Raw genomic sequence first — 95,248 nt, 5'->3', positions numbered from 1 at the left:
TTTTTTTTTTGAATAATTAATAAAATATTAGAAAATAAATATTTTGTTCTGGAAATTTTATATATATAAAAATATAATTATTAATTAATAATAAATATCTTTTATGAAATGTATATATAATTATTTTTTTAACTAAAATTTTTGAATATATTAATTTTGTATAAAATATTTTTTTTATTAAAATTAAAAAATTTTATTTATATATATTTATTTTATTTTTTATATGTAATATGAGATATGTTTAATATTATAATTTGATTTATATATAATCATAATGCATTGATTATAAAAATAAATAATTTTTTAAAAATATTAAATTTATTATTAATAATAATTTTATTAAATGAATTAAACATGATAATTTTTTACATAAATTGTACATTGATAATAAAAATATATATATTTTTTTTGAATATGATAAAATTATTTATACCAATAAATTATTTATATTTAAAATATTTTTTGAGTACAGTTATATTTTTAATAAAAATATTTTATTTTTAAAAATTCATTTTTTGATAATAACTTCTTAAAATTTTAAATAAATTTTTAAAAGAATAATATAAAACAACTAAAATAATAGGAAAAGATATGTGTATAGTATCTGTACTAGACGTATATAAAAATAAAATCAATGTCAATACAGAAATTATTATTCGTGGATGGATGCGAAATAAAAGAGATTCAAAATTAGGATTTTCTTTTTTAGATATTGTAGATGGATCTAGTGTTTATCCAATTCAATTTATAGTTTATAATCATTTGTTAAATTATCAAGAAGTATTAAAATTAACTACAGGTTGTTCTATTATAGCTAAAGGAATTTTAGTATATTCTCAGGGTAAAAATCAAGTTTATGAGGTGATAGCGAAAAAAATTAAAATTTATGGATGGATTGATAAACCAAATCAATATCCAATATCTAGTAAAAAACATAGTATGGAATTTTTAAGAACTGTTCCACATTTACGGTCTAGAACAAATTTAATTAGTGTTATTTCTAGAGTTAGACATATTGTTATGAAATCTTTACATGATTTTTTAAATGAAAATTTTTATTATTGGATACCAACTCCAATTATTACTAGTTTAGATACTGAAGGAATGGGTTCTATGTTTCGAGTATCTACTTTAAATTTTTGTTCTATTCCTAAAAATTCAGATGGTTCAACAAATTTTAATAGTGATTTTTTTGGAAAAGAATCTTTTTTAACTGTTTCTGGACAATTAACTTTAGAATCTTATGCTTGTTCTTTATCAAAAGTATATACTTTTGGACCTACATTTAGAGCTGAAAATTCTAATACTAGTAGACATTTAGCAGAATTTTGGATGTTAGAAGTAGAACAAGCGTTTATAAATTTAAATAATGTGATAAATTTAGCTGAAAGTTTATTAAAATATGTAGTTCACACTGTTTTAGAATATTGTACTGATGAAATAAAATTTTTAATGAATAAAGTAGATCATAAAATAAAAGAAAAACTCGAAACATTCTTAATTACTGATTTTATTCAAATAAATTATTCTGAAGCAATCAATATTTTATTAAATTCTAAAAAACGTTTTCAAGAACAAGTACGTTTTGGTTTAAATTTATCTTCTGAACATGAAAAATATTTAATTCATTATTATAATTATCGAACAGTAGTAATTAAAAATTATCCAAAATCTCTTAAAGCTTTTTATATGCGATTAAATGATGATCAAATTACTGTAGCTGCTGTTGATATTTTGCTTCCAGGAATTGGAGAAGTTATTGGAGGCTCAGAAAGAGAAGAACGTATTGATGTTTTAATAAGTAGATTAAAAGAATATAAATATAAAAATCAAGATTATGAATGGTACATCGATTTACGTCGTTATGGAACGGTTCCACATGCTGGTTTTGGAATGGGTTTTGAGCGATTTGTTTCTTATATTACAGGAGTATCTAATGTAAGAGATTTAATTCCTTTTCCAAGAACGGTAAAAAATTCTTATTGTTGAATGAAAATTCATTATTTTATTATATATTTTTTATATATATTTGTTAAAAATTATATATAACTAATTTTAAATAATTATTAAATGATATAATTATAATAAATTAATTCATGATCTTATTTTTTTATATATATGTATAAAATCACATATATATAATATACATATGAAATTATCTTTTTATCAATTATATAAATATTTTTTGATTATATTTTTATTAGGTATAATGATTATATTTTAATAAAATTATTTATAATTGATATATTTTATTTATATTTATTTCATATAAAATAAATATTTTTTATTTGAAAAATTTATTTTAATATGAATAAATATTTATTTAAAATTTTTAATTTTTTGTATTAATTTTTTATTGAGTATATTAAATATAAAATATATTTTAATCAATATAAAAATTTAATAAAAAAAATATAATTTTTAAAATAAAAATTTGATTTATAATTAAAAATATAAATTTTAAATTTATTGAAATGATAGTTATATTTAATTAATCTAATTACTTTAATATTATCATTAATTAAAAAAAATGATTTTATATGTAATTAAAAATTCTAAAAAATAATATTTAAGATTAATTTATTTAATATTAAAATAATAAATTTATTATTTTTAGTATAGTAATTTTTTATAAATATAAAAATTGAATTAGTATCAAGATTTAAGACAATTTTTTTTGTCTAACATTTATTACATATTATTTATATAATAATTAAATTAATAATATTTTTATGTATATAAATAATTTTATTATATATATGTATAATTTTTAAATATATATTAAAATAATAATATTAATATAAATAAATTAAATTATTAAATAAAAATTTGTTTTTTTTTACAATATTTTTATATTTAATAAGTAATAAAATTTTTATTTATTAAATTTTAAACTAATAATTAATTTGATAAAAAATGTATTTTAACATAATTTAAATTTAAATAAATATATTAGTAGTATACATATTTTATATGTAAAAATTATATATATTTATGACAAATATTTTGATGAATATAATTTTTTATATAAATATTAATTTTTATATTGATTAAAAAAGTAATAAATGTATTTATATTAATATAATTATAGAAATATTATAATTTATTTATATTACTGAATTAAAATAAAAATAATAATATTATTTAATTAGTATTATTATTATTTTAAATAAATATATTATTAATTATAATATTTAATTTAAAAAATATGTATTTTTAGTAGATATTTTTTATTTAAATTTATTAAAAATTGGCATTATATTATAATATAATAATATATTTATTTTAATTTAATATTAATTTCTATTAATAAAATATTTTCTGAAATAATAATATTCATTATTATAATATTACATTTATTAAATAATAACTAAATTTTATTAATATTATTAATTTAAACATTAATTTTAAATAATAACTAATTTATATGATTATTTTAATAAAGGTCCTAAATTTTTACCACCTAATAAATGAATATGTAAATAATAAATTTCTTGTCCAGCGTTTTTATTACAATTTAAAATTATTCTATATCCATCTTGATCAATATGAACTTTTTTGGCAATTTTTGTTGCAATATAGAACATATAACCAAATAATTGTCTATTGTTTTTATTAATATAATTTGAATTTGGTATATATTCATTTGGAATAATTAATATATGTATTGGTGCTTGTGGATTAATATCTTTAATTGCTGTTACATATTTATCTTGATATATTATAGATGATTTAATTTCACCACTGATAATTTTATGAAAAATAGTTTTTTTAAACATAAATTATATCTTATTTAAATTAATTATATAAATTATAATTTTATATAATGTTTGTTCTATTAATAATATTGATATTTTTATAATTTTGTTATAACCTTACACAAGGTTAAGTAAAAACTTTTTCCTTGTGTATAATTAAATTATAACTAATTATGCATATATTTTTCCATGATAGATTTGATATTATCTGATTTTGTTCCTAATACGATTTGAATTCCTTTTCCAGATATGATAACTCCAGAAGCTCCTATTGTTTTTAATTCTGATTGACTAACTTTGTTTATATTTATTACAGTAATTCGAATACGAGTAATACATGCATCTAAATTACTAATATTATTTTTTCCTCCTAAAATATGTATTAAATCTAATGCTATTTCATTATTATTTTTAACTTTAATATCATTAATTAATTCTTCTCTACCAGGTGTTTGTAGATTAAATTTTTTGATAAAAATATAAAAAATAATATAGTATGTAATAAAATATATTACTCCTACAATAGGAAATAACCATATTTTATTACTATTTCCGCTTAATATTATAAAATCAATTAATCCATGAGAGAAACTAGTACCTGCTTTCATTTCAAAAAAAGTACAAATAGTAAAAGCTAATCCAGATAATATTGCATGTATAATATATAGTATAGGAGCTACTAATATGAAAGAAAATTCTATTGGTTCAGTTATTCCTGTAAGAAAAGCAGTTAAAGAAGAAGATATCATAATGCCACCTATTTTATTTCTGTTCTTTTTTTTAGAACATTTCCAGATAGCTAATGCTGCTCCAGGTAATCCATACATTTTGAATAAAAAACCTCCAGATAATCTACCTGCAGTAGGATCACCTGCCATATATCTTGCAATATCACCATGAAATATTTGTCCTATAGAATTAGTATATTCTCCTATTTGCATTTGAAATGGTACATTCCAGATATGGTGTAATCCAAAAGGTACTAATGCTCTTTCTACTATTCCGTATATTCCAAATGCTACTAGAGGATTTTGATACGCAGCCCAAGATGAAAATTGTTTGATCATCGATCCAATAGGAGGCCATATACATGCTAATATAATTCCTAAAATTATAGAAGCTAATCCAGAAGCAATTGGAACAAATCTTTTACCTGCAAAAAATCCTAAATATTCTGGTAGTTGGATATGATGACATAAATTAAATATATAAGAAGAAATTAATCCCACCATTATTCCTCCTACTATTCCGGTATCACATAAATTTTGTTGATTTATTATCACTGAATCTATTTGTAAAATTATTGGAGCTACTACAGATAATGTATGTATCATAATACCATATGAAACAACTGAGGCTAATGCTGATACTCCATCATTTTTAGTAAATCCTAATGCTACACCAATAGCAAAAATCAAAGGCATATTAGAAAACACTGAATTACCTGATTCAGCCATAATTTGTGATATAATTAATGGTATAAAATTAAAATGAGCAGATCCAATTCCTAACAAAATTCCAGCAATAGGTAAAACAGATACTGGAAGCATAAGAGATTTACCTACCTTTTGCAGGTTTGCAAATGAATTTTCAAACATATTATTATAAAGCTCCTAATTATAATCATAAGATAGATTTTATTAACTATTTTTTAAATAATAGATATTGTTAATCTTATAATGATAAATATAATATATAATTCATATTAATTAAGAATCAATAAAATTTGATTCTATATTAAATAATTTATAAAAATTATTAGTAGTAATTTCTGATAACATTTCTATATCTATTTTTTTTAGACAAGATATGTATTTTGCTATATTATATAAATAAGCAGGTTGATTTTCTTTTCCTCGATAAGGAACAGGTGTTAAATAAGGAGAATCTGTTTCTATTAATATTGAATCAATAGGAATATATTTTAAAATTTTTCTAATATATTCTGAGTTTTTAAAAGTGATTATTCCTGAAAAAGAAATATAAAAACCAATGTTTAATAATTGTTTTGCTATATTAATGTCGTCACAATAAGCATGTAATATACCTTTACAAGAATAAGCATTTTCTTCTTTTAAAATTTGTATCATGTCTTGATTAGATTGCCTTGAATGTACTATAACTGGTTTTTTTATTTTTTTAGCAAGTTGTATATGTTTTCTAAATAACCATTTTTGTAATTCTTTTTGAATAGGTTGATGATAATAATCTAAACCAGTTTCTCCTATTGCAATTACTTTATTGTACATAGTTAACTGTTCTAATTCTATTAAATCTACAGTATTGACATTACAATTTAATGGATGAATACCAAAAGAATACAAAATATTATTATTTTTTTTAAATAAATGAACTATTGATTTACAGTTTTGTATAGAAGTAGCAATGCATAAAAATAACTTAATGTGATTTTTATATGCTTTATGTAACATATCATTAATATTGATATGTATAGTGTTATAATTTAATTGATCTAAATGGCAGTGACTATCTACTAGTAACATAAATAATATTCTCTAATATTAATTTAATTATCAAAATGTATTCAATATTTCTTTCCAATATAATAATTGTTCTAATATAATTAATTCTTGATTAATTCCATCAATATTAATTAAGTTATAATAACATTTTATCCAAGATTTCATAGTTTGATTTAAATTTGTTATAGATTGTTTACAAGATAAAAATTTTATTAAATCTATTTGATCTATATTTATAATTAATGAGTATAATTTATGTTTCCATTTTATTGAATCAAGTAGTAAAGAACAAATCCAAATTATTTTTTTTATATCATTGGAATTAGATAAGTGAGTAACTAACTGTAGTATATTTTTATTATGAATAGATTGTTTTAATTGAGTAAATAATTTTATTCTTTTTTCCCAATTTAGTTCAACAAACATTTTTTTTGCTATTATAGGAGAATAATCACAAATTTTTAAAGATATTGGATATAATTCTTTTTTAATTGTTATGTTTTTTTTTAACCATTCAACTCCTTCTTGTTCTGATGGTGGAAATAGATTATATGTAATACATCTACTCATTAATGTATAACTTAAACGTAAATTACATGTATGTTTAAAAAAGAACCAATTATTGGTTGGTGGTTCTTCTAAAATTTTTAGTAATGCATTGATAGAATATTCTGTTAATTCTTTAGTATTAGAAAAAAAAAATACTTTACCTGTTCCTTGTTGAGGTGTATGTAATATTTTTTCTATAATGTAAAGTATGTTTTCAATTCCAATATTATTATTTTTTTTTTTTAATTTTAATGTTATACCAATCCGGATGATTGTTATATGTCATTAATTTACAACTTATACATTTTTCACAACTCATTATATCTATTTTATTATGGCATAAAATCCATTTTCCTATATTCCATACTAATTCTGTTATACCTAGTTCTTGGGTAGATTTAATTATTATAGCATGATGACTTTTCTTGATTTTATGTTGATAAATAATATTTTTATAAATATTTAATAGCCATGGAAATAGGTTCATGTTTATTTGTTTAACCATATTTTTATTTTTTTAAAAATATTTTGTTCTACAGTTTTAATATTATAATTAGCATTAATAAATATTGATTTTGGATTTTTATTAATTAATTGTAAATAACGATTTCTAGTTCGAATAAAAAAATTAAGATGCTTTTGTTCTATTCTATCTGTAGAACCTCTAGAAAATGCTCTTTTTAAACCAACTTTAGGTTCTACATCTAAATATACGGTAAGATCAGGGTAAAAATTATTTAAACACATCTTTCTTAACTTTAAAATAAAAGATGTATTAATTCTACTTCCTCCTCCTTGGTAAGCAAAAGAAGACATATCATGTCTATTGCTAATAATCCATGTTCCTGTTTTTAACTTTGGTTTAATAATTGTTTCAACCAATTGTATTCGAGCTGCATATAATAACAGTAGTTCGGTTTTATTTATTATTTTTTCTTTTATATTTTTATCTTTAATTAATGTTCTAATTTTTTCTGCAAGAGGAGTACTTCCTGGTTCTCTTATCGAGATAATTTTTTTTATGCCATAATTTTCTAAAATTTTTTTTATAAATGAACAAGCATGGTTTTTTCCAGCTCCTTCTATTCCTTCTACTACAATAAATTTATTATGATAATTTTTTTTATACATGATTATATGAGTATATTTTTATAAATGATATGAAAGATTCTTTAATAAATAATTAAAATATTTTGTATAGAATTAATTTTAAAAAATCATATATTAATAAAGTAATAGTTTATAACTATAGGTTTGAAGTATATATGAATATAAATTATACATATTATTATTATTTTTTAAATAAATTACGTATAATACTATAAGTAAAATAAGATTTACATATTTATGTACAAATAATAAAAATTTTTTATTTATTTTTTATATTTTATGTATAGTATAAATTTTAATACAAATCACATGAATTTGAATAGTTATCAATTTAGTATAAATTAGTTAATTTTTAATAGTTGAGTATAATATTTTTTTTAACAATATTAGTTTTATGGACAATTCATTATTTTTTAATACGATTATATATATAATTAATAGTATTATTTATTGTATCAATTTTTTCTGCATCTTCGTCAGAAATTTCAATATTAAATTCTTGTTCAAAAGACATAACTAGTTCAACAATATCTAGAGAATCAGCATCTAAATCGTGAATATAAGAATCTGTGTTCTTTATTTTTTTTTGCTTGATTCCTAATTGCTTAGCAATAATTTTTTTTATTTTTTGTTCAATTTCATTTATCATAATTAAAATTCCTATTTTTAATACTAGATGATTTGATAGAAAATAGATTATTTTTATAGTATGGTTTTTTTTATTTATTACATCATGTACATACCCCCATTGATGTGTAATGTATGTCCTGTAATATATGAAGATTGATCAGATGATAAAAAGACTACTGCATTAGCGATATCATCACTTGTTCCTAATCGTTTCATAGGAATTTGAGACAAATATTTTTTTTTTTGATTAATTCGTAATTTTTTTGTCATACCTGAATCAATTACACCAGGTGCTATAATATTAACAGTAATTCCTTTATTTGCTACTTCTAATGCAAGTGATTTATGAAATCCTACTAAAGCTGATTTAGATGTAGCATAACTAATTTGACCAATATTTCCAGTATATCCTATCATGGATCCTATTGTAATAATTCTTCCTGTTCTTCTTTTAATCATTTTTTTTATAATAGTTTTAGTAATATAAAAAATAGAAGTTAAATTAGTTTGTATAGTATCTTCCCATTCTTGTATACTAGTATTAATTAGTAAATGATCATGATTAATACCTGCATTGTTAATAATAATATCTATGTTTCCAAATTTATCATAAATTTTATTTAGTTCAGATTGTATAGAAAGATGATTTTTTATATTTAATAATATACCTTTTCCATGATTTTTTAGTAATTTATTAATATCATCTACTCCTTTCTGAGTAGTAGATGTTCCAATAATTGTTTGTACTTTTTCTTTTAATTTTATTGCTATTGCTTTTCCAATTCCACGATTAGCTCCAGTAATTAATGCAACTTGATTTTTCACAGTTATATAATCCTATTCAATATATTTATTTAAAATTAAAAAATTTTTTGGATCTTCTAAAGATAATGTAACAATATTCATTAATTTTTTATTTAAATTAGTTAATATATTTCCAGGACCTGTTTCTAATATTAAAGAAATATTTTTAGATATAATGAACTCAATACTTTGTTTCCAAAAGATTGGTTGATATAATTGCCTAACCAAAGCATCTTTAATTTTTTTTCCTGAAAATTCACATGATACATCAACATTGTTAACTATAGGAAAGACTGGAGTATGAAATATTATTTTTTTTAATACATGAAACATTTTTTTTGCAGCAGATTTCATTAAATTGCAATGTGATGCAACATTAATTGATAATTGAAAAATTGCTTTAGCTCCATGTTTTTTGCAAGATGAACCAACCAAAGGTATTACATTTTTATGACCTGAAATAATAATTTCTGATTCTGAATTAATACAAGCAATAGATACAATTTGAATTTCTGAATATTTAGTACAAATTTGTTGCACGATATTTATTTTTAATCCAATGATAGCTATCATTAATCCTGGATTTTTTATCATTGATTCTTGCATTAATTTAGATCTAATCATTACTATTTTTAAAGCGTCATTAAAATTAATACATTTTGCGCATACTAAAGCTGAATATTCTCCAAGACTATGACCAGCTGCAATTGTTGGTATGATTCCATTTTTTTTTTCCACAATCTATATATAGATACAGAAGTAGTTAATAACGCAGCTTGCATATATTTATTTTTATTTAATTGATGTAAGTTATTACTTGTTATTAGTTTCCATAAATCATAATTAATATAATTTGAGGCTTCATCAAATGTTTTTTTTAGTATATTATGATATATATATAATTTATTTAACATACCTACTTTATGTGAACCTTGTCCTGGAAAAATCATTGCAAAATTTATCATTGAATAAAATCCTTATTTTAAAAGAATTATATTAAATATGTATAATAAATAATATATTTCATTATTTTAAAATAATATATATCAATATATATATATTAAATAAATAATTTATCTTTTTATAAAATATATATATATTATTAATAAATAATAATTTTATAAATTTTTTAGAATGTTTTTTAATTGTTTTTATGTAAAAATTATTTTTTTATATTATTGTTTAGTATGTAAAATATTAATAATAATAATGATTAAGTTAAATTACTTTTTTCCCTTTATAGTAACCTTTTGCAGTTATGTGATGTCTACGGTGTGTTTCTCCAGAAGTTTTATCTATAGATAATGTAGGTAACTTTAAAAAATCATGCGAACGTCTCATTCCTCTTTTAGATCTAGTTGGTTTATTTTTTTGAACAGCCATTATTTTTATCCTTAATCGTATATATTTTTTTTATTTTTATTAATAAATTTTTTTATTGCAACAAATTTAAACATTGTTGAAAAGATTTGTCTAATGAAGCTTCTATATTCATTTTTATTTTAGTTTGGGGATGTGTAAAAGTAATATTTTTTGCATGTAATAATAATCTTTGTTTTGCATGAAAATTCATTTTATTTTTTATTTTATAGTCTAAACTTTTTAGTCCATAACAGTTATCAAATACTATAGGGTAACCGGTATGTGCAGTATGTACTCGAATTTGATGTGTTTTTCCTGTAATTGGATATGCATTTATTAAAGTATTAAATTTATAATTTTTTATTATTTTAAAATGTGTTTCTGATAATGTTCCTAATTTATGGACATATACTCTATTTTTATCCTTTGATAAGGAACTGTTTTTTTTTAGTAATGGAAGTTGAACAATTTTAATATGAACTGGCCAATTACCATGCACTAATGCTGTATATGTTTTTTTTATTTTTTTTTCTCTTAATTGTTGATGTAAACTATGCAAAGAGGAACGTTTTTTAGCAATAATAAGTATACCAGATGTAGATTTATCAATTCGATGAACTAATTCTAAATATTTATTACAAGGACGTGATAATCTAAACTTTTCTATGATTCCAGTATGAATACCACTTCCTCCATGTACAGCAATTCCTGATGGTTTATTTATAACTAATAAGTGATCGTCTTCAAATAATACTATTTTTGACAATTGGTGTATTTCATTGTTAGAAATTTTTTTTTTATTTATATTAATATCAATATTATTACATATGATAGGAGGAATACGAATAACGTCTTTGTTTTGTAATTTATATTTTGGTAAGATTCTTTTTTTATTTACTCTAATTTGTCCTGTTCTCAAAATTCGATATATCATACTTTTAGGTATTTTTTTGAATTTAGTAAATAAATAATTATCAATTCTTTGAGGAATTATTTTTTCATTAATAATTAAAAATTTTACAGAATTTATTAAAGTAGACATATATAATTTCTTTAGTTAAAAAAATAAATAAATTTTAGAGTATAATTTTTATAATATTAAATTACTTTACATTAGTCAAATATAAATTAATTGATGATGTATTGTACTATATGTTTTTACGTATTTTATTAATTTTATTTTATTATAATTATTTTAAATTATTTATGTTAGATAATTATGTTTAATATTTAATTTTAATTAATAATTTAGATAATACAATTATATGTAAAAAAAATAAATGATCTCAACGAAATAATATTTAAATATATATTAATTCTATTTAATTACTGCAATGTATTATAATTTTATTAAATAATACGAGAGAGTTTTATTATGAAAAGAATGTTAATTAATGCTACTCAAAAGGAAGAATTGAGAGTAGCTTTAGTAGATGGGCAACGATTATATGATTTAGATATTGAAATTCCTGGTTCTGAGAAAAAAAAATCAAATGTATATAAAGGTATAATTACTAGAATTGAACCTAGTTTAGAAGCTGTTTTTGTTGATTATGGTTTAGAAAAGCATGGTTTTTTACCATTAAAAGAAATATCTCAAAATTATCTATCTAATACAACTGTACATATCAAAGATATGTTAAAAGAAGGACAAGAAATAATAGTACAAATTGACAAAGAAGAAAGAGGTAACAAAGGAGCAGCTTTAACCACTTTTATTAGTTTAGCAGGTAGTTATTTAGTCCTTATGCCAAATAATCCTCGTGCAATAGGGATATCTAGAAGAATTATTGGTATAGATCGAATTGAATTAAAAGAAATTTTATTGTCATTAACTATACCTAAAGATATGGGAGTAATTATTCGTACAGCTGGATTAGGTAAATCTATTGAAACATTACAATGGGATCTAGATTTTAGATTGAAATTATGGAAATCTATTCAAAAAATAGCTAAAAATAGCTCTCCTCCTGCTTTACTTCATCAGGAAAGTAACATTATTGTACGTGCTTTTAGAGATTATTTAAGGCAAGATATTGGAGAAATTTTAATTGATAATCCAAAAATGTTATCTATCGCTAATAGTCATATTACTTCATTAGGAAGACTTGATTTTTCTAATAAAATTAAATTATATACAGGAACAATTCCATTATTTAGTTATTATCAAATTGAATCTCAAATTAATTCTGCCTTTAATAGAGAAGTTAGATTACCATCAGGGGGAGAAATTGTTGTTGATAATACAGAGGCTCTTACTGCAATAGATGTAAATTCATCTCGTTCTACTAAAGGTATAGATATTGAATCTACTGCTTTTAATACTAATTTAGAAGCGGTATATGAAATTGCTCGTCAATTACGTTTACGTGATTTAGGAGGTTTGATTGTTATTGATTTTATAGATATGTCTTTAGTTCATCATCAAAAATCTATTGAAAATAAATTAAGAGAAATTGTTAAACATGATAGAGCCCGTGTTCAAATTGGAGATATTTCACGTTTTGGTTTATTAGAAATGTCACGTCAACGTTTAAGACCTTCTTTAGGTGAATCTAGTTATCATGTATGTTCTAGATGTCAAGGAACTGGATCTATTAGGGATAATGAATCTCTTTCTTTATCTATTTTAAGATTAATAGAAGAAGAGGCGATTAAAGAAAACACCTATGCTGTACATGTAATTGTACCTGTTGAAATTGCATCTTATTTATTAAATGAAAAAAGAAGTGCTGTTAATAATATTGAAAAAAGACAACTAGGAGGACATACAATTATTATTCCTAATCAATTTATGAAAACACCTAATTATTCTATTACACGTATTCGTAAAGGAGAAAATATAAAAAAAGTTGGCTATAATTTATCAAAATTTTATCATTATGAAAATAATAATATTTTTGAACCAGGATATATTGAAAAAAAACAAATTAAAAATCGTATTTTTTCAAATTTAAAAAAATTTGATAAGAAAACTAAGTATACAGAAAAATTTTTACAAAAAAAATATAAAATATTAATTAATAAATTAATTGTTATAAAAAATGTTTTTTTTGAAAAAATAATAATAATAAAAAAAATATTATCATTTTTTCAGTATTTGGTTTTTTATAAAATAAATAATAAAAATAATATTATTAGAAAAAAATGGTACAACATTAATTTTTTTTGGAATAAAATTATTTGTTTAAAAAATAAAATAAAATATCATAAAAAAATAAAGTTTATGCAAGTATATAATGTGGTTCATAAAAATTTAAATTCTAATTCTAACAATAACAAAAAATATTCTCTAAATAAATTACAACAATATAAGTATATTAAGTATTGCTTTCAAATTAATAATATGTATTATAAGATTTTTTATAATTTTTCTTATTTTTTAAGAAAAAATAAGAAATTGTTATTTAAAATGAATAGTAACATTAATATTAAAAATAATTTAATATGTAATAAGCAATTTTTGCAATTAGCACATAAAAATAATTTAACTAAAATAAAAACAAAAATAAAAACAAATAATAATATAAAAACAATATATATAGATCAAATTTATTATATGAATGTATTATTTAATTCTTACAATTATTTTAAAAAAATTAAACTTGATTCCTTTCCATTGGAAGTTTTAAACAATAATCAATTGATATTAATATATAACGATAATAGTGATAGTAAAAAATGTTACATGAAATCCATGTTATCAAATTTATTTTCAATATTGTCATTTATACAAGTTATAGAAAATACATTATTACAATATTATGAAATTTTATTTATTAAACCTCATATCAAACATAATATAAATTATATAAATTTATTAATTATATTACGTATTTATTATAAAAAAATATATATAATTTTAAGAGAAATAAAAAAAAAATATATTCAACATCAAGTACACATAATTTCTTATAGTAAGAATACTAGTAAATTTTGTTTAATTGATATATTACGAAATAATATAGTTGCTATGACAATAAAAAATATTTTCTTATTAAAAGAACACGACATAAATTATTATTTTAATCATTATCTTTTTCCTTCAAAAAATATATTAAATTATGTAATATATACTATAAATAGTAAAAAAAATAATAATATAATTATACAAAAAGAACAATCTAGTGCTCCTATTACAAAAGTTTCTTCTTATATTTATAATAAGAAAAAATGTTTTTATAAAAAGCAAATACATTCAAGATGTTTTATCACTCATTTTAGAGGTGCAGGAGCACATGTTGCAAAGAATCTTTCAAGTTCTCCAGTTTATAAAATAAATAGTTTGAAAAGAATTTAATAATATTATTATTATAATTTTAAAATTTATATTTTTCATAATTAATAACATAATACCGTCATATATACTATATATATATGACGTATGCATACTATATTTCATAATTATAACAATTATGGTTACATAACTTTCATAGTATTTTCTAGCATTTCTGATGCTATTTGTAGTACTTTAGTATTAGCTATGTAATTTTGATGAAGATTATCAATATTTTGAGAGATATTTTCAAAATTAAACATTTTAGATTGTTTATCATTTTGATCATTGATTAACAAATTACTCATAGATATTTTTTGAGTAGTATTTAATTGTAATTCTGCTGTTCTATGTTGTATTTTATTTTTAAATTTTTCATACGATTCATTTAATGTTTCTTGAGAATTAACTATTGGTTGTTCATGTAAGTTATACATAATTTGAGCATTTAACATATGATCTTCAGTATCATTAGGATTTTTAAATAAAGCAATTGGAGTGTCAGGAGTAGCTTCTACAGTAAGTTGATCAATTATATTAGAATCATGTTGTATGAGATATGTATCATCACTCACCATTTCTGTTTTGTGATATTTTAATGTTATTCCAGAAAACGATATAGAAGATGTGATTGCATCTAAATCTTTGATAATATAATTAACATTTGTATTATCAGAACATTTTTTAATTTTCCATTTATTATTACCAAGAAATGTTAATTGATATTTTTCTGGTTGTATAAGATTAGAATAACTCCAAGAAGACAACAATATATGTTTTGATTTGTTATGTATACTAGCTTTAACTTCAGGAAATAAATTTGAAAAAAAATTTTTTCCTGGTTGATGATTAATATCATATCCTTCATGATTTTGTTTGTTCAAACTACAAGCAAAATTGACAATTAATTGTCCAATTTTATTTGTAGCACTATCTAATATTTTTCTACGAAAATGTAATATTCCTCCTAACCAACCTGTAGTAATTAAAGATTCAATGGACTGTTTTTTTTCCGTCAGTGGTTCAATATATGCTATAGTTCCTTGATTGCTATCATATTCATTCCAGATATAACAGAATTTTTTTCTCATTAAATTATTTATAAGTTCAAAGTTATTGTTAATAGAAATTATAAAATTATTTTCTGTTATATTTGTTTCGGAACCTAAAATGGCATTTAATTCATTAATACATTCATTTCTTTTTTGAATAATATTATTTAATATATTTGAATAATCTGTTTCAGTTGTTTTTTGTGTATATAAATATGTTTGAATTAATGCATTACTCTTACTTATTATATTCAAATCTTGATTAATTGCAGAGACATAGTAATATACCATATAGTTAACAGTTTTATATAATTCAGAAAGTTCGTGATTTAATTTTTTTATTTGTTCTATTACTACATTAGCAGCAAGAATTGTTGTTAAACTAAATGTAGTTATTTCTGTTTGTTTGGTGATTTGTTCTCTAAGTACAGAATAAAAATTTGGTATAAATTCAGAAAATATATATTGATATTTATTTAGAATATTTTTTAATCGATTGATTTTATTATATTCTGCTGTTTCAAATTGTTCCTTAGCATGTAAATGATATATATTTTTTATCAATGATTCGGAATTGTTATTTTTTATTGGTAATGGATGAATAGAAAACTTTTGGTTAGATTTTCTAACTTCATTTGTTTGATTATTTATATTTTGAATATGTTTAATATCTTGATTAGTCTTATTTATATTTTCTATATTTTTGTTTAAATTTAATTGTATATTTTGCATCGCATTATTTGCTATATTCATTAATATATTCATATTGTCTCTTGAATTTTTATATAAATTAAACAAAAAAAAAATAATATATTTTACTATGTATTTTGCAATTGATATTGTTGTTTTTCATTTGACTGTAATGTTAAAATTTGTTTTTCTATTAATTCTGCCAATCCTATTCCTTTTTTACTGATATTTGTTGATATTGTTTGATTATATAAATCTAAATACATTCTTTCTTGATTATTATGAAATAAATTATTTTTAAACATATCTACAGAACTAACTTTTAAAATCATTGATAAAAATATACTTTCAATTTGTTTACCTAATTCTAATAATTTTGTTGAAGAATTAATTGTTTTTTTATGTTGAAATAAATTATGGTGTTCGTTTGTAATAGTATTAGATAGTGATGTATGTAATAATGATGTTTTTGTTTCCATTAAATAATCTCCAATTTAGCATGTAAACAACCTGCATCTTTCATAGATTGTAAGATAGACATTAATTCTGTTGGTTGAGCTCCTAATGTAGTTAGTGCTTGAATAATATTGTTTAAATTGTTGTCGTTCCTTAATTGTACTGTCTTATTAATAGAAATTAATGGTTGTTTCTTTTTCGAAATTTGATCTTGATTTAATAATAAATCATCGAAATTGTGTAATGATATTTCTTTTTTTTCTATAACTACAGATAATTTACCATGTGCAATAGCACAATTTCCTAATTGTACGTCATGATTAATAACAATGGAACCTGTTTTTGAATTTACCACTACTTTTGCATCTTGTATTGGAATATTGATTTCAATATTTTGAATATTTGCTAACATTCTAATTTGTACAGCTCTATTTTCCGTTGTTGTGAGTTGTACAGTTCTAGCATCTAAAGGAATAGCTGTATCTGGATAATATAAATTAATTTTATCACTAATACGTTGTGACATACTAAAATCTTCTTCGTTCAATTGTAAATTAATAATACCATGCTTTCCAAAATCTGTTTTTAATTCTGATTCAATTATTGCTCCTTGATTAATAATACCTCCATTAAAATGTTGTAATTGTTTAAAAAAAATATTTTTAGGTTGCAGGTAAGTAGTATCATGTATAACTATATTACCTTGAGCCATTGCATATATTTTATTATCTATTCCTTTTAACGGAGTCATTAGTAATGTTCCTCCATTGAGACTTTTTGCATTACCTAATGAAGATACTAACACGTCTATTTTTTGTCCTTTATGGCTAAAAGATGGAATTGTAGCTGTCACCATAACAGAAGCAATATTTTGTAATCTCATATTATTAGATTCAAGAGATGTTGTAATACCTAATTTAGATAACATTTTAGCCATGCTTTGGCTAGCTATAGGAGATTGTCTAGTTTCATCTCCTGTACCATCCAATCCCACAATTAGTCCATAACCAATTAATTGATTTTCTTGCAGACCTTGTACAGTAGTTAAATCTCTAATACGATCAGCATATGTTATATTACTGCATAGTAGTAATAAACACAAAGAGATAGTCTTAAAAAATAAGTTATTCATAATAAACCTTTTTAATTACTTCTATCAATATTTTATATTTATATTAATAATACAATAAATGTTTAATATTGCATTTATTGAATACTACAAACCTAATATCTCAATTTTTAAATATTTTATCATAAATGAATTTAAAAAATTTATAAAATGAAATATTAAGTGTTTGTAGTAATATTAAATATTGTGATAATACAACAATAATAAAAAGTTTCGAATTTACATAATATTAATATATATATACTTAATAGTGTATTATTAAATGCAATTCTTATAATATTATAAAATTTTCTATATTGAATGAAAAATAGTATAATTTTACATTGGAGCTATTTTAAAAAATAAACGTTGTAACCAACCCATATGATTGTTTTTATTGACGTAATCATTACTGAGATATTCAATGTGTGCATCTGCTACTTGAGTAGAAATAACTGAATTATTATTACCAATAGTTTTAGGATTTACTATTCCTGAAAAACGAATTTTTTCCGTACCTTTATTAATTTTTATCGTTTTTTCTCCTATTACTTCCATATTTCCATTAGGTAATATATTTTCAACAGTAACAGTGATAATTCCTGTAAAAATATTTTTAGCTGTACTACTTCCTTTTCCAGAATATTCATTCTTACCAGAAGAATTAAATTCTGCTCTACTTTTAGAATTATTATTTATTATATTAAAAAGATTAGGAAAAGTAGTTAAACCTAAATTACTGTTTCCGTTATGAATAATATTTTCAGAAGAACTATTACTAGCACTAACATTTTCTTGTAATACAATCGTCATTGTATCTCCAATATTATGTGCTCTATAATCTTCAAATAACGATTGATTATTACTTTCTTGCATAATTGCATTATTAGGAATTGTTGAATAAATTTTTTTTGAATGATTAATCATTATTTGTGCTTGATCGTCATGTGGAATAGAGGAACAACCATTCAGTATAAGGAAAACACTGGTTATTATACAAATTTTAGATTTTAAAATAAATGACTTAGACACAGTAAAATTACCTTAAATTATTGCGTATTATGTTAATTTTATACATTTGTAATACTAAAATTAATAATTTTCTATCATAATATATTATAATTGAGATAATTTTTGTAGCATTTGATCAGAACTAGTTATAGCTTTACTGTTAATTTCATATGCTCGTTGTGTTTGTATCATATTAACTAATTCTTCAGCTACATTTACGTTGGATGTTTCAACAAATCCCTGATAAATTGATCCTGAACCATTCATTCCTGGTGCACTTTCGATTGGATTTCCTGAAGCATTAGTCTCTTTATATAAATTTTCACCTATACTTTCTAAACCAGTACTATTTACAAAATTAACTAAACTTATTTGTCCAATAGGAGTGTTTTTAACTTCACCTTGTAAAGTTACATGAACATAACCATCCCTTCCAATATTCATATTAATTGCATTAACTGGGATATTAATGCTTGGTTGAATAGCAAATCCACTATTAGTAACTAACTGTCCATTACGATCAATTTGAAATGAACCATCTCTAGTATACGCCATACTACCATCTGGTAGTTGTACTTGAAAGAAACCTTGACCATTAATTGCTACATCTTTCGTAGATCCAGTTTTTGATAAATTTCCTTGAGTATGAATTCTTTCGGTTGCAATTGGACGTACACCTGTACCTAATTGTAATCCAGAAGGAATATTTGTATTATTATCAGAAGTTAAACCAGGTTGACGTAGTGTTTGATACATTAAATCTTCAAAAATAGCATGAGATCGTTTAAAACCGTTTGTACTAACATTAGCTAAATTATTAGATATAACATTCATGTTGATTTGCTGAGCGTCAAGACCTGTCTTTGCTATCCATAAAGATGGAATCATAATTTAGTATTCTCATTATTAATTGTTTATATTTAGTATAGAATTAGCTTTTTGTTCATTTTCATTACAATCAGATATCATTTTCATTTGCATATCGAATTGTCTGGTATTATTAATCATATCAATTACATTTTCAGTAGGATTAACATTGCTTTCTTCTAAAGCACCTGGTATAACTTGTGCTTTTTCGTTCTTTTCCACAATTGAATCAACTGTAGGTACATTAGTATCTCGTAATCTAAAAAATCCATTTGGATGTTTGTATAAGTAACTATTATCTAATATATTAACAACTTTAACGGGTCCTATAGTTACCACTTTACTTTCATTATTTTCTTGCACTAATGCAGTTAACACACCATCAGAATTAAAAGAAGGAATTGAATTAATTGGTACTTTTACTGGAATACCTTTTGGATTCATAACATATAATCCTTTCATTGTTAATTCTCCTTTTTCATTAACTTCAAAATGTCCATTTCTTGTATAAAAATCTTCAAGTCTATCATTTCTAAGAAGAAACCAACTATAATCTTCTGGTAAAGCTATATCCAATGGTTGTTCAGTATGTCTAATTATTCCATGTGATAAATCATATTGAAAGGAATCGATGGTTAATTTATCATTATCATTTTCATTAGAAATTGTATGTAATAAATTTCTGAATTGAGCTTTAAAACCAGGTGTTGAAACATTAGCTAAATTATTAGCTGAGATTGCTTGTTTATTGATAGTTTGATTTGCAGCTTGTTTAGCAATATCTATTGTGTTATCCATACTTTTATCCTAAAACGAATAATTTATCGTAGATCATTCAATAAAGTTTCAAGTAATTGATTTTGTACTTGAATTGATTGTGATATTGATTGATAATTTTTTTGTGCTGTAATAAGATTTGTTAATTCATTATTTATATTAACATTAGAATTTTCCAAAGCTCCTATAGTTAAACAGTTTTCTTGGTTATTATCTGTCATTGATACAAATTTGGAATTATAGTTTTTATTTATAAACCATAAATTATCATCTTTTTTTGTTAAAGCATCTAAATTAGAAAAATTAGTAATAGCAATTTTCCCTATAAGATCACTTTGTTCATTAGTATAATATCCAATAATATTTCCATTTTCTAAAATATTGTATGAATATAATTCACCTGGTCTACATCCATTTTGCATCGGTACACTAAAATCAGTTGGTTGATCTTCTTGAATACAATCAACAAAATTAATTTTAACTTCAGATGTTTTAAAATCATCTGATTGAATAGTGACGAACTGAGGAGGATTAGCCATTAAAGGTCCTTCAGTATAAAATTCCAAAAAGAAACTTGTTAATTTTTTATTATTATCAGTTTCATCAAACATATGAATAGTCCATACTGTAGAAAAATTTTTTTTCCAGTATATACCAATAATATGTGGTTGTAATTTTTCGTCAAATAGTATCATATTAGTTTTATGATTATAAGTATTTGGATCATCTTTTACAAATGCATCTAAATGTGATAATTCCTTCTTATCAAATGTTATTTTTAAATCAACATTAGTAGTTTTTTTAGCTGGTATTTGATAAAATTTCTTAAAGTTGATTATTTCAGCATCTTTTTTTAATTTTTTTTCAGGAGATGTTTTATCTTGTAAATATCCAGTTAAATACATTCCATTTATATTAACTAAATTTTGATTTTCATCAAGATGAAATTCTCCATTTCTTGTATAATAAATAGAATTATTTAAATCTTGTAAACGAAAAAATCCATCATTATTAATATAAAAATCTAAATTATTTCCAGTTTTATTAATCGTACCAGGTGAATAATCTTGAGTGATACGAGATAATGCAGCTCCTGCACCATTATTTATAGAATTGTTATTTTGATTAGATTGATTGATCATATCATGGACATACGTTCTATCAGATTTAAATCCGTTAGTTGTTGCATTAGCTATATTGTTACCAATTGTATTAATTTGATTCATAGCTACTGTTAGTCCACTAATAGAATCTGAAAAACTCATATCTAACTTCCTTAAAGAAATATTAAAATTAAATTTTTGTGATTTTATTTATACTTTAATTCAATAATGTAGATACTTGAAATTTTATAATAAAATAATTAAATATAATAACAATATTTTTATTTTTTTTACAATCAAATAATCTATAAATAAATTTTTATAATTCTAATAATTCATTGGTATTTTATTTTTAATAGTACTAATGATTAATTATATATTAAGATTACAATTTATTTTAACTTTTTATTTAATATCTATATTAGATTGTATCAATGTTGATGAATTATTAAGATTATCAACATAGTTTTATTTGTTTTTTGTTTATAAAAATTATTTTATATATACTGAGATTATATTATATTAGTTCAATATATTATTTCAATTATATTTATTAATCTAATTTATATATTTTATTTATTTAATAACATACAAATTGTTATTTTTACATTACATACTTACATATATATACATTGGATTAATAACAAACATTTATTGATATCAAATTTTTACAAATAAATTTTATTTCTTATATATATTGAACATTTTTAACTAAATTTAGTTTTTATTGACCCATTGATAATGTTTTTATTAATAGTAGTTTAATGGTATTAATCATTTCAATATTTGCTTGATAATTTCGAGATGCTGAAATACTATCAATAATTTCAGAAACCACATTAACGTTTGAAGTCTTAACATAACCATTTTTATCAGACATGGGATTGTTGGGATTATATAATAAATTAAAAGAAGCTGAATCTGGTATAATTTTATCTATTTTAACTCCTCCTATATTTTTATTATTATCAAATTTTAATAATATTTTTTTCGCAACATATGGATACATTTTTTTATTTTTAATTATCATACTATCAACGTTAGCTATATTTGTAGCATTCATATTAATTTTTTTTGATTGTACATCTAATCCTGATGATGCAATATCTAACACATTGAATAAGTTCATATTTTTATCCTTGTATTACATTGAACATATTTTTAATTTGATTATTTAATAAAGTTAATACAGTTTGATACTGAATAGAATTATTAATAAATTTAACACGTTCTATATTCATATTGACAGAATTATGAATAGATGATTGATTTTTAGAATTTGTGTTAAATACTTTAATCTTAGAAATATAACTTTCGTTAGAATGATTAATATGTTTCCATGATGTGTTTATTAATGGTAATCGTTTGAAATTGATATTTTTTATCATAGATTTTTTTAACTCTTTGGAAAAGTTAATATCTTTAGATTGATAATTTGGAGTGTTGGAATTAGTAATATTAGATGCTAAAATTGCTTGTCTATAACTAATTAAATCTAGTGCTGTATCATTAAATTTAAAAGCATTATATATTTTATTGAACATACGATTCCTAAATATGTAATTAATGTGAATAATTATATTAAATTTTAATTAATAATTAATAATTTTTTAAAAATTACGTATTTATGTATTATATAATAAAATTAATACATAATCTACATTATGTATGTATTTTAACTTGATTTCATAAGATTTATTAATATTATATAAAAAATTATTTTTGTGTGTTTGTTTATTATATATTATATTTTAGTATTGCAATACTTTTATAATATTTTTTAGATATGATTGAAATCAGGAGATTTGATGTTTAATATTTTTAATATTATTATATTTTTTTTAACATGTTTTATATCATCAGTTAACTCTGCAGAATTACTAGATAAAAATATGGGAAGTAATTTTAATATTTCTAATGCACTAATGAAGTTATTACAAAAAAGAGATCCTATCCATTCTCATAATATGAAAATAAATATAAAAAATTTAAATAATATTAAAATTATTTGTAATAAACCAGATATTGTTCTAATGTCAAATGCTCCAAAATGGGGGAAAATGCATGCTGTAATTATTTGTAAAAATTTTAGTCAATTAATTCAATTTAATTTATTTGTATATGGAAAATACTTAGTATCAGCAAAACATATTAATTTTGGAGCAACCATATCATTCAATGATATTAAAGTTATAGAAGGACAATTAGATCAAATATCGGAAAACGTTTGTTTAAATACAAAACAAGTAATAAATAATATTGCCATGCGTCACATTCAACCAAATGAACCAATATTAATAGAAATGATACATAAACCATGGTTAGTTAAATTACATCAACGTATTTCAGTTATAATTAAAGGAAATGGATTTATAGTTATGTCTGAAGGAAAAGCTTTAAGTAATGCTTTAATGAATGATACTATAGATGTAGTTATGGATAATGGGAAAATTATTACTGGTATAGTTGGTGCTCATGGAGAAGTTGTAATTTTAAATTAATTATATTGATTATTTTATCTATGATATTCAATATTGATTCTATAAATAGTAGAACTGTGTTAATGAAATTGTTTATTTATGTATAATTCATATATTCATTTAATATTATATATTTTTTAAATATATTATATTCAATATATAAGTAATTTTTTAAATATTATTTTTGAACTTGAACACGATTTACATCAATTACAGTCAAATAATTAAATATATATTATTTTCTTAATTAAATTATATTTTACATATTTTTATGTATGTAATGTACTTAAAAAATAGTATTAAATAAATATATGATATTAAAAATTATTTTTCTATAATAATTTATCAATTTGTATATAGATTATATTATGAAAATTTCAGTAATATTACTTATAGTATCATATACAATATAAAATATTGTTTTTTATAATAAAATATATATTTTACAAGAATGAAAACACAGTAATATATTTTTTTTTACTTAAAATTCTTATAATAAAATTAATACAATTATTTTTCTTGTTTTCATTTTTTTAATTCATTTTTTTTTATATAGGTCTTTAATGTATTATTAGATGAATAATCTTATCTCTATTTGAAATTTATGATAATTATCATTGTATTATTAATATAAAATAATCTATAAATTATAATTTTTATTAATAAGAATAATTGTTCTTTTTATTATAATTGTAAATTTTTATTTATAGTAAGTGTATTACTATAACTTTAATATGTTATAAACATAAAATATTAAAAAATTAATTAATGATATTTTTTAAATTTGTATTGATGATACATAAATTTAAAATAAATTTATTTAACTAGTAATAAATACTATATCTATTTTAATCATGAAATATAAAAGTATTTTGTGTTATTAATTAAATAAGATTGATTTTTAGTTCAATTTAAAATATTTAAATATTTTAATATATTTTATTGAATAATGTATATTTTAAAATTTTTTTTTTGTAAAATTGTATTTTACCATAATAGAGTAAGGGGAATATGAAATATCCATTTTTTTTTATTGTAATTTTATTATTGTTTCCTGTTAACGTCAAAGCTGATGATAATACATCAGAGTTATATTTAGGTACACAAACTAATTTGTCTAATTCCAATCTTAAATCTTACTATAATTTTTTTAGTACCAAACATCTTAAGCAAAAAAGAATGAAAATTCCAAATTCTATTATATTAGGATACGAAAAAAATTCATATTTAAGCTTTGAATTAAATGTTGATAATATCAATATTGATAAAAATTATAGATTAAATCAATTTGAAAATATTGAACTAAATTCAAGTATCAAGTTATCTTATCCAATATTTAATAAGTTATTTATTTATCATAGCATAGGAAGTAAGATCCAACCTTATTTATTTTTTAAAAAATTACCGTTAAAACAAATAATGAAAAGTACAGCGAAATTAGTAGAAACATTTTCTATTGGTTTTGAACGAATGTTCAAAAATCATGTATTATATCGGTTTGGTTATGAATTAGAAATGAATTCTACAGATATAAAATATAACAATAAATTAGCATTTAAACATGGAAAATTTAATATGAGTTTTTTCTTTCCATTAGTTCCACTTCATTATTTTAATAAATCTAATTCTTTTATTATGAATACAACAACACATATAAAAGAAACAATTTTATTTCCTTTTGGAAGTTCTAAATTAACTTCTGCTGCTCATTTAATTTTAGAAAAATTGAATGAAAAAATAAAAAAAATGAATTTTTCTTACGTTATATATAACATTACAGGATATAGTGATAAATTTGGAATAAAATCTAAACAAGAAAAAATATCTGTTGATCGTATGAAATCAATTTCAAATTATTTGACATTTAGAGGAATAGCTAAAAAATATATTAAAGAAAAAACAATAGAAGAATCTTCCATTGCTAGTAAATTTTGTAAAAATATTAATAACAAATCGTTATTAATTAGTTGTTTAGCTCCGGATAGAAGAGTAGAAATTGATGTTGAGGGCATAAATTAAAAATTAATTAATTTAAAAAAAAAAAACAAAGTTTTCATTAATTAAATGTATAGAACTTGCAGTAATATTAAATTTACTACTTTTGGAGGGAGAGAGATTCGAACTCTCGGATGATCTTTATTCACCTGCGGTTTTCAAGACCGCTGCCTTAAGCCACTCGGCCATCCCTCCATTTATTATAATTATTTTACATTTAAATTATTTATTGTTTTTAAAATATTGTTAATTACTTTATTTTGTACAATAAATAAATTGAATAAAAAATTAATTTTAAATAAATTCTTACATTTATTATATCATAATTTTATATAAATATGTTTTTATTTATGATTATTAATTTATATATTTATTTTATTAATTATAATTTTTATTTATATTTAATATACAAAAATAATTATTTTTATTTTAAATTATCATAAATTTAAAAAAAAAATATTTTAATTAATATGTTTTTAATTATTTCTTGATAAAAATTGTAAAAAATAATAATATTATCTCTTGATAAATACTCTATTTTTAGTTTATTATATCAATAATATTAGGCGCGTTGGCAGATTGGTTATGCAGCGGATTGCAAATCCGTATAACTCGGTTCGATTCCGGGATGCGCCTCATATATTTTTCAAATCTAATTTGCCCGGATGGTGAAATTGGTAGACACAAGGGATTTAAAATCCCTCGGCTTTTTAGCTTTGCGGGTTCAAGTCCCGCTCCGGGTACCAAAAATATATTAAATAATTTAATATAATAAATATTAAATTAATTTTTATAAAAATGCTTGATATACAATAAAACAACGATTTTTTAATAAAATTTTAATTTTAGAAAAATATGTTTGTAATAATTTACAAAATAATAATGAAGATAAAGTGACAAATCTTAGTTCTCCATTTTTATTTAAGTATTGACTAGATTCTACTATTAATTTTTTGATAATTTTAGTAGTTAATTGTATGTCTTCATGTAAAGGTGGATTTGATAAAATTAAATCAAACTTTTCATTAATATTAGAAAATAAATCACTAGCTAATACTTTTCCTGGAATATTATTTAATTTTAGGTTATAAGTACAATTATCTAATGAAATTGAATCAATATCAATTAAAGTTAAATTAATTTTTGATGAAATTTGAAACAATAATATAGATAATACACCTGATCCACAACCTACATCGAGTACTTTTCCAGTATAATTTTTTAAAAAAGTTGAAGTAAGTAATAAAGTTCCCTGATCAATTGATTTATATCCAAAGACTCCAGGTAGTATTTTTATAGTCATATTATTAATTACATATGTATTAAATAATTTTTCTATATGGAATTGAATGCTTTGACGAATATTTCCAACATATATAGAACAATGTTTAGCAACATCTAATTTTTTTAAATTACTCCAGTTATTAATAATTTTTGGAGCACTACGTACTCCTTTAATATTTTTTCCTACAACAATTAATAGACATTTTATAAAATTACATGAAAATAAATATTTTAATTGAAATATTGCTTCTTTTTTATCTTTAGGCCAATAATAAATTAATATATCTGTTTTATAACAATGTTGTTCTTTTATTTTAAAATTAAAATGTACATAGCAATTTTTTATTTCATTATTTAATAATTTCCATATATTATATTTTGTTATATATATGTGAGTTAATTGAGAAGGTAATAAAAAAGGTAAATTATCTTTAATATCACCATAGACAAGCACGTTTTTATTAGAAAAAAAAATAGAATTTTTTAATAAAATTTTGCTTTCTTCTGTTAAATTTTTAATCATTTTTTATAAATTTTTATATATTAATGAATATATATATATTATTATACTATAAATATTAATATTTTATTAATTATTTATATATATATTATAGTTAATAACATTAATTAAAATATAAAAATTAATGTAAGATATAAATATTAATTTAATGTCAATATACTTATTTGTATCATTATTGAATAATATTTAATTTTTTTAGTATATATAAAAAATATTTCAGTATAATAATAGATATTATTTCTATAATATTTAAAATATAGTCTATTATTATAATATATATATATACGTAATAATGTTGTATTATAAATTTGTTATGAAAATTATAATTTCAATTAATGTATTAATATCATTATTAATATAGTTAATCAAATATTAAATATATAGTAAAAATTAAATATTATTCTTAATAATATTTTGTCTCTTACTATGAAATAAAAAATTAGTTTTTTAATAAAAATAAATATTTTTAATTTATTTCTTTAATATTCAAAAATTTTAATCAATATAATCTTACTATATATTTATATTGTAAATATATTAGAGTTAACTTATATGCAACATACACCAATACAATTTAAAGGTAGTTGTTTTACGTTTTTTGTTCTTTATTTATTAAGTAACGAAGTAAACATAGTAAAAACTGCAATACAAAAACAAATTCAAAAATTACCTAATTTATATACTCATGCTTCTGTAGTTTTAAATGTTTCATTGTTATCTGAAAAAATAGATTGGATTTCTATGAAACAAGCTATATTATCTACTGGATTATATATTGTTGGAGTAATTGAATGTAAAAATAATATGTTAAAAAAAATGATTATACAATCAGGTTTACCTGTTTTTTCAAAAAATAATAATTATTTTTTTAAAAAAGAAAAAAATACAAATATTCAACATTCTTCTGTAAAAATGTTACAATTCATGAACAAAACTTTAATAGTTAATACTCCTATTAGATCAGGTCAAACAATTTATGCTAAAGATAGAGATTTAATAGTTACTAGTCATGTAAATTCAGGAGCAGAATTGATTTCAGATGGTAATATTCATATTTATGGTATCATGCGAGGTAGAGTATTAGCTGGTGCTAATGGAGATACTAGTAGACAAATTTTTTGTACTAATTTTTTTTCTGAATTAATTTCTATAGCTGGAGAATATTGGTTAAAAGATAATATTCCGTTACATTATTTTGGAAAAATGGTAAATATTTTTTTTAATAATGGATTATTGCAAATTAAATTAATTGATTAAAAAATATTTTTTCAAGGATATTACTACATATGACACGTATTATTGTTGTTACTTCAGGAAAAGGAGGAGTAGGTAAAACTACCTCTAGTGCAGCTTTAGCTACTGGATTAGCATTAAAAGATAAAAAAACGATTGTTATAGATTTTGATATAGGATTAAGAAATTTAGATTTAGTAATGGGTTGCGAACGTAGAGTGGTATATGATTTAATTAATGTAATTCAAGGAGAAGTATCTCTAAATCAAGCTTTAATTAAAGATAAAATGACGAATAATTTATTTATATTGCCAGCTTCTCAAACAAAAAACAAAGAATATTTGACTAAAGATGGTGTAAATAAAATTTTTGAGGAGTTAACACAAATGAATTTCGAATATATTATTTGTGACTCTCCAGCTGGAATTGAAAAAGGAGCAATTTTATCTATTTATTTTGCTGATGAAGCAGTAGTAGTGACTAATCCAGAAGTTTCATCTGTCCGTGATTCAGATAGAATATTAGGAATATTATCATCACAATCTCACAGATCAGAAAAAAAATTAAAACCAATAAAAGAATATTTATTGTTAACTCGTTATGATCCAACAAGAGTTGCACAAGGGGACATGTTAAGTGTTGATGATGTATTAGATATACTGAGAATACCTTTAATTGGAGTTGTACCTGAAGATTGTGGTATTCTAAAGTCTTCTAATCAAGGTAAATCAATAATTTTAGATTCTCATTCTAAAGCTGGACAATCATATTCAGATACAGTGAATAGATTACTTGGAGAAATGTGTCCTTTTCGTTTTCTTAAAGAAGAGAAAAAAAGTTTTTTTAAAAGATTATTTGGGAGATAAAGTAATGCCTTTATTAAGTTTTTTTATATCTAACAACAAACAAACTGCTAATGTTGCTAAACAAAGATTGCAAATCATTATAGCTAAAAATAGAAAAATAAATAATTATGAACCAGATTATTTTCCAATGTTAAAAAATGAAATATTATTAGTGTTATCTAAATATATAAATATACATCCTAATATGATTAAAATTCATTTAGAACAAAAAAAGAAAAATATTTCAATATTAGAATTAAATATTATCTTACCAAAATAATGTTATATTGTATTGATGTAATAATATTTGTAGTAAATTTGTTAAATTTTTAAAATTGAATTAATATTTATTAATGTTAATAATATATATATATATTATTAAACATAATTATATAAATAATTAGGTAATACTTTTTTAATAGAATTTAATTTATTTTTTTTTATCCAATTAATAGATAAAGTAATGATATCTCTAGCATGAGGAATGCTTATGCTTTTGTATTGTTTTATTTGATTGCAACTACAATTATGCATATAATTCCATCCGTTTCCTACTTTTATCCAAATAGATTTAAATTTTGATATTTTACGACATATTTCTTGATTATTTAATATTATTTCTTTTGAATGTTTTTTCCATGTTCCGCATGGATTTTTTATATATTCTCCCCAATAAATTTCTGTTTTATTTGATCTTATAGCTATGATTATTTTTTTTTTACTAGTTATTCTCCATGCTTGTTCAGCTAATACTTCTAAAGTAGAAAAAGTAATTATAGGTATATTCATTGTTATAGATAATCCTTGAGCTACGCAAATTCCTGTTCTAATTCCTGTAAATTGTCCAGGACCATTAGAAACAGCAATATAATCTATATTTTTTAACTTTAATTTATTACGATTTAATATTTCATTAATCATTGGTAATATTTTTTTAGTATGATCATTACTACAATATTGCAATATATAATCAATATTTTTTCCTACAAGTAACGCTACTGAACATCCTTGTAAAGATGTATCTATAGATAAAATAATGTTATTCATAATTATTCTTATTGAAATTAATATAGTTATATACAAAATTATAATATATATAAATATACATATAAAATATATATAAATATAGTATAAATTAATATTAATAAAAATAAAAAATATTAATTTATTTTATTTGTATATTTTTTAATACGAACTAAATCAATTCGATATTCGTTTGCTTCTAATATTTGAAATTGTAATGGAGGAATATAAATAATATCTCCTGGTAAAGGAAGTTGTCCTTTTTGTGCTATTAGTAAACCTGCTAACGATGCATAGTGTTTTTCTGTTGTTAAATTTTCAATGTCAAATAATTGTTGCAAGGAATGTAAATCAGTACTTCCTTTTACTAACCAACTATTCTTTTCGGTAACAATTTCTGGTGTTTCATCAGCGTCTGGAAATTCTCCTGCAATAGCTTCTAATAAATCTAGTGGTGTAACGAGACCTTGTATTACTCCAAATTCATTACTAACTATGACTAAACTACCTTTTGATTTTTTTAATACACCTAATAAATTAATCGAATCTAATGTATCTGGAATAATAATTGGAGGAGTAGTCGTAGCAAATTCTATTATATTAGTATTAGTTTCTAATTTTACTAAAAGTTCCTTTGCTCGTACAATTCCAATAATTTCATCTAGTTCTCCTTTGCAAATGGGAAATAAACTATGAGGAGTATCTAATAATTGTGTTCTAATTTCATCTCTTTCTTTTTCTATATTAACCCATGAAATAGCCCTTCTAGGAGTCATAATACTTCTTATAGAACGAGCTGCTAATGTTAACACTCCATTAAGCATATACTTTTCTTCTTCTTTAAAAGTAGTTGATTCTGATGGTATAGTCAATTCTGTAGTATTATTATTTTTCGTAACGTATTCTTCATTATTATTTTGTCTTTCTTTAATCATTAACCTTAATATAGCTTCTGCTGCTCTTTGTCGCATTGGTCTTTTAGATTGATGTTTAATAAAATTGTGACGAGCTATTTGATTAAATAATTCAATGATTATTGAAAAACCAACAGCAGCATATAAATACCCTTTTGGTATAGCAATACCTAATGCTTCTGATACTAATGACAATCCAATAATTAATAAGAAACTAAGACAAAGAACAACTATAGTTGGATGTAAATTCATAAAATTAGTTAAAGGTTTAGAAGCTAATAACATTAAAATCATAGCTATAATTACAGCTATCATCATAATAGATAAAGAATTAACCATTCCTACAGCAGTAATAACGGAATCTAATGAAAATACAGCATCTAAAATTACTATTTGAATAACTACAGGCCAAAAACTTGCATAATTTTTATTATTTAATTTTTCATGCTGATGATTTTCTAGTCTTTCGTGTAATTCGATAGTAGATTTTAATAATAAAAATAATCCTCCAAATAATAAAATTAAATCTCTACTAGATAAACTAATATACTGATTTTGAATGATTGGATGTACTAATGTAACAATCCAAGACATTAAGGATAACAAACTTAATCTCATTACTAGAGCTAAAGTCAATCCAATTGTACGAGCTGTATCACGTTGGGATGGAGGTAATTTTTCTGTTAAAATAGATACAAATACTAAATTGTCTACACCCAATACTACTTCTAAAGTAATTAGTGTTAATAAACCTACCCAACTTGATGAATTTAAAAAAAATTCCATTTTAATCTCTATAGAATATAGTAATTTGTGATGTTATTGTAAATACTATATTTAAAATGATAAATATATATTATAATTAATTTATATTAATCAATATAAAATTAAACACAAAATATTAACAATTTCATTGTTAATTATTTTTTTATTTATTAAGACATAAACAATAGTATTTTACGTATCTTAATTTATAATTATTTTATATATATAGTAATATATTTCTGAAAAATAAAAGCCTCCGCATAATTTTGCAAAGGCTTTTTATTTTAATAAATTAGTATTTTCACATCAAATTAAAATTATTATTACTTATTTATATTAAAATTAAATAGAAAATACGTTTATTGCTGCTGGACCTTTTTGTCCATCTTGAATTTCAAATTCAACATTTTGACCTTCAGAAAGAGTTTTAAATCCATTACCTTGTATAGAAGAAAAATGTACAAAAACATCTTGACTTCCATCAGATGGAGTAATAAAACCAAATCCTTTAGATTCATTGAACCACTTAACTTGACCTTTAATCTTTGCCATTTTGTAATTCCTTAAAATATTGTTTTGGAAAAAACAGAGACATTACTGCATGATGGCATGAATTTAAGATTCGGCAAGAGAAGTTGCATCAACGTCTTTACTCTGAATTTTGTTAACTTTGTAATGCCTTTCATAAACAGAATTGTAACTTGTTTTAATTAGAGAATATTATTTTATAATATGCTTGATAAATTATAAATATCAAATATAATTACTAAAAAATAAAAAAATTTCATATTTTTATAATTATTATATATGGTTTTTTTTATAAAACAATATATTTGTATTAACAAAATTAAATAAAAACATTTATTTTTGATTAAATAAATATGTATATTACATATATTGTTCATTATATAAAGCTGTAATACGCTGTTCTAATGAAGGATGAGATCTAAACAACTGTAATATTGATGTATTTTTTCCATGAATACATAATGTAGTTATATTTTTTGGTTCTTCTGGTTCAGAACTCATTTTTAATTTTTCTAATGCTGCAATCATGTTATATTTTCCTACTAGTTTAGCAGATCCAGCATCAGCATAAAATTCTCGATTTCTAGAAAACCAAAGAACAATAATATTTGCTATAATTCCAAAAATTATATCTAATATTGTAGATATAATGATATAAGTAATCGTAATCTGATTATTATCAGTATCTTCTTTATTATTAAAAAAATTCATAGCTATTATATTAGCAAATAAACGAGAGAAAAAAATAACAATTGAATTAATTACACCTTGTATTAAAGTCATAGTAATCATGTCTCCATTAGATATATGACTTATTTCATGTGCTAATACTGCTTCAGCTTCGTTTATATTCATTTTGTTCAATAAACCACTAGAAACAGCTATCAATGATGAATTTTTTCCAAATCCAGTAGCAAAAGCATTGATATCTTCAGCTGGAAAAATTGCAATTTCAGGTATATTTATACCAATTTTATTAGAGTAATAATGTATAGTATTGATTAACCATTGTTCAGTTTTATTGTTTGGATTTTTAATAATTTTCCCTTGAACAGAATATAAAGCTATCCATTTTGACATAAATAATGAAATAAGTGATCCACTAAATCCTAATAATCCTGATATAATAACTAAACTATATAAACTATTAGTATCAATTTTAGTGAGATTTAAAATTAATCCAAACATTAACATTACTGCTAAATTAGTGAATAAAAAAAGTATAATTCGGATCATATAATTTTTTATTTCCTGTTCAATTAATAATATTATTATAATTACATTCATTTTTTTTTATTATTTTTAAAATTAGAAATGAACGTATATTCTATTTTATTCAATATATTTAAATATAAACAAAAATTTAAAAATGTTAAAAATTCAATATAAGTTATTTAACTAGTCATAATGAGATATCATTTATCAATCATATGAATGATATAAATAAATTCTATTATTATAGTAATATATATATTATGTATTTTTGTAAAATATATAATTAAATTTACTTTCTTAAAATTATAATAAAAGTAAATTACTGTATACAAAAATAAAAAATAACATATATATATTATAATAATAATATATATACATATTAGTTATTTACTAAAATTTAAATAATCATTAAACATATTTATTGATCAAACAATAAAATCATGCTTGATCAACGTTAAAATGATTATTAAAAAATTATTTAATTTCAAATATATGATTCGAAATGTAATATATTAAATAATTATTTTAATAATATAAATATAATATATAAAAATTATATGAATTAATTCATAATATTTAGTTATAAATATATATTTATAATAAATTACAATTAAATTACAATAAATATATTGTTAATTCCAATTACGTTTATCTTTTTGAATCATATCATTAGATAAAGTAGGTCCCCATGTTCCTGCAGGATATAGTTCTGGTTTTGTATTATTTTTTTTCCAAGCATTAATTATAGAATCTACCCATTTCCAAGCTTCTTCTACTTCATCTCTGCGGACAAATAAAGATTGAACACCTCTCATACTTTCTAATAACAAACGTTCATATGCATCAATTAGACAATTTTTATCAAAATTTTCGATATAATTAAAACTTAATTTGGTTTGAGTCAAATTGTTAGTAGAATTTAATTCAGGAATTTTATTTAAAATATGAATATCAACTCCTTCGTTAGGTTGTAATCTAATTATAAGTTTATTTTGAGGTAAAATAGGAATAGATTCTTTAAATAAATTCATTGATAAATTTTTAAAAAAAATAGAAATTTCAGAATACTTATTCGGTAATCTTTTTCCTGTTCTTAGATAAAATGGAACTCCAGACCATCTCCAATTGTCAATATCTACTCGAATTGCAACAAATGTTTCAGTATTACTTGATTTATTAGCTCCTTCTTCATTAATATAAGAAGGGACAGGTATTCCATTTATTTTTCCAGTTGCATATTGCCCTCGTACAGTATTTTTATCTATATTGTTTATATCAATTAATCTTAAAGATTTTAATACTTTAACTTTCTCATCTCGAATACTATCCGCATTTAAGTTATTTGGAGGATCCATAGCAATAATACTTAATATTTGTAATAAATGATTTTGTACCATATCTCGCATTTGTCCTGTTTTATCAAAATAGTCCCATCTTCCTTCTATTCCTATTTCTTCAGCAACAGTAATTTGAATATGATCAATAATTTGATTGTTCCAATTATTAGAAAAAATTGTATTAGCGAATCTTAAAGACAATAAATTTAATATAGTTTCTTTTCCAAGATAATGATCGATTCTAAAAATTTGTGATTCTGTAAAATATTTTCCTATTTGATTGTTTATATCTTGAGATGTTTTTAGAGAAGTACCTAACGGTTTTTCTATAACAATTCTAGAAGGTGGAAAGTTTAATTCAGCCAATCCTAAACCATTGCATATAGCTCCATAAATATTTGGTGGAACTGCAAAATAATTAATAATAGTTCGTTTTGTTTGATCTAATAATTTTTTTAATTTAAAAAAATCACTAGTTTTGTTAACGTCTAAGTTACAAAAATCTAATCTATCATGTAATCTTTTCCACAATAATTCATCTATTTTTTCTTTCATAAACGTTTCTAAAGCAGTTTTTACGATATATTGATAATATTTTTTATCCCAATTAGCACGACCAACTCCTATAATTCTTGTATCTTGATTTAGTTGATTTGCTTTTTCTAGCTGATAAAGGGAAGGAATTAATTTTCTCTTTGCTAGATCTCCTTTAGCTCCAAAAATGATTAAATCGTATCCTCTTTTTATTTCTTTTAGCATGTTTTAACTTTTTTCCTATTATATTACATAAAATTTGAAATGTGATTTAGAATATGTATTTAGTTCTAAAAATAGTTTGTAATTATTAATGTTTAATATATTTATAAATATTTTAAATGTGTTCTTAAATTTATAAATTATAATTTAATATATTTAAAAGAAATTACTTATGAATAATTAAATTTATTTAAATATTTTTTATACATATAAAAAAATATTTTTAACAATTACTTTTATATGAAATTATTAATTATTTTATTTAAACATTTTTATAAAAATATGTATAATATGATAATTTTAAACCAATATTAATACATATTTAATATAATTTAATGTATTACTTAATAAGTATCAATTGATAGATTATGATATATAATTTGTTGTTTTAATTTATTTAATCCTATTATTTTAATTCTATATACAAGTTAAATAAATAGTATTGATATGATTTTTTTTATAGATTTTAATCTTATATATATAGTAATTATATCTAATAATTAGAGAATAAAATATATACAATAAATAAATAATTAATATATTTTAAACCAATAAAAATAAGATTGATTGCAATAGTAAATAACTTTTATTATATTAATAATACGTTTTATTTAATAATTGATTTTAATTAATCGATTGTGAAATTATATGGAACTATTTTAGTATTAATATTATTGAATAATTTTTTAATTTTGAAAAAACTTTTTTAGTTAATTATTTTATATAGGAACAGGTTATGTTAAGACGTTTACGGCGTACTAAAATTGTAGCTACCTTAGGGCCTGCTACTGATAGAGATAACAATCTTGAAAAAATTATTAAATATGGAGCTAATGTATTAAGATTAAATTTTTCTCATGGTTCAGAAGAAGAACATAAATTAAGAGCTAAAAAAGTATATGAAATTATGAGTAAATTAAAGTGTAATGTTGCTTTATTAGGAGATTTACAGGGTCCAAAAATTAGAATCACTGGTTTTCAATTAGAAAAAATATTTTTAAATATAGGAGATCTTTTTGTATTAGATTCTACTTTAGGAGTAAATGATGGTACTGAAAAAAAAGTAGGGATAGATTATAAACAACTTCCTTCTGATGTTTTTGCAGGAGATATATTATTACTAGATGATGGTAGAATACAATTAAAAGTAATAAAATCAACAAAACAAAAAATTTATACTAAAGTAAATATAGGAGGTTTTCTTTCTAAAAACAAAGGAATAAATAAATTAGGCGGTGGTTTATCTGCAAAATCTTTAACAAAGAAAGATAAACAAGATATTAAGTTAGCTTCTCAAATAAACGTTGATTATCTTGCAATTTCTTTTCCAAGATCAGCTGATGATATACATGAAGCTAGAGAACTATTAATTCAATCTGGTAGTCATGCAAAAATTGTAGCTAAAATAGAACGTGCAGAGGCAGTATTAACAGAATCAATTATGGAAAGTATCATTTTAGCATCGGATGCAATTATGGTTGCAAGAGGAGATTTAGGAGTTGAAATAGGAGATCCTGCTTTAGTTGGAATTCAAAAAACATTAATTAGAAAAGCTCGTCAATTAAATAGAGTGGTTATTACTGCAACTCAAATGATGGAATCAATGATAATTAATCCATTACCAACTAGAGCAGAAGTTATGGATGTAGCTAACGCTGTTTTAGATGGTAGTGATGCTGTAATGTTATCCGCTGAAACAGCTTCTGGTAATTATCCTGTAGAAACTGTAAAAGCTATGGCCAAAGTATGTAAAGGAGCTGAAACAGTTCCGAGCATTAATGTATCTAGACATCGATTAGATGCTAAATTTAATAGTATTGAAGAATCAATTGCAATGTCTGCAATGTATTCTGCAAATCATTTATCGGGAGTCACTGCAATTATAACTATGACAGAATCAGGGAGAACAGCATTAATGACATCTCGAATAACATCAGGATTACCTATTTTTGCTATGTCTCGTCATAAAAATACATTAAGATTAACTACTTTATATCGTGGAGTTACTCCTATTTATTTTAATAGTAGTCAAGATGGTGTAATAGCTGCTACTGAAGCAGTAGTACTTCTTAAAAATAAAAAATTTTTAATACCTGGTGATTTAGTAATTATAACTCAAGGAGATATTATGAGTTCGATAGGAAAAACTAATACAATTAGAGTACTACTTGTTGAATAAATATAACTTAAATATTATAGATTATATCTAATTATTGTTTGGATTAATTACTTTTTATTTATAATTATGAATTAATAAATCAATTTTAATATAAAGAGTATAAAATGTTTTTTGATAGTACACAATTATTTTTTTATAATTTTGTGTATAAATTAATAAAATGTTTTATAGAGAAGACTAAATTATAAAAAATATATTTTTTAATATTATTAATATATTTTTTTTATAAACTATTTATAATGTATTTGAATTAGTAGACGATATATTTTATGAATATTATTCAATAATCAATTCATATCAATGCAAGATTTGAAAAAACGATATTTTTACTTATTTAAAAGATACTTTTTAATTTTTAATTTCATAAATATTTCATTTGAAAATATATATATTATTTTAAATTAAAAATTATATTTTATATATAAATATACATTGGTATTATTATAAAATACTTTTATTTTGTAATATAATATAATAAAAATATTTATTTTTATACGAAATTAAGTATAAGTAAAATATTTTCAGTATGTTATTTAAACAAAAAAAAATAATTTAATCTATTATTTTATTTATAAATATTATTCTAAATATTGAATATATAATTCTTTTAATATTTTTGTATCAATTTTATTAGGAGCATTGGTCATTAAGCAAGAAGCTGTCGTTGTTTTAGGAAATGCGATGACATTTCTAATATCATTATTATTAGTTAATAACATAATTAATCTATCTAATCCTATAGCCATTCCTGCATGTATAGGTGCTCCATATTCTAATGAATCAATAAAAAAACCAAATTTATTTTTTTGTTCTTTTTCTTCTATTCCTAATATACTAAATACAGCTTTTTGCATAATAACATCATTAATTCTAACAGATCCTCCTCCTAGTTCATATCCATTAATTACTAAATCATATGATTGTGAAATAACTTTAAGTGGATTATCTTTTAACTCTTTTATTGTAACATTTTTAGGAGAAGAGAATGGATGATGCATACTAACTAAATTTCCATTAACTTCTTGATGAAACATAGGAAAATCTGTAATCCATACTGGTTTATAACTATTCCATGAAATGATTTTTAATTCTGTTCCTATTTTAGGACTAATGTTTTTAAAAATTTCATTCACAATTTTACTATGATGACCTATAATAAATATTACATCACCTATATTTGCCTGAGTTTTTTTAATGATTTTTTTAAGAATGTGTATCGGAAAAATTTTATTAATAGGATTATATTTATTAGTATTTTCTAAAACAGTTTCTGGATTATTTATGTAAAATAGTTTACAATCACTAAATTTTTTTACTATATCTACATAATTATTAATTTCTGTTATTCCAAGAATAGTTCCTTTAGGAATACGTATAGCTACTATACGATAAAATTCATCTTGCATGAATGGTAGTAAGTACTGTACATTTTTTACTATTTCTTTTATATCAATCATTTTTAAAGGATTACGTAAATCAGGTTTATCAGTTCCATATAATTGCATAGATTCTAAAAAAGTTATTTTAGGAAAGATTTCAAACTGAATATTTTTAATTTTAAACCATAATGCACATATCATGTTTTCTATAATTTTTTGTACTTGAGTAGAGTTAACAAAAGCTAGTTCAACATCAATTTGAGTAAATTCTGGTTGTCTATCAGATCTTAAATCTTCGTCTCTAAAACATTTTGCTATTTGATAATATCGATCCACTCCTGATATCATTAATAATTGTTTAAATAATTGAGGAGATTGTGGTAATGCATAAAATTTTTTTATATGAATTCTACTAGGTATTAAATAATCTCTAGCTCCTTCTGGAGTTGATTTTGTTAAAATAGGTGTTTCTATATATATAAAATGGTTTTTATTCATGAAATAATGAACAAATTGAAGTACTTTATGACGTATTTTTAAATTATTAAACATATCTAGTTTACGTAATTCTAAATATCTATATTTTAAACTAATTGAATTATTGTTGTTCTTGGTATTATCTAATGGTATAGGTTTAGAAGTATTAATAATCTTTAAATTAGAGATTAATACTTCAATATTAGAGTTATAGATAATATTGTTTGTTTTTTTGTATTTTTCTTGAACAATTCCTGTCACTTGTATACAAAATTCATTTCTTAACTTCTTTGCTTGTAAAAATAAATCAATGTTATTTATATTAAATATAATTTGAATTAATCCTGAACAATCTCGCATGGTTGCAAAAATATTTTTTTTTAAATGACGAATATTATGTATCCAACCACATAAAGTTACTATTTTATTAATATGAATTAAATTTAATTTTCCACAATATTCAGTACGCATTATATGTGTCCTATTTTACAATTTAATAAATACTCATTATTACATTTAATAAATGTTGAATTATATTATTTTTATTTTTTAGTTAAATATATATATATTTAACTAAAATAAGAATCTTATTTAGGAAATATATAATTTAATTCATTTAAAAATTATTTTTTTTGTTTTTAAAACATATAAAATTTAAAATAAGATGTTATATACGTAATGAAATAACATGTATTTTGATAAATATGATTTTTGTTATTTAAAAATTAAATATGTAAATATATTTAAATATCATATATTTTAAGGAATAATAATCAAATAATAATACGAAATTGATGTATTAAAAAAATTAATAATAAATTCATTTATCTACTACGGAAAATTATTCTCCCTTTAGTTAAATCGTACGGTGTTAGTTCTACAGTTACTTTATCTCCAGTTAAAATTCTAATATAATTTTTTCTCATTTTACCAGAAATATGAGCAATAACATTATGACCATTGTCTAATTTTACATTAAACATTGTATTTGGTAAAGTGTCTATTACTGTTCCTTGAATTTCAATATTTTCTTCTTTTGCCATATTAAATTTCCTAAATAATTTTAATAATTTTTTTATTTAATTAATTAAATCTAATGATAATTATTTAATTATTATAAATTAATCTTTAATATTATTAAATAATGATCAATTAAATGTTAATTAATCATGTTATCTAAATATTTTTCTGCATCTAAAGCTGCCATACATCCTGTTGCAGCTGCTGTAATAGCTTGTCGATAACAATGATCTATTACGTCACCTGCTGCAAATATTCCTAATTTACTTGTTTTTGTAGAATTTTTATGCATTCCTCTTCCTGCAACTTGAATATATCCATTATTAATAATAAGTTGATTTTTAAAAATATCAGTATTAGGATTATGTCCAATAGCAATAAAGATTCCAGAGACAGGAATTTCGTTTATAGTGTTGTTAAATTTAATATGTATTTTATTTACTGAATTTGAATTACCAGTAATATTTGTTACATTGGTATTTTTATAAAAGATAACTTGATTATTTTGAATTTTTTTTTGTAATCGTTGCACTAAAATTTTTTCTGCTTTTAATATTGCTTTTCTATGAATTAAATGAACTTTTGATGCTATATTAGATAAATATAGAGTTTCTTCAACTGCAGTATTACCTCCTCCTACTACTGCTACTTCTTTTCCTTTATAAAAAAAACCATCACAAGTAGCACATGTTGATACACCTTTTCCTAAAAATTTTTTTTCAGATTCTAAACCTAAATATCTTGGATTAGATCCTGTTGCTACAATGATACAATCTGCAGTATATTTGTACTCTTCTCCAAACAATTTAAATGGAGAATGAGAAAAATCTACTTCTTGTACAAAATCAGAAATTATTCTAGTATTTAAATGAAGAGATTGTTTATGCATACGATTCATTAATTCTATACCACTAATAGTGTTAATTTCTCCTGGCCAGTTTTCAATTTCATTAGTTGTCACCAATTGTCCTCCTGGATTTAAACCTGTAATTAAAATAGGAGATAAATTAGCTCTTGCTGCATAAATTGAAGCAGTATATCCAGCAGGACCAGATCCAACAATGATTAATTTACTTTTAATTTTTTTTTTCATAAAATTTATATACTTTGTAATTGAATGATAAATATTTTAAATTTAATTTTTTTTTTTTTTAATATTCATTATGATATGTATTATTATTTAAATTTTTATTTGATTTAATTAAATAATCTTGTTGTTTTTTTTCTAATTATTAATCATTTTAAAAATGTTGAAATGTGTAAAGAACTATTGTTATGAAATTTAATAAATTAAATAACTATAACATATTTTTTGTTAATTTTTTTTTAAAATCAATATAAATATAAATTATTTTTCAATTTTTAATTTTTTATTCTGTATCTGTATGGTTGAATTTAACATTTTAAAAGATAAAAATAAATAATTTTTTTTATCTTTTAAAATGTTAAATTCAACCATACAGATACAGAATAAAAAATTAAAAATTTTAAGTAATACAATATATATATTGTTACATAATTTTCTATTTTTTAAATTATTTTTTTAATATATTTTATAACTCAAATAGAGAAAATTAAAAAAAATTAGTATACTCTATAAAATTCCATTGTTGAATGTATATTTATTATGTTAGATCCTAAATTATTTCGAAATCAATTATCTATAATTAAAAAAAAATTAGCAAGAAGAGGTTTTAGTTTAAATGTAAATGAAATTCAATCTATAGAAGAACTTAGAAAAAAATGGCAAATTAAAACTGAACATTTACAGGAAAAACATAATAATTTATCTAAATTAATTGGAAATTATAAATCTATTCAAAAAGATACTACTTCTTTAAGAACTAAAGTTTCTATAATTAACAAACAACTAATAATTTCAAAAAAACAATTAAATAACATACAAGAAAAAATAAACAAAATATTTTTAAATATACCTAATATACCGGATGATTCTATACCTAATGGAATAAATGTAAGTGATAATCAAGAAATAACAAAATGGGGAGAAATACCAACATACAATTTTCCAATTAAAGATCATATAGAATTAGGTCAAAATTTACATGGATTTGATTTAAGTACAGCTAGCTTAATATCTGGTTCAAGATTTATTGTTATGTACGGAAAAATTGCTCATTTACATCGAGCATTAATTCAGTTTATGTTAGATGTACACATTAATGAACATAAATATTTAGAAACTTATGTTCCTTATTTGGTTAATGAAAATTGTTTATTAGGTACTGGTCAATTGCCTAAATTTACAAATGATTTATTTCATGTTAAATCTAACTATATTGATACAGATAAAAAAAATTACATATTAATACCTACTGCAGAAGTTCCATTAACTAATATTGTTAGAAATAAAATTTTAGATGAACAACAATTACCGATGAAATTTGTAGCTCATAGTCCATGTTTTCGTTCTGAATCATCTTCATATGGAAAAGATGTTAAAGGATTAATTAGAATGCATCAATTTGATAAAGTAGAATTAGTTCAAATTGTAAAACCAAAACACTCTATGAAAACTCTTGAATCATTAACATATCATGCAGAAACAATATTAAAATTATTAAAATTACCATATAGAAAAATTTTATTATGTTGTGGTGATTTAGGATTTTCTTCTACTAAAACATATGATTTAGAAGTATGGTTTCCATCTCAAAATATGTATAGAGAAGTATCTTCATGTTCAAATATGTTAGATTTTCAATCTAGAAGAATAAAATCTAGATATCGAGATAAAATTTTAAAAAAAAATTGTTTATTACATACAGTTAATGGATCTGGTTTAGCTATAGGTAGAACATTAGCAGCAATTTTAGAAAACTATCAATGTAGTAATGGAAGTATTAAAGTACCAACAATATTAAAAGATAACTATATGAATGGATTAAATTATATTTCTTAATTAATAAACATCATTTTTAATATTAATTATTGATTTATGTTGATTTTTTATAAAGTATAATTTTTTTTAGTATAAAATATGAATATGTATTTAGGTTAAAATATGAATAAAATTTACAATTTTAGTGCAGGACCTGCTATGCTTCCTAAAGAAGTAATGATTGAAGCACAAAACAACTTTAGATTTTGGAATAAATTTTCATATTCTATGTTAGAAATTAGTCATCGAAATTCAAATTTTATAGAAATGGTAGAAATGACAGAACATAATTTAAGAAAACTATTAAATATTCCTAATCATTATAAAGTATTGTTTTCTCAAGGAGGAGCAAGAGGTCAATTTTCGGTTATACCAATGAATTTAGTAAATAAAAATGATTGTACAGATTATATTTGTAGTGGATATTGGTCAACTGCTGCTGCAGAAGAAGCAAAAAAATATTGTTTAGTAAAAAAAATTAACGTGATAAATGTACATAATCGTATCAATTTAATTTTACCTATGAATCAATGGAAAATTAATAAAAACACAAGTTATATTCATTATTGTCCAAATGAAACTATTAGTGGTATAGCTATACATGAAGAACCAAAATTTACTAACAAAATGGTAATATGTGATTTTTCTTCTTGTATACTGTCAAAATCTATTAATATTAATAATTATTCTTTAATTTATGCTAGTGCACAAAAAAATATAGGTCCTTCTGGAATTACATTAATTATTATCAGAGAAGATTTAATTAAACAATCTAATCAACTTACTCCATCTATTTTAGATTATCAAACATTATTAACATATAATTCAATGTTTAACACTCCTCCTACTTTTTCTTGGTATTTATGTGGATTAGTATTTAAATGGTTAATAAAACAAGGTGGAATAGAAAAAATAGAAAAAATTAATCAAAAAAAAGCGTTTCTCTTATATTCTATTATAGATAACAGTGAATTTTATATTAATTATGTTCATCCTAGTAACAGATCGATTATGAATGTTGTATTTTGGTTAACTGATTCATCATTAGAATCCTTATTCTTAAAAGAGTCTAATAATTTTGGGTTGTTATTTTTAAAAAACCATAAAATATTAGGTGGAATAAGAGCTTCAATTTATAATTCTATGCCAATAGAAGGAATAGAACAGTTAGTAAAATTTATGATTTATTTTGAAAAAAGATATGGTTAAATATAATTTTTATAAATAATGAATAAATATTTATTATTAATATATATTTATCATAACCTAACAGAGATATTAATTATGTACAATTCTTTAGTGTTAAAACCAATACAGTATGTTAATGGTTCTGTTTATTTACCTGGTTCTAAAAGTGTGTCTAATCGAGTATTATTACTATCTGCATTGTGTTATGGAACAACAAAGATCACTAATCTTTTAAATTGTGATGATACCAAATATATGTTAAATGCTTTGCAATTATTAGGAATAAAATATGATTTGTTTAATCAAAATAGATCTTGTGTAATTTATGGTAAAGGTATAAGTATATTAGAACAAAAAAAAGAACTGACAGTATTTGTAGGTAATGCAGGAACCGTGTTCAGACCACTAACAGCTATATTATCATTGAGGGAAAATAATATTATTTTAACTGGTGATAATAGAATGAAAGAAAGACCTATTGAACATTTAGTTGATTCTTTACGACAATCTGGAGCAAAAATTAAATATATTAATAAAAAATCATATCCCCCTATTTTACTTCAAGGTGGATTTATTGGTGGAACAATGGAGTTAAATGGAAACATTTCCAGTCAATTTTTAACTGCAATTTTAATGGCTGCTCCTTTAGCAATGAATGATACTATAATTAATATTGTAGGAGATTTAGTTTCTAAACCATATATTGATTTAACTATTAATTTAATGAAAGTATTTGGAATTACAATTAAAAACAATTCTTATAAATCTTTTTTTATTCAAGGTAATCAAATATACTGTACACCAGAAAAATATCTTGTAGAAGGAGATGCTACATCAGCTTCTTATTTTTTAGCTGCAGCAGCTATTAAAGGAGGATCAGTAACCGTACATGGAATTGGAGAAAATAGTATTCAAGGTGATATTTATTTTCCTAAAATATTAAAACAAATAGGAGCTAATATTATATTTGGTAGTAATTATGTTACTTGTTCTCGAAATTATTTAGATGGATTTGATCTTGATTTAAATAATATTCCTGATGCCGCAATGACATTAGCAATGGTTGCACTATTTTCTATTGAAAAATCTTATCTCCGTAATATTTATAATTGGAGAGTAAAAGAAACAGATAGATTATCAGCAATGTCAACAGAGCTTAAGAAAATAGGTGCAAAAGTTGAAGAAGGATCAGATTATTTATCTATTATTCCTCCTAAAAAATTTTCTAATGCTACTATTCATACTTATAATGATCATCGTATAGCTATGTGTTTTTCTTTACTTTCTTTATCAAATGCTATAATTACTATTTTAAATCCAAATTGTACAAAAAAAACATTTCCAAATTATTTTGAACAATTATCTAAAATTAGTCAATATTATTCATAATCATGTAATAATAGTAAGTATTATCAATAAAAATATATATTTAACATATTTACTTTTTTTTAATTAATTTAATTCTAAATATTTATCAAATAAATTGTCATTTATATATAAATTCAGTAAAATTAACATTTTTATTATAATAGTATAAAAATAAAAAAAAATAAAAAATTAATCTTATATGAAATAAATGTAATTTTTTAATTAAATTATATGAGTATAATAATGAATACTATACCTGTAATTACAATAGATGGTCCTAGCGCTGCAGGAAAAAGTACATTATGTAATAAAATAGCATCAATTTTAAAATGGAGTGTGTTGGAATCAGGTATATTGTATCGAGTTTTAGCCTTTATAACAATTAAAAACCGAATTCCTATTTCCGAGAAAAATATTATATTTTTTGCTAAACAATTAAACTTTAATTTAGTTCAAAAATTTAATAAAACATTAATTTTTTTAAATGGTAAAAATATTTCTAATGATATTATTTCTACAGAAATTAGTCATATTGCTTCAAGATTAGCGGTATTTCCAAATATTAGAACTGTATTATTAAATAAACAACGTTGTTTTAGAAAATTACCAGGTTTAGTTGCTAATGGTCGTGATATGGGTACAATAGTTTTCCCAGATGCATGTATTAAATTTTTTTTATATGCTAATTTGAATATACGTGTTAAAAGAAGAATGAAAGAGTTGAAAAGATCTGGTTTTAAAGTTAGTTTTAATCAACTTTTGTTAGAAATAAAAAAACGTGATAATCTAGATAGTAATCGTAAGTTATCTCCTTTAATACCAGCTACAAATGCTATAATGTTAAATTCAACTAATATTAGTATTACAGAAATAGTAAATTTATCCATGCAATATATAAGGAAAATTATTTTTATAAAATAATAATAAATTAATTATCATCGAACCATAGAATGGATAATCTAATGGTATTAATAATTATTTTGATTAACATGAAGTTAATTAAAATACATAATAAATAAATCTTGAAGATTATTAATATGACCGAATCTTTTTCCGAAATGTTTGAACAATCTTTAAAACATATACAAACTAAACCTGGATCAATTATTAATGGTACAATTGTTGCAATAGAAAAAGAAGTAGTTATTGTTGATGCTGGATTAAAATCCGAATCATCTATTCCAATTGAACAATTTAAAAATAGTCAAGGTGAATTAGATATAAATATTGGAGATACAGTAGATGTAGTTTTGGATGCTGTAGAAGATGGATTTGGTGAAACTGTATTATCTCGTGAAAAAGCTAAAAGACATGAAGCTTGGTTAACATTAGAAAAATCTTATTCTGCATCTGATACAGTTATTGGTATTATTAATGGAAAAGTTAAAGGCGGTTTTACTGTAGAAATTAATGATATTCGAGCTTTTTTACCAGGTTCTTTAGTTGATGTTAGACCAGTTAGAGAAACTATACATTTAGAGGGGAAAGAGTTAGAATTTAAGGTAATTAAATTAGATCAAAAACGGAACAACGTTGTTGTATCAAGAAGAGCAGTAATAGAATCAGAACATAGTGCAGAAAGAAATCATTTATTAGAACATTTACAAGAAGGAATAGATATTAAAGGAATTGTGAAAAATTTAACTGATTACGGAGCATTTGTAGATTTAGGAGGGGTAGATGGATTATTACATATTACTGATATGGCATGGAAAAGAGTAAAACATCCTAGTGAAATAGTAGTAGTAGGTGATGAAATTGTAGTTAAAATATTGAAGTTTGATCGTGATCGTACTCGAGTTTCATTGGGATTAAAACAACTAGGTGAAGATCCATGGATAGCTATTGCTAAACGTTACCCAGAGGGAACAAAATTAAAAGGAAGAGTAACTAATTTAACTGATTATGGTTGTTTTGTTGAAATACAAGAAGGAATAGAAGGATTGGTACATGTTTCTGAAATGGATTGGACTAATAAAAATATTCATCCTTCTAAAGTAGTAGTTCTTAATGATTTAGTAGAAGTAATGGTATTAGATATTGATGAAGAAAGAAGAAGAATTTCATTAGGATTAAAGCAATGTAAAAGTAATCCTTGGAAAATATTTTCTGAAACGCATCATAAAGGTACTACAGTACATGGAAAAATTAAATCTATTACTGATTTTGGTATTTTTATTGGATTACAAGGTGGAATTGATGGTTTAGTACATTTATCTGATATTTCTTGGAGTGTTCCAGGAGAAGAAGCAGTAAATAATTACAAAAAAAATGAAGACATTACTGCTGTAGTATTACAAGTTGATGCTGAACGAGAACGTATATCATTAGGTATTAAACAAATTGAAGAAGATCCTTTTAATGTTTATATTTCATTACATAAAAAAAATTCTATTGTATTAGGGAAAATTAAAGGATTAGATACACAAAAAATTGTTGTAAAATTAACAGATGGAGTTGACGGTATATTAAAAATTTCAGATATATCATCAACATTGCAAAATGAAAATTTTATATCTAATTTACATATTGGAGATGAAATACAAGTAAAATTACATAGTGTTGACCGAAAAAAAAGAATTATGAACCTTGTAATTGAATATCAAAAACAAATTAATGAAAAAGCATTATCATCTAATGAACAAGTTCAATCAATTGAAAAAAAAGTTTCTAATGTAATGTTTGAAGCATTTCAGGCAGCTAAAAATCCAGAATAATTTTTTTAGTAAAAATATATTGTAATTATATTATCTAACATAGTATTTTATTTTTTGAATTATTCATTTTAGGAGAAATATGACTAAATCAAAATTATTTTTACGAATAGCTAATAAACATACTAATATTTCAAAAAAAATAATAGAAAAAATTATTTCTGCTATTCTAGAATATATGATTCTATCATTAATTAAACGAGATAGAATAGAAATAAGAGGTTTTGGAAGTTTTTCATTACATTATAGATCATCAAGAATAGGTAGAAATCCAAAAAATGGAAGAATAATAGAACTTAAAGAAAAATATGTACCTCATTTTAAACCAGGTAAAGAACTCAAAAATCGTATTAATACATACTTTCATGATTCATCATAATATTTTTATATAAAAAAATAGAAAATAAGCTTCTATTCGTTAAAGAATGCTTATTTTCATTTGTCACAATAAATACATTCATCAAGAAAAGAAAAAAAATGAAAATTAAAAAACCTATAATTATTGGAAATTGGAAATTAAATGGTAATAAAGCAACTATTTATAATGTATTACATTCTCTAATACATTTTTTAAAAGAAAAAATTATAGATAATACTATTGTTATAATTCCACCTAGCATATATTTAGATTACACTCATCAATTAATTCATAATACTAAGATATTTTTAGGAGGACAAAATATAGATATTAATCTTCAAGGAGCTTTTACTGGAGATATCTCACTTGTAATGTTAAAAGATGTTGGAGTACATTATGTTTTATTAGGTCATTCTGAAAGAAGGACATATCATCAAGAAAATAATTTATTAATAGCTAAAAAATTTAAATTAGTAAAAGATTTATGTTGTATTCCTATTTTATGTATTGGAGAAAATAAAGAAGAAAAAGATCACGATCAAACAAAATGTATATTAAGTAAACAATTAAATATAATATTGGATATTTGTGGAGAAAATGCATTCGATAATGCTATTATCGCATATGAACCAGTATGGTCAATAGGTACAGGTAATATTCCTAATCCTAATTATATTCAAAAAATACATGAATATATTAAACAATATATTCAAATTAAAACACAAAAAAAAGATAAGATATTGAATATATCTATAATATATGGAGGATCGGTTAATCAACATAACATACAAAATATTCTTCAAGAAAAAGATGTAGATGGAGTATTAGTTGGAGGAGGATGTTTAAAATATCATACATTTTCTCAAATTATTCAATTAGCATCTAGTATAAAAAAATATAATTTTAATTGATTGTATTTAATAAATACATAATTTTAATTTATAACTTTTACTTGAATAAAATATGGAAAATATATTCATATAAATAAAATAAAAATTAATTTATAAAATTAACATGAAATATAATTTATTGTAAGTTAAAACAATTAATTAAAATTAAATATTTATATACGAAATCTTAACATTAAATTGAAAAATTTAATGTTTATATATATGACATTTGTAATAATTATAATATATATCATATATTACAAAATCATAGTTAATAATATTTAGATATAAATATATTATTTTGTTAATAAAATAGTTTTTGTATATTATTTAAGTAAATGAATTAATAACAGTAAGTAATATTAATAATTATTTAATTTTAATAAAGTTTTTTAGCAGTTTCTAACCAATCTTTTTTAAATGGTCTTTTCATATTTTTTAAAGCATTAGTTATATCATGGTGTACCATTTGATCATTTTGAATTCCTACACAACGTCCTCCATAACCGTTTAATAATAATTCAATTGCATATGATCCCATTCTAGAAGCTAAAATTCTATCATATACTACTGGAGCACCTCCTCTTTGAATATGCCCTAAAATTGTTGCTCGAGTTTCTCTTTTTGTATGTTTTTCAATATATTTAGCCAATTCATTCACATCGCAAATATATTCAGTAATAGCAACTATTGCATGTTTTTTCCCATTTTTAATACCTGTTAATATTTCTGATAATAATTCAGTTTTAGTAAAATAAATTTCAGGAAGAACAATAAATTCACATCCTCCTGCAATAGCTGCAGCTAAAGTTAAATCACCGCAATATCTTCCCATTACTTCTACAATTGAAATTCTTTGATGCGAAGATGATGTATCTCGTAATCGATCAATTGCTTCAACAACTGTTTCTAATGCTGTAAAATATCCAATAGTATAATCAGTTCCTGCTACATCATTATCTATTGTTCCTGGTATTCCAATACATGGAAATCCCATTTGTGTTAAAAGATCAGCTCCCATATATGATCCATCTCCTCCAATTATTACTAAAACCTCTATTCCTCTTTTCTTTAAATTTTTTATAGAAACAACACGTATGTTATATTTACAAAAATCTGGAAATCGAGCAGAACCAAGAAATGTTCCACCTCTATTAATAATATCTGATACACTATATCTGTTTAGTTTAACCATTCTATCTTGATATAAACCTAAATAACCATCAAAAATTCCAAATACTTCTAATCCTTCACTAATTGCTCTACGAACAACACCTCTAATAGCTGCATTCATTCCAGGAGAGTCACCACCACTAGTTAATACTCCAATTGTTTTAATCATTATTACCTCTAATATTTAATGTTTAAAAAAATATAATATTTTTATATTACCAATATATATATAATTATATATAATTCATGAGTATGTATATACTAAATAACTATTATATATTTTTATAATTATTTTTTAATTAATATTTATTAATATAATATTATATATTTTTACATATTTATGAACATTATTTAATTTTAATTAATTATATATTTTTATATAAAATATATATATATATTATATTTTATAATCAATTATGTATATTTTAAATATATTTAATTAATTTATATATTTATTACACTAATAAATTTAAATGTTTTTTAATAATTTTTAAAAAATCAATTAATGATTATTACTCAAATTATATATTTTTTTTTATGATTAAAATCAAAATTATAGATTAATTAATTATATAAAATATACATATTAAATATTATTTAATTAATTCATATATAAATTATATCATTACAAGTAATTATAATACTGAACTTGTACTTGAATTAGTTAAATAATAGTATTTTATTGGAACAACTAATTTTGTAAATTCATAAATAATGGGTATTCCTGTTGGAATATTAATGTCAACAATTTTTTCATCACTAATATTACTTAAATATTTTATTAATGCTCTAATAGAATTACCATGTGCTACAATTAATATTTTTTGATTATTTTTTAATCTATTTTTTATCACGTTGATCCAATATGGAAGTACTCTTTTTAAAGTTAATTCTAAACTTTCTGCTACCGGCAAATAATTAAATATAATATGTGAATATCGTGGATCATTTCCTGGAAATTGAGGATCAGAAATATTTATTGCTGGAGGAATAGTACTATAACTTCTTCTCCATAAATGTACTTGTTTTTCTCCATATTTTAATTCAGTGTCTGATTTATTTAATCCTTGTAATAATCCGTAATGTCTTTCGTTTAATCTCCAAGATTTTTCAACTGGTACCCAAGATTGATTAAGTTTTTTTAATATAATCCATAATGTATGTATTGCTCTTTGTAGCATAGATGTATATGTAAAATCAAATGAAAATCCATTTAATTGCAATATTTTTGCTGCTAACAGAGCTTCATTTTCACCTTTTTTAGACAACTTAGAATCATACCATCCAGTAAATTTATTTAATTGATTCCATTCACTTTCTCCATGTCTAATTAAAACTAATTTATGAGTTGACATAGTATTATTCCTATTTTGATACATATAAAATTTATTAAGTAATATTGTCTGTTACGATACGAGTTAAATATTAATAATATATAAATATGTTATAAAATATTTATTTTCATATATTAAAAATTTAAAAAGAAAGTTACTATTATTAATAGTAATAAAATAGTAACTAATATATTAATATAAATATATTACCTTAGTAAAAAGTATGATATATATAAAATATTTTTATAGTATGAATTGAATATACTAAAAAAAATATTTATACTAAATGCAATTTTTGTTAAAAATATATTTTTAGTATATAACACCATTTTTATTTTAAGTATTAACATAAATTAGTATGTTAATACTTAATAAGCAAATAATTCCATAAGACTATTATATACACATATATAAAAAAAAATACGACTATTGTACAATATAAATTATCATATTTCTAATATTAGACGAGAAAAGTCTTCTAATAAATCTTTAATAGTAACTAAAAATTGTACGGCTATTTTCCCATCAATTAAACGATGATCATAAGATAATGCTAGATACATCATAGGTAAAATTTTAATTTCATCATTAATTGCCATTGGACGATTTTTAATTGCATGAATGCCTAATATTCCAGTTTGAGGAGGATTAATAATTGGAGTAGACATTAATGATCCAAATGTTCCACCATTAGTAATAGTAAAAGTTCCTCCAGTTAGTTCTTCTATACTAATTTTCCCTAATAAACTTTTGGAAACATATTCTTTAATATTTGTTTCAATAACATACATACTCATTTTATCAGCATCTTTTAAAACAGGAGTGATTAACCCTCTAGGAGTAGAAATAGCAATATTAATATCATAATAATTATAATAAATAATATCTTTATTATGAATTGAAGCATTAATATCTGGATAACGTTTTAACGCTTCAATCACAGCTTTTACATAGAAAGACATAAAACCTAATTTTATATTATATTTTTTTTTAAAATTTTCACCGTATTGTTTTCGTATTTGAATTATTGGTTGCATGTTAACTTCATTAAATGTTGTTAACATAGCAGTATTGTTTTTAGTTTCCAGTAATCTTTCAGATATTCTTTGACGTAATCTACTCATAGGTACTACAGTTTTCTTTCTTTCTATTAATTTTGTGTCATTGTTTATTACTGTATTATTTAATTTATTTTGAATATTGTATATATTTTCTTGTTCAAGATAGTTATGAACATCTTGTCGAGTTATTCTTCCTTTAACTCCTGTCCTATTTGCAATAGAATCTGAATTTAAATTATGAGTTTTTATTAATTTTCTAATTGTTGGTGTAATATTATCTGTATTAATATTATTTTTAACTTTATTATTAATAACATCATTATTAGAGTAATCATTAGTTAAAATATTATTTTTGTTTTGAGAAGCATCTATCAATAACGGTTGAATAATTCCTAATTTTTGTCTAGATCTTACAATATTTCCTTCTATTTCTAATATTTTATGTAAAATTCCATTAGTAGATGAAACTACTTCTAACATAATTTTATCTGTTTCGATATCTACTATTAATTCATTAGTTTTAACTGAATCCCCTATTTTTTTATGCCATAAAGATACAGTTGCATCACTAATTGAATCTGGTAATTCTGGTACTAGAATATCTATATTTTTCATATCTATTGTTCTTCTATTGTTTTAATATTTAAAGCATCATCAATTAACTTTTTCTGTTGTTTTCGATGAATATAAATATAACCAGTTGCTGTAGCAGCAGACTCAGGACGACCAACATATCGTATTGTAGCATTTTTGGAAATGATTTCATGTAAATAGTTTTTTATAAATTGCCATGCTCCTTGATTTCTTGGTTCTTCTTGACACCATACGAAATCTTTTATATTGTTATATAATTTTATAATTTTTGTAAATTCATCTATTGGAAATGGATATAATTGTTCAATTCGTAAAATTAATATATTGTTTTGTTTATTTGTTTTTCTTTGTTCGCATAAGTCAAAATATATTTTACCTGAACATACAATAATTCTTTGAATAATAGTTTTATTTTTTTCAATCTCTTGTTCACAAATTACTTTTTCGAATTTTCCATTTACTAGAACTTGAATAGGAGAACAAGAATATTGATATCGTAAAAGAGATTTGGGAGTAAAAATAATTAATGGCTTTTTAACAATTTGAAAAGCTTGACGACGTATTAAATGATACATTTGTCCACTAGTTGAAGGTATGCAAACTTGTATATTATCTTCAGCACATAATTGCAGAAATCTTTCTATACGAGCAGAAGAATGTTCTGGACCTTGTCCTTCATATCCATGTGGTAAAAATAATACCAAATTACAATACAACCCCCATTTTTGTTCTCCAGAACTAATAAATTGGTCTATAATTACTTGTGCTACATTAGAAAAATCACCAAATTGTGCCTCCCAAATTGTTAATGTATTTCTAACATTGGTAGAAAATCCATATTCAAAAGCTAATGTAGATTCTTCAGATAACACTGAGTTATAAATATTAAAAACACCTTGATTAGAATTAATATTTTGCAAAGGAATATAAGTAGAATTATTTATTTGATCGTAAATAATTGCATGTCTATGAAAAAATGTACCTCTACATGTATCTTCTCCAGATATTCTACATGATATTTTTTGATTTAAAATAGTAGCGTAAGCTAAAATTTCACTAGCTCCCCAATCAAATAATTTATTCCCTATTGCCATATCAATTCTATCTTGATAAATTTTTTTTATTTTTTTATGACAATTAATATTACTAGGTAATTGATTAATTTGTATAGCTAATTTTTTTAAGTATTTTAATTGAATGTAATTACTTTTATTTATTGAATCATTATATATTAAGATATTTTTTTTAGTAAATTCTTTATTTTCATGCACAATTGCTTTTTTTAAAGATTTTTCATACGCTAATTGTAATTTCGTTTGAAACGTATTATTTAATATTTCTTTATCATTATTATGTATAATCTTTAATTTAATTAATTTTTTAAAAAATAAATCAGTAATAGTTTTATGTGATTTGATTTTATTATACATAACTGGTTGAGTAATAGATGGATCATCTACTTCATTATGTCCATTTCTTCTATAACATACTAAATTTATAAATACATCTCGATTAAATTTTAATCGGAAATTTACAGCCAATCGTATAGCAAATATCGCTGCCTCTGGATCATCAGTATTAACATGAAAAATTGGAGATTGTATCATTTTTCCAATTTCACTACAATAATGACTGGATCTTAATTCATATTTATTAGATGTAGTAAATCCTATTTGATTATTAATAATTATATGAATAGTGCCTCCGACTGTATATGCTTGAGTTTGAGACATATTTAATGTTTCTTGAATTATACCTTGGCCACTAATTGAAGCATCTCCATGAATAGCTATCGGTATAATTGTATTGTAGTTATTTGATTTATTATTATAGAGATCAGCTCGGACAGTACCCATAACTACTGGATGAATAGTTTCTAAATGAGATGGATTACATTGTAAAGATAATTCTATTGTCTTGTTTACATGAATATTCATTTTAGAATTATATCCTGCATGATATTTCACATCACCACTTTTATGAAGATCATAATAATTATATTGAAATTCATAAAATAAATCTTCATATTTTTTCCCTAATATATTTACTAAAACATTTAATCTTCCTCTATGAGCCATACCAAATACAATTTTATTAATTTGATTATTTTTTGTAGATTGACATATTTCATCTAAAATAGGAATTAAAGTTTCAGCTCCTTCTAAAGAAAATCTTTTAGTACTTGGAAAAGTTTTAGCGAGAAATTGTTCTAAAGATTCAGCTTGAATTAATTTTTTTAAAATATGTTTTTTTTCATTTGCGGTTAAACAAAAAATTAGATCTTTTGATTCAATGTGTTTTTGTAACCATATTTTTTCTTTATCATCATTAATATGCATATATTCAAAACCAATTGATTGGCAATAAATGTCAACTAATTTTTTATATAAATTATATATATTAGAAGTTACATAAGAAGTAATATACTGTTTATTAATTAATTCTCGATGTAAATCTATTTCAGAAAAATTATATGTAGATAATTCTAAATCTGTACGTATATTTATTTTTTGTAATTTTAATGGATCTATATCAGAATACTGATAACCATATGATCGAAACGCATAAATTAAAGAACTAATTTTGTCAAATAATAAATCATAGTTATAATTATTATTAGACAAAGTATTATTTGATTTTTCATCCTCTATACATATTTTTTCTTTTCTTAAATTTAATAAGGAATATTGTTTTTTATGATTCATTGATACTGTAAAAAAAAAATTATGCCAACTATTATGAACTAAATTTTTATTTTCTAAAAAATTAAAATACAAGTATTCAAGATAAATTATATTATTTCCAGTGAGAAAAGAGAAATCAACACTGTGATCAATTTCATTTCTTATCATTATTATATTGTCCTTTCTTCATATAATTAGTTATTTTTATGTTAATTAATTCATATATATAAGTATATTTTACTATAAATTATATATATCTATATAATTGATTAATTTATAATTAAATTATCTTATATGATTTTAATTTATATTTAATATAAAATAAGTCACTGTAATATAGTATGTATATATATAAAAACAATACATATGTATAAATATTAATTATTTAATAATAAATTTTATAATTATTTTAAAATTTCAATTATAAAAAATAATATCAAGCAAAATTTTCAATATCTATGAAAGTACAATCTAATTGATATTGTTCAATTAACCAATCATTAACAGCTTTAATTCCAAACTTTTCACTAGCATGATGCCCAATAGAAAAAAAATCTAATCCATTTTCTCTTGCACAATGTATAGTATCTTCAGACATTTCTCCAGTAATAAATGCATCCATATGATATGCAGCTGCATCATATATAAAAGATTGTCCTTTACCACTACACCAAGCAACCGAACTAATATTTTTTTGATTATTATTATGACAATAAAAAGGTACTCTACCAAATTTCTGGGTAATTTTTTCCACTAATTCTAATCCAGTAATAGTAGATTTAAATTTTCCCCAAAGTAAAAATTTAGATAATGAACCTAATACTTCAATATTTAATTGTTGAGCTATTTGAACATTATTTCCTAATTCTGGATGAAAATCCAAGGGTAAATGCCAACTGTATAAATTTATATTATTAGTTAATATAGTTTTTAATCTATTTTTTTTCATTCCATGAATGATTTTTGATTCATTATCCCAAAAATAACCATGATGAACTATAATTCCTTGAGCTTCTTTTTTAACAGCAATATTTAATAATTCTTGACATGCTGTAACTCCTGTAATGATTTTAGTTACATCTTGACATCCCTCTATTTGTAGACCATTAGGAACACAATCATTAAATTGCATTTTATTTAATTTTTGATTGATAATCTTTTCTAATATAAAATTTTTCATTTTTATCACTCCTATTTATAAATGTTTATTTTTTGTTTCGTGCATTAGAAAATATTAATAATGTATTTTTTCTAGCAGTACAATGATTAATGATTGGTTTTGGATAATTGGATTTATTACAATTTTGTTTTATTCTAAAAATAGGATTATGTATATAATTATTAGATGTATTATCTAATTCAGGTATCATAGTTTTAATATATTCACAATTAGGATCAAATTTTTGCGATTGTAGAATAGGATTAAATATTCTAAAATAAGGGATAGAATCTGTTCCAACCGATGCAATCCACTGCCATCCTCCGTTATTTTCTGCTAAACTACCATCAATTAGTTTTGACATAAAATATTTTTCTCCTTTTCTCCAATCAATAAGTAAATGTTTAACTAAAAAACTAGCTGTTATCATTCTCATTCTATTACTAATCCAACCAAATTGATTTAATTGTCTCATTCCAGCATCAATAATTGGATATCCTGTTATACCATTTTTCCATGCAAATAAATGATGTTTGTCATGATTCCAAATAATATTTCTTTCCCAATTACAATTAGATTGATTTTTACTTAATAATGAATAACCTTCTAATAAATGTTTATAAAATTCTCGCCATATCAATTGAGTTAACCAATTATTTTCATAATTTGAATATAAAATATTAGGATAATTATATATTAAATAATTAATACATTGTCTAGCAGACAATACTCCTATATTTAAATAAGATGATAAACAGCTTGTTGTATTATAAAATAAACCATTTCTTGTATTAACATAGTTTTCAACACTATATTTACAAAAATTTTGTAATCTTAGTAATGCAATTTCTTCTCCTATAGGAAAACTAGAAAGATCAATCTTTTCAAAAGGAAAATTAAAATATTCAATACCTGGTTGTAATTGAATTATACTATTAGATCTTATTATTGGAGAAGGGTAACATACTGGAATGTTTTTTTTTAACTTTATTATTATTTTTTTTCTAAAAGGAGAAAAATTTTTATATGTAATTTCAAATTTGTTTTTAATAGATTTAGGATGAAATATAACACTATCATGAAAACCATAGGTGTGAATATTATTTTGTAATAATGATTTTTCAATTAATTGATCTCTTTTTTTTTCATTAATTTCATATTGATAATTATAAAATATTTGATTAACTTTATTTTTTAAAGAAAACTGTAATATATATTCTATAACATCTTTGAAATAGTCAGTTTGATGATAATATAAATTAATTCCTAAATGATTCAATTTTTTTTTTAATAAAATTAAATGTTGGTAAATAAAAAAAATTTTTTTTGGAGAATCATTATGTTGTAACCATTGTTTAGGAGTAGCTATAAATAAAGCAGAGACTATATCAGTTTTATTTTTACAAGCAAAATGTAAAGCGGAATTATCTTGAACTCTTAAGTCGTTTCGAAACCAAACTAAATTATGATATTTCATATTATTAATAATAATTGCTTAATATACGTTTATAATAAAACATTTTTTTATATATATACATTGAATATATTAAAATAAACAGACATATTAAAATTAAATTTTAATAAAATTAATATAAAAATAAAATAAAATATATATTTATATTTAATAAAATAAAAAATTTTTATATTAAAAATAATATCAATACATCATTTTTTTAATCCATAAAATGATATAAAATTTATGTTTGTAACAGAATATTTTTATCACAATTTGTAACTGAATCTGATTATTTAATCATATAAATATATGATATTAATTACACATTATTATAGTAATAATCATCTAATTAATATTAGACATTTAAAAAATTATTTAATATATAACAATATAATTAATTATAATTACATACATTATTATTTTTAATAGATTATAATTTAAGCATTATAAATATTTATGAATGGTAATTGAATATATGAAAGATATTGGAATTTTTTTTGGAAGTGATACTGGAAATACAGAATCAATAGCATATTTAATTCATGACGAATTCAAACCAAACGTAGTAAAAATTCATGATATATCTAATTCTTCTCAAGCAGATTTAGAATCTTTTTCTACTTTAATCTTTGGTGTACCTACTTGGTATTATGGAGAAATTCAATGTGATTGGGAAGATTTCTTACCTACACTTAGAAAAACAAATCTTGATAATAAAATTATAGCATTATTTGGATGTGGTGATCAGGAAGATTATTCAGAATATTTTTGCGATGCTATAGGTATATTATATAATGAAATTAAATATAAAAACATCACACTAGTAGGAAAATGGCCTATTGCTGGATATTCTTATATTTCTTCTAAAGCTATGCTAAATAATAATTTTTTTTACGGATTAGTATTAGATCAAGATAGACAACCAGAATTAAGTTTTCAAAGAGTTAAATCTTGGGTTAATCAAATCACTGATGAAATCTATACATTTAAAAATAAATAAAAATGTTATTTTAAATATATATATATATTAATTATAACATTTCATTTCATAGATTAACTAAAAAGTAATCTATGAAATGATTTATCTAAATTAAAAATTTAATTGAAATTTATAATATATATATTAAATGTTCTTATATTAATTAACTAATATATATATATATACATCTAAATAACTTTATTATTAAATAATATATTTTTAAAAATAAATATATATTTATTATTATTTTATTAATATAAATCATAGAATTAAATTCTAAATTTAATAATTTTTTCATAAATATAATTTATTAATATTATTAAATAGTATTACTATATAGAAATATGATTTATTTAACAATATCTAATATTTTTATTTTAAGATTACAAATCTTTAATTACATTAATTACATTAAAATAATAATTTAAAATATAATAAAATAAATATAAATATATTAAAGATATGAATATATTTTATAATTTATAAAATTTTAAAATTAAAAACATTAACTATTTTAGTAATTTATATAACACTTAACTTTTTTAGTATGATTAAAAAATGTATAAATGTGCTATCATTATCATTTTAATTAACTAATAAGAATGAATTAAACTAACTAAATCTAATACTTTACTAGAATAAGCCATTTCATTATCATACCACGAAACTAATTTAAAAAAATTATTATTTAAAGCTATACTCGCTTTAGAATCAAAAATCGATGTTAATTCACATGAATTAAAATCACTAGATACAACTTCTTCTTCTGTATATCCTAATACACCTTTCATTTCTTCTAATGCAGCTTTTTTAATTACATCACATAATTCTTTATATGTAACTGATTTTTGAATGCGTACTGTTAAATCTACAACTGATACATTAGAAACAGGAACACGAAAAGCAATACCTGTTAATTTTCCTTTTAGCTCTGGTAATACTTTTCCTACAGCTTTTGCTGCTCCAGTAGAAGATGGAATAATATTCTGTAAAATCCCTCTTCCTCCTCTCCAATCTTTATAAGAAGGTCCATCTACTGTTTTTTGTGTTGCTGTTGTAGCATGTACAGTAGTCATCAACCCTTCTATAATATAAAAATGTTTATGTATAATTTTAGCTAAAGGAGCTAAACAATTAGTTGTACAAGATGCATTAGAAACAATACTCTGTCCTTTATATGAATTAAAATTAACACCTCGAACGAACATAGGTGTATCATCTTGAGATGGACCTGTAATAATTACTTTTTTTGCTCCTGCAATAATATGTTGATGAGCCATTTTACTAGTTAAAAAAAGACCTGTAGATTCTACTACAACATCAGTATCTAATTCATCCCACATCAATTTTTCAGGGTGTTTTTCAGTAGTTATACGAATTTTTTTCCCATTAAGAATCAAATAATTGTTATCTATATTAATTTTTTCTTTAAAACAACCATGAGTAGAATCATACTTCAACATGTAAGCTATATAGTTTATATCAATTAAATCATTAATAGCAACAACTTCAATATCAGAACGATGTTGAGCTAGTCTAAAAATAATTCTACCAATTCTACCAAAACCATTAATTCCTATTTTTATAGTCATAAATATCACCAGAAATTTATATGAAAAGTAATTAATTGAATTTTTATAATATATTATAAAAATAAATAAATATTTTATATAATTAGTTGTATTATTTTTAGAATATACATTCTATTTTGTTTCAATAAAAATAAAATTATATTAAAAATATTTTACATAACATATTATAAATATTTTTATATGATAAATTTTATATTATATTAAAATTTTTAAAAAATGTATTTTGTAATAAACTATATTATTAGTTAAATTATATATTAATATTAATAAAATTTAAAACTAATTTTGATTAATTATTTATAAAATTATAATTAATTATGTTTATATTCTTAATATTAATTAATAATATTGTTAAATTAATAGTATATATATTTATATATATAAAAAAAATAAATTAAGTATGTACTTAAATATATTATTTATGTAAAAATTGACATTATTTTAAAAATCATATATATATACATTCATAATTATATAATTATTTTTTAATTACTATATAATTGAATTATTTAATCATTATATAATTTATTGTAATTATATATAATAAATGGTAATTAAAGATTAAAAACTAGTTTTTTATTTTTATTACATTTAAAATAAATAGTAACAATTAATTTTTTAAATTATATTTCAATTCATTTACTTTTCTATAATATAGTTATAAGTTATTGAATTATTATTTCATATCTTTTTGTATTTTATATATGTTACATATTTGATAAATAATTTTTGAATCATACTTTTAAACAATTTATATTATAAATTATTTAAAATATTAATTATTAATTAAACTTTTTATTATAAATTAAAGTAAATTAAATAAAAATTTTATTTTTTATTAAATAATAAAAAAAATCATTTTTTATCATTGTGTTTATGTTATTATTATTTACAATAAATAATATTATATTAGTAAATTTAATTTATATATTATATATATATAAAATAATTAATTATTTTATTTATTAATATTTTTAAAAGTTAATTCAATTTCAATAATTAAAAATTAAATGATTAATCAATTTAATTATTTATTAATTAAATTTAAAAAATTAAATTATATAAATTAAATAAAAATGTATTTAAAAAAAATGAATTATAATTCTATTATTTTTATAATACATTTATGTATATATTTATTAAATAATAAAAATTGAAATAATAAATTTTATAATTTATGAGTAATAATCATTAATTTAAACATGAAATCAATTAAATTAATTTAAATTGCTATAACTATATATTTTTATTATTTTATTTATAGAATATTTATTCTTTATAAATTAATAATTTTTTAATTATATTTGTTTAAAATATATAAATATATCTTTCATAAAAAATTTTTATTTAATATAAATATATATAAATATCTATATATTTTATAAAATTTAATTAATTTCAGTATATTAATAATTTCGTATAATATATCTATTTAATGTCAAAATATTTTATAATAATTTTATATTAAATTATTAAATAAAATATTTTATAATATACAATATCGATATTTTATTGGTAATAAAAAACAATTATAAATATGGTATTGCAAAAATATTAAATAGAACTTATAGTAACAAAATAATTTAAAAAAACATTTATTAGTTTTAAATATTATTGAATATCAATATAAATTTAATATAATGTCTAATTTTAAATTTACTAATTTTACAAAAAATTTGATTTATTGAATTTTATATATGATACATATCATATATATTAATACGATATATATAAAAACATTATAAATAATTTTAAAATTTAATTATATTTAATTTTATTACTATTATATTTAATGATAAATTTCATTGATTATAATCAATCAATATTAATAATTTCACAATTGTTTGTTTTTTTATTGTAAACCATATCATTACATGAAAAATAGTGAATTATATCAAATAAAAAACTAATTTATATTTACTAAAAATCAACATTATTAAATATGTTATATTTACTTAATAACGACAAAAAAATTCAAAAATTTAAATTATTTTTGAACAAATTTAATGGAAAAATTATATTTTTTATAAAACATAAAAAACATTACCATATTTTATTAAAATTAATATCTGGTTGTAATATATCACTTCAACAAATATATAATTTACACATGAAACAATTTTTTACAATTCATTTATTAAAAAGATATTTTTTTATTATTAAAGAAAGAGAACATGGATTGATTGATACAAAAAATAATTTTGCTTTTATTTGTGAAAATGATTTTAAAAAAAACCAATTAATTGATTGCTTTTTATTAGAGAACACAGCAAAAAAAACGAATTACACTAAAAAAAATTGGTTTGAAATTCATAATAATGAATTTGTGGTACATTTTGAGCATGGTATTGGTAGATATCAAGGATTAATAATTTTAGAAAATAATGGAATAAATAATGAATATTTTATTATTGAATATGCTAATAAAGCTAAATTATATGTTCCTATTCAATCATTAAATTTAATTAGTGCGTATCATACTGCAAATAAAAATATTGTATTAAATAAATTAGGAAGTGACCAATGGATTCGAGAAAGAAAAAAAATTGAAAAAAAAATATATGATTCTACAGCAATGTTATTAGATACTTATGCTAATAGGGCAAATCAAATAGGATTTAATTTTAATATCAATTCACAACTATATGATCAATTTTGTAATAAATTTCCTTTTCTATTAACTCCTGATCAAAAAAAAGTTATTTATGAAGTATTGAAAGATATGAGTACTCCAATTCCAATGGATCGTTTAATTTGTGGAGACGTTGGATTTGGAAAAACAGAAATAGCCATGAGAGCATCTTTTATTGCGGTATCTAATAAAAAGCAAGTAGCTATTTTAGTACCTACAACACTATTAGTACAACAACATTATGATAACTTTATTACTCGTTTTTCTGATTTTTCCATACAAATAAATAAATTATCTAGATTATGTACTCCTAAAGAAACATTATCATCAATATTACACGTTAAAGAAGGAAAAACAGATATTTTAATAGGTACTCATCAAATGTTATCAAAAAAGATTCAATGGTTTAATTTAGGATTATTAATAATAGATGAAGAACATCGATTTGGAGTATTACATAAAGAAAAAATAAAATCACTATTCACTAATATTGATATTTTAACTTTAACAGCTACTCCTATTCCAAGAACTTTAAATATGGCTGTACACGGTATTCGAGATTTATCAATTATATCTACTCCACCTGATAAAAGATTAGCTATTAAAACTATTGTTACAGAATATAACACAAATTTAATTCGGAAAACTATTCTTCAAGAAATTTCAAGAGGAGGGCAAATTTACTATATCTATAATAGAATTCAAAATATTAATAATAAAGCTAAAACACTAACAAAACTAATTCCAGAAGCAAAAATTAAAATTGGACATGGAGAAATGCATGCAAAATATTTAAATCAAATTATGTATGATTTTAGTCATAAAATTTTTAATGTTTTGGTTTGTACAACAATTATAGAAATAGGTATAGACATACCACATGCAAATACTATGATTATTGAAGATGCTGATCAATTTGGATTGTCTCAATTACATCAATTAAGAGGAAGAATTGGTCGTTTACATCAGCAAGCGTATGCATTTTTATTAGTAAAAAATTATAAAAATATTAATGAAGATGCAAAAAAAAGACTGTATTCTATTCATTCTTTTCAAAATGTAGGAGATGGCTTAACTTTATCTTATCAAGATTTAGAAATTAGAGGAATAGGAGAAATTTTAGGTCACGATCAAAGTGGTCATATGGGGAAAATTGGTTTTCATTTTTATAAAGAAATGTTAGCACATGCAATCAATATGCATAAATTAGGAGAAAAAAGAACTTTTCAAGAATTAATTCAATATCATCCTGAAATAGAAATCAATGTTCCTGCATTATTATCTTCCGAGTATGTCTCTAATGTAAATACTCGTATTAATTTTTATAAAAAAATTGCAGAATGTAATTCAGAAACAGAACTAAAAAAAATTAAAAATGAATTAATTTATCAATATGGAACTATGCCATATCCTGTAAAAAATTTAATTACTATTGCTTTTATTCGTATAATAGCCAATAATATAGGTATTAAAAAAATTTATTCTAATAACAAAGAAGGTTTTTTAATATTTCATAATACTCATTGTGTAAATTTAAATTGGTTATTTAAAAAATTACAATCAGAACCTAATAATTGGAATATAGTAAATGCTAATAAATTAAAATTTATTCATAATTTAAATGAAAATCAAGAAAGATTAAAATGGATTTTAAATTTTATAACCTTATTATATCAAAATAGAATACCTATGTGTATCAATACAAATCAATAATGCATTCTATTATTAATTTATGATTAACTATACATGTTATATTTAATATTAATTCAATATTTTATTTTTATTAAAATAAAAAGTTAACTATAAATTAATATTTGATATGTACATCAATCGAATTAATTCAATAATTTATATTAATTATTTTAGAATATATTTCATATATTGATAAAATTTAGTTTATTGATATATAAATATATATAAAAATAATTTTTATTAATTATTAGTTTTTATTAATAAAAAAATTATTCATTATTAAATAAATATTGTATGTGTATTACATTTATTAAAAGTTTTATTAATAATAATTAAATCTATTTATCATACATAAAAATATTTTAATTTTTAATATATATAAAAAAATATAATACATATTATTTATATTTTTAAATTATATAATTTAAAATTTTATATTAAAAATAATATTATAAAAATAATTAAAATAATAAGGAAATAATACTTTAAGAAAAATAATATATTAAAATATTTAATAATTAATAACATTATTTAAACTAAATATTTATTTTGTAAATATCTGATAAAATCAATAATAATACAAAAATAAACTTATAAATATATTAATATTAACTTTTTTATTATTACTTATTAAGATAATGTTTATTAAATATAATAATATGTAATATATAATATAATACTATTAAGGAATAAATTTTATGAAATTATTTAAAATTGGTCTTGCTTGGCAAATTTTTATTGCATTATTATTAGGAATTATTGTAGGTTCCTTTCTTCATAATCAACAAAAAGAACAAGAATGGTTTATTAATAATTTTTTAATTCCAGCAGGAGATATATTTACCAGTTTAATAAAAATGATAGTGGTTCCAATTATTATTTCAACTTTAATTGTAGGAATTGCTTCAATTGGTGATACAAAAAAATTAGGAAGAATTGGAATTAAAACTATTATTTATTTTGAAATCATGACAACATTAGCTATTATTGTGGGAATTTCTTTAGCTAATATATTTAAGCCAGGTTATGGAATAAATATGGCACTATTAACTACTATAGATATCTCTAAATATAAATTAATCACATTACAACATACTACACATTCACATAGCTTGATGCATATTATATTATCATTAATTCCACAAAATATTTTTTTATCTATATCTAAGAATGAAATGTTATCTATTATATTTTTTTCAGTTTTATTTGGATTAGGTTTGTCATCATTATCAATCAAAAAAAAAGAACCTTTGATAAATGTGTTCAAATCCATTTCTGAAACTATGTTTTCTGTTACTAATATGATTATGAAATATGCACCTATAGGTGTATTTTCGTTTATATCATTAACTATAATTAACTTTGGATTTACATCATTGTTACCTTTAGCAAAATTAGTAATATTAGTATATTTTTCGATTCTATTATTTACATTATGTATATTAGGATCAGTAGCTCGTTTGTGTAAATTACGAATAACTACTTTAATCTTAATTTTAAAAGAAGAATTAATGCTTGCATACACCACTTCTAGCTCTGAAACAGTATTACCTAAAATTATGGAAAAAATGCAAAATTATGGAGCACCAAAATCAATTACTAGTTTTGTAATACCAGCAGGGTACTCTTTTAATTTAGATGGTTCAACATTATATCAAAGTATAGCAGCTATTTTTATAACACAATTGTATAATATTGAACTTTCATTATTAAATGAAATTATTTTAGTTGTAACTTTAATGATCACTTCTAAAGGAGTAGCAGGTGTTCCTGGAATATCCTTTGTTGTATTATTAGCTACTTTAGGTAGTATAGGTATTCCATTAGAAGGATTAGCGTTTATAGCAGGTGTTGATCGAATAATGGATATGGCAAGAACAGCTTTAAATGTTATAGGAAATTCTTTAGCTGTATTAGTAATATCAAAATGGGAAAATCAATTTGATATTCAAAAATCAAAAAATTATGAAAATTTAATTAAAAAAAAAATAAATTATACTAAATTATAATATATTCAATTAACAATAATTATTATGTATATTAATAATGGAAATACATCAATTATCATTTGGGTATAAAAATTATACCCAAATATTTAAAATTTATAAAATATTAAATATTTTATATCAAATATAAATTAAGTGCATATTATTAATAGGGAAAATATGTATCAGAATATCTATATTGCTTCTCCAGAAAGTAATCAAATTGAAGTCTGGAATTTAAATAATAACGGAATTGCAAATTTAATACAAATTGTTAAAATTCATGGTAAAATACAACCTTTATGTATTCTAAAAGAAAAAAATATACTTTATGCAGGATTACGTTCAAATAATTGTATTATTACTTATAAAATTTCTAAAACAGGTATATTAAAAACTATATGTAATTTTTCAATACCATATTCCATAAATTATATTTCTATTGATATCAATCGACAAAAAATGATTTGTAGTTCATATCATTCAGGATCAATAATAATTATCTCTTTAAATGCATTAGGATATCCAATAAAAATTGATCAACAAATTAATTATTTAGCTGGATGTCATTGTTCTATTATGGACCTTGATCAAAAAATATTATTTACATCCGCATTAAAACAAAATAAAATTCATCTATTTATATTTTATGATAAAACAATCGTATCTAATCCAAATCAAAAATATGTACATACTGAATATAATTCAGGTCCTAGACATATTATATTTCATCCAAATAATATTAATTTATATAGTATCAATGAACTAAATGGTACTATTAATACATGGATTATTAATTATAATAGTAATACAATAAAAAATTTACAAAATATTAATTTAATGCCTATTAGCTTTAAAGGAACCCCGTGGGCATCAGAAATTCGTATATTACCAAATGGTCAATATTTGTATGCTTCTGATAGAACTACAAGCATTATCTCTATTTTTAAAATAAATATAAAAAATGGTATTCTTTCTCGCATTGCACAAATACAAACAGAACTACAACCACGGTCATTTGACATTGATGAATTTGGAAAATATTTAGTTATAGCTGGACAAAAATCGAATTTTATAAGTATCTATCAAATCAATCAAGTAACAGGTTTATTAAAATTTATTGCACGTTATCCAGTAGGAAATGGACCTCTATGGGTATTAATTAATAATAATACTAAAATTAATGCAACATAGTATATTACTCTTTTATAAGATTTATATCTTGAATAAAAGTTTATATTTTAAATAAAATATATTTTTTAAGTAAAACGTTACTTTGAATTAGAAATAAAAAAAATTGGATTTTCTAATGATTTAGCAATAATTTCTATTAATTGTTGTAAAGATTCTATATCAATGATATAAGGTGGAGTAAGATAAATTAAATTCTTAAATGGTCGAATCCATACTCCATTTTTCACAAAAAACTTTTGTATTTTAGATATATTTATTACATCGTAACATTCTACTACACCAATTGCTCCTAAAACACGAATATCTTTTACTCGTGAATGATTGGATAATTTAATTAAATTAATATACAATTGATTTTCGATATCTTTAACTTGTGTTTTCCATATATTTTCTTCTAATATAGAAATGCTTGCTTCAGCAACAGAACATGCTAAAGGATTACCCATAAAAGTTGGTCCATGCATAAAAGTACCTATTTTTCCATTACTAATTGTATCTGATATTAATTTAGTAGTTAATACAGCAGATAAAGTCATAGTGCCTCCTGTTAATGATTTTCCTAGACATAAAATATCTGCAACAACATTGGCATGTTCACTAGCAAAAAGTTTTCCAGTACGTCCAAACCCTGTAGCTATTTCATCAATGATTAATGGTATTTCATAAGAATTACATAATTTTCTAACAGATCGTAAATAATTAGGATGATAAAAATGCATACCTCCAACTCCTTGTACAATAGGTTCTAAAATTACTGCTACTATTTTTTCTGAAAATTGATCTATTAATTGATTAAATGAAAAAATATCATCATGATTCCAAATGTCATTGAATTTACAAATAGGAGCTGTTGCAAATAAATTTTTTTTTATAAAACTATCATATGTATGATGAAATGCATTATTCGGATCGCTGACGGATATAGCTAAAAATGTATCTCCATGATATCCATTTTTTATTGTTAAAAAATATTTTTTCTTTTTCCCTAAAGCTTGCCAATATTGTATAGCCATTTTCATAGCAACTTCTATTGCTACAGAACCAGAATCAGCTAAAAAAACAGAATTTAATTCAATAGGTGTAATTTTTAATAATTTTTTACATAATTTAATAGCTGGTGTATGAGTAATACCTCCAAACATTACATGTGTCATTTTTCTTATTTGTTTGTTTAATGCTAAATTTAATCTAGGATTATTATATCCATGTATAACAGACCACCATGAGGACATACCATCAATTAACTTTTTTCCATTTTTCATTTTTAAATAAAAACCTTTTGCAGAATCAATATAATAACAGGGTAAAGGATTAGTTAATGATGTATAAGGATGCCAAATATGGTTTATGTCAAAATATTTATTGAATTTATTCATAAATAATATGTATTACCTAATTAAAATAAATTTACTATTATTACTTTTATAATAAAATAAAAAATAAAAAAATTGGAGTGATATTAATGAAAAAAAATTGGAACTATGATGAAGCTATGAATTTAATACAAACACCTTTTTTTGAATTAATGTTTAAAGCTCAAACAATTCATCGTCAAAATTTTGACCCACAATCTATACAAATTAGTACATTATTATCTATAAAAACTGGATCCTGTCCTGAAGACTGTAAGTATTGCCCTCAAAGTGCTCGATATAAAACTGGAATTACCATTGAGCCCTTATTAAAAATTGAAAAAATATTAAATTCTGCTAAACAAGCAAAGTTATCAGGATCTTCTAGATTTTGTATGGGAGCTGCATGGAAAAATCCTAAAGATAAAGATATGCCATATTTAAAAAAAATTATACAAGAAGTAAAAAAATTAGGTATGGAAACTTGTATGACATTAGGTATGCTAACAAAACAACAAGCAAATATTTTATCTGAAGCTGGTTTAGATTTTTATAATCATAATTTAGATACATCTGCTGAATTTTATAAAAATATTGTTACAACAAGAACATATCAAGATAGAATCGACACTTTAAATATTGTTCGAAAAAGTGGTATGAAGATTTGTTCGGGAGGTATCATTGGTTTAGGAGAAACAGTTCAAGATCGAATGAAGTTATTAACACAATTAGCTAACTTAGAAAAACCTCCAGAAAGTATTCCAATAAATATGTTAATGAAAATTAAAGGTACTCCTTTAAATAATATTAATGAAGTTGATCCATTTGAATTTATCAAAATTATTGCTGTAACTAGAATTATGATGCCATATTCATACATTAGATTATCTGCAGGAAGAGAAAAAATGAATCAACAAACTCAAGCATTATGTTTTATGGCAGGAGCTAATTCTATTTTTTATGGTTGTAAATTACTTACAGCTTCTAATCCAAAAGAAACACAAGATCTAAAATTATTTGAAAAACTGAATTTATATCCAGAATCGAAAAAAAATATGAAAGAAAATACAGATACACAGTCTATTATATCACATCATATTGATAGTCTTAATAATAAATATTATTATAATGCGGCACAATAATGACCTGGGAAAATAAAATTAATCAAAAATTAAAAACTAATAAAAATAATATACTAGTTAGAAATATTAATGTAACTACATATTATAGTCCATGTTATATTCAGGTATTAGGTAAAAATTATTGCAATTTTTCTAGCAATGATTATTTAAATTTAAGTCATGATTCTAGAATTATTAATGCTTGGAAAAAAGGTGCAGAAATTTATGGAGTAGGTTCAGGAGGTTCTAGCTATATGTCTGGCTATACTACTGCACATGAGCAATTAGAAACTAGATTAGCCGATTGGTTGGGTTATACAAAATCTATTCTATTTATTTCTGGTTTTTCTGCTAACCAAGCAGTCATTTCTACTTTATTAAATAAAGAAGATATCATCTTTGCAGATAAAAAATCACATGCTTCTATTATTGAAACATGTGTACAAAATTCTGCTGCATTATATAGATTTAAACATAATAGTATAGAAGATTTAAATCAATTAAATATTAATTTAAATACAAAAAATAAATTAAAATTAATTATTACTGAAGGAGTATTTAGTATGGATGGAGACATGGCTCCATTAAAATTATTAAATAAATTTTCAGAGAAACCAACAAGAATGTTATTAGTTGATGATGCTCATGGTATAGGAGTAATAGGAAAAAATGGAAAGGGATCTTGTGATTATCAGAATATTAAACCACATATATTAATGATTACATTTGGAAAAGCTTTTGGAATTAGTGGAGCAGCTGTATTATGTAATAATACTATTTATAAGTATTTAAGACAATTTTCAAAACACTTAATATGTTCTACTGCTATGCCACCAGCTCAAGCATACACATTATTAAAATCATTAGATATCATTCAAACTGATAAATCAATACGAGACAAATTAAATGAAAATATTAATTATTTTTGTAGTCAAGCAAAACATTTATCTTTTCAATTACTTTCTTCAAGAACAGCTATTCAGCCAATAATTATTGGTAATAACGAGCAAACTATTTTATTATCAAATAAATTAAAGAAAGATGGGATATGGACTAACGCAATAAGATCTCCAACTGTTCCTATTGGTACAGAAAGATTAAGAATTACTATTAATGCCATGCATAGTAAAAAAGATATTAATAAATTATTAGAAAAATTACATGAATATAATAATAAATAAAAAAAAAATATCCAACTCTTTTAATAGAGCTGTTCAATACTATGATAAATATGCAAAATTGCAAAAAATAGTTGGTAATATTTTAATGTCAAAAATAGATTTTCAAAAAAATATGTTTATTCTAGATGCTGGATCTGGAACTGGATGGTTTAGTAAAAAATTAAAACAAAAAAGTAATAAAGTTATCGCTTTAGATTTATCTCAACAAATGTTAATGTATGCTAGATCAAAGAATACAGCTAATTACTATTTAGAAGGAGATATTGAAAATTTACCATTTAAAAATAATATTTTTGACTTAACATGGAGTAATTTATCTTTACAATGGTGTGAAAATTTTTCAAGATCAGTTCAAGAACTATGTAGAGTAACACAACCAGGTGGAACAGTAATATTTTCAACGTTGATTAAAGGATCATTATCAGAATTATCTAAAGCTTGGAAAAAAATTGATAATTATATTCATGTTAATCAGTTTATTACTGTCCAGAAAATTCTTCATTCTTGTTGTAATAAAATTCTAGTATTAGAAATTAAAACAATTAAATTTTCTTTCACAACAATATTAGAAGCATTACTATCAGTTAAAAGAATAGGTGCAACTTATGTAAATATAAAAAAAAATAAAAGTGTTTTAAATAAATCTATTATGAAACAATTACAATATTCTTGGCCATCAAAAAAAAATAAATTTTTATTAAGCTATAAATTAGCAATTGGAATTATTTATATATGATTAAAAAATGGTTTATAACCGGAACAGATACTAATGTTGGAAAAACTATATCAAGTATGTTTTTACTTAAACAAGCTAAAAAAAATGGATATATTGTTTCTGCTTGTAAACCTATATCCTGTGGTTCTCAAAATAAAAATGGTAAATTAGAAAATTTTGATTTAATAACTTTAAAAAAATATAGCTCTATTCCATTATCTACTTCTGATATGAATTCATATTTATTTCATGATTATTCATCTCCTCATATACTTAGCATGCAGCAAAATAATAATATTCAATTAAGTACATTATCTCAATTAATTGAAAACTTAAGTAAAAAATCCAACTGGATTTTAGTTGAAGGAGCTGGAGGGTGGCATACTCCATTATCAACAAAAATACTTTATTCTGATTGGGTGAAAAAAGAAAATTTTTCTATTATTTTAATAGTAGGGATGAAATTAGGATGTATAAATCATGCAATTTTAACTCGTAATGCTATTCTTAATTCTGGATTATTATTATCAGGATGGATTGCTAACTGTATTACTCCAGAGAATAAATATTCTAAATTATATTTAAGCTCTTTAAAAGAATATTTAAACGTTCCATTTTTAGGAAAAATACCAAATTTTAATAATAAAGAAGAAATTTTTAACTCTAATATTAATCTAAAGATACCTCAATAATTATCAATAAAAATATATAAAAAAATTAATAAATTTTAAAAATATTATTGTTAATAAATAAATTTATTAACAATAATATTAATTATTAAAATTTATTAATAAAATGCTCTATATTTAATATATATTATACAAATAATATTTAATTATTTTCTATAATTTATAAACTTTTATATATATACCGGAAATTTTTTACATATTGTTAAAACTTCTTGTTTAATTTGTTTAATTTGATTTGTATCTTTACTATTATTAAGAATACTTATTATCCAATTAGATAACTTTTCTATTTCTTTTCTTTTAAAACCACGTCTAGTAATAGATGGTGTTCCAATTCTAATTCCAGATGTTATAAAAGGACTATTTTGATCATTAGGAACTGCGTTTTTATTTACAGTAATATTTGCTAAATGTAATGTATCACTAGCTTGTTTTCCAGTTAAATTTTTATTAGTTAAATTAATTAAAAATAAATGATTATATGTTCCACCGGAAATAACATGATAACCATGAGAAATAAAAATTTTTGCCATGTGTTGTGCATTAAATAATATCTGTTTTTGATATGCTTTAAAAGAATCTTCCATAGCTTCTTTAAATGATATTGCTTTAGCAGCTATTACATGCATTAATGGTCCTCCTTGACTTCCAGGAAAAACGGAAGAATCAATTTTTTTATATAAATTTTTATCTTTTTCTTGTGAGAGTATTAAACCACCTCTCGGACCAGATAATGTTTTATGAGTAGTTGTAGTTACAACATGAGCATATGGCAAAGGACTAGGATATAACCCAACAGCTACTAATCCAGCAATATGAGCCATATCAACTAATAAGTATGCTTTAATATTATCTGCAATGTCTCGCATTTTTTTCCAATCACAAATACCAGAATATGAAGAAAATCCTCCAACAATAATTTTAGGTTTGTATTTTTCTGCTAAATCATTTAAATTTTGATAATTAATTTCTTCATTTACATCTAAATCATAAAAAATGGATGAATATATTTTTCCAGAAAAATTAACTGGAGAACCATGAGTTAAATGTCCTCCATGTGATAAATTCATTCCTAAAATAGTATCTCCTGGATTTAATAATGCTTGATATACTGCAAAATTAGCTTGTGAACCAGAATGAGGTTGCACATTAGCATAATCAGCATTAAATAGTATTTTAGCTCGATCAATAGCTAATTGTTCTATAATATCAACATATTCACATCCACTATAATATCTTCGATTAGGATATCCTTCTGCATATTTATTAGTTAATTGTGATCCCTGAGCTTCCATAACTCTTCTACTGGCGTAATTTTCAGAAGCAATTAATTCAATGTGATTTTCTTGCCTCCTGTTTTCTGCTTTTATTGCATTCCACAATTGTGTATCATATTCAGAAATATGAATTTTTTCATTAAAAATCATATAATTTCCTTAATACGTAAGGATAAATGTAATATTAATTAATAATTTTTATATTTTTATACGAATAATAAAAATATAAAAATAATGTTATTTTTAATTACATACTGTTGAATTCATATAAATAATTTGAAAATTAAAAAAAATAATTTTTCATATAATAAGTAAATAATTATATTTTCATATATAATTATTTTATTTAAATTATGATATATTAAAAATATGGTGAATATTTTTTATAACTTCTTCTTTAGAGAAATAATTTGTATTTTTTTCTTTAACATTAATCATAGAAATTATAGATGTTTTTTTTTGATTAGGACAATAAAATAAAATAATTTTAACAGATGATTTATAAGCTTTATCTAATTGTTTTTTTATAGATCCTCCTGAATAATTTATCATTATTTTTAATTTTGGAAATATGTTTCTTATTTCTTCAGATAGTTGAATTGATTTAAGTATATGATTAGAAAATAAAATATTAATATCTACTGAAGAAGATTGTTGTATATTATGATATATATTTTTAAACAACAAAATTAATCGTTCCATACCAACAGCTAATCCTACTGCTGGAATTAAATTTCCTCCTATATATTGTACTAACAAATCATATCGTCCTCCAGCACAAACAGTATTTTCGGATCCTAATTTAGTAGTAGTCCATTCAAAAACTGTATCATTGTAATAATCTAAACCTCGTACTAAAAAATGATTTATATAATATTCTATCTTCATTTTATTTAATAATTGACATAAATTGTCAAAATATATAGATGATTTTTCATCTAGATAATTATATAATTTAGGAGCTTTTTGTAATAAGTGTTGAATATTTTGATTTTTGTCATCTAAAATTCGAAATGGATTAGAAATAATTTTGTTTCTAGAATTTATATCTAACAAGGACTTATGTTTATCTAAAAATTGTATTAATTCTTTTTTATATACTAAACGAGATTGCAATGATCCTATAGAATTAATTTCTAATTTTAAATATGGTAAAATTCCTAATTTTTTCCACCATCTGATTGCAATCATAATTAACTCAACATCACTTTCAGGTCCATCTAAACCAAACGTTTCTACACCTAACTGATAAAATTGACGATATCTACCATTCTGAGGTCTCTCATATCTGAACATAGGACCTATATACCATAATCGTTGTATTTTATGATATAATAAACTATGTTCTATGCAAGCTCTTACACAACCAACGGTACCTTCTGGACGTAATGTTATACTTCTACCTCCATGATCCAAAAAAGAATACATTTCTTTTTCAATAATATCAGTGTTATCCCCTATGGTTTTCTTAAATAATTCCGTTTTTTCTAAAATAGGCATACGTATTTCAGAATAACAATAATTATTCAATATTTTTTGTAATATTGTTTGTATCTTATTAAATAAAAAAAGATCATTTGGAAGAAAATCATGCATACCTCTAATAGATTGAAATATTTGATTCACTATTTTACCTCTACTATTTATAATAAGTATAATATATTCAATTTTATAATTATTATTTTTTTTCGTATATCATTTATTTTTCAATTACTTAAAATAATTAAATTATTATTCAATGTTATAAAGATAAAATTATCTCTATAGATAATCTTTACAGTTATATTTTTGTAATATTTAAATAACATTAATTATATTAATCATAATATGTATGAAAAAATAAATATATATAATTAAATATAATATATTATTAATTTATTTTTATAATTTAAAATTTATTAGTAAATATCATTTATAACATTAATTAATATAGAAATATTAATAAAAATATACGTTTTAATTTTATTAAATTTTGCAATTAATTAAATTCATTATATATTATTATAAATAATTTATATAAATTAAAAATATTAAAAAACAATAAATAAATTGCATTATTTATTATCTATTATTAATTAATTAATTATTGATATGATATAATATCTTTATATTGTAATAAAATTTTTTTTTATATATTTTTTGTATTAATAATTCTATAATTATAAATATAATTTACATTACATTTTATGTATAAATAGATATTTTATTCAAAATATATTTTTAATAAATATTAAGTTAATCAATAACAATTTATTATATTATTTTCATATTAATAAAATTATATTTTTATGTATTAAAATTAAAATAATAAATTTAATTATTATAATAGTAGTATTATTAATAAAATAATTCATTAAATTGTTTTAAAATTTATTATGTATATTATTTACGATTCAAATAGTATTATTTCCCATTAATTGACCACAAGCTCCTAATATATCTGCACCTCTACTTTTTCTAATAGTACTAATTAATCCATGTTTTCTTAAACATTTCGAAAATATTTCAATTTTAGATAAATTACTACAAGTATATTGAGATCCAACAAAACAATTCCAAGGAATCAAATTAACTTTATTAGGAATATTATGTAATAATTTCACTAATTCCTTTGCATGATTTAATTCATCATTAACATCGTTTAACATGACATATTCTATTGTTACTCGACCTTTATTTGCAGTAGATTTCTTTAAGTAACGTTTTACTGATTCTAATAATGCTGTAATGTTATATTTTTTATTAATAGGCATAAGTAAATTTCTTAATGCATCATTAGAAGCGTGTAAAGAAATAGCCAAAGAAACGTCAATAAAATTGGATAATTTATCTATAGCTGGAACTATACCAGATGTAGAAACAGTAATTCTATTTTTAGATAAATTAAAAGCAAATGGATGTAACATAATTTCTAATGCAATAATAACATTTTTAAAATTTAATAATGGTTCTCCCATTCCCATAAAAACTACATTTGTAATTTTTGGATACATAATTTTATTTTCAATATGAATTAATTTGGATACATACCATAATTGTCCAATAATATCAGAAACCTGTAAATTACCTTTAAAACCTATTTTTCCAGTTGCACAAAAATGACATTTTAATGCACAACCAATTTGTGAAGAAATACATAAAGTAGCTCTGTTTCTATTTGGAATATAAACCGTTTCAATTAATTTTGAATTTATTTCCACCAGCCATTTTATAGTACCATCTGAAGAACGTTGAGATTTATAAAATTTTGGAATAGAAATAAATGATGTTTCATTTAATTTTCGTTGTAATGCTTTATTTAAATTACTCATTTTATTAAAATCTGTACAAAAATGGTGGTATATCCATTTCATAATCTGTTCTGCTCGAAATGGTTTTTCTCCATAGTATACTACTAATTTTTGTAATTGATCATAATTTAAATTTAATAAATTAGTTTTATTAAAAGATATGATTGAATGAGATGATTGTATAAACATATTAATTTTATATCTTAGTTGTATTTCATATAATTAATACAGTAAAATAAATATAAACATAATTTACATGTCAAGTACATACTTTAAATAAATAAATTGATTGAAGATATTAAAAAATTTTAATAAATATTCAATATATTTATAAAATAGATGTAATCTTATATTTTTCATTTAATAAACAATATAAAAAAGTAAAAAAAAAATTAAATTTTAAATCAATATTAAATTAAAATTTATAATATTATTTAATTAAATAATATTTAATAATAAATAAAGCGCATTAGTTTTAAACCATATGTTATTATTATAACATAAATTTTTTATGTTGTTTTTAATAAAAAAATTATATTATATTGAATTTTTCAATAATTTATTATGATAACAAATAAAAATTAAAATTGTCATTTATAAATATTTATATACTATAAATATAAAATTAAAGTCAAAAATAATAATATTATTTTTTAAATAACATTTAATTATATAAAAATAATTGTTATGTTATAATTATAATTCATGCAATGATATAAAATAATTAAGGAAAAATATAATGCATCCTATATTAAATATTGCAATAAGAGCAATTAGAAAAGGAGGAGATTTTATTGCACAAAAATATGATGTACAAAAAAATTCTATATTTAATAAAAATAGTATAGATAATTTAGAAAATATTATTTATATATCACAAAAAAAAATGATAGAAATAATTTCAAAATCTTATCCTAATCATTCTATTGTGATAAATAAAATTAAATCTAAAGATATATTAAATAACATTATATGGATTATTAATCCATTAAATGGAAAAACTAACTTTAATAGAAATATACCACACTTTTGCATATCTATAGTAATAACAATAAAGAACAAAACAGAAATTTCTGTAATATACGATCCTATTAAAAATGAATTATTTTCTGCAATAAGAGGTAAAGGTGCTCAACTGAATGGTTACAGAATGAGATGTAATAACGTATGCAGCCTTATTCTTTCCACTTTATCTATACATATTTCTAATCAAGACGAATTTAATAACATTTTATACTTGAAAATTATAAAAACTTTACTGAATGAAAATATAAATTTCCGATTAAGTGGTTCTACCACTCTTGATTTAGCATATGTTGCTGCTGGTAGATTAGATTGTGTACTATATATGAATTTCAAACCTTGGAACGTATATGCAGGAGAATTACAACTAAAAGAATCTGGTGCATTAGTATGCAATCATAAAGTTACTCACGATCATCAAAAATCTAATTTTTTTTTAACAGGTAATGCTAAGTTTATAAGATTAATTTTAAAAAAAATCCAAGATGTTTTTCCATTATAAATTAAATATAATATGTTATATACATAGCACTTTTCTTCAAATATAAATTTACATACAATATAATAAAATAATTGTAAACATGTTATTAATCATATAATTTAAAACAATTAATAACTATTTTATAATTTACTTGATTGGTAATGATATTTTTTGAAACATTACATCAATTTCTTTATTCGAACGAAGTGATAAAGCATGATTAACTAAATCTCTAGTTAAATGACTTGCAAATTGTCTAATAAAATCATACATATAACTTCTTAAAAAAGTAGTTCTACGAAATCCAATTTTGGTAGTACTATTACTAAAAATATTATTAGTTGGTAATTGTACTAAATCTAAATCTAATTTTTTATCAATAGCCATACTAGCTATAATTCCAACACCTAATCCTAATCGAACATAAGTTTTAATTATATCTGCATCTGTAGCAGTAAATGCTATATGAGGAGTTACACCTGCATTGGAAAAAGCTTGATCTAATTCAGATTTACCAGTAAATCCAAATGTATATGTTACTAATGGATATTTGGATAATTCTTCAATGGTAATATTTTTCTTAGTAGCTAACTCATGTTTTGTAGGAACAATAATAGATCGATTCCAGTAATAACAAGGTAACATTAATAAATCTTCATATAAATGAAATGCTTCAGTTGCAATAGCAAAATTTACATTACCTCTAGAAATAGAATCAGCTATTTGTTTTGGAGAACCTTGATGAATATGCAAAGAAACTTGAGGATATTTTTTTATAAAATGAGTTATAATATGAGGTAATACATATCTTGCTTGCGTATAAGTAGTGGCTACATATAGTGAACCTTTATCTGGACATGTATGTTCAGCAGCAATAGATTTAATTGATTCAATTTTCGATAAAATATCTCTAGCAATACGAATAATTTCTTTTCCTGTAGATGTTACACTAGTTAAATGTTTTCCACTACGAATAAAAATTTGTACTCCTAATTCATCTTCTAACATTCTTACTTGTTTACTAATACCTGGTTGTGAAGTATACAATCCAGCAGCAGTAGAAGATACATTTAAATTATGATTGACTACTTCAACAATATAACGAAGTTGCTGTAATTTCATTTGATATTCCTTACTTATATTGCATAACAACGTTATTGATTTATTAGTATTAAAATTTAATATTTAAAGTTACTAACATTATAATAAAATTTTTTATTTTAAATAAATTATTTTTAAATAATTAAATAATAATTTTTCTATATTATTCATTCTGAAATAATAATTTTAAATTAATTTAATATTTTATATATTTTTATAAATGATACATGTTTAAAATTGATCAAATAAATTAAATATTAATGTAGTTCTATTTTTTTTTATTTAAAAATAACATGTTTAATAAAAATAATAAATTTAAATATATGAAGTACATTATAAAAATATTTTTATATAAATTTGAATTTATTGTATAATTAAATCTAATAAAATATTTTTTTTAAATAACATTTTTTTTTTAATTGTATATACAACTAAAATATTTCATATTTATCTATTAAAATTTAATAATAATTAATATTAATACAAAATAGTACATTAATAATGATTTATTTTTTATTTCATTCCACGTTATAAATATATTTATATATATTATTTTGATATAAATTATTAATATTTCTATTAATTACATCAATATATATATTTTTTTATAAAATATATATTATTAATCACTAATTCTATTATTTTATAAACTTTAATGTATATAAAAATTATAATATTTTCTATAATATATAAATTGAATTTTTAATAAATATATTTATAGAATTTTATGCTTGTATTTATAATATATATTTCACAGTGATTAATAATATTGTGAACAATTAAAAAAAAATATTTTTTATTAAATATTTTATAATAATACATAAATATTTATAAGAGATATTATATATCTCATACAATTATATATCAACAATGAAATGAAATTTATTAATCAATTGATTCATAGTTCCATCATAAAAATTTTAATAAAATTAAATAATTTTAATTTATATTTTGTAAAATCAAAAAAAAATTAAAAATAATTAAGATAAATTATACCTTTATATAAAAATATACATTTTATTAAATTAATACATGTGAAATATATTTTAATTTTATTAAACAATTAAATAAATTTATATGAGTAATGTATATATTATTATTGTATAATTATGTATTTTTTAATATCTATATTAATTATTAAAATCTTATAAAAGAAAATAATTTGTATAAAAATAGAATCATATAAATTAAAATTATTAATTTAATTGATGTAAAACATAATTAATTAAAAAAAAATAAAAATATTTTGTATTATTAAATAAAAATTTAAAAATTTAATACATATATTAATAATACAGCATAAAAATATTTAATCTTTTTTTAAATTGTATTTTACCTAACAATGTTTATACTTAAAAATAAAAATCTATTTAAAATAATTAATATAATAAATTATAAAATAAATAAAAAAAAAAAAAATAATTTTTATTAATTATACAAAAATAATTTTATAAAAACAAAAAAAAAATTTTATAATTTATTGATTATTTATATAATTTAATTATATTATATAATATAAATTAATTATATATTGATTTCCAATAAATATCTATTACAAATAATACGATGTATTAAATTAATAATTATCTATATTTCTTCTAGTTGATATATTTTTTATTTTTATCTCAATTCTAATATTTAAATATTATTCAAATATTTAAAATTAATTTTTTATGAGTAAGTATAATATAAATTAATTGTACATGTTTCGCATCATTGGTTTAATATATATATTTTATATATGAAATAATTTATGTTTATACAGTATATTGTTGCTAATATTTATTATGTTTACTAATTAACATTAATTTTTAAGATTTTTATCAAAATATAATCTTTTATACAAGAAAAGTACAAAAACTATATTTTTAATAACAATTTGATAAATATCATTACATATTTTTGTATCATGTAATACCAAGTGAAAAATAAATAAAGATAATAAATTACTTTGTTTTTTTATACATTTATAATATTAAATATTTATAAAAATAATTTATTATATATTTTAAAAATATAATTAATTATACCGTTAAAACAAAAATCAAAATATTTTTTATTTCTGCAATATTGAATTTTTATAATTTGAAACTTATTTTTTTTAGAAAAAATAACGTCATCACTTGTATTAATACTATCTATTAATTTTTTTTCTAATGCTATTGAACCAAACCAATGATCTCCATTTGCAACAGAATTAATATTTAAACTTGGTCTCATACTTTGTATAAAATTTTTAAATAAAATATGTGTTTGTTCTAAATCATCACATAATTTTTTTCTTCCTAATTCAGTATTTTCTCCAAACATGGTTATGTTTCTTTTATGAATTCCAGCTGTATGCAACTCAATATCTATATTATTTTTTTTTAATAATTTATTAAAATTAGGAAATTGTGATACTACACCAATTGATCCAATAATAGCAAATGGAGCAGCAACTATATGATTAGCTACACATGCCATCATATAGCCACCACTAGCAGCAATTTTATCTACTACAATAGTTAAATAAATATTTTCTTTTTTTAATCTTTCTAGTTGTGAAGCCGCTAATCCATAACCATGTACTACACCTCCAGAGCTTTCTAATCTTAATAATACTTCATCATTTTTTTGTGCTACAGAAATGATAGCAGAAATTTCTTTTCTTAAATTAGACACTTCCTTAGCTTGTATACTCCCTTTAAAATCTAATACATATAAAGTTGGCTTATTAATTTTAATATTATTTTTTACTTCCAATTTTTCTTTATTTATTTTATTTTTTATTCTTTGTTTCTCCTCTTTTTTCCATATTTTTTTTTCTAATAAACTCATTTTTGATAATAAAATATTATTTTTAATTTCATTAAAATTTGTTTCTAAAACAGTAATTTTAATCGATCCATCCTGATTTTTTTTTTGTTTAGTAAAATTATTAATCAAAAAAAATGTAGTTATGATTGAAATCATAACAGTAATAGATTTAGCTATAAATAAAATATAATTATAAAAAAAATTCACCATAATCACCATTATTATAAAATACATGTATATTTAAAATTAATTAATAACTATTATATAATAATTATTAATGTAAGCATTAAAAATGTTATTTGTTTTAAATTATTGAACTAATTGTAGTATAAATAAACATTTATATTTTAAATGCTATTAAAAATTAAAACATACATATATCACCTAATTTTATTCAATTAAATTAAATAAATGTATATATTTATACATATATATAAAAATTTCATAGCAAAGTATTTTTACATTTATTTTAATAACATTAATCATAATGTACACGTGCTAGTTTACAAAGATTACGTACTTCTATATTATTTAGTTCTTTCCAATTTTTATGTTTTAAAGATTTAGGCAAAATAATATTTCCATAACGAATACGTATTAACTTATTAACAATACAATGTATTGAACTCCAAATACGTCTGACTTCTCTATTTCTACCTTCAGATATTATTACTCGAAACCATTTATTTTTTCCTATACCACTAATATTTTGTACTAAATCAAATTTTGCCAAACCATCTTTTAACATTACTCCTTTAGTTAACAATTCTATATTTAAATTTTTTTTAGAATAATTAAATATACGAACTTGATATTCTCTTTCTAACTGAAATTTAGGATGCATTAAAGCATTTGCTAAATCTCCAGAATTAGTAAATAATAATAAACCACTCGTATTTATGTCCAGTCTTCCAACATTTATCCATTTTCCATTAATTAAAGACGGTAAATTATTGAATACTGTTATTCTAGATTTCGGGTCATGATGAGTACAAATTTCTCCAATAGGCTTATGATATAATAATACTCTTATTTTACTTTTTTTATAATTTTTAAAACAATATGATTTTTTATCTATTATTATATTTTTAATGTTTTTAAATTGTATTTTATCCGTAATAATAATTTTTTTCCCATTAATATATACTAAACCAGACTTAATTATTTGTTCTAATTTTCTTCTAGATCCAAATCCTGCATTAGATAAAATTTTTTGTATTCTTTCTTTCATGGAAAATAATCTGAAATTTTATATCATATATAATATATAATTATAATTATTAAAAATTAATTCATAGTCAAAAAATATTTAATTAAATTTATATTATATTGTTGCAATAAATTATTATATTTAATGTACATATAAATTCTATTAAATAATATTTATTATTTATCATTATTAAATCGTATTATTTTCAAGTAATCACAAGGTAATAATGTTATTAATATACCAAATATTAAAGGAAAAGACATAAATAGCATATAAATAGAAATTATATATCCAAAAATTTGATTTTCTAGAAAAAGAGAAATGAAAGGGAAAATAAGAAAAATCATAGATGCTTGTAATAAACTAACTTTAGTTTGAAGATAAAAATATGACAATATTCCAAATACTCCAGAAACAATTCCTAAATATAATATAGCCACAATAGATTTTATAGAAAAGTTTAATATATTTGGTTGTTCAAATATAATTGAAATAATTAATAATATAATTCCAGAAAACAATGATGGTAACGTATTTAAAGTAAATACTGATAAACTAGAAAATTCTTTTTTTGACTTAGCATAAACAATTGCATGACTTGTAACTGCTAACAACAATGCTATAGTCCCTTTCACTTGATTAATTGAATTTATATTAAGTTCTTTTACTAAAATTATTAATAATGAAGTTAATGATATTACTAATCCAATTATTTTTAATGTACAAATTGGTTCTTTCATAATCAATATTGAAAACATTAATATTAGTACAGGCATAGTTGCAAAAATCATTGAAGCTAATGATGAACTAACATAGGTACCCCCATACAACATTAAAGTAAATGGTAATAAAAAATAAAATAGAAAAATGATAAATTGAAACATTTTTTTTTTAGGGGGAAACAATAAAGGTTTCCTTGTACATATAGCTATTACCATTAATATTGGAGCTGTAATTAAAAATCTTGCTGCAGTAGCAAATAAAGGAGGAATAGTTAGCAATGCTAACTTCATAGCAATCCAAGTACTTCCCCAAGTTACGGATACAACTGTAAATAAAATAAAAATTAGTAATCTGTTAACCATCATATCTCCAATTATAATATAAAATACTTAAATAAATTTAATACTAAAATATAAATATTTTTAAAATAAATACATATATTTAATATAACTAATATTAAAAATAGTTATAATATATAACAATTAGTATTAAATATAGTTAGATTATTAAATAACCTATTAATTAACATATTAATTTTTTTTATAAATTTAATTGTTTATATATCTTGAAATAAATAATAATAAAAAAAAATTATTATAATTATAAATAAATATCATGAGTATATGAATACTTGTCATAATTAAATTATAAATTTTAAATATTTATTTTTTTTATAAAAAAAATTATATATAATATAAAATATAAAATATTAATTAAAATTAAAATAATTCATGTAAAGATAATAAAAATAATTATATTATATAGATCTAGTATGAAATATAATATAAATTTACTTTAAATACATATTTTTATATGTAATTTATTATTTGTAACAACTATATGAAAAATATATGAATAAAATATTAAAAAAACTATATCAATTAATTCCATTAACCGAACTAGAAAGTTATCTTTTATTTATTAATTTTATTGAAGGTAACATAAACGATATACAATTAAGTGCTATTTTAACAGCTATTAAAATTAGAAATTTTACCCCTTTAGAAATGGTAGGTGCTGTAAAAGCATTCTTAGATAAATGTGAAAAGTTTCCTAAACCTAATTATATATTTGCTGATATTGTTGGAACTGGTGGAGATGGTAAAAATACAATAAATATTTCTACTATTAGTGCTATTGTAGCAGCAATAGATGGGTGCAAAATTATTAAACATTGTAATAGTAATATTTCTAGTAAATCAGGATCAGCAGACTTTTTAAAATATTTTGGAATTGACATTAATCAATCATATATACAATCACAAAATATGTTAAATAAATATAACATTTGTTTTTTATTAGCTACCGAATATCATATCGGATTTAAATATGCCACTTTAGTTCGTAAAACACTAGCTACAACAACACTATTTAATATTATAGGTCCTTTATTAAATCCATCCAAACCAGATTTAATTGTTATAGGTGTTTACAAACAACAATTATTGTTACCTATGGCTCAAACATTACAAATATTAAATTATAAACGAGCAATAGTGTTACATAGTAATGGTACTGATGAAATAACTATAGACGGTGTTACTAATTTAATAGAAGTTAAAAACAATAAAATACAATCTTACCAATTAACAGCAAAAGATTTTGGAATTGATTATATTAAAAAAAATATTAATATCAATGATATTTCTTTTGAAAACAGTTCAGAAAATATGCTAAATCTATTACAAGGATCTGGTAATATTATTCATATGCAAACTATAGCAATTAATGTTGCTATATTATTTAAAATATTTGGATACGAAAACTTAAAAGAAAATACTGAACGTGCATTGTCAATAATTAAAAGTGGAAAAATTTATAAATATATAAAAAATATGGCTGAAAAGGATAATTATGCAAAAAACTGTGTTACAAGAAATTTTATTTAAAAAAATAATATGGTTAAACAAAAAAAAAAAACAATTTCCATTGCATACATTTAAAAACCAAATAAAATTAACAAAAAAAAATTTTCATACAGCATTAACTAGCATACATCCTTCATTTATTTTAGAATGCAAAAAACATTCTCCATCATTGGGGTTAATTAATAAACACTTTAATATTGAAAAAATAACAAGAATATATAAAAAATACGCTTCAGTAATTTCAATTTTGACAGATGAAGATTATTTTCATGGTAAATTTGAATATTTATCTCAATGTAGATCTATTACACATCAACCTATATTATGTAAAGATTTTTTTATTGACGAATATCAAATTTATTTAGCACGTTATTATCAAGCTGATGCAATTTTACTTATGTTATCAGTACTTAATGATTATCAATATAAAAAATTATCAAACATTGCACAAACCATGCATATGGGAATACTTACCGAAGTCCATAATTTAACTGAATTAAATAGAGCTATTGCATTAAAAGCTAAAGTTATTGGAATTAATAATCGTAATTTACATGATCTTACGATTAATATTAATCAAACTAAAATATTAGCTATTAAAATTCCTAAAAATACAATTATTATTTCTGAATCTGGTATATCTAATTATAATCAAATAAGAGAATTAAGTCCTTTAGTAGATGGATTTTTAATTGGATCTTCATTAATGCAATCTACAAATTTAGATGAATCTATTCGTTGTTTGATAATGGGAAAAAATAAAATATGTGGATTAACTCGAATAGAAGATGCCAAAGTTGTTTCTAATTCTGGTGCTATTTATGGAGGTTTGATTTTCTGTAAAAAATCTATAAGAAATATAGATGAAAAACATGCTTACTCAATGATTAAAGAAGTACCAATGAAATATATAGGTGTATTTTGTAATGAATCAATTTTTTTTATTAATAAAATCATAAATAATTTAAATTTGTATGGTATTCAATTACACGGAAAAGAAAATCAAGACTATATTAATAATTTGTTTAAAATTATTCCTAAATCTACTCAAATTTGGAAAGCTATATCTATTGATAACAATGTTCCACTATTAAATTGGAATAATGTAAACAATTATATTCTAGACAATAAAAATGGAGGTGGAACTGGAAAAACGTTTAATTGGTCTGTTCTTAATAATCACAATTTAACTAATGTATTCTTAGCTGGTGGTTTAAATATAAATAATTGTTTTAATGCTTCTACTATAGGATGTATTGGATTAGATTTTAATTCTGGTGTTGAAATATCACCTGGGATTAAAGATAAAGAAAAAATAAAAATTATCTTTAAAATACTTCGTCATTTTCATTTATTTAAATATAAATTATATTAATCTTATTATAGGTATTTATTGTGATTTTACTGAATCCGTATTTTGGAAAATTTGGTGGTATGTATGTACCTCAAATACTAATTCCTCCTTTGATTAAATTAGAAAAAGCATTTCTTAATGCATCAAAGGATACTAAATTTAATAAATCATTATCAAATTTATTAAATAATTATGCAGGTAGACCAACACCATTAACATTATGTAATAATTTAACTAAAGGAACTAAAACAAAAATCTATTTGAAACGTGAAGATTTACTACATGGTGGAGCTCATAAAACTAATCAAGTACTTGGACAAGCATTATTAGCTGTAAAAATGAATAAAAAAGAAATTATAGCAGAAACAGGAGCTGGACAACATGGAGTAGCAACAGCTATTGCTTGTGCTTTGTTAGGTTTAAAATGTCGTATCTACATGGGAGAAAAAGATATCATTAGACAAGAACCAAATGTTTTTAGAATGAAATTATTAGGTGCACAAGTAATTTCAGTGAATAATGGATCTCGTAGTCTCAAAGATGCTTGTAATGAAGCATTAAGAGATTGGTCTAAAAATTATAATTCTGCATATTATATGTTAGGTACTGCTGCAGGCCCGCATCCTTACCCAACTATGGTTAAAGAATTTCAAAAAATTATTGGAATAGAAACAAAAAAACAAATTTTAGAACAAGAAGGAAAATTACCGGATATAATACTAGCTTGTGTTGGAGGTGGATCAAATGCAATTGGAATATTTTCAAATTTTTTTAATGATAAATCAGTTAAATTAATAGGAGTAGAACCTGGAGGAAATGGTATCAACAGCAATAAACACGGAGCTACTTTGTGTGCTGGAAGTACTGGTATTTACTTTGGAATGAAATCAAAAATTTTACAAAATATAGAAGGACAAATTAATGAATCTTGGTCAATTTCAGCTGGTTTAGATTTTCCATCAGTAGGTCCTGAACATGCATGGTTACAAGACACAAAACAAGTTACTTATGTAACAGTTAATGATACTGAAGCATTAGATAGTTTTCAACTTTTATGTAAAAAAGAAGGTATAATACCAGCATTAGAATCATCACATGCATTAGCGTATGCATTAAAAATAATGCACAAAGATCATAATAAAGAACAAATATTAGTAGTTAATTTATCTGGAAGAGGTGATAAAGATATATTTACAGTATCAAATATTTTAAAAAACAAAAGACAGGAAAAAGATAATGAAAACACGTTATCAACAATTGTTTCATAATTTATATTTACGCAAAGAAGGATGTTTTGTTCCATTTATTATATTAGGTGATCCAACAATTGAAATTTCATTAAAAATTGTAGATATATTAATAGAAAATGGTGCTGATGCTTTAGAATTAGGAATTCCATTTTCAGACCCTATGGCAGATGGACCTATTATACAAAATGCTAATTTACGAGCTTTTAAAAACGGAATTACAATAAATAAATGTTTTGAAATGTTACATATCATTAGAACAAAATATTCAAATATACCAATTGGATTATTACTTTATGCTAATTTAGCATATCAAATGGGTATAAATCAATTTTATAAATTATGTAAAAATATAGAAATTGATTCAGTATTGTTTCCAGATGTTCCTATTCAAGAATATAGTAATTTTTTACAGGGATCAGAAACATATAATGTTAGTCCTATTTTTATGTGTCCTCCAAACGCTGACGACATATATCTTAAAAAATTAGGAATGCATGATACAAGTTACGTTTATTTATTATCTCGTTCAGGAGTCACTGGAATTCATAATCATTCGAATATAATATTAAATAAATTAGTTCAAAAATGTAAAAAAATTATATCTCTACCATTGTTACAAGGTTTTGGGATTAATTCACCTACTCAAATAAAAAATATTCTTCATTCAGGAGTAGAAGGAATTATTTGTGGTTCAGCTATTATAAAAATAATAGAAAATTACTATTTAAATCTGAAAAAAATGTTCAATCAATTAAAAAACTTTATATTTTTACTAAAAGAATCAACTAAAAATGTATATTTATACTAAAATAATTTTATTATATAATTAAATATACTAATAATTAAAATAACATCATATATATATAAATATGTATATGCTAATTTTATAATTTTTTCATGTATATGTTATATTACATGTAATATACTATACAATAATAAGAAAAGGAATGTTTATGTTCATCACGGCAATTTCATTATACCGTGACACGTATAATTTTATTATACAAAAAATGAATTCTATTATTATAATTGCTTTTTTGAGTTCTATAATCAGCACTATTATAAATTACGGAATTATTTTAAATATTTATACAATTTCTAATTTATATACACATTACAATACTAACAATATATTTGAATTAATTAATATTATTCCATTGGAACAAAAAATAATTTTAATAAAAATATCGATATTAAAAACGATTAGTTATTTAATTAGTAATACTAGTTTCATTGGATTATTGATTATATTTATATCAATAATTTCTAATCATAATCGAATTAATATAGTATTATCTATAAAAAAAATGTTTTCAATATTTCTACATTTGTTTTCATTATTGTTTATATTATCTGTAATTATTCAATTAGGATTTATATTTTTTATATTACCAGGAATCATTGGATTGATTTTATTATCCCTATCTCCTATTATTTTAATCATTGAAAGAAAAACTATTATTGATTCAATGTATAGTAGTATACTTTTAACAAAAGAAAAAATATATATATTAGCACCTGCTATAATCATATGGATACTTGGAAAATTAACGATATCTATGTTATTAATTACTATATTTTATATATTTCCAGAATTTATTTCATTTTTATTACAAAATACCATAAACAACTGTATATTCAGTATTCTTATTGTATATTTATACCGTTTTTATATGTTAACTAGATAGTAATACTTTTTAATTTGGAAATTTTATAAATATGAAAATATTGTTAGATATTTTTTCTATTTTTTTATTTTTTATTACATATCACATATTTAATATTTTTATAGCTACAATAGTATTAATGATTATTTCATTAATAGTTTGTATTATACATTATTATGTATATCAAACTATAGATATAATTAATATTATCAATTGTATAATAATTTTTATTTTTGGTTCTTTTACTATTATTTTTCATAATCCTGAATTTATAAAATGGAAAATAACAATTTTATATTTTTTATTAGCATTAATATTAATTTTAATTCCAAAAATGAAAAAACAAACATTATTAGAATCAATTTTATGTCAATATTATTCTTTATCTAATCAAGAATGGAAGAAAATAAATATAATATGGTCATTATTTTTTTTGTTATGCAGTGTTTTAAATTTATATATAGCTTATCATTTTTCAGAAAATTTTTGGGTTTATTTCAAAATGTTTGGATTGTCTGGAATTATAATTTTATTTACTTTATTAAATATATTATATATAAAAAATATTAAAAAATAATATTAATATAGTATATTTTGTAATATTTTTATAATTATTTTATATGAGTTTATAAACATGCAAAATAAACAATTTCCTCAAGGTGAAATGGTACTACGAACATTAGCTATGCCGGCTAATACAAATGCTCATGGAGATATTTTTGGAGGTTGGATTATGTCTCAAATGGACATGGGTGGTGCTATTTTAGCTAAAGAAATCGCAAAAGGTAGGGTGGTAACTGTTAGTGTGAATGACATGGTTTTTTTTAAACCAGTTAATATTGGAGATATTGTTGCTTGTTATGCAAAATGTATTAGAGTGGGAAATAGTTCTATTACAATTCATATTGAAATATGGATTAAAAAAGTAACTTCTCAACCTATAGGTCATTTCTATCAAGCAACAAAAGCTATATTTATTTATGTAGCTATTAACGAATATGGTAAACCAAAAACTCTATGTTGAAAATTGAAGATTGTTATATCTTTTTATAAAATAAAAAAATATTATATACAATATTTTTATAAATTAAATATAAAAATCAATTGTTTTACTATATATATCTATAACTTTTATATAAAATTATTAAAAATTAATGAAAAATGATATTATTAATTTTTAACATATAAATTATTATTATGTTTATG

76 protein-coding genes, 3 tRNA genes and 1 pseudogene are annotated in these 95,248 nt (G+C 21.3%); 33 read left to right on the top strand and 47 right to left on the bottom strand.

Features of this window, described 5'->3' with window-relative positions; genetic code table 11:
- The first annotated feature begins 591 nt into the window (after positions 1 to 591).
- Positions 592 to 1,989 carry an asparagine--tRNA ligase gene (gene asnS / locus AB4W75_RS01625; protein ID WP_367679238.1) on the top strand — a complete coding sequence of 466 codons (1,398 nt, stop codon included), beginning with the start codon at positions 592 to 594 and terminating at the stop codon, positions 1,987 to 1,989.
- Positions 1,990 to 3,431: 1,442 nt separating this feature from the next.
- Here the strand turns inward: asnS and AB4W75_RS01620 are convergent.
- The 13 genes and pseudogenes from AB4W75_RS01620 to rluC all read right to left on the bottom strand — a co-directional run bounded on the left by AB4W75_RS01620 (position 3,432) and on the right by rluC (position 11,738).
- On the bottom strand, positions 3,432 to 3,779 hold the full coding sequence (locus tag AB4W75_RS01620; protein ID WP_367679237.1) for a histidine triad nucleotide-binding protein: 348 nt from the start codon (positions 3,777 to 3,779) through the stop codon (positions 3,432 to 3,434).
- A 146-nt stretch (positions 3,780 to 3,925) separates the two neighbouring features.
- Positions 3,926 to 5,356 (bottom strand): PTS glucose transporter subunit IIBC, encoded by a 1,431-nt coding sequence (ptsG, locus tag AB4W75_RS01615; protein ID WP_367679236.1) that lies wholly within the window; start codon positions 5,354 to 5,356, stop codon positions 3,926 to 3,928.
- A 111-nt stretch (positions 5,357 to 5,467) separates the two neighbouring features.
- Positions 5,468 to 6,262 (bottom strand): TatD family hydrolase, encoded by a 795-nt coding sequence (locus AB4W75_RS01610; RefSeq protein ID WP_367679235.1) that lies wholly within the window; start codon positions 6,260 to 6,262, stop codon positions 5,468 to 5,470.
- Positions 6,263 to 6,292: 30 nt separating this feature from the next.
- Positions 6,293 to 6,811, bottom strand: a complete 519-nt coding sequence (locus AB4W75_RS01605; protein WP_367679234.1) for a DNA polymerase III subunit delta' C-terminal domain-containing protein — start codon at positions 6,809 to 6,811, stop codon at positions 6,293 to 6,295.
- 30 nt (positions 6,812 to 6,841) lie between these two features.
- A pseudogene (locus AB4W75_RS01600) lies at positions 6,842 to 6,979 on the bottom strand (DNA polymerase III subunit delta'); the annotation flags it as partial.
- Between the two features lie 40 nt (positions 6,980 to 7,019).
- Positions 7,020 to 7,277 carry a hypothetical protein gene (locus AB4W75_RS01595; protein ID WP_367679233.1) on the bottom strand — a complete coding sequence of 86 codons (258 nt, stop codon included), beginning with the start codon at positions 7,275 to 7,277 and terminating at the stop codon, positions 7,020 to 7,022.
- Positions 7,278 to 7,279: 2 nt separating this feature from the next.
- Positions 7,280 to 7,921 carry a dTMP kinase gene (gene tmk / locus AB4W75_RS01590; RefSeq protein ID WP_367679232.1) on the bottom strand — a complete coding sequence of 214 codons (642 nt, stop codon included), beginning with the start codon at positions 7,919 to 7,921 and terminating at the stop codon, positions 7,280 to 7,282.
- Positions 7,922 to 8,306: 385 nt separating this feature from the next.
- Positions 8,307 to 8,546 (bottom strand): acyl carrier protein, encoded by a 240-nt coding sequence (acpP, locus tag AB4W75_RS01585; protein ID WP_367679674.1) that lies wholly within the window; start codon positions 8,544 to 8,546, stop codon positions 8,307 to 8,309.
- An 80-nt stretch (positions 8,547 to 8,626) separates the two neighbouring features.
- Positions 8,627 to 9,361 carry a 3-oxoacyl-ACP reductase FabG gene (gene fabG, locus AB4W75_RS01580; protein WP_367679673.1) on the bottom strand — a complete coding sequence of 245 codons (735 nt, stop codon included), beginning with the start codon at positions 9,359 to 9,361 and terminating at the stop codon, positions 8,627 to 8,629.
- 6 nt (positions 9,362 to 9,367) lie between these two features.
- Positions 9,368 to 10,072, bottom strand: coding sequence for an ACP S-malonyltransferase (locus tag AB4W75_RS01575; RefSeq protein WP_367679231.1), 705 nt, complete (start codon positions 10,070 to 10,072; stop codon positions 9,368 to 9,370).
- Entirely contained in the window at positions 10,003 to 10,299 is a 297-nt protein-coding gene (locus tag AB4W75_RS01570; protein WP_367679230.1) for a hypothetical protein, read from the bottom strand. The genes AB4W75_RS01575 and AB4W75_RS01570 overlap by 70 nt, the downstream gene beginning before the upstream one ends.
- Positions 10,300 to 10,552: 253 nt before the next feature.
- The gene (gene rpmF / locus AB4W75_RS01565) at positions 10,553 to 10,717 is read right to left on the bottom strand and encodes a 50S ribosomal protein L32 (protein WP_367679229.1); all 165 of its coding nucleotides are present in this window, start codon (positions 10,715 to 10,717) and stop codon (positions 10,553 to 10,555) included.
- Positions 10,718 to 10,769: 52 nt separating this feature from the next.
- The gene (rluC, locus tag AB4W75_RS01560; protein WP_367679228.1) at positions 10,770 to 11,738 is read right to left on the bottom strand and encodes a 23S rRNA pseudouridine(955/2504/2580) synthase RluC; all 969 of its coding nucleotides are present in this window, start codon (positions 11,736 to 11,738) and stop codon (positions 10,770 to 10,772) included.
- 333 nt (positions 11,739 to 12,071) lie between these two features.
- Between rluC and rne the strand changes: the two genes are divergently transcribed.
- Entirely contained in the window at positions 12,072 to 14,996 is a 2,925-nt protein-coding gene (gene rne / locus AB4W75_RS01555) for a ribonuclease E (RefSeq protein WP_367679227.1), read from the top strand.
- A gap of 119 nt (positions 14,997 to 15,115) precedes the next feature.
- Here rne and AB4W75_RS01550 read toward each other — a convergent pair whose 3' ends face one another.
- The 9 genes from AB4W75_RS01550 to flgB form a co-directional block, all read right to left on the bottom strand.
- Positions 15,116 to 16,789, bottom strand: coding sequence for a FlgK family flagellar hook-associated protein (locus AB4W75_RS01550; protein WP_367679226.1), 1,674 nt, complete (start codon positions 16,787 to 16,789; stop codon positions 15,116 to 15,118).
- Positions 16,790 to 16,842: 53 nt separating this feature from the next.
- On the bottom strand, positions 16,843 to 17,193 hold the full coding sequence (locus tag AB4W75_RS01545) for a rod-binding protein (RefSeq protein ID WP_367679225.1): 351 nt from the start codon (positions 17,191 to 17,193) through the stop codon (positions 16,843 to 16,845).
- On the bottom strand, positions 17,193 to 18,302 hold the full coding sequence (locus tag AB4W75_RS01540) for a flagellar basal body P-ring protein FlgI (protein ID WP_367679224.1): 1,110 nt from the start codon (positions 18,300 to 18,302) through the stop codon (positions 17,193 to 17,195). The genes AB4W75_RS01545 and AB4W75_RS01540 overlap by 1 nt, the downstream gene beginning before the upstream one ends.
- Before the next feature lie 315 nt (positions 18,303 to 18,617).
- Entirely contained in the window at positions 18,618 to 19,310 is a 693-nt protein-coding gene (locus AB4W75_RS01535) for a flagellar basal body L-ring protein FlgH (protein WP_367679223.1), read from the bottom strand.
- Between the two features lie 84 nt (positions 19,311 to 19,394).
- Positions 19,395 to 20,177 (bottom strand): flagellar basal-body rod protein FlgG, encoded by a 783-nt coding sequence (flgG, locus tag AB4W75_RS01530; protein WP_367679222.1) that lies wholly within the window; start codon positions 20,175 to 20,177, stop codon positions 19,395 to 19,397.
- Positions 20,178 to 20,195: 18 nt separating this feature from the next.
- Entirely contained in the window at positions 20,196 to 20,954 is a 759-nt protein-coding gene (locus AB4W75_RS01525) for a flagellar hook-basal body complex protein (protein WP_367679221.1), read from the bottom strand.
- 23 nt (positions 20,955 to 20,977) lie between these two features.
- The gene (locus tag AB4W75_RS01520) at positions 20,978 to 22,198 is read right to left on the bottom strand and encodes a flagellar hook protein FlgE (RefSeq protein ID WP_367679220.1); all 1,221 of its coding nucleotides are present in this window, start codon (positions 22,196 to 22,198) and stop codon (positions 20,978 to 20,980) included.
- Positions 22,199 to 22,760: 562 nt separating this feature from the next.
- On the bottom strand, positions 22,761 to 23,165 hold the full coding sequence (flgC, locus tag AB4W75_RS01515) for a flagellar basal body rod protein FlgC (protein ID WP_367679219.1): 405 nt from the start codon (positions 23,163 to 23,165) through the stop codon (positions 22,761 to 22,763).
- Between the two features lie 4 nt (positions 23,166 to 23,169).
- The gene (gene flgB, locus AB4W75_RS01510) at positions 23,170 to 23,580 is read right to left on the bottom strand and encodes a flagellar basal body rod protein FlgB (RefSeq protein WP_367679218.1); all 411 of its coding nucleotides are present in this window, start codon (positions 23,578 to 23,580) and stop codon (positions 23,170 to 23,172) included.
- 264 nt (positions 23,581 to 23,844) lie between these two features.
- On the opposite strand from flgB, the gene flgA reads away from it, so the two are divergent.
- The gene (gene flgA / locus AB4W75_RS01505) at positions 23,845 to 24,537 is read left to right on the top strand and encodes a flagellar basal body P-ring formation chaperone FlgA (RefSeq protein ID WP_367679217.1); all 693 of its coding nucleotides are present in this window, start codon (positions 23,845 to 23,847) and stop codon (positions 24,535 to 24,537) included.
- 990 nt (positions 24,538 to 25,527) lie between these two features.
- Positions 25,528 to 26,535 carry an OmpA family protein gene (locus AB4W75_RS01500; RefSeq protein ID WP_367679216.1) on the top strand — a complete coding sequence of 336 codons (1,008 nt, stop codon included), beginning with the start codon at positions 25,528 to 25,530 and terminating at the stop codon, positions 26,533 to 26,535.
- 83 nt (positions 26,536 to 26,618) lie between these two features.
- Here the strand turns inward: AB4W75_RS01500 and AB4W75_RS01495 are convergent.
- Positions 26,619 to 26,706: transfer RNA gene (locus AB4W75_RS01495), tRNA-Ser, on the bottom strand.
- Positions 26,707 to 27,076: 370 nt separating this feature from the next.
- Between AB4W75_RS01495 and AB4W75_RS01490 the strand changes: the two genes are divergently transcribed.
- Positions 27,077 to 27,147: transfer RNA gene (locus AB4W75_RS01490), tRNA-Cys, on the top strand.
- A gap of 23 nt (positions 27,148 to 27,170) precedes the next feature.
- Positions 27,171 to 27,257 (top strand) — tRNA-Leu (locus AB4W75_RS01485).
- A gap of 44 nt (positions 27,258 to 27,301) precedes the next feature.
- Here AB4W75_RS01485 and rsmC read toward each other — a convergent pair.
- Entirely contained in the window at positions 27,302 to 28,318 is a 1,017-nt protein-coding gene (gene rsmC, locus AB4W75_RS01480; RefSeq protein ID WP_367679215.1) for a 16S rRNA (guanine(1207)-N(2))-methyltransferase RsmC, read from the bottom strand.
- Positions 28,319 to 28,867: 549 nt separating this feature from the next.
- Between rsmC and minC the strand changes: the two genes are divergently transcribed.
- Genes minC through minE form a run of 3 tightly spaced genes read left to right on the top strand, consistent with a single transcriptional unit; the run spans position 28,868 to position 30,673 of the window.
- A complete protein-coding gene (gene minC / locus AB4W75_RS01475) occupies positions 28,868 to 29,572 on the top strand; it encodes a septum site-determining protein MinC (protein WP_367679214.1) in 705 nt (234 codons plus the stop codon).
- Between the two features lie 29 nt (positions 29,573 to 29,601).
- Complete coding sequence (gene minD / locus AB4W75_RS01470; protein ID WP_367679213.1) at positions 29,602 to 30,414, top strand: septum site-determining protein MinD; 813 nt, start codon at positions 29,602 to 29,604, stop codon at positions 30,412 to 30,414.
- 4 nt (positions 30,415 to 30,418) lie between these two features.
- Entirely contained in the window at positions 30,419 to 30,673 is a 255-nt protein-coding gene (gene minE / locus AB4W75_RS01465) for a cell division topological specificity factor MinE (protein WP_367679212.1), read from the top strand.
- Between the two features lie 98 nt (positions 30,674 to 30,771).
- Here the strand turns inward: minE and tsaB are convergent, their stop codons facing one another.
- The 5 genes from tsaB to zwf form a co-directional block, all read right to left on the bottom strand.
- The gene (gene tsaB / locus AB4W75_RS01460; protein WP_367679211.1) at positions 30,772 to 31,440 is read right to left on the bottom strand and encodes a tRNA (adenosine(37)-N6)-threonylcarbamoyltransferase complex dimerization subunit type 1 TsaB; all 669 of its coding nucleotides are present in this window, start codon (positions 31,438 to 31,440) and stop codon (positions 30,772 to 30,774) included.
- Positions 31,441 to 31,553: 113 nt separating this feature from the next.
- Complete coding sequence (locus AB4W75_RS01455) at positions 31,554 to 33,116, bottom strand: TerC family protein (protein WP_367679210.1); 1,563 nt, start codon at positions 33,114 to 33,116, stop codon at positions 31,554 to 31,556.
- A 321-nt stretch (positions 33,117 to 33,437) separates the two neighbouring features.
- On the bottom strand, positions 33,438 to 33,647 hold the full coding sequence (gene cspC, locus AB4W75_RS01450) for a cold shock-like protein CspC (RefSeq protein ID WP_367679209.1): 210 nt from the start codon (positions 33,645 to 33,647) through the stop codon (positions 33,438 to 33,440).
- Between the two features lie 336 nt (positions 33,648 to 33,983).
- Positions 33,984 to 34,859 carry a protease HtpX gene (gene htpX / locus AB4W75_RS01445; RefSeq protein ID WP_367679208.1) on the bottom strand — a complete coding sequence of 292 codons (876 nt, stop codon included), beginning with the start codon at positions 34,857 to 34,859 and terminating at the stop codon, positions 33,984 to 33,986.
- Positions 34,860 to 35,470: 611 nt separating this feature from the next.
- Positions 35,471 to 36,934: a glucose-6-phosphate dehydrogenase gene (zwf, locus tag AB4W75_RS01440; protein WP_367679207.1), complete on the bottom strand. Its 1,464-nt coding sequence runs from the start codon at positions 36,932 to 36,934 to the stop codon at positions 35,471 to 35,473.
- Between the two features lie 733 nt (positions 36,935 to 37,667).
- On the opposite strand from zwf, the gene pyk reads away from it, so the two are divergent.
- A complete protein-coding gene (gene pyk / locus AB4W75_RS01435; protein ID WP_367679206.1) occupies positions 37,668 to 39,110 on the top strand; it encodes a pyruvate kinase in 1,443 nt (480 codons plus the stop codon).
- Positions 39,111 to 39,688: 578 nt separating this feature from the next.
- On the opposite strand, the gene aspS is transcribed toward pyk, so the two are convergent.
- The 3 genes from aspS to trxB form a co-directional block, all read right to left on the bottom strand.
- A complete protein-coding gene (aspS, locus tag AB4W75_RS01430) occupies positions 39,689 to 41,437 on the bottom strand; it encodes an aspartate--tRNA ligase (protein WP_367679205.1) in 1,749 nt (582 codons plus the stop codon).
- A gap of 353 nt (positions 41,438 to 41,790) precedes the next feature.
- Positions 41,791 to 42,009 carry a translation initiation factor IF-1 gene (gene infA, locus AB4W75_RS01425; RefSeq protein WP_367679204.1) on the bottom strand — a complete coding sequence of 73 codons (219 nt, stop codon included), beginning with the start codon at positions 42,007 to 42,009 and terminating at the stop codon, positions 41,791 to 41,793.
- A 116-nt stretch (positions 42,010 to 42,125) separates the two neighbouring features.
- Positions 42,126 to 43,079, bottom strand: coding sequence for a thioredoxin-disulfide reductase (gene trxB / locus AB4W75_RS01420; RefSeq protein ID WP_367679203.1), 954 nt, complete (start codon positions 43,077 to 43,079; stop codon positions 42,126 to 42,128).
- Positions 43,080 to 43,613: 534 nt separating this feature from the next.
- Between trxB and serS the strand changes: the two genes are divergently transcribed.
- The 7 genes from serS (at position 43,614) to tpiA (ending at position 51,427) form a co-directional block, all read left to right on the top strand.
- The gene (gene serS, locus AB4W75_RS01415) at positions 43,614 to 44,909 is read left to right on the top strand and encodes a serine--tRNA ligase (protein WP_367679202.1); all 1,296 of its coding nucleotides are present in this window, start codon (positions 43,614 to 43,616) and stop codon (positions 44,907 to 44,909) included.
- A gap of 102 nt (positions 44,910 to 45,011) precedes the next feature.
- Positions 45,012 to 46,097: a 3-phosphoserine/phosphohydroxythreonine transaminase gene (gene serC / locus AB4W75_RS01410; protein WP_367679201.1), complete on the top strand. Its 1,086-nt coding sequence runs from the start codon at positions 45,012 to 45,014 to the stop codon at positions 46,095 to 46,097.
- Positions 46,098 to 46,172: 75 nt separating this feature from the next.
- Positions 46,173 to 47,465 (top strand): 3-phosphoshikimate 1-carboxyvinyltransferase, encoded by a 1,293-nt coding sequence (gene aroA, locus AB4W75_RS01405; RefSeq protein ID WP_367679200.1) that lies wholly within the window; start codon positions 46,173 to 46,175, stop codon positions 47,463 to 47,465.
- A gap of 222 nt (positions 47,466 to 47,687) precedes the next feature.
- Positions 47,688 to 48,365, top strand: coding sequence for a (d)CMP kinase (gene cmk, locus AB4W75_RS01400; RefSeq protein ID WP_367679199.1), 678 nt, complete (start codon positions 47,688 to 47,690; stop codon positions 48,363 to 48,365).
- Positions 48,366 to 48,481: 116 nt separating this feature from the next.
- Positions 48,482 to 50,161 carry a 30S ribosomal protein S1 gene (gene rpsA / locus AB4W75_RS01395; protein ID WP_367679198.1) on the top strand — a complete coding sequence of 560 codons (1,680 nt, stop codon included), beginning with the start codon at positions 48,482 to 48,484 and terminating at the stop codon, positions 50,159 to 50,161.
- A 79-nt stretch (positions 50,162 to 50,240) separates the two neighbouring features.
- Positions 50,241 to 50,537 carry an integration host factor subunit beta gene (gene ihfB / locus AB4W75_RS01390; protein WP_367679197.1) on the top strand — a complete coding sequence of 99 codons (297 nt, stop codon included), beginning with the start codon at positions 50,241 to 50,243 and terminating at the stop codon, positions 50,535 to 50,537.
- Positions 50,538 to 50,635: 98 nt separating this feature from the next.
- A complete protein-coding gene (tpiA, locus tag AB4W75_RS01385) occupies positions 50,636 to 51,427 on the top strand; it encodes a triose-phosphate isomerase (protein ID WP_367679196.1) in 792 nt (263 codons plus the stop codon).
- A 358-nt stretch (positions 51,428 to 51,785) separates the two neighbouring features.
- Here the strand turns inward: tpiA and pfkA are convergent, their stop codons facing one another.
- The 6 genes from pfkA to phrB form a co-directional block, all read right to left on the bottom strand.
- Complete coding sequence (pfkA, locus tag AB4W75_RS01380) at positions 51,786 to 52,748, bottom strand: 6-phosphofructokinase (RefSeq protein ID WP_367679195.1); 963 nt, start codon at positions 52,746 to 52,748, stop codon at positions 51,786 to 51,788.
- Positions 52,749 to 53,214: 466 nt separating this feature from the next.
- Positions 53,215 to 53,934 (bottom strand): 2,3-diphosphoglycerate-dependent phosphoglycerate mutase, encoded by a 720-nt coding sequence (gene gpmA, locus AB4W75_RS01375; protein WP_367679194.1) that lies wholly within the window; start codon positions 53,932 to 53,934, stop codon positions 53,215 to 53,217.
- A 425-nt stretch (positions 53,935 to 54,359) separates the two neighbouring features.
- Positions 54,360 to 55,589, bottom strand: a complete 1,230-nt coding sequence (gene sucB, locus AB4W75_RS01370; protein WP_367679193.1) for a dihydrolipoyllysine-residue succinyltransferase — start codon at positions 55,587 to 55,589, stop codon at positions 54,360 to 54,362.
- Between the two features lie 2 nt (positions 55,590 to 55,591).
- Positions 55,592 to 58,420, bottom strand: a complete 2,829-nt coding sequence (locus AB4W75_RS01365) for a 2-oxoglutarate dehydrogenase E1 component (protein WP_367679192.1) — start codon at positions 58,418 to 58,420, stop codon at positions 55,592 to 55,594.
- 268 nt (positions 58,421 to 58,688) lie between these two features.
- Positions 58,689 to 59,432 (bottom strand): Nif3-like dinuclear metal center hexameric protein, encoded by a 744-nt coding sequence (locus AB4W75_RS01360; protein WP_367679191.1) that lies wholly within the window; start codon positions 59,430 to 59,432, stop codon positions 58,689 to 58,691.
- Between the two features lie 25 nt (positions 59,433 to 59,457).
- Complete coding sequence (phrB, locus tag AB4W75_RS01355; RefSeq protein ID WP_367679190.1) at positions 59,458 to 60,888, bottom strand: deoxyribodipyrimidine photo-lyase; 1,431 nt, start codon at positions 60,886 to 60,888, stop codon at positions 59,458 to 59,460.
- Positions 60,889 to 61,342: 454 nt separating this feature from the next.
- On the opposite strand from phrB, the gene fldA reads away from it, so the two are divergent.
- Positions 61,343 to 61,867: a flavodoxin FldA gene (fldA, locus tag AB4W75_RS01350; RefSeq protein WP_367679189.1), complete on the top strand. Its 525-nt coding sequence runs from the start codon at positions 61,343 to 61,345 to the stop codon at positions 61,865 to 61,867.
- 572 nt (positions 61,868 to 62,439) lie between these two features.
- Here fldA and gap read toward each other — a convergent pair.
- On the bottom strand, positions 62,440 to 63,438 hold the full coding sequence (gene gap / locus AB4W75_RS01345; protein ID WP_367679188.1) for a type I glyceraldehyde-3-phosphate dehydrogenase: 999 nt from the start codon (positions 63,436 to 63,438) through the stop codon (positions 62,440 to 62,442).
- Between the two features lie 1,993 nt (positions 63,439 to 65,431).
- Here gap and mfd point away from each other — a divergent pair.
- The 3 genes from mfd to AB4W75_RS01330 all read left to right on the top strand — a co-directional run bounded on the left by mfd (position 65,432) and on the right by AB4W75_RS01330 (position 70,941).
- Positions 65,432 to 67,783 carry a transcription-repair coupling factor gene (gene mfd / locus AB4W75_RS01340; protein ID WP_367679187.1) on the top strand — a complete coding sequence of 784 codons (2,352 nt, stop codon included), beginning with the start codon at positions 65,432 to 65,434 and terminating at the stop codon, positions 67,781 to 67,783.
- A gap of 677 nt (positions 67,784 to 68,460) precedes the next feature.
- Positions 68,461 to 69,771, top strand: coding sequence for a glutamate/aspartate:proton symporter GltP (gltP, locus tag AB4W75_RS01335; RefSeq protein WP_367679186.1), 1,311 nt, complete (start codon positions 68,461 to 68,463; stop codon positions 69,769 to 69,771).
- Between the two features lie 156 nt (positions 69,772 to 69,927).
- Positions 69,928 to 70,941, top strand: coding sequence for a beta-propeller fold lactonase family protein (locus AB4W75_RS01330; RefSeq protein ID WP_367679185.1), 1,014 nt, complete (start codon positions 69,928 to 69,930; stop codon positions 70,939 to 70,941).
- 77 nt (positions 70,942 to 71,018) lie between these two features.
- On the opposite strand, the gene bioA is transcribed toward AB4W75_RS01330, so the two are convergent.
- Complete coding sequence (gene bioA / locus AB4W75_RS01325; protein ID WP_367679658.1) at positions 71,019 to 72,317, bottom strand: adenosylmethionine--8-amino-7-oxononanoate transaminase; 1,299 nt, start codon at positions 72,315 to 72,317, stop codon at positions 71,019 to 71,021.
- A gap of 86 nt (positions 72,318 to 72,403) precedes the next feature.
- Here bioA and bioB point away from each other — a divergent pair, with 86 nt between their 5' ends.
- The 4 genes from bioB to bioD are packed head-to-tail and all read left to right on the top strand — an operon-like array spanning position 72,404 to position 76,002.
- Positions 72,404 to 73,435 carry a biotin synthase BioB gene (bioB, locus tag AB4W75_RS01320; RefSeq protein WP_367679657.1) on the top strand — a complete coding sequence of 344 codons (1,032 nt, stop codon included), beginning with the start codon at positions 72,404 to 72,406 and terminating at the stop codon, positions 73,433 to 73,435.
- Positions 73,435 to 74,595, top strand: coding sequence for an aminotransferase class I/II-fold pyridoxal phosphate-dependent enzyme (locus AB4W75_RS01315; RefSeq protein WP_367679656.1), 1,161 nt, complete (start codon positions 73,435 to 73,437; stop codon positions 74,593 to 74,595). The genes bioB and AB4W75_RS01315 overlap by 1 nt, the downstream gene beginning before the upstream one ends.
- Positions 74,576 to 75,331, top strand: coding sequence for a malonyl-ACP O-methyltransferase BioC (bioC, locus tag AB4W75_RS01310; RefSeq protein ID WP_367679655.1), 756 nt, complete (start codon positions 74,576 to 74,578; stop codon positions 75,329 to 75,331). Before AB4W75_RS01315 ends, bioC begins: the two co-directional genes overlap by 20 nt.
- Positions 75,328 to 76,002 carry a dethiobiotin synthase gene (gene bioD, locus AB4W75_RS01305; protein WP_367679654.1) on the top strand — a complete coding sequence of 225 codons (675 nt, stop codon included), beginning with the start codon at positions 75,328 to 75,330 and terminating at the stop codon, positions 76,000 to 76,002. The genes bioC and bioD overlap by 4 nt, the downstream gene beginning before the upstream one ends.
- A 167-nt stretch (positions 76,003 to 76,169) precedes the next feature.
- Here bioD and glyA read toward each other — a convergent pair whose 3' ends face one another.
- The 3 genes from glyA to rlmN all read right to left on the bottom strand — a co-directional run bounded on the left by glyA (position 76,170) and on the right by rlmN (position 80,755).
- On the bottom strand, positions 76,170 to 77,423 hold the full coding sequence (gene glyA / locus AB4W75_RS01300) for a serine hydroxymethyltransferase (protein ID WP_367679672.1): 1,254 nt from the start codon (positions 77,421 to 77,423) through the stop codon (positions 76,170 to 76,172).
- 204 nt (positions 77,424 to 77,627) lie between these two features.
- Complete coding sequence (gene hisS, locus AB4W75_RS01295; protein WP_367679653.1) at positions 77,628 to 78,902, bottom strand: histidine--tRNA ligase; 1,275 nt, start codon at positions 78,900 to 78,902, stop codon at positions 77,628 to 77,630.
- A gap of 767 nt (positions 78,903 to 79,669) precedes the next feature.
- A complete protein-coding gene (rlmN, locus tag AB4W75_RS01290; RefSeq protein ID WP_367679652.1) occupies positions 79,670 to 80,755 on the bottom strand; it encodes a 23S rRNA (adenine(2503)-C(2))-methyltransferase RlmN in 1,086 nt (361 codons plus the stop codon).
- 550 nt (positions 80,756 to 81,305) lie between these two features.
- Here rlmN and AB4W75_RS01285 point away from each other — a divergent pair.
- Positions 81,306 to 82,091: an inositol monophosphatase family protein gene (locus AB4W75_RS01285; protein ID WP_367679651.1), complete on the top strand. Its 786-nt coding sequence runs from the start codon at positions 81,306 to 81,308 to the stop codon at positions 82,089 to 82,091.
- A 126-nt stretch (positions 82,092 to 82,217) separates the two neighbouring features.
- Here the strand turns inward: AB4W75_RS01285 and cysB are convergent, their stop codons facing one another.
- The 4 genes from cysB to AB4W75_RS01265 all read right to left on the bottom strand — a co-directional run bounded on the left by cysB (position 82,218) and on the right by AB4W75_RS01265 (position 88,268).
- Positions 82,218 to 83,192, bottom strand: coding sequence for an HTH-type transcriptional regulator CysB (gene cysB, locus AB4W75_RS01280; RefSeq protein ID WP_367679650.1), 975 nt, complete (start codon positions 83,190 to 83,192; stop codon positions 82,218 to 82,220).
- Positions 83,193 to 85,154: 1,962 nt separating this feature from the next.
- Positions 85,155 to 86,177 (bottom strand): protease SohB, encoded by a 1,023-nt coding sequence (gene sohB / locus AB4W75_RS01275; RefSeq protein WP_367679671.1) that lies wholly within the window; start codon positions 86,175 to 86,177, stop codon positions 85,155 to 85,157.
- Positions 86,178 to 86,448: 271 nt separating this feature from the next.
- A complete protein-coding gene (locus tag AB4W75_RS01270; RefSeq protein ID WP_367679649.1) occupies positions 86,449 to 87,201 on the bottom strand; it encodes a pseudouridine synthase in 753 nt (250 codons plus the stop codon).
- 155 nt (positions 87,202 to 87,356) lie between these two features.
- The gene (locus AB4W75_RS01265; protein ID WP_367679648.1) at positions 87,357 to 88,268 is read right to left on the bottom strand and encodes a DMT family transporter; all 912 of its coding nucleotides are present in this window, start codon (positions 88,266 to 88,268) and stop codon (positions 87,357 to 87,359) included.
- 486 nt (positions 88,269 to 88,754) lie between these two features.
- Here AB4W75_RS01265 and trpD point away from each other — a divergent pair, with 486 nt between their 5' ends.
- From trpD to yciA, 7 genes are all read left to right on the top strand, one after another.
- Complete coding sequence (gene trpD / locus AB4W75_RS01260) at positions 88,755 to 89,792, top strand: anthranilate phosphoribosyltransferase (RefSeq protein ID WP_367679647.1); 1,038 nt, start codon at positions 88,755 to 88,757, stop codon at positions 89,790 to 89,792.
- Positions 89,758 to 91,146: a bifunctional indole-3-glycerol-phosphate synthase TrpC/phosphoribosylanthranilate isomerase TrpF gene (gene trpCF / locus AB4W75_RS01255; RefSeq protein ID WP_367679646.1), complete on the top strand. Its 1,389-nt coding sequence runs from the start codon at positions 89,758 to 89,760 to the stop codon at positions 91,144 to 91,146. Before trpD ends, trpCF begins: the two co-directional genes overlap by 35 nt.
- 20 nt (positions 91,147 to 91,166) lie before the next feature.
- Positions 91,167 to 92,393, top strand: a complete 1,227-nt coding sequence (gene trpB / locus AB4W75_RS01250) for a tryptophan synthase subunit beta (RefSeq protein ID WP_367679645.1) — start codon at positions 91,167 to 91,169, stop codon at positions 92,391 to 92,393.
- On the top strand, positions 92,362 to 93,183 hold the full coding sequence (gene trpA, locus AB4W75_RS01245) for a tryptophan synthase subunit alpha (protein ID WP_367679644.1): 822 nt from the start codon (positions 92,362 to 92,364) through the stop codon (positions 93,181 to 93,183). The genes trpB and trpA overlap by 32 nt, the downstream gene beginning before the upstream one ends.
- A 145-nt stretch (positions 93,184 to 93,328) precedes the next feature.
- A complete protein-coding gene (locus AB4W75_RS01240; RefSeq protein ID WP_367679643.1) occupies positions 93,329 to 94,063 on the top strand; it encodes a YciC family protein in 735 nt (244 codons plus the stop codon).
- A gap of 31 nt (positions 94,064 to 94,094) precedes the next feature.
- Entirely contained in the window at positions 94,095 to 94,619 is a 525-nt protein-coding gene (locus AB4W75_RS01235) for a septation protein IspZ (protein ID WP_367679642.1), read from the top strand.
- 57 nt (positions 94,620 to 94,676) lie between these two features.
- Complete coding sequence (gene yciA, locus AB4W75_RS01230) at positions 94,677 to 95,066, top strand: acyl-CoA thioester hydrolase YciA (protein ID WP_367679641.1); 390 nt, start codon at positions 94,677 to 94,679, stop codon at positions 95,064 to 95,066.
- Positions 95,067 to 95,248: the final 182 nt, after the last annotated feature.

The sequence above is a fragment of the Buchnera aphidicola (Eriosoma lanigerum) genome (assembly GCF_964059125.1).
GTDB lineage: Bacteria > Pseudomonadota > Gammaproteobacteria > Enterobacterales > Enterobacteriaceae > Buchnera_D > Buchnera_D aphidicola_C.
Note: the sequence above shows the minus strand (reverse complement) of the source record. Positions and strands in the feature narration are given on the sequence as shown.

Coding starts and splice junctions, on each gene's coding strand:
- bioA (WP_367679658.1), bottom strand. CDS start 72,317: ATGAATAAATTCAATAAATATTTTGACATAAACCATATTTGGCATCCT.
- AB4W75_RS01360 (WP_367679191.1), bottom strand. CDS start 59,432: ATGAAAAATTTTATATTAGAAAAGATTATCAATCAAAAATTAAATAAA.
- minE (WP_367679212.1), top strand. CDS start 30,419: ATGCCTTTATTAAGTTTTTTTATATCTAACAACAAACAAACTGCTAAT.
- cspC (WP_367679209.1), bottom strand. CDS start 33,647: ATGGCAAAGATTAAAGGTCAAGTTAAGTGGTTCAATGAATCTAAAGGA.
- flgA (WP_367679217.1), top strand. CDS start 23,845: ATGTTTAATATTTTTAATATTATTATATTTTTTTTAACATGTTTTATA.
- aspS (WP_367679205.1), bottom strand. CDS start 41,437: ATGCGTACTGAATATTGTGGAAAATTAAATTTAATTCATATTAATAAA.
- rsmC (WP_367679215.1), bottom strand. CDS start 28,318: ATGATTAAAAATTTAACAGAAGAAAGCAAAATTTTATTAAAAAATTCT.
- flgC (WP_367679219.1), bottom strand. CDS start 23,165: ATGAACTTATTCAATGTGTTAGATATTGCATCATCAGGATTAGATGTA.
- AB4W75_RS01525 (WP_367679221.1), bottom strand. CDS start 20,954: ATGGATAACACAATAGATATTGCTAAACAAGCTGCAAATCAAACTATC.
- trpA (WP_367679644.1), top strand. CDS start 92,362: ATGAAAACACGTTATCAACAATTGTTTCATAATTTATATTTACGCAAA.
- fldA (WP_367679189.1), top strand. CDS start 61,343: ATGAAAGATATTGGAATTTTTTTTGGAAGTGATACTGGAAATACAGAA.
- cysB (WP_367679650.1), bottom strand. CDS start 83,192: ATGAAATTACAGCAACTTCGTTATATTGTTGAAGTAGTCAATCATAAT.
- minC (WP_367679214.1), top strand. CDS start 28,868: ATGCAACATACACCAATACAATTTAAAGGTAGTTGTTTTACGTTTTTT.
- AB4W75_RS01610 (WP_367679235.1), bottom strand. CDS start 6,262: ATGTTACTAGTAGATAGTCACTGCCATTTAGATCAATTAAATTATAAC.
- bioC (WP_367679655.1), top strand. CDS start 74,576: ATGAATATAATAATAAATAAAAAAAAAATATCCAACTCTTTTAATAGA.
- AB4W75_RS01240 (WP_367679643.1), top strand. CDS start 93,329: ATGTTCATCACGGCAATTTCATTATACCGTGACACGTATAATTTTATT.
- serS (WP_367679202.1), top strand. CDS start 43,614: ATGTTAGATCCTAAATTATTTCGAAATCAATTATCTATAATTAAAAAA.
- AB4W75_RS01265 (WP_367679648.1), bottom strand. CDS start 88,268: ATGATGGTTAACAGATTACTAATTTTTATTTTATTTACAGTTGTATCC.
- AB4W75_RS01235 (WP_367679642.1), top strand. CDS start 94,095: ATGAAAATATTGTTAGATATTTTTTCTATTTTTTTATTTTTTATTACA.
- AB4W75_RS01540 (WP_367679224.1), bottom strand. CDS start 18,302: ATGAATAACTTATTTTTTAAGACTATCTCTTTGTGTTTATTACTACTA.
- trxB (WP_367679203.1), bottom strand. CDS start 43,079: ATGAAAAAAAAAATTAAAAGTAAATTAATCATTGTTGGATCTGGTCCT.
- yciA (WP_367679641.1), top strand. CDS start 94,677: ATGCAAAATAAACAATTTCCTCAAGGTGAAATGGTACTACGAACATTA.
- AB4W75_RS01620 (WP_367679237.1), bottom strand. CDS start 3,779: ATGTTTAAAAAAACTATTTTTCATAAAATTATCAGTGGTGAAATTAAA.
- AB4W75_RS01605 (WP_367679234.1), bottom strand. CDS start 6,811: ATGAGTAGATGTATTACATATAATCTATTTCCACCATCAGAACAAGAA.
- cmk (WP_367679199.1), top strand. CDS start 47,688: ATGAATACTATACCTGTAATTACAATAGATGGTCCTAGCGCTGCAGGA.
- ihfB (WP_367679197.1), top strand. CDS start 50,241: ATGACTAAATCAAAATTATTTTTACGAATAGCTAATAAACATACTAAT.
- AB4W75_RS01550 (WP_367679226.1), bottom strand. CDS start 16,789: ATGAATATATTAATGAATATAGCAAATAATGCGATGCAAAATATACAA.
- gltP (WP_367679186.1), top strand. CDS start 68,461: ATGAAATTATTTAAAATTGGTCTTGCTTGGCAAATTTTTATTGCATTA.
- flgG (WP_367679222.1), bottom strand. CDS start 20,177: ATGATTCCATCTTTATGGATAGCAAAGACAGGTCTTGACGCTCAGCAA.
- rpmF (WP_367679229.1), bottom strand. CDS start 10,717: ATGGCTGTTCAAAAAAATAAACCAACTAGATCTAAAAGAGGAATGAGA.
- AB4W75_RS01365 (WP_367679192.1), bottom strand. CDS start 58,420: ATGATAAGAAATGAAATTGATCACAGTGTTGATTTCTCTTTTCTCACT.
- AB4W75_RS01520 (WP_367679220.1), bottom strand. CDS start 22,198: ATGAGTTTTTCAGATTCTATTAGTGGACTAACAGTAGCTATGAATCAA.
- serC (WP_367679201.1), top strand. CDS start 45,012: ATGAATAAAATTTACAATTTTAGTGCAGGACCTGCTATGCTTCCTAAA.
- AB4W75_RS01570 (WP_367679230.1), bottom strand. CDS start 10,299: ATGATAAATTTTGCAATGATTTTTCCAGGACAAGGTTCACATAAAGTA.
- ptsG (WP_367679236.1), bottom strand. CDS start 5,356: ATGTTTGAAAATTCATTTGCAAACCTGCAAAAGGTAGGTAAATCTCTT.
- aroA (WP_367679200.1), top strand. CDS start 46,173: ATGTACAATTCTTTAGTGTTAAAACCAATACAGTATGTTAATGGTTCT.
- AB4W75_RS01595 (WP_367679233.1), bottom strand. CDS start 7,277: ATGAACCTATTTCCATGGCTATTAAATATTTATAAAAATATTATTTAT.
- gpmA (WP_367679194.1), bottom strand. CDS start 53,934: ATGTCAACTCATAAATTAGTTTTAATTAGACATGGAGAAAGTGAATGG.
- AB4W75_RS01455 (WP_367679210.1), bottom strand. CDS start 33,116: ATGGAATTTTTTTTAAATTCATCAAGTTGGGTAGGTTTATTAACACTA.
- rluC (WP_367679228.1), bottom strand. CDS start 11,738: ATGTCTACTTTAATAAATTCTGTAAAATTTTTAATTATTAATGAAAAA.
- flgB (WP_367679218.1), bottom strand. CDS start 23,580: ATGTTCAATAAAATATATAATGCTTTTAAATTTAATGATACAGCACTA.
- asnS (WP_367679238.1), top strand. CDS start 592: ATGTGTATAGTATCTGTACTAGACGTATATAAAAATAAAATCAATGTC.
- sucB (WP_367679193.1), bottom strand. CDS start 55,589: ATGAAAAATATAGATATTCTAGTACCAGAATTACCAGATTCAATTAGT.
- AB4W75_RS01545 (WP_367679225.1), bottom strand. CDS start 17,193: ATGGAAACAAAAACATCATTATTACATACATCACTATCTAATACTATT.
- AB4W75_RS01330 (WP_367679185.1), top strand. CDS start 69,928: ATGTATCAGAATATCTATATTGCTTCTCCAGAAAGTAATCAAATTGAA.
- tmk (WP_367679232.1), bottom strand. CDS start 7,921: ATGTATAAAAAAAATTATCATAATAAATTTATTGTAGTAGAAGGAATA.
- pfkA (WP_367679195.1), bottom strand. CDS start 52,748: ATGATTAAAACAATTGGAGTATTAACTAGTGGTGGTGACTCTCCTGGA.
- infA (WP_367679204.1), bottom strand. CDS start 42,009: ATGGCAAAAGAAGAAAATATTGAAATTCAAGGAACAGTAATAGACACT.
- rlmN (WP_367679652.1), bottom strand. CDS start 80,755: ATGTTTATACAATCATCTCATTCAATCATATCTTTTAATAAAACTAAT.
- rne (WP_367679227.1), top strand. CDS start 12,072: ATGAAAAGAATGTTAATTAATGCTACTCAAAAGGAAGAATTGAGAGTA.
- trpCF (WP_367679646.1), top strand. CDS start 89,758: ATGCAAAAAACTGTGTTACAAGAAATTTTATTTAAAAAAATAATATGG.
- pyk (WP_367679206.1), top strand. CDS start 37,668: ATGTTAAGACGTTTACGGCGTACTAAAATTGTAGCTACCTTAGGGCCT.
- bioB (WP_367679657.1), top strand. CDS start 72,404: ATGAAAAAAAATTGGAACTATGATGAAGCTATGAATTTAATACAAACA.
- tpiA (WP_367679196.1), top strand. CDS start 50,636: ATGAAAATTAAAAAACCTATAATTATTGGAAATTGGAAATTAAATGGT.
- phrB (WP_367679190.1), bottom strand. CDS start 60,888: ATGAAATATCATAATTTAGTTTGGTTTCGAAACGACTTAAGAGTTCAA.
- rpsA (WP_367679198.1), top strand. CDS start 48,482: ATGACCGAATCTTTTTCCGAAATGTTTGAACAATCTTTAAAACATATA.
- htpX (WP_367679208.1), bottom strand. CDS start 34,859: ATGATCCGAATTATACTTTTTTTATTCACTAATTTAGCAGTAATGTTA.
- AB4W75_RS01285 (WP_367679651.1), top strand. CDS start 81,306: ATGCATCCTATATTAAATATTGCAATAAGAGCAATTAGAAAAGGAGGA.
- minD (WP_367679213.1), top strand. CDS start 29,602: ATGACACGTATTATTGTTGTTACTTCAGGAAAAGGAGGAGTAGGTAAA.
- tsaB (WP_367679211.1), bottom strand. CDS start 31,440: ATGAATAACATTATTTTATCTATAGATACATCTTTACAAGGATGTTCA.
- gap (WP_367679188.1), bottom strand. CDS start 63,438: ATGACTATAAAAATAGGAATTAATGGTTTTGGTAGAATTGGTAGAATT.
- bioD (WP_367679654.1), top strand. CDS start 75,328: ATGATTAAAAAATGGTTTATAACCGGAACAGATACTAATGTTGGAAAA.
- trpD (WP_367679647.1), top strand. CDS start 88,755: ATGAATAAAATATTAAAAAAACTATATCAATTAATTCCATTAACCGAA.
- zwf (WP_367679207.1), bottom strand. CDS start 36,934: ATGCTAAAAGAAATAAAAAGAGGATACGATTTAATCATTTTTGGAGCT.
- AB4W75_RS01315 (WP_367679656.1), top strand. CDS start 73,435: ATGACCTGGGAAAATAAAATTAATCAAAAATTAAAAACTAATAAAAAT.
- AB4W75_RS01500 (WP_367679216.1), top strand. CDS start 25,528: ATGAAATATCCATTTTTTTTTATTGTAATTTTATTATTGTTTCCTGTT.
- AB4W75_RS01270 (WP_367679649.1), bottom strand. CDS start 87,201: ATGAAAGAAAGAATACAAAAAATTTTATCTAATGCAGGATTTGGATCT.